The sequence below is a fragment of the Gracilibacillus sp. JCM 18860 genome, from assembly GCF_055395245.1.
This window is the reverse complement of sequence record NZ_AP043868.1, coordinates 2,570,595-2,685,937: the sequence shown is the minus strand read 5'-3', so window position 1 is coordinate 2,685,937 and position 115,343 is coordinate 2,570,595. Positions and strand designations below refer to the sequence as shown.

Sequence of the window (115,343 nt, the reverse complement as noted above, 5' to 3'; positions counted from 1 at the left end):
TACGTATTACCGCGGCTGCTGGCACGTAGTTAGCCGGGGCTTCCTCGATAGGTACCGTCAAGGTACCGCCCTATTCGAACGGTACTTGTTCTTCCCTAACAACAGAACTTTACGATCCGAAAACCTTCTTCGTTCACGCGGCGTTGCTCCGTCAGACTTTCGTCCATTGCGGAAGATTCCCTACTGCTGCCTCCCGTAGGAGTCTGGGCCGTGTCTCAGTCCCAGTGTGGCCGATCACCCTCTCAGGTCGGCTATGCATCGTTGCCTTGGTGAGCCGTTACCTCACCAACTAGCTAATGCACCGCGGGCCCATCTGTAAGTGGTAGCTTGCGCCACCTTTCCACTTCGGTTCCTATGAACTAAAGTACTATCCGGTATTAGCCCCGGTTTCCCGGAGTTATCCCAGTCTTACAGGCAGGTTGCCCACGTGTTACTCACCCGTCCGCCGCTCGTTCCACTCACGTCCTCCCGAAGGATTCAGTCAGCTTCCCGCGCTCGACTTGCATGTATTAGGCACGCCGCCAGCGTTCGTCCTGAGCCAAGATCAAACTCTCCATAAAATAGATGCACCGAAGTGCTTGTGTTGATCAAGCTCGCTTAAAGCTAGCATGTTCTTACTTTTTGTACTGGTTGTTTTGTTCAGTTTTCAATGATCAATTTCAATATCGCTTTTTTAGGCGACCAAATTATTATATCATCCTACAAAACTAAAGTCAATAGTTTTTTTAAAAAATATTTTAGAGGCTGCCTCTCAAAAGCTGCTTGATTATAGTAACACATAGATAACTTAAAAAGCAATAGTTTTTGCTATCCAATTTTTACCTAAGTTCGATTGAGCTTCATTAAGTATTTTTTAAGATTCACTTACTTCATCATTTTCCCGTAAGAGCATAAATAGAAAAAATGGCTCCATCACCTGAAGTGATATGCTCCCCCTAAAGTAGACACTTAAAAAAGTAAAACTACTTTAGGGGGATTTTTATGCGTTTAAATAGTAAGCATACAGCTGAAGAGTTGGAATGGTATATTCAAATGTATCTGAAAGATGGAATAAGTATTAAAGAATTACGTGAAACATTTGGTTTATTATTAAGTGAATCGGCCTTTCGTCAAAAGGTGCTGAGATACCAAAATCATGGTCTAAAAGGAATTCAAACGACATCAAGAAATAATCATTACAGTGAAGAGTTTAAACAGTCCGTTATTAACGAGTACCTCGTAGAATGTATACCCTTTAAACAATTAGCTCGGAAATATAATATTCCAAATCCTGATACTGTAAGAAGTTGGATCATCAAGTATACTAGAGGGGAAAAGAATAGGAGTTATTCTCCCAAACCCGAGGTGTATACGATGAAGAGTCGAAAAACGACACAAGAAGAGAGAATTGAAATCGTCAAAGATTGTTTAAATACTGGTTTATTGTATAAGGAAACAGCTAAAAAATATCAAGTTTCTTATAATAATGTTTATTCATGGGTTCAAAAGTACAAAGAGCATGGCCCTGACGGGCTGGTAGATGGACGAGGTCGCGGAAAGCCAGACAAGATCCAAACAGATGAAGAAAAGTTACGAACGGAAATTGAGGCATTAAAAGCACGAAATGAGTACCTTGAAACAGAGAATACTGCGTTAAAAAAGTTAGAAGAAGAGGAAAGAGAGTTGATGTTACGCAAACGCGGCATGAGGCCGAATACCAAACCATTAAAAAACTCGAAAAAAAGGGATTCAAAATAACCATACTTTGTGAAGCATTAGGTGTGAGTCGCTCGGGTTATTATAAGTGGTTCCATCGGAAACCAACAAAAACAGAGAAGCGCTTAAGACACTTGAGCGCTTGCATTCAAAAGATATATGACGAACATAAAGGGATTTATGGTTATCGTCGAATCACGATCTATCTCAACCACTTCCTTAACGCTCAAGTGAATCATAAATGTGTGTACCGCTTGATGCGCTTAGTAGGCTTAAAAGCCGTTATCCGTCGGAAACGTTACAACTATAGACCACATAAACCGCAACACGTGGCTGAAAATGTCCTAAATAGAGAATTTCAAGCAGAGTATAACGCGATGGAGGTCTTATTAACAGATGTCACTGAATTTAAGTACGGAGTTCATTCGAAAGCTTATTTAAGTGCCGTCTTAGATTATGGTGAAAATAAAATTGTAGCCTATAAATTATCCCGACATAATAACAATGCCTTAGTACGAGATACGATTACTCAGATTAAAGATACCATTATACCAGCGAAAACATTATTTCATAGTGATCGCGGCTTTCAATATACGTCCCATGGATTTAAACGTTTTGTGGAAGAACACCAGATTACCCAAAGCATGTCGCGTGTTGGTAAATGCATTGATAACGGTCCGATGGAAAACTTTTGGGGGATCATCAAGGAAGAGATGTATCGACTAACCACTCATAACACATTTGAGGAATTAGAAAAAGATATTGAGGCTTATATTGAATTTTATAATACAAAGCGCGTGACGTTGAAGATGGGGTTAAGAATTCCAGCATAAAAAAGCCATGCATGGAAACCATACATGGCACAAAATATTTTGTTTATTTACCTGTCTACTTGACAGGGGGCAGTTCATTTTGCTTAACACTTTATTTAATACTAAGGAAGAATAAAAATGTGGATTGCTGTTAATGAAGCGATACCTGGCACACCCAATAAACCTGCTACAACTGCTGTAAAGATATTAATAGGTATATGAAGACCAAGGGAAGCACCGAATAGATTAAAGAAGAACAAGAACAACACACCGATGGTCACTTTTACGACACCTTGTCCTAAAACGCGCGAAAATTTCAGTGGAATCCCTTTGGTCAACAACAAAACAATTAAAATTAGCAGACCTGCAATAACCCAAATATTCATACAACCTGTCCCCTTTTTGTCCATATGATTATGTTTCTATCTATATGAAACAAAAGCGTAAAATAGAATAGAGAATGTAATTATTTCTCTTCTAGTCTAATCACCTGCAGAAACCTTTCGATATTTAGCTTCTTTAAGCAGATAGAAGTATTTTGCCTTTGCTAACGCCAAATCAAATCTTCCCTGCTCTGTCGGCTCTATACTTCGTTCCATAATACTCTCGAGGTTTTTCCAATCCTTTTTCAATTGATAAATATTGGTTAATAATTGTTGGTTCATCGCTGCTTTTTTTATTTTTTTATGTGCCGCCATCTTCTTCACCTCTATTATACTTCTCGTCTTCCTTCTAGAGCTTTTGATAAGGTTACTTCATCTGCATATTCCAAATCGCCACCCATTGGCAATCCATGAGCAATTCTAGTCGTCTTTATTCCAGAAGGTTTAACAAGTCTGGAGATATACATCGCTGTTGCTTCTCCTTCGATATTTGGGTTTGTAGCCAAGATTAATTCCTCTACCTCTTCGTCCTTCAAACGATTAATTAAAGAAGGAACATTGATATCTTCCGGGCCGATACCATCCATCGGAGAAATTGCACCGTGTAGTACATGGTATTTGCCATTAAATTCACGCATCTTCTCCATCGCAATCACATCCTTTGGATCTTGTACAACACAGATTAAAGACTTATCTCTTGATTCATCTTGACAGATTGCGCAAGGATCTTGGTCCGTTATATGCCCGCAAATACTACAATGTGTTAACTCTCTTTTGGCGTTCGCTAACGCCTTGGCGAAATCTAACACATCATCTTCTTTCATATTTAATACGAAGAAAGCCAGGCGGACGGCCGTCTTTGGACCGATTCCTGGCAATTTTGTAAAACTATCAATTAACTTAGAAATTGGTTCTGGATAATACATGACAGTCCCTCCTAGAACATGCCTCCAGGTAAATTTAATCCTTTTGTAAATTTGCCCATCGTGTCATTCGTTTTGTCATCAACTTCTTTTAGCACTTCATTTGTTGCAGCTAAGATTAAATCTTGAAGCATTTCGATATCCTCCGGATCTACTACCTCTTCTTTTATTTCAATGTCAGTCAGCTCTTTTTTTCCATTTGCCACAACCTTAACCATTCCACCACCAGCTGTTGCTTCAAAGGTCATTTCTTGTAGCTCTTCTTGTGCCTTCATCATATCCTTTTGCATTTTTTGCATTTGTTTCATCATTTTGTTCATGTTTCCTCCACCACGCATGGAAATCCCTCCTAATTATTGTCTATTATCTTTTTCATCACTAACCATCAGCAGAAATGAAGTTACTACTACTAATGGAAGTCTTTCTTATTCACGAATTTCTAACAAATCCTCACCAACTAGCTTCCGTGCCTGTTCGATCATAGGATCTTCCGGTTCTGGTTGACTCTCATCATCATGAGTAGAACCACCTTGATCCTTTTGTTTTCTAACATATTCCTCTCGTAATGTTAGCCAGTTTTCTTCAGGTATTGGTACAAATGTCATATCAGTACCGATTACTTCCGATAGTACTAATTCTATCGTTTGTTTATGCTCTAGCGCAAGTGAACAGTGTATTTCATAACGAAATGCTAAAATAACGGCATTATCAGAAGCTGCGCTTGGCTTACTATTTTGAATGGTAGCATGGGCTGGTGCACTTTTTTGTTTTAGAGAGTCCATAAAGCTTGGCCAGCCAGCCTTTGTTTTCTTTAGCATATCTTTAGACGCTTCAGCTAGGATGTTTCGAATTCGATCATACGGTATACTATATGATTTGCGACCTGCTGGAGCGCTTTTCTTCGTTGGTTGAGTTGTTTCTTGTTGTTGATGTACTTGTTTAGGTAATTCTTTTAATTTATTTTCTAGTTCATTTATTTTCTGTACCAGTTTATCATATTCTAAGGCTTCTTGCTTTCCTTCTTGTACTGGTTGCTCACAAATTTTCAAAATGGATATTTCAATAAATACCTTCGGGCTATTGGTCCACTTGATTTCCTGCTGGCATTGGTTCAATTCTTTAATGGCAAGTTGAATCCAGTCCGCACTGATCTTTTCCGATAAGGCGTTAAATGCTTCATCAACAATTGCACGTTCCAAAACATTTTCCAAGGAAGGAGATGTCTGATATAACAAAAGGTCTCGCAAATAATAAATGAGGTCAAAGACGAATCTACCCGGGTCCTTTCCTTCCTGTATCAGTTGATCTATTTCAAGCAAAGCTTTTTGCACATTCTTTTCATACATTGTCGTAACTATGGAGGTTAGCTTCTGCTGGGAGACAGAGCCTGTAACAGCTAGAACATCCTCCATCACCACTTGACCATCACTATAGGAAATAGCTTGATCTAATAAACTTAGCGCATCTCGCATCCCACCTTCCGCGGAAAGTGCGACAGCTTCTAGAGCCTCTTGCGCTACATCGATCTTTTCCCTTTCCATGATGTCCTGCATCCGTTTAACCATTGCAGACTGAGAGATTCGTTTAAAGTCAAAACGCTGACATCGTGAAATGATGGTTAATGGAATCTTGTGTGGTTCAGTGGTAGCTAGTATGAAAATAACATGCTTCGGTGGCTCTTCTAATGTTTTTAATAATGCATTAAAAGCCCCAATAGATAGCATATGTACTTCATCAATAATATACACTTTATAAGAAACAGCACTCGGGGCATATTTGACCTTATCACGGATATCTCGAATTTGCTCCACACCGTTATTAGATGCTGCATCAATCTCCACAACATCAGCAATAGAGCCATCCTGAATACCTTGACAAGAGGCACATTCGTTACAAGGTTCTAGAGCTGGTCCGTTCTCACAATTCACTGCTTTAGCAAAAATTTTGGCAGCACTTGTTTTACCAGTACCTCGAGGACCAGAAAACAAATATGCATGGGTAAACTTATCCTGCATGATCGCATTTTGCAACGTACGTGTAATATGAACTTGTCCCACTACATCTTCAAAATTCTTTGGGCGCCATACGCGATACAGTGCTTGATATCCCATTATCCATGATCCCCTTCTATGTTTAATAACTCTTTATATTGTAGCAAAAACTGCGGATAAAAACGAGTATGTATGATTAGATAGACTCAAAGTCCTTTTTGCAATGCTGCTCTCCATAAGGTAAATAGAAAGCCTCTTGTCGAGTAAACAAGAGGCTGCATATATACATTCATTAACGCCGTGCACCAAGCTTCGATGGCATTACCCTAAGCGTTACTTAAGTTGATAGCTCGACCCAGGCTTCCCTGCGGCACACAGGAAGGTTCGCTTAATGCTGCTTCCTTCCGGACCTGACATGGTTCACGAGTTCCTGTTGCGCAGGACCCGAGCGTCAGCACTACTCCCTTAAGGCAGACCTTAAAATAATGACACCTCAGCAAGGTATTCAGTCTCGCTATAGCGGATTGCGAGTACAGGGCACCGCTACCTCCCCACCTAGCACGGCAAATTTGCTAATATTTTTAATTGCGCTAGTAAAGCGCATTTATTAGTATAACTTGTTCTATAAAAAAATGCAATGGTTATCCATTGTTAGTATCTTCCTCGCTAGCCAGTTTTGTCTGTTTCTTTTCCTTTTTCTTCTGTCTAAGCTGTTTAAAAAAGGTGGTTAAAAGTTCGCTTGATTCAGCCTCCAGCACACCTGCTGCCACTTCAACTTGATGGTTAAAGCGATCATCCTGCAATAAATTCACTATTGAACCAGCACATCCTGCCTTTGAATCTCTTGCACCATATACTACTCGCGGAATACGAGCTTGCAATATTGCGCCTGCACACATCGGGCAAGGCTCTAATGTCACATATAAGGTGCATTTCTCTAGTCTCCAGCTGCCAACTATCTCATTGGCTTTATCTATTACAAGCATCTCTGCATGGGAGCTTGTGGTTTGTAATTTTTCTCTTAAGTTAAATGCAGCTGCGATTACTTCATCCTCGTATACGAGAACAGCACCAATCGGAACCTCTCCTAGAACCGCTGCCTTTTGAGCCTCCTCTAATGCCCGTTCCATAAAAAATTGATCCTTCATCCAACCCCACACTTTAATAAATGATTACTATTACTATGCAGGAAAATGAGACAAACTGCAAGTATGCATCATTTTTAACAAAAAAGGGTATGTTTGATTATAGAATGCTTAGAGATGAGGTGAATAAATGAAGGATTCAGCTGTATTAATAATCGATTTAATTAATGATTTTCATTTTTCAGAGGGCGACCTCCTTTTAAATGAAACAAAGAGAATCCTGCCTAACATTAAGAGGCTAAAGCAATATGCTAAAAAACATAGCCTTCCTATTATATATGTCAATGACCATTATGATACGTGGGAAACAGATTATAAAAAAATTGCCGATAAATGTAAAAGCGAAACAAACCAGGACATTATTGCAGAGGGGCTCCCATCAAAGGAAGATTATTTCCTAATTAAACCAAAATTATCTGGATTTTTCCGTACCACCTTACCATCCTTACTCGAGCAACTAGGGATTAAACACTTAATCATTGCTGGAATTGCCGGAAATATATGTGTCCTTTTCACCGCAAATGATGCTCATATGCGTGGATACACTTTGCATGTTCCGGAAAACTGCATTGCGTCCAATACACGAATTCATAATGAAGAAGCCATCAGACTTATGGTCAAAGTAATGAAAGCCAAAACAGATCCAATCTAGTGTTCTATTTCTCCTTTCCTATCATATCGTAAAATGAGAAACCATTCGCGAAGAAACAACGATATTTCTTGAAGAGAGGAGAGCTTTCTGTGCAAATATATGTTGTAAAACAGGGTGACACCTTGAATTCCATAGCCAACCAATTTGGTATAACCTATCAATTAATCGCTTCCGCCAATGAGCTAGATCCACAGCAATCACTAGTCGTTGGTCAGGCACTCGTTATTCCGATATTTGGTCGATTTTATACCGTTCAATCTGGTGATAGCCTATATACTATTGGTCAACGATTCGGTATTTCTGCTGCTGAATTGGCTCGGTTAAATCAATTGAATCTATATCAACCTCTTACACCTGGAACTACCATCTATATACCAGAATCCTCAAAAACAGAAATTGAAGTAAATGCATATATCGAACCAACTGGCGAAACCGTTTCGGAAACACTAGAAGCAGCAGCAAGAAAGCATAGTCGAAATTTAACCTATCTCGCGCCATTTTCTTACCGTGTGACACGAGAGGGAAATCTCATCCCACCACCATTAAACCAGTTTGCTGCTATTGCTAATGAGAACCAAGCTTTACTCATGCTTGCCATCACAAATTTAGAAGAGGGAGCCTTTAGTGCAGAGCTTGGGAGAATTATTGTGACAGATCAACAGGTACAAAATCAATTGCTCGATCAAATTATTCAAACAGCACAACAGGTAGGGTATGGAGATATTCATTTTGATTTTGAATTTTTACCACCAGAAAATCGTGAGGATTACAATAACTTCTTAAGAAAGGCTACGGAGCGATTACATGCTGAAGGTTTACTTGTTTCCACAGCACTTGCGCCAAAAACAAGCGCAACGCAAGAAGGAGCCTGGTATGAGGCTCATGACTATAGGGCACACGGCGAAATTGTCGATTTTGTTGTTCTAATGACCTATGAATGGGGTTACAGTGGTGGACCTCCGATGGCAGTATCACCGATCGGACCCGTTACAGATGTAGTAAACTATGCCCTCACCGAAATGCCAGCATCCAAAATTTTATTAGGACAAAATTTATATGGTTATGATTGGACATTGCCATTCGAGCCTGGGGGAGAATTAGCCAAGGCAGTTAGTCCTCAAGAAGCCATTGCATTAGCCCGAGATAATAATCAAGCCATTTTATACGATCAAGAAGCACAGGCACCTTATTTTTTCTATCAGGATCCACAAGGGAATCGCCATGAGGTATGGTTTGAGGATGCTAGATCGATACAAGCAAAATTCGACTTAATAAAAGAAAAGAATCTGAGAGGAATCAGCTATTGGAAGCTAGGCTTAGCTTTCCCACAAAATTGGTTATTACTAGAAGATCAATTTCAAATAAAAAAGAATATGTGATATCCATCCGTGGGGAGTTTTTAATTCTCCACGGATATTTTTTTTAAAAGAACAGCCCAAAAACAACTAATCCATATCCATTAACAAACGTAATTCATCGCTATTCTCCACTAAATCCTCTAGAGTATATTTATCTAACACAAGGAAAAATGCCGCCATTGCTTCTGATACGACATGTCGGAGCTGACATACTGGTGTGATGACACAATGATCCGTACCACTATCAAAGCAATCTAATAAATAAAAATCATTCTCCATCAAGCGAATGACCGCTCCAATATTAATCTCTTTTGGGTCCATTGCTAGCATAATTCCTCCATTACGTCCTCTAGTTGTTTCAATATACCCATTCACACTTAATTGATGGACGACCTTGCGAATATGCTCGGTAGAGATGAAGAAAGTATCGGCTATCTCATTGATACTCGCCTTTTCTCCTCTTTTAGAAGCTGTATATATGAGCACACGTAGTGCATAATCGGTATATTTTTTAAGCCGCATAATAAGCCCTCTTTTTCATTTTAATTACCATTAAGTCTACACACAATCTGCTAGCAATGACAAGAAATTGCTACAATGCTGTAACAGAATTGTCATACTTCGGGCCTAATAGTGGTTGGAATACCTCTTAAAACATTATACAATTAAACATGTATAGAAAATACATGTTTTAAGAGGAGTGTTTCGATGGGCACGTCAGTGAGTGAAAAATTAGACCAAAAAACAATCGAAATCGTAAAATCTACGGTTCCTGTATTAGAGGAGCATGGGCAAGCGATTACTTCAGAGTTTTACAAATTATTATTTACTAATCATCCGGAATTAAAAAACATATTTAACCAAACCAATCAAAAAAGAGGAAGACAACCACAAGCTCTAGCCAATGCTGTCTATGCTGCTGCAGCAAATATTGATCAACTAGAAAATATACTACCAGTAGTTATTCAAGTCGGTCACAAACATCGAAGCCTAAATATTCAACCAGAGCATTATCCGATTGTTGGGGAAAATTTATTAAAAGCGATGAAGGCTATTTTAGGAGATGCTGCTACAGATGAAATTCTAGAAGCTTGGGCAAAAGCTTATCAAGTAATCGCTGATGTCTTTATTGATGTGGAAAAAGGGATGTATCAAGAAACAGCAGAGCAAAAAGGTGGCTGGACTGGTTATCGCGATTTCACTGTCTATAAAAAAGAAAAAGAAAGTGATGTTATTACTTCTTTTTACTTAAAACCAATGGATGGTGGGGCATTGCCAAGCTTTGAAGCTGGTCAATATTTAACCGTAAAAGTAAAGGTGCCTGGTATTCCTTATACTTGCCAACGCCAATATAGCCTTTCTTGTAAACCAAATGAAGAATATTTTCGAATTAGTGTGAAAAAGGAACCTGCTATTTCGGAAAATCCAGCTGGTGTAGTATCCAACTTTCTACATGATCATATAGAGGAAGGCCATACAATAGCAGTTAGTGCACCAGCAGGCGATTTTGTTTTAGATAATGAAAGGAAGCCACTTGTCCTCATTAGTGGTGGTGTAGGATTGACTCCATTAACTAGTATGCTAGAGACCGTTGTGGAAACACAGCCAGAAAGAGAGGTTTACTTTATCCATGCTGCGCAAAATGAAAAAGTACATGGCCTAAAATCAGCAGTTCAAAGTATTGCAGATCAACACGATAATGTGAATACTTTCACAGTTTATGAGAATCCATTTGATCCTGCATTATGTGATAAAACTGGGTATATTGATCTCGATTGGCTTCGATCTATTATCCCGACTAAAGATGCTTCCTTCTATTTCTGTGGACCTGAGCCTTTTATGAAAGCAATTTATCAGGCATTACAAAAATGGGGCGTAAACGAGGGTCATCTTAACTTTGAATTCTTTGGACCAAAAGGGGACTTAGCAAGCTAAGGATGACAAAATCCGGAGCTTATCTTCATTTAGATAAGCTCCGGATATTTTTTATTCTTCTAATGTAGACGTATCTCCTGTCGGAAGTCCAAGCTCCCATGACTTAAGAAGTCGGCGCATAATCTTTCCACTTCTTGTTTTCGGTATACTATCTTTTATTTCAATTTCACGAGGAGCAGCATGTGCACTTAACCCTGTTTTGACAAATAGACGAATATCCTCTAACAATTCATCACTTGCTTCATAGCCAGGATTTAGTGTAATAAAAGCTTTTATGATTTCTCCACGCTCAGGGTCTGGCTTTCCAATAACCCCTGCTTCTGAAACCGCTTGGTGCTCAATTAATTTACTCTCCACCTCAAATGGTCCTACACGTTCTCCAGATGTATTAATCACATCATCTAAACGACCCTGGAACCAGAAATAACCATCCTCATCCATATACGCACTATCTCCCGATACATACCAGTCATTAATAAAATAGCTTTCATATTTCCCAGGATTGTTCCAAATAGCACGCATCATAGATGGCCAGCCTTTTTTAATTGCAAGGTTCCCCATTTGATTTGGAGGTAGCTCATTTCCCTCATTATCAACAATTGCTGCATCTACACCTGGAATTGGTTTCCCCATAGAGCCTGGGCGAATTTCCATACAAGGTAAATTAACGATTAACATAGCACCTGTCTCTGTCATCCACCAAGTGTCATGAATTCGTAAACCAAGTACGCGCTCACCCCATGTTATGACCTCTGGATTAAGCGGCTCCCCTACACTCATAATATGGCGTAAATGAGAGAAATCATATTGCTTCACCAACTCATCACCAGCACTGACAAATTTTCGTAAGGCAGTTGGAGCGGTATACCATATCGTAACCTTGTATTTTTCTAGCGTCTCATACCACGATTCTGGTGTGAAGCGGCCACCACGAATAACATTAGTAACCCCATTTAACCATGGAGCAAAAATTCCGTAGCTTGTTCCCGTTACCCAGCCTGGGTCAGCAGTACACCAATATATATCATCCTCTTTTAGATCAATAACCCATTTACCTGTTGCATAGTGTTGAATCATCGCATGGTGAACATGGTAAACGCCTTTCGGCTTTCCTGTCGAGCCTGATGTATAATGAATCAGCATCCCATCTTCTAAATCAACCCATTCAATATCGAAGGAATCAGAGGCATTATCGATCTCTTTTTCAAAATCAATGAATTTATCCCCATCGACATCTTGATCTGCATGGAACAATAGAACCTTTTCCAACTGCGGCAGCTCCTCTACAGGAACACGATCTAATAGCTCAGGAGTTGTTATGAGCATTCTCGCTTCACTATCCTCTAAACGATCTCGAACCGCTTGCTCCATAAATGCCTCAAACAATGGCCCTGCAATCGCTGCGACCTTAAGAATACCGAAAAAGCTTGCATAAAATTCAGGGCTTCTCGGCATAAAGAGAAATACACGATCGCCTTTTTCTATTTGATGTTTCTTTAAAACATTTGCTACTTGATTACTTTTTTTGCTTAGTTGTTCAAAGGTGATAGATTCTTCTCGACCCGGAGCAGAATATTGTAAGGCAATTTTATCTTTTTTCGTTGGATCTTCCGCATGCTTATCAATAGCTTCATAAGCTGCATTGACTTTCCCTGTTTTATACCAGCTGAATTCTTTCTTGATTTCCTCCCAATCGAAATCTTTTCTACTTGTTTCATAATTCTTCAAATTGTAGTTTCCTTGTCTTGCTGGAATCTTCGTCATATCCATCCCTATCACTCCTTAACAGTGTAAACGTTTGCAAAAATATTTCAAGTAAAGAACCTATAATCTATTGTATCGAAATCTTCTCAGAAAGCAAGGGGGGTAAATCCCATTTATTTCAATTTAATAGGATCCCCCCATGAAGCAAAACGTTATATAAGTGATGTTAGAAAAACTTGACTTATCTCGAAGTAGTAGCGAAAGCCTTAGTTTTACTTATACTTTGCACATTTCAAAATTTTCACTACGTCGAGTTTCTTCATGCAAAAATCTTATAATCTCTTAATGTGTAAAAAAACTGTTAATTTTTAATATTGATAAAGCATTGCCACGATTTGAAATCCAGATCCGATCGTCCAGAATAGTACATTGTCTCCTCTTTTGATTCGGCCAGACTTTATTCCTTCATATAAAGCAATAAAAGGACTACTCGTTCCTGTATAGGCATAAGTATCGCCTACATAGATTATTTTTTCTTGATCGATTTGATAATGATCTTGAATTTTAAGAATATTAGATAAGGCAAATTGTGAAAAACAGCATGCATCAATATCCTTTATCGATAAACCATTTCTCGCTAATAATTGATCAATCATTTTATAGGTCGGTGGTAAAGCAACATTTCCATCAAAAGGAAGCCAATTAATTGCTTGTACATCACTCTTACCTTTAACGGCTTTGGTTAATCCATGTGCTGGGTAATTAATCTTGTCCTTAAAGACAGAGTCTGTATGATAGCTAGCATCAATAAATCCTGTATTCTCATCGGTCTTCTCCAAAATGACGGCACAAGCTGCATCACCGTAATTAGCATAAGTAATTTCTTGTTCGGGATTAGCAATTAAAGAATTATAATCAGAGCCTACGATGAGTGCTGTATGTATATGTGGATTTGCGAGCATATATCTTGAAGCCTGCTCCACAGCCACTGTCATCCCTGCACAGTTTGCATTAGAATCCTTTATGATGGTATCATGATCTGCTTGAATCTCTGCATGGACATACATTGCATTTATCGGAAAGGTCGTTTCAGGAACCTGTGTAGAGAATTCAATATAATCTAGATCCTTCCCTGTCATTCCTGCTCTTTCTAAGACACGCTTTGTTGCTTCTAGAGCCATCGTAAGACCATTTTCCTCCACCTTGTCGATAACATATCTTTTCTCTCTTCCCATAACTTCAAGAAAATGCTGTATATCTCTACCCTTTTTCTGGAAATGATTTATATAAAAGTCATTTTCAATGACATGATTCGGATGATAAATATCAATTGCCTTGATTTTAATGTTTGGCACCATTAACTCCCCCCTTCTGATATAAGAAAAGTGCATACTACAAATACAGGGACCTTAACGATCCCTGTTTTTAAGCCTCTTCTATCTCAGCATTTCTTAGTCCAGCACTTTTAGCAACTCGAAGAAGTTGTAATTTTAAAGTTGGTTTTTTTTCTGTCACAAACACTACTTTGTGGAACCCTGAATTTTTATAAAGCTGAAAAGAGTGTTCGAGTAATGGCACCATTTCCTGTGTAATAACATTCATGTTCGTACAATCTACCTTCAGTGTGTAATCACTCGCTTCTACAGAACCTACTTTTGATTCATAATCTCTATGGAAATTTTTCGTTTGTTCTTCCGTAAACGTTCCTTCCACTTTCATGTTGATTGTTTTTGATTCCTTTTTTACCTCAATGATGTAGCTTCCTGTCAATGTTGACAATTCATCCTCTTCCTTTCTATGATAATAGACTTATAAAAATGTCCATTTTTTATATTAATAGGATAATAATCCTATAACATTTTAAATGATAAGGAAGAGAAGTAGGACTGTCAACTTATTCGCGACAAAGTTAACAAAAATTTAAAGATTATAACTTTAGCTTCATGCCTTCGTGTGTTGCGGAGAAACCTAGTCTTTGATAGAATTGTAGCGCTTCTGGCCGTTGTTTATCTGTTGTCAATTGTACTAAATGACACCCCCGTACTTTTGCCCTATCTATAGCATATTGAATTAACTTTGTGCCTATCCCTAACCCACGCACAGATGCTGATACTCTTACACCTTCAATCGTTGCTCGCCATCCTCCTTGATGCGTCAAATATGGAGTAAAGGTGATTTGTTCGACCCCTATCACCTCATTGTCTCTGCAAGCTACAATTAGCTCATTATTCTGATCGGCAGAAATAGCCATAAAAGCATGCAGATAACACTCGGGTAATGGTAGTTCATAACGTTCTCTTTTGGAGCCTAATCGATCATCTGCCAGCATTGCAACAATTTTATCGAGATCCTGTTTTGTTGCCTCTCTTAACCTTACTTCCGCCATTAAAAGCACCTCCTCCTTTTATAATAATGGAAAACACAAAAAGCTTTTACTATATTGCTTTTCTATTCCAAAATACATTCATTTTGACGATTACCATTTATAATAGATGGTAAGAGGTGATATCAAAATGAGTAGAAATATTACGGATGAACAATGGAAGGCAATTATTGAGAATAATAAAGAATATGATGATCAATTCTTTTATGCTGTCAAAACAACGAAAGTATTTTGCAGACCTTCCTGCAAATCTCGTGTTCCGAACTACAATAATGTCACGATTTTTGATCGAGCGGAAGATGCATTACAAGCTGGCTACAGACCTTGCAAACGATGTAAACCAGGTGGATATCACCTACCTGATGAAGAATGGGTATGGCAGATAGAGACTTTTATAAAAGAAAATTATACTACTCATTTAACTTTAAGGGTAATTGCAGAAGGTTGCCACGGAAGCCCGTTTCACCTACATCGAGTTTTTAAAAATAGAAAAGGGATGACTCCAATCGAATATTTACAACGAAAGAGAATCGAGAAAGCGATGAAATATTTGTTAGAAACAAACTGGTCTATTCGTAGAATTGGGGAATTAATCGGACTTCCTAATCCTTCTCATTTCGCAACATTATTTAAAAAATATACGAAGCAAACACCAAGAGAATTTCGAAAAAGAAAGAGGAGCGAGGTGTTGATCGATGAACATTTATTATGGAATGATAAGGCATGAAGGTTGGTATTTTTATATTGGTGCAACGAACAAGGGGTTATGTTTTGTTGGTTCACAGGATAAAGGATTCACTGAGCTAGAAAATTGGTATAAGAAAAATAGACCGAATACAAAACTTATCAAAAACGAGCCCTTCGTTCAATCCTATGGTCGTCAATTAGTAGAATATTTAAATGGAAGTCGCCAAAAATTTGATTTTCCATTAGACTTAAAAGGGACGGATTTTCAAACTACTGTCTGGACGGAGCTTGGGACCATCCCGTTTGGAGAAACCAAATCCTATACAGATATTGCAATTCGTATTGGAAAACCGAAGTCTGTTCGTGCTGTAGGTAGAGCGGTTGGATTAAACCCCCTTCTAATCGTCATTCCTTGTCACCGTGTCCTTGCAAAAAATGGACAACTTACTGGGTACCGTGGTGGTCTAATGATGAAAAAAAGATTGCTCGAATTGGAAAAATGAAAAAAGTTTACGCTAGGGGAGAATCTATATGGAACAAGACTATCTACTACTTTATAAAACATTATTTGATCATTATGGTCCACAAAACTGGTGGCCAGCAGACACCCCTCTTGAAATGATGATTGGTGCGATACTTGTTCAAAATACAAACTGGCGAAATGTCGAAAAAGCACTCATAAAGTTAAGGCCATATTTGGGTGCTGAAGCTCTCGATCGATTACAAGAGGAAGAGCTTGCACAGCTGATAAAACCAAGCGGATTTTTCAATATAAAGGCGAAACGAATAAAGTCATTCATTCAATGGTGGAAGCAATACAATTTTTCCTTAAATAGAGTTAAAAAGCTGGAAAAGGAAACCTTAAGAAAAGAACTACTAAATGTTCACGGTATAGGTAGGGAAACTGCGGATGTGATGCTACTTTATGCCCTAGATAAGGCTGTATTTGTTGTGGATGCATATGCTAGAAGGATCTTTTACCGAATCGGATACGATATGCCTAACTCCTATGACCAATTTAGGCTGGAGGTAGAACAGACTTTTCCTGAGAAACTAGATGTCTTTAATGAATTTCACGCACTACTAGTCGAGCATGCTAAGCAATACTGTCGAACAAGACCACTATGTGATAAATGTCCTTTATCTTCTATTTGTAAGAAACGAGTGGAGGGAGATTAAACGACTAGTACGAAGAAGTCCGCAATTAGGAAGAAATCTATCAATCATAACTATAGTAGAATGAAGGCAAATACGTTGAAGGGAGAATTTGCATGAATTCAAATAAAGTAATAATAGCTGGGTGGTATACAGTAGAAGCAAAGAAGCGAGATGAAGTGGTGGAATCTTTTGAAGATTTAATAAAAAGAGCTCGACAAGCTCCAGGCTGTCTCGACTTGGCGATTACTGCTGATCCAATTGATCCTACACGGATCAACAACTTTGAATTTTGGGAATCTGAGGGAGACTTAGAAGCATGGCGATCTGTTGCAAATCCACCAAAAAAGATATCGCCTATTATTGAAATAGAAATGCAAAAGCATGAAATTAAACAATCCGGACCACCGTTTAATTAATAAACAAATGACGGCCCTAGCAGGATTCGAACCTGCGACGCATCGTTTAGGAAACGAACGCTCTATCCCCTGAGCTATAGGGCCATTATCTATCATTCAAAAAAACTAACATTGTTATTATATCTAGAAATAGAAGGAGAAAGCAAGGCATAAACAAGCCTTGCTTTCTCCTTTATTTCTCAAATAAGCTACGCAATTCCTTTGATTTATCTGTAGCTTGTTCAAGGCAATTCATTACTGCTTTTTGGAAGTCATGGGAGGCTAATGCCTTGAGACCAGCTTCTGTTGTTCCACCTGGACTCGTTATTTTTTCACGAAGAGTCTTCGGTGAGTCACTTGAGGTAGCTAGCATCTGTGCAACACCCTTTAACGTTTGTGTCATAAGCTGTTTGGCCACCTCTTTATCAAGCCCTTTTTCTATAACAAATTGCTCCATTGCTTCTACCATATAATAATAGAAGGCTGGTCCACTTCCTGCAAGGGCAGTAAAGGCATCCATCTCTTCTTCGTTTATTACAGTAGTTGTTCCAATCGCATGAATCAAGGTTCTAACAAGCTCTATTTGTTCCTCGTTCACATTGTTACCACTCGCTATAGTCGTAGCAGATTGCCCGATCATAGCAGAAGTATTTGGCATTACACGAATCACAGGATTATTGGTCCCGATCTGCTTTTCCATATAGCCCGTAGAAATACCAGCTAATAAGGAGACAATTATCTTATCTTCTGTTAAAAATTCACGTATTTCTGCAGTGGCTACTTTCACATCCTTTGGCTTCATTGCAAGGACAATAATCGTCCCTTGCTCTATCGCTGCTTGTTTATTTTGGGTTGTCTGAATCTTATATTTGTGCTCTAGTTCTTGTAATCGGTCCTTATTAGAATGATTAGTTGCGATTATTTGCCTAGAAGGGACAATTTCTTTGGCAGTCATTCCTGCAATTATCGCTTCTGCCATTGATCCCGCTCCTAGAAAGGTAATGGTTTCCTTCATCATGGTTCACCCTTTTTCCTATGTATATGACACTCATTATAAGCGAAAATAGTGATCGACAACAATCATTTAACTTAGAGAAAATCTCTATAAACGTATAAAAGAATCGTTACAATAACGATTCTTTTACTATATAATCTCCAATTTTGTGTTCAATTAATGGCGGAGGAGGAGGGATTCGAACCCCCGCGGGCCGTGAAGCCCCTGTCGGTTTTCAAGACCGATCCCTTCAGCCAGACTTGGGTACTCCTCCATATTTTGCTGACGACAAGTTATAATATAACATAATCAAAATAATGAGTCAATAGTGAAATTCGTCTACCTCCCATTTTTGATGGAGGTAGACAAACATGCTTACTTGATTACTGTTTTCCCACCCATATATGAAACTAAAACCTCTGGAATAAGAACACTGCCGTCCTCTTGCTGATAATTCTCTATGATCGCAGCAACTGTACGTCCAAGTGCTAATCCTGAGCCATTTAATGTATGGACAAATTCTGGCTTGCTTTTTTCATCACGACGGAAGCGAATACCAGCACGTCGAGCTTGAAATGCCTCAAAATTAGAACAAGAAGAGATCTCGCGATAGGTATCATTACTAGGCATCCAAACCTCGATGTCATACTTTTTCGCTGCTGTAAAGCCTAAATCAGCGGTACACATGCTCATTACTCGATATGGGAGCTTGAGCAATTGTAATACCTTCTCCGCATGGCCAGTTAGCTCCTCTAACACCTGATAAGAATCTTCTGGCTTGACGAATTGTACAAGCTCTACCTTGTTAAATTGATGCTGACGAATAAGTCCTCTTGTATCTCTCCCAGCAGATCCAGCCTCAGAACGGAAGCTTCCACTGAAGGCTGTAAATTTTTGTGGTAAATCCTCTTCACTCAAAATATCATCACGGTAATAGTTCGTTACAGGCACCTCGGCAGTTGGAACGAGAAAATAGTCCCAGCCCTCAATTTTAAAGGCATCCTCTTCAAACTTAGGTAGCTGACCTGTACCTGTCATACTTGTACGATTCACCATGTATGGTGGGAGCATTTCTTGATAGCCATGCTCATCTGCATGTAGATCCATCATAAAGTTCATTAAGGCCCTTTCGAGTCTTGCGCCTAAGCCTTTATAAAAAACAAATCTACTTCCAGTTACCTTGGCTGCTTTTTCAAAATCTAAAATGCCTAAATCAGTCGCAATGTCCCAATGGGCTTTTTCATCAAATTCGAAGCTTGGAGCCTCTCCCCATGTGCGAACCTCCACATTATCATCTTCTGTTTCACCGATTGGCGTAGATTCATGTGGAATATTCGGAATGGATAGCATTATTCCCTCGAGCTCTTCCTCCACTTGCTTTAATTCTTGATCAATGGATTTAATTCTATCGCCAACCTCACGCATTTCTACAATTTTATCATCTGCATCCTTTTTTTCTTTTTTCAATAAAGAAATCTGTTTAGATACTTCATTTCGCTTTGCCTTCAGCTGTTCCGTTTCGGCAATTAGATCTCTTCTTTTTTGGTCCAAATCACCAAAGCGGTCAAGATCAGTTAAATCTTCACCACGATGGGCTAGCTTTTGTTTTACTTCCTCATAATGATTACGTAACATTTTTCTATCTAACATAGTTATTACCTCCTAAAATTAGTGTAGAGTCTCTTAACAGTAAGGAAAAAAAACCTACTGAAAACCACTCTTTATCTATACAAAAAACTCCCATCCCTATAGTAAAAAAATAGGGACGAGAGTTTACCCGCGATACCACCCTGATTGGAGAAAAATAGCTTCTCCCAGCTTGATTAAGAAAATAACGGCTTCCTAACCGGATATATCTACTATAGCTTCAATATATCGCTCCAGGATGGATTCTCCCTTTTCTATTACTAGTTCACACCAGCCACTAGCTCTCTTTTAAATAGAAATAAGGATACTATTTCCTATCAACACTTTTTATTAATTGGCAATAGCTGTTTTTGCCTCTTTTACCATCTCGATAAAATAGCCTGTAAGACGATGATCATCCGTCAATTCTGGATGAAAAGCACTACATAGTAGATGACCTTGCTGTGCTGCTACCACCTTACCATCATAGGTTGCTAAGACGTTCACATTTGGTCCAACCTCTACAACATAAGGTGCTCGAATAAATACTGCTTCAAAGTCTTCAGCTACACCTTTGATTTCTAATTCTGCTTCAAACGATTCCTTTTGTCGACCAAAGGCATTTCTTTCTACCTTCATATCCATTAAGCATAGATGGGCATTTTCCTGGCCTACGATTTCCTTCGACAATAGAATTAACCCTGCACATGTTCCAAAAATTGGCTTACCTTGTTGTGCAAAATTCATTAATGGTTCAAGGAAATCATATTTATCGATTAAACGTCTCATCGTCGTACTTTCTCCACCAGGTAAAATTAAGCCATCTATCTCAGCTAATTGTTCCTTTTGTTTAATGACCATACCTTCAGCACCAGATGCTTCAATCGAACGAATATGCTCTCTAATCGCCCCTTGTAGGCCTAAAACACCTATTTTAAGCATTTTTCTATCTCCTCACTTATTACCAACCACGATCTTGCATACGTTGTTCAGGAGCAATTGTACTAATTTCCAAACCTTTCATTGCTGTACCAATACCTTTGGATACTTTTGCAATTAATTCATAATCTTCATAATGAGTGGTTGCTTCCACAATTGCTCTAGCAAAGTTAGCAGGATTGTCTGATTTAAAAATACCTGAACCAACGAAGACACCATCTGCGCCTAATTGCATCATTAATGCAGCATCAGCCGGTGTTGCAATGCCACCTGCTGCAAAGTTTACAACAGGAAGACGACCATTTTCTTTAATATCTAATAGTACTTCATATGGTGCACCTAGTTCCTTCGCATATGTCATGACTTCGTCATTGGACATATGCACTAATTGACGAACCTGTGCATTTACTTCACGCATATGACGTACAGCTTCAACGATATTACCAGTTCCTGGCTCACCCTTTGTACGAAGCATGGCAGTACCTTCTCCAATACGACGAGCAGCCTCGCCTAAATTACGACAACCACATACAAATGGAACGGTATATTCCTTTTTATTTAAGTGGAAAACTTCGTCAGCCGGTGTTAATACTTCACTTTCATCAATATAGTCAACACCCATCGATTCTAACACACGAGCCTCTACGATATGGCCAATACGCGCCTTTGCCATAACAGGTATAGTAACAGCATTCATTACCTCTTCTACAATTGTTGGGTCTGCCATACGTGCTACTCCGCCAGCAGCTCGAATATCAGACGGTACTCGCTCTAATGCCATTACCGCAACAGCACCAGCTTCTTCTGCGATCTTCGCTTGCTCTGCATTGACAACGTCCATAATAACGCCGCCTTTTTGCATTTCTGCCATACCTCTTTTTACTCTATCTGTTCCTACTTTAGACATGATTGTTTCCCCCTAATAAGATTTGCCTATCCTTAAATTTCATCCATACGAATCAGTTTATACTTCTTTTATTATATAACAAAAATTTAACAAATGCCAAGTGCTTAAGTTGGGATACTTTAACTAAAGAGACCTTTTACAAAATCGACAATAGTTGAAAAGATATTTCCAAAGAAGTCACCGATCGCCTCTAATGTGAGCATGAACCAATTAGACTTCTCTACTGCTTTTGAAGCGACCAAATCTACTGTTTGTTCATTATCTCCTTGTAGATAAGCATTTTCCCCTTCTCCCTTATATTGGAGAACTACTTCACCAAGCTTTTCTCCTTTCTTGATAGGGGCAGTCAACGAACCATCTTTATTTAATTTCTTTTCATCTAATTGATAAGTAACCTCATATAGGTCTTCTTCGCCTTTTTTAATCATAGAGGTAATACTATCTTTTGCCTCTACCTCTACTTGATCTTTCTTCCCTTTTTCAACAGGAATAACCGATTCTCCTTCGATTTGATAGCCTTTAGGGAATAGCTCTACTTGATCGAATTGAGAGAAACCATATTCCATTAATTTTTTCGTTTCAGCGAATCGTTCCCCTTCACTGCTTGTCTTCATCACTACCGTAATGACGCGACGGTCACCTTGCTGAGCTGTTCCTGTAAAGCAGTATCCTGCCTCTGTGGTATACCCCGTTTTAAGACCGTCTACTCCTTCATAACCATATTGCGTAAAGTTATTATCCTCCCATGGTAACATCCAATTGAGGTTTTGCAATGGTCTTCCATCTAATTCAGAGCGCATTTTACTAGAGAATTCCAATGCTTCTGGATAGTCATTGATGAGATGATAAGCTAGCTTTGCTGCCGAACGAGCTGACATTAAATTATCGGCATCAGGCTTTGTTCCTTCTGGATAATTTTCTCCTAAGTCGGCATTGGATAGTCCAGTGGAATTAACAAATTGATATTCCGGAAGCCCCAATTCCTCCGCTTTTGCGTTCATCATTTTTACAAATTCTGATTCTGACCCTGCAATTAATTCTGCTAGGGCGATCGTTGTAGCATTATCGGATATAATCGACATTCCTTCATACAGTTGGCGAACGGTATATTGCTTATCTTGAATGAGTCCGATTCCAGAAAAAGTTGGGTTTGCTGATATACTATATGGATAATCACTAATCTGTGTAGTTGTCTCCCAAGTAATCTCTCCATTATTAATCGCTTCTAATACTAAGTATTCTGTCATCATTTTCGTCATACTTGCAGGAGGTAACATTTGATCTGCATTTTTTTCATACAGTATTTTTCCTGTATTGGCATCAACGACGATGGCAGACTCTGCATTTACTTCCACGGTTCCAGCTGCTTGCGTTTCAAAAGGTTTTATAGCAAATGTAGCCATTGCTATGGTTACAATCATTAATAGTATACTAATTTTTTTTGACAAATTTCTCACTATTTCTACCTCCAACAATTTTTTGCACGAAAACATTTTACCACAACTCGTACAAATAGAAAATAACGCTATATAATCATTCTTGAAATAGACACAATCAAAAACAAAAAAAACCTGTTTCCTTAGCAATATGAAACAGGTGTTAATCGTCGGTAAGCCCCCTCTAATGGAAGTCTCACTTAAGATTAGTTTTTTTATAGCAATGAGGAACTAGGATATGGAATAATTTGGTGATTCCTTTGTTATTTGTACATCATGTGGATGACTTTCACGAAGTCCTGCACCTGTCATACGAATAAACCTTGCATCTTTCCGCAATGCTTCTAAATTCTCCGCACCACAATATCCCATTCCAGAGCGTAAACCACCTAATAATTGATGCACTGTATCCGCTAAAGGACCTTTATAAGCTACCCGTCCCTCAATTCCTTCAGGCACTAGTTTTTTAGTATCATCAGATTCTTGGAAATAGCGATCTTTCGAGCCTGATTTCATGGAGGTAATAGAACCCATTCCACGGTATACTTTGTACCTACGTCCTTGATAAATTTCCGTTTCTCCAGGACTTTCAGATACACCAGCAAATAGACTACCTAGCATAACGGCATGTGCACCTGCGGCAATAGCCTTTGCTATATCTCCAGAATACTTAATTCCACCGTCTGCAATGACTGGGACATTATATTTAGCCGCTTCTGTTGCACAATCATTAACAGCTGTAATTTGAGGTACTCCTACACCTGCCACTACGCGAGTCGTACAAATAGAACCAGGACCAATTCCAACTTTAATAATGTTCGCACCTGCTTCGATTAATGCTCTTGTTGCTTCAGCTGTAGCAACATTACCTGCAATGATATCTAACTCTGGATATTTCTCACGAATCACCTTTACCTGATCAATAACCCCTTTGGAATGCCCGTGCGCTGTATCTACGACGATCACATCCACACCAGCTTCCACAAGCTTTTCGATTCGTAACATGGAGTCACCCGTTACCCCAACAGCTGCACCAGCCAATAATCTACCTTGCTTATCCTTTGCAGAGTGTGGGAATTCAATCACTTTCTCAATATCTTTAATCGTAATAAGCCCTTTTAAGACTTTATTTTCGTCTACTAATGGTAATTTTTCGATTTTATGCTTTTGTAGAATTTTACTTGCTTCCTCTAAGGTTGTCCCAACTGGAGCTGTCACTAAGTTCTGACTTGTCATTACATCTGCAATTTTAATTGAATAGTCCTCTATAAATCGGAGATCACGATTCGTTAAAATACCAACCAATACTTGATCTTTTTCATTATTTACAATAGGCACACCAGAAATCCGGAATTTAGCCATTAAATGCTCTGCATCAAATACTTGATGCTCTGGTAGTAAGAAAAATGGATTGGTAATCACACCACTTTCAGAGCGCTTAACTCGATCTACCTTTTCGGCTTGCTCCTCAATCGACATGTTTTTATGAATAATACCTATTCCGCCTTGTCTTGCCATCGAAATTGCCATTTTTGCTTCTGTTACAGTATCCATCCCTGCACTGATAAATGGAATATTCAATGTAATGTTATCCGATAGCTTTGTTTGAACAGATACCTCTCTTGGTAGAACATTAGACTCTGCTGGCATTAGCAATACGTCATCAAACGTTAGACCTTCTTTAACAAATTTGTCTTCTCTCACAGATAGACCTCCTTCTTTTAATTGGGAATTCTATTAGAAAAACTCGCATTCGCTCGTCTTTTAGCGAATGCCTAGTTTTTCTTATACTTAGTACCTTAAAATCTCTGCTACATCGAATTTCTACTGCGTAGAGATTTTTATACTTTCTTAACATATAAAACGAGGAAAAATCAGTTTTCCCTTTGATGGAAACTAGTGAAAACTAACGGTAATTGAGGGTTTTCTTCCTAAACTATTGTTATTTACAATACGACATGTTCATACGTTTTTCAAGCCTTTTTTCGGGTGAATAATCACCATAAAATTTAAAACACAACAAAATCAATGATGTAAGAGTTTACATGTTTGAATAAAAAAATAGAGCTGATCATAAAATCAACTCCTTACTCTTCCTTGTCTCTATTTTAATATCTTTTCAATAAATAACGTTGGTTTGTCTTTTAATGAAATGATTTTTGCATCCTCTACAAGTTGAACCACTGGTCTAACAGGTGTGTCTCTTTTGATCGATACAATGAGAGCTTCCTTCCCATTGGATAATAAGACCCTTGTTCCAATGGAATAGTAAAAAAAAGAATCTACGAATACTTGTAAAATAGTCGCATCCAATTTATGCTGCGAAAGCTTTAGCATTTCCTCCACCACTTTGAATGGTGACTGCTTCCTTCGGTATAACCGTTCCGATGTCATTGCATGATACGTATCAGTTATCGCAATTATTTTAGCATATAGATGAATTTCATCACCCTTGACACCTAATGGATAACCACTTCCATCCCCCCGCTCATGATGCTGTATGATTCCAAGCTTCACATCCTCACTTAATGAAGTTATATGCTCCACTAAACGATAGGAGAGTGTCGGATGATGCTTCACCTCATCGTATTCTTCTACAGTTAGCTTATCTTCTCGATGAAGAAAAGCTGGATTCAATTTGGCCATTCCACAATCTGCTAGTAAACCGGCAAGTCCGACTTTGTCCCATTCTTCTTTATATCCTAATTTTTTGGCTAAATAGGCTGAAATTAGTGCGATAGATATACCATGATGATAGAAATAATCTTTCTTTGAAGCATATTCATACAATAAAAAGAGATCCAAGGTTATTTTATCTACAAGCTCAAACAATGGTGTCATAAGTGTAGTTAATTCCTGTATATTAATCGACACACCAGTTTGCCAATTCGTAAAAAATTGCTTATAATGCTTCACTGCTTTCAGGTACAGTCTTTCAAAAGCCATTTCTTCTCTCTTTTTTTCTAATTGCTTTTCCCCTATCTTCTCTGGTTGAAAATCTAATCCTGTCACTAACTTGCTTGAGACTTCCACAGTAGAGATTCCAAAGTTTTTTAGTAACTTTATGTGATGTTCCTCAATGACTGTGTTACTTTCAATAATCGGATGATCGGATTTACCAATTACCGGCTCTAATACTATACATCCTGGGACTAACTGCTTTGGATGCACCTGCAATCGGATCACAACCCTTATCTTAATTTTCTTCTTGCACTTCTCCTTCTTCTTCGGAATCTTCCTCAGGGTCAATCTTTGCAACAGTTGCTACTTTTTCCTCTTCCTGTAAACGAATTAATCGAACCCCTTGTGTATTTCTTCCAGTTGTAGAGATACCCTCGACCTGCATTCTGATTAAAACACCAGAAACCGTCATAATCATAATATCTTCTTCGCCTGTGACTGTTTTAACGGCAATTACCTCTCCTGTTTTATCTGTAACATTACAGGTAAAAATTCCTTTACCGCCTCGGTTTGTTCTACGATAATCCTCTACAGGTGTACGTTTTCCATAACCATTTTCGGTTACATTTAGGACATAGTAGCCATCCTCAATAATTTCCATGGATACTACCTCATCATCATTTCGTAGAGAAATACCTTTCACACCTGCTGCGGTTCGCCCCATAGATCTTATTTGTTCTTCCTCAAAGCGAATAACATAACCATTTCTCGTACCGATTAAAATATCCTTCGTTCCATCTGTTAATCGAACCGAAATTAATTCATCATCATCTCTTAAATTTAAGGCAATTAAGCCACCTCTTCTAATATTAGAAAATTGTGTTAAAGAGGTTCTTTTGGATATACCGTGTTTTGTCGTAAAGAAGAGATACCAATCTTCATGGTATTCCGATACCGTAATCACTGCATTAATCCATTCACCTTGTTCAATTTCTAATAAATTAATAATCGGAATTCCTTTTGCTGTTCGATTAAATTCTGGGATTTCGTAGCCTTTTGCTCGATAGACCTTCCCTTTATTAGAGAAAAATAGGACAGTGTCATGAGTAGAGCATGATACTAGATGCTCGACAAAGTCATCTTCATTTGTGCCCATCCCTTGGATACCTCGTCCACCTCTTCGTTGTGCTCGATAGGTTGATGCTGGGAGACGTTTAATATAGCCACGATGGGTCAAGGTAATGACAATATTCTCTTCAGGAATTAAATCTTCATCCTCAATTAAATCAATGCCACCACTGACAATTTCGGTTTTTCTCTCATCATTATAGCGTTCTTTAATTTCGATTAATTCCTCACGAATGATTTCTAAAATCTTTTCTTCATTGGCCAAAATAGCCTTCAATTCTTCAATTAATGCTTTAATCTCTTGATATTCTTCTTCGATCTTTTCTCGTTCTAAACCAGTTAGACGTTGCAAACGCATATCTAAAATAGCCTGAGCTTGTTTTTCAGAAAGCTTAAATTCATTCATTAAGCCTTCTCGAGCTATTTCTGTCGTTTGAGATTGGCGAATTAACGCAATGATCGCATCAATATGATCAAGTGCAATACGTAACCCTTCTAAAATGTGGGCTCTTGCTTCCGCTTTGTTTAATTCATATTGAGTTCTTCTTGTGATGACTTCTTTTTGGTGTTCTAAATAATATTGTAAGCATTGCTTTAAGTTCAACACCTTTGGTTGTCCATCCACAAGTGCTAGCATATTAATACCAAAGGATGTTTGTAATGATGTTTGTTTAAAGAGATTGTTTAATACCACATTCGGATTGGCATCACGTCTTAATTCAATCACAATTCGCATCCCTGTTCGATCCGATTCATCGCGTAAATCAGTTATTCCCTCAATGCGCTTATCTCTTGCTAAGTCGGCAATCTTCTCAACTAGTTTCGCTTTATTCACCTGATAAGGAATTTCTGTCACAAGGATTCTAGCTTTCCCATTCGCTTGTTCCTCTATTTCCGTTTTGGCTCGAAGCGTGATCGCACCTTTTCCTGTTTCATAAGCTCTTCTAATTCCGCTTCTCCCTAGAATTTGCCCTGCTGTTGGGAAATCTGGCCCATGAATATATTCTTCCATTAATTCAGAAATAGTGATTTCAGGATTCTTACTGATGGCAAGAATAGCATCAATCGTTTCTCCTAGTTGATGTGGTGGGATATTCGTTGCCATCCCAACTGCAATACCTGATGCACCATTCACTAATAAATTCGGAAATTTAGCAGGTAACACCTTTGGTTCTTTTTCTGAGCCATCATAGTTATCCATATAATCAATCGTATTTTTATTAATATCTCGAAGCATTTCCATCGATATCTTGGACATACGTGCTTCTGTATAACGCATCGCCGCTGGAGGGTCACCATCTACCGATCCAAAGTTCCCGTGACCATCCACTAACATATAGCGAAAGCTAAAATCCTGTGCCATTCTAACCATCGCGTCATACACAGCAGAGTCCCCATGTGGGTGATATTTACCTATAACATCTCCAACAATACGAGCAGATTTTTTATAAGCTTTATCTGCATGCATACCTTGGTCATTTAGTGCATATAATATTCTACGATGGACTGGCTTTAACCCATCTCTTACATCAGGAAGTGCACGGGACACAATAACACTCATGGCATAATCTAAAAAAGATGTCCGCATTTCTTGTCCAATATTTATTTCTTGTACTTGTGGACGTATATTATCCACCATAAATCATTACCTCCTATTCATTGCAGGAACAAAAGCATAGAAGCGCTAGGCTAACTCTTCTTCTCATTCCTTAGCGCTCAGAGTTGGATGTGATCACCACCATCCAACATCTCGTTATTGCTAAACCTTAAATATCTAGATTTTTGACATATACGGCATTATCTTGAATAAAATTACGCCGCGGCTCTACCTTATCACCCATTAACATATCAAAAATTTGATCGGCATCCATTGCATCCACTAGATTGACTTGAAGTAATGTCCTTGTGTCTGGATCCATCGTTGTATCCCAAAGCTGTTCTGCATTCATTTCTCCAAGACCTTTATAGCGCTGGATTCCTGGCTTCGGTTGTCCTGGTAATTCCTGCAATAATTGATCCAACTCCCTGTCACTATATGTGTAATGAACCGCCTTTCCTTGTTTTACCTGATAGAGTGGTGGCTGTGCAATATAAACATAGCCATGCTCAATTAATGGTCGCATAAAACGAAAGAAAAAGGTTAACAATAGTGTACGAATGTGAGCACCATCAACGTCAGCATCTGTCATAATGATAATTTTATGGTAACGAGCCTTCGTGATATCAAATTCCTCACCAATACCTGTCCCTAATGCAGTAATAATGGTACGAATTTCATTATTGGATAATATTTTATCTAGTCTAGCTTTTTCCACATTGAGTACTTTCCCTCGTAACGGGAGAATTGCTTGGAAGTGTCTATCTCTTCCTTGTTTAGCTGAACCACCTGCCGAATCCCCCTCTACGATATAAAGCTCACTGATCGAAGCATCTCTAGAAGAACAATCCGCTAATTTACCTGGAAGATTAGAAACCTCTAATGCCCCTTTTCTTCTAGTCAATTCTCTTGCTTTCTTCGCAGCAATTCTAGCTCGTGAGGCCATCAGACCTTTATCTACTATTATTCTCGCGGTATTCGGATTTTCAAATAGAAACTTACTAAACAGTTCACTAAATGAAGCATCTGTAATGGTCCTTGCTTCACTATTACCTAATTTAGTCTTTGTTTGACCTTCAAACTGTGGATCAGGATGCTTAATCGATATAATGGCCGTTAAACCTTCTCTCACATCGTCTCCAGACAAGTTCGGGTCATTTTCCTTAAACAAATTATTCTTTCTTGCATAGTCATTAATCACACGTGTTAAACCTGTTTTAAACCCAGATTCATGGGTACCACCCTCATGTGTGTTAATATTATTCGCGAAAGAATAGATGTTACTAGCAAATCCTTCATTGTATTGTAAAGCAACTTCTACTTGAATGTTGTCTTCTTCTTTTTCTGCATAGAATGGTTCATGTAATACTTCTTTTGAACGATTCAAATGCTCGACATATGATTTAATTCCACCTTCATAATGGAATGTTTCCGTTTCTTTATCTTCTTCTCGATTATCTTTAATCGAAATAGTTAACCCTTTATTTAAGAAGGCTAATTCTCTTAAACGAGTGGCTAGTATATCATACTGATAAACCGTTGTTTCCGTAAAAATCTCTGGATCTGGCTTAAACCTAGTGCGTGTCCCTGTTATATCTGTATCGCCAATAACGTGAAGATCTTCTTTTGGTTTCCCTTGGCTAAAGCTTATATAATGGATTTTTCCATCCCGATGCACATATACCTCTAGCTCCGTCGAAAGTGCGTTCACAACAGAAGCACCTACCCCGTGCAAACCACCAGAGACCTTGTAGCCTCCACCACCGAATTTACCACCTGCGTGTAGTACGGTCATAATGGTTTCTACCGCTGGACGACCTGTCTTCTCATGCAAGCTTACAGGAATCCCACGACCATTATCGACAACCGTAATACTATTATCTTTCTCAATAAAAACCTCGATATGATCACAGTAGCCTGCAAGTGCTTCGTCTATACTATTATCTACAATTTCCCATACTAGATGGTGAAGACCTCTTTCATTCGTAGAACCAATATACATACCAGGTCTTTTTCTAACTGCCTCTAGCCCTTCTAATACTTGGATCTGATCGGCATCATATACTTGTTGTCCTGTACTTTTTTCTTCCATTGTCATATCCATCACCCACATTCCTCTAATTAATAATGGAAAAATATTACTTATCCTCACGATCAGTGGGAATGAAGAACACCCACTGATGAAAATCTCACTTTATGATTCTTCGTAGTTTTCTGAATAATCTTCTAGTTTGCTAATGGTAGAGATCATACTCGCTCTCTTTTTTAGTGTTAAAACAGAGAGTGGACTGTAATAAACTTTATTTGTTGTAATAACAATCGCTTTCGTTAGATCTTCCTCTGTTGCAATAATTTCTTTTTCCCTTCTCAACTCTTGTAGCATTTCCTCATTGATGGTAGATGAAGTGACTAAGCTATAATCTATAATGGCAATAACATCTTTAGATTGAATAACATGGTCGTCTCCAATATGAATAAACATTTTATCCCCACTTTTATCTCGTTATATTTCCATCATGAACCTTGAATATTTCCGCTTTTTTCAATGTTTGGTGATCAATGCCATCCACACTCGTCGTGGAGACAAACGTCTGAACCTTCCCTTCAATCGTATCTAATAAATGGGACTGGCGGTAATCATCTAATTCACTTAACACATCATCTAATAATAATATGGGATAATCACCAATTTCTTGATGGATCAATTCAATTTCTGCAAGTTTTAACGAAAGGGCTGTTGTTCTTTGCTGACCTTGTGAACCAAAGGTTTGTACATTTTTACCATTGACGAAAAACGCTAAATCATCGCGGTGCGGCCCTATTAAGGTTGTCCCACGTTCGATTTCTTTGGATTCCATTTTTTCGAACGTGCTCCGGTAATGCTGTAAAATTTCTTCCTTTTGGTCGGAATTCGCTAAATCAATGGTGGCCTGGTATCGAATATCTAAATGTTCAAGGTTACGACTGATTCCACTATGTATATCAGCAGCCCAATTTCTTAAACGTTCAAGGAAATGGATTCGTTTTTCGATAATCATTCCTGCATGTTCGATCAGTTGGTCTGTCAATACATGTAGCATCGTAATGTCTACCTTTTGCTTTTTTTGCAATTGTTTTAATAAATGATTTCTTTGTTTTAAAATTTTGATATATTGCCCAAGATGATATATATAAACAGGCTGAATTTGCCCGATTTCCATATCAATAAAACGCCTTCGTATTTGTGGACTTCCTTTTACTAAATTCAAGTCTTCCGGTGCAAACATGACAATATTTAAAGCCCCAATATAATCACTAAGACGTTTCTGTTCCAGATGATTTAATTTTGCTTTTTTCCCTTTGTTCGTAATCGAAATCTCTAACGGAAATTGGCGGTTTCGTTTATAAACACTACCCTCTATTTTAGCATAATTTTGCTCCCATTGGATTAATTCTTTATCTTTTGTTGTACGATGAGATTTCGAAAATCCTAACACATAGATAGCTTCCATCAAATTAGTTTTACCTTGAGCATTTTCTCCTATAAAAACATTAACTTTATCATCAAATTCTATCGTTAATTTGGGATAATTACGATAATTTAATAATTGAAGTGATTGAATATACATACGAGTTTCCTTTCTAAAGAAACATGCTAGAAAAGCGGACGCCGTCCTTTCAAACAATAGCAAATGGACTGAAAAACGGAGATTATATACTTTATTTACACAGCGAAAATGATGGCACTAGTTTTCCTCTGCTGCAACAATAAAGGTTCCAATATCCTCAACATAAACCGTATCTCCAGGATATAATTTCCTACCTCGTCTGTTTTCTAATTCGTCATTCACATAGACTCCAGTTTCTTGAAGGAACACCTTCACCATTCCACCAGAATCTAAAATATTGGCAAGCTTTAAAAATTGCCCTAGCTGAATGTATTCTGTAGAGATTCCGATTTTTTCTTCCATCTTTCATTCACCTTCTTTTCCTACAATAGATAGCTCGAAACGATTCTACTATCGTTTTGTTAACTTGAATTGAATCTACCGTTAACTATTATAGCCCTTCTATCTATATTACTAAACATTTGGCTGTAAGAAAAGGAAACACTAATAAGTGGGGCATTTCATAGACATTTTTCCACAGGGTTATCGTTAAGGTTATCTATTTACTAAAGAAAGGTAATTATTTTTTTATCGTGTACAGCTGTCCAAAAAAGAAAAAGGAACAATTTAAACATTGTTCCCTTAAATCTCTTTAAAAGGTTCTTACAGGTAAAATAAGCTGGAGGATATGGTCATTATCCACAGGCTTTAGGATAAATGGCCTCATCGCACCAGTAAATTCAATTTTTATTTGATCTGTTTCCATGATCTTCAGGGCATCAATCATATATTTCGAACTAAATGAAATTTTTAAGTCTTCCCCTTCGATCGTATTTACCGTTAGATCTTCTTCTACATTTCCTATTTCCGGTGAATTACTAGATATTTCTATAGTGTTATTTTCTTTTGTTTGAAGACGAATCACATTATTTTGATTTTCTCTTGCTAACAAGGATGCACGATCGACAGTTTGTAAGAGTTGCTTTGTATTAGTATGAATTATTGTTTTACTTTCTTCTGGAATTAATCTAGACGTTTCTGGATATTTTCCATCAAGTAATCTTGATAAAAAGTATAGATTTTCCGTTTGGAAAGCTATTTGGTTATCAGAAATACTAATCGTGATTTTTTCCTCTGTATCCTCTAGTATTTTGCTTAGTTCATTTAAGCTTTTCCCTGGAATCACCACCTGATTAGAAGGAAAAGTATCGATGGGAGATTCCAACGGGATATTACTTGCAGCTAAACGATGAGAATCCGTAGCAATAAACTTTAACAAATCCTCTTCTGCACGTAAGTTCACTCCAGTTAAAATCGGTCTAGTCTCAGAAGTGGAGACAGCAAACACGGTTTGTTTAATCATATTCTTCAATAGGTTGATCGGTAATTCAAAGCTAGAATCTGTCTGTAATTGAGAAATTTGTGGATATTCCTCAGCGTCTTGTCCATTCAAATGAAATTCTGCACTACCTGAATGGATGGTTACTTGTAAATGATCATCCGTCTCAATTTGAACAGTATCCTGTGGTAATTTCCGAATAATCTCTGGAAAATACTTAGCATGAACGACGATTTCTCCTTGTTCAATTTCGTCAATAAATTGAATTCCTTCTTCTTCCATTGGTATGTAAGATTCTATCGTTATATCAGAATCACTACCTGTTAATTTTAATCCATTTTGTGTTGCTTGAATTTTCAAGCCAGACAAAATAGGAATAGCTGTCTTGGAAGAAATGGCTTTGGTTACATGTTGTATGCTTTCCAATAATTTGGCTTGATTAATAATTACTTTCATTCTTAATCCTCCTTGAGGAAGTATATTATATATTATTAATAATAAAATATAGTAATAATAGTAATAGGGGCTGTGAATATGTGGATAACTACCGTTTTTCCGAAATGAAATGAGTTATCCAGATGTGAATAAGTTGTTCATAGTTGTGCATCACTTATCCACAGAGTTCACAATGATAGATTTTAAATAGATTTAAGCTGTTCTTTAATCTCGTCTATTTCTTTACTCAATAAGGAGTCTGTTGCAATCATTTTTGATATTTTTTCATGTGCGTGAATCACGGTAGTATGATCTCTACCACCGAATTCTTCCCCTATTTTAGGTAAAGAAAAGTCAGTTAGCTCTCTTGATAGATACATAGCTATTTGTCTTGGAAAAGCTATGGATTTTGTTCTTTTCTTGGCAGCAAATTCTTCTAATTTCACTTGATATCTCTTACCTACAGCTTCTTGAATATGATGGATCGTAATCACTTTCGGTTTCGATGCAGGAATGATATCCTTCAGTGCCTCTGCTGCTAAGGATGCATCTATATCTTGATTGATCAAGGACGAATATGCGACAACACGAATAAGTGCACCTTCTAGTTCGCGAATATTCGTATCAATTTGATTGGCAATATAAAGCATAACTTCGTTTGGAATATCAAGTCCATCTGCTTTGGCTTTTTTTCTTAGTATAGCAATTCTTGTTTCAAGATCGGGTGGGGTAATATCTGTAATAAGTCCCCATTCAAAGCGTGATCTTAAACGGTCTTCCAGTGTCGGAATTTCCTTTGGCGGACGGTCACTTGAAATAATAATCTGTTTGTTTTCTTCATGTAGAGTATTAAAAGTATGGAAAAATTCTTCCTGTGTTTGTTCTTTTCCAGCTAGAAACTGAATATCATCTATTAGAAGCACGTCGACGTTTCGATATTTATTACGAAAATTGACGGCCTTATTATCTCGAATAGAATTAATAAATTCATTCGTAAATTTCTCGGATGATAGATAGACCACCTTTGCAGATGGATTATGATCGAGAACATAATGTCCAATTGCATGCATGAGGTGTGTTTTTCCTAAACCAACGCCCCCATAGATGAAGAGTGGATTATATGCTTTTGCTGGCGCCTCAGCAACGGCTAAAGATGCAGCATGAGCGAACCGATTACCAGAGCCAATAACAAATGTTTCAAAGGTATATTTATCATTGAGCATTGATTTTGGCGAAGTATGATTTCCCTGGGAAGAGATGATCGCCTTCTTTTTCGTTTGAGTTTCTTCTGCATTTAATATTTCTGCAGATTCTGGAATGATAAATTTAACAGATAGATCAGCACCTGTAAGCTCATAAAGCACTTCTTTTACAATTTTCGTATATTTAGATTCCAACCAATCACGAGTGAACTCATTTGGTGCCGATATAATAACAGTATCTTCTTGGATTTGGTCAATTAATGTGTTTTTAAGCCAGGTGTCATAGCTAGGCTTACTCACTTTTTCCTTAATCATTTCTAGCGTATTCTGCCAAAGATCCTCTATATTCTCCATTTGGAACCTCCTTTCCTTCATTTAAGAATAAGTTGTGGATAATATTATGCCGATAAAAAAGCGGAAAACTTTGAAATTCAGTTTTCCACATGTATGTGTATAATGTAATATACAATATGTGAATTATTGTCCACATTTTATCCACAGTTTGTGGATAAGGAAGGAATCTTATTTAGATATTAACAGTATAAAACAAATATATATTATCAAAAAAGGGCAATAATTGCAATGTTTTATTGTAGGTTATCCACAAGTTAGACAATTTGTGAGTATTTTCTTTCCCCAGGGTATAAACTTGTGAATATTTTGTCGACAAAAGTGGGAAGAAGTAGAAAAACGTAAAAATGTTATCCACAACCGGGTGTTATAGTACAAGAATAACAGAAGTTTGTTGTATAACAGATTGCGAGGAGAAAAAGGAAACAAAATATTGACTAGGTTTCTATTTATCAGTATAATGATTAGGACTGTCTATTCGGTTATGATTTTTAGTTTCCTCAGGGAGGTGCATATAGAATGAAACGTACATTTCAACCAAATAATCGTAAACGCAAAAAGGTCCATGGATTCCGTGCACGTATGAGCACGAAAAATGGACGTAGAGTACTTGCTCGTCGTCGCAAGAAAGGTAGAAAAGTATTATCTGCATAGGCCACTGACATTTCAGTGGTCTTTTCTACTATAAGGAAGTAATGTTATGCTAAGAATAATAAAAATGTGATGAGCAAGTGGAATCTGATCTGTTTGTTAGATATGATGGAGGCGCAAGTTGTTATGAGGAAAGCTTTTCGAATAAAAAAAAATATCGAATTTCAAGATGTTTTTAAAAAAGGCGCTTCTTTTGCGAATCGACAATTAGTGATATATTTTTTACATAAAAACGATCAAAGGCATTACCGAATAGGATTATCGGTAAGTAAGAAGATAGGTAATGCAGTAGTTCGTAACAAGGTGAAAAGATATTTAAGACAAGCTTTTTTAGAATTAGATGAGGAGATTAAATCGTCCTATGATATTATTATCATTGCGAGGAAGCCTGTGAAGGATCTGGACTATCATCAGGTAAAAAAGAGTGTCCAGCATCTTCTTTATAAAACGAAGCTTTTAAAAAATGCTCGAGCTAATTAATAAGTTTTTATGAAACCTTGCTAAAATTTTAGCAGTATATAATAATAACATGATAAAATACTTTTTAGGATATGTTATGAGTTTAAGGAGGAGAAAGATGCGTAAAAAGCTCCTAGTATTAATCGGCCTAATCGGCTTAGTACTATTCTTATCAGGTTGTACAGAAATCGATCAAGAGATTACAGCGGAAAGTGATGGAATTTGGAACAAGTATTTTGTTTATCCATTATCATGGGTAATTGTGAAAGTTGCCGAGTTTTTCCATGCAGACTATGGATACGGTTTATCGATTGTCATTGTTACACTTATTATTCGTTTAATTTTATTACCTTTAAATATTAAACAATTGAAAAGCTCAAAGGCAATGCAACAAATTCAACCAGAATTACAAAAAATTCGTGAAAAATATAGTTCTAAAGATCAGCAAACACAGCAAAAACTGCAACAAGAAACGATGGAATTATTCCAGAAGAACGGAGTAAACCCATTAGCAGGTTGTTTGCCAATTATTGTTCAAATGCCAATATTAATCGCCTTTTACCATGCGATCATGCGAACAGGTGCATTAGATGGTCACCATTTCTTATGGTTCCAGCTCGACCAACCAGATCCATATTACATCTTACCAGTATTAACGGCTGGATTTACCTTTTTACAGCAAAAGCTGATGATGGCTGGAACGACAACACAACAAAATTCAATGATGCCACAAATGACGATGATGCTTTATATCATGCCATTTATGATCGGGATATTTGCTATCTTTTTCCCATCTGCATTGGCACTTTATTGGGTAGTAGGTAATATCTTTATGGTATTACAAACATTACTAATTAAAAATCCAATGATGAGAAATAATGATGCAGCCACAGGAGGAACGAAAAAGTGAGACAAGTAACTGCTACTGGACAAACGGTTGATGAAGCGATCCAATCAGCATTAAAGCAGTTAAACATCACAGAGGATCAAGCGAGCATCGAAATAATTGATGAGGGTAAAAAAGGATTACTCGGTTTATTCGGATCAAAGCCTGCGATTGTTAAGGTTGTGATACAGAAGGATCCAGTTGAGAAATTGGAGCAATATATTCAAAATATTTTGGCAGAGTTTGACGAAGAATTAGACGTAGAAATAACGGTTGCTGATAATGTCATTAACTGTGAATTAAGTGGGGAGAAAATTGCCGTATTGATTGGAAAAAGGGGACAAACCTTAAATGCCATTCAATATTTGGCGCAATTAGCGATTCATCAGTATGCGGATAAATACTATACTGTCATTGTGGATGCTGAAGGTTATCGTAGCCGCAGAAAAGAAACGTTAATCCAACTTGCTAATCGCTTAGCAGATCGCGCCATCGAAACAAGCAAACATGTGAAGATTGAACCAATGCCGTCTTTTGAAAGAAAAATTATCCATACAGCCTTACAAAACAACGCTAAAATTACAACAGATTCAGACGGAGTCGAACCCAATCGTTACGTAGTAATCAAACCGGTAAAGTGAGACTTCCATCCGTGAGGGGGCTTTCTCACGGATGGTTAGCGAAACTTATCAGGATGCTTATCGTCCGTTGGCCTGCATGTAGCTTCAATGATCTTCTTAAATCTCCAAGTGGAGGTATTACGGACGGTTGGCGCTGTGGTAAAGTGAGACTTCCATCCGTGAAGGGCTTTCTCACGGATGATCAGGATGTAAAAATAAATAAGTGATGAAAACCCCGATGTGAGAAAACATCGGGGTTTTGTCATGAAGGAAGTCATAATCTTTATTGGAATATTTTTTAAAGATTGTCAAAACGTAAAGTTATACACATGTGGATAATTTGATTGATAAGATTTTTAGGATAAATAATGTGGATATCTTTTCAAGAGGGAATGGTTTGTGGTATTCTAATAAGTTAGTGGAGTGGAAATAATATTCGTTTGATATAGATGAAAAACAGAAACTAGGAGGTGAAATAATGGAGCAAGATACGATAACCGCCATATCGACACCTTTAGGAGAAGGAGCCATTGCCATAGTTCGATTAAGTGGAGAACATGCAATTACCATAGCTAATAAAATTTTTCAAGGTCAGGATTTAGTAGAAGTGAGCTCCCATACCATTCATTATGGAAAAATAATAGATCCGATAAAAGAAGAGATAATAGAAGAAGTAATGATTAGTGTGATGCGAGCACCAAAAACTTTTACGAAAGAAGATGTAGTGGAAATTAACTGCCATGGTGGAATTGCATCGGTTAACCGTCTGCTCGAGCTTGTTCTTGCAAATGGTGCACGGTTAGCGGAGCCAGGAGAATTTACGAAACGAGCTTTCCTAAATGGCCGTATTGATCTATCACAAGCCGAGGCTGTGATGGATTTAATTCGAGCTAAAACGGACAAGGCAATGAATGTAGCATTGAAGCAATTAGATGGGAAGCTGTCTACCTTAGTGAATCAATTGAGACAAAAATTAATTGAGACAGTTGCCCATGTAGAAGTAAATATTGATTACCCAGAGTACGATGATGTCGAAGAAATGTCGAATCATATGCTACGAGAAAAAACAGAGGAAGTATACCGAGAAGTCGAGCAGCTACTAAGCATGGCAAAGCAAGGGAAAATATTAAGAGAAGGAATTGCAACAGCAATTATTGGACGTCCAAATGTGGGGAAGTCCTCTTTACTCAATGCTTTAGTACAAGAAACAAAGGCGATTGTAACGGATATTCCTGGAACGACAAGAGATGTTATTGAGGAATATGTCAATATTAGAGGAATTCCGCTCCGATTAGTAGATACGGCAGGAATCCGAGAAACCGAGGATATTGTCGAAAAAATTGGAGTAGAACGCTCTCGACAAGCATTAAAGCAAGCAGACCTTATTCTGTTGGTTCTGAATAATGGAGAAGAATTAACCGAAGAGGACAGAAAGCTATTTGAAGCAATTAAGGATCTGGAATATATCGTGATCGTTAATAAAACGGATTTACCTACAAAGCTTGACAGACAAGAGGTGGAGCAATTAGCAGGTAAACAAAAGGTGATTACGACTGCCTTAATAGAGGATAAAGGTATTGATGCATTAGAGGCAGCAATTTCTGATACCTTCTTTGAAGGGGAATTAGATTCTGGAGATTTATCTTATGTTTCAAATGTCCGTCATATCCAACTTTTACAACAAACATTAAAGGCGCTAGATGATGCAAAAGACGCGATTGATGCCAATATGCCAATCGATCTAGTCCAAATAGATGTTACTCGAGCTTGGGAATTGCTTGGGGAAATAGTAGGAGATACGGTGCAGGATAGCCTAATAGATCAACTGTTCTCACAGTTTTGTTTAGGGAAATAATAAATAGAAGGGGGATCAGCGATGGCAACATATGAAGCTGGTCAATATGATGTAATTGTAATAGGGGCTGGACATGCTGGAGTAGAAGCAGCACATGCAGCAGCCAAACGCGGTGCTAGTACGTTAATGCTAACAATGAATTTAGATATGATTGCTTTTATGCCTTGTAATCCATCTATTGGAGGACCGGCAAAAGGAATTGTAGTAAGAGAAATCGATGCATTAGGTGGATTAATGGGAAAGGTAATTGACAAAACCTATATTCAAATGCGTATGCTGAATACAGGGAAAGGTCCTGCAGTTCGTGCCTTACGTGCTCAAGCAGACAAACCCTTATACATTCAAGAAATGAAAAAAGCATTAGAACAAGAGCCAAATCTTACCTTAAGGCAAGGTATGGTTGAGAAGCTAATTGTAGAGGATGGCAAATGTCAGGGTGTCATTACAGAAACGAAGGCCATTTATCGCGCGAATTCCGTGATTATTACGACAGGAACCTTTATGCGTGGCCGTGTCATTATCGGGGATATCTCTTATGAGAGTGGACCAAATAATCAGCGGGCAAGTGTCAAACTAGCCGAAAACCTAGAGGAATTGGGCTTTGAGCTTGTTCGTTTTAAGACAGGGACACCACCAAGAGTTGTCAACCATTCGATTGATTATAGTAAAACAGAAATTCAACCAGGTGATGAACATCCGGAGCATTTCTCCTATGAAACAACGAAAGCAATCGTCGATCAAATTCCTTGTTGGTTAACCTATACAAATCAAAAAACACATGAAATCATCAACGATAATTTAGGTTTATCCGCCATGTATTCCGGAATGATTAAAGGTACAGGACCACGCTATTGTCCATCAATCGAGGATAAAATTGTGCGTTTCCATGATAAACCAAGACACCAAATTTTCTTAGAACCAGAAGGAAGGAATACAGAAGAGGTATATGTACAAGGACTTTCCACCTCACTACCAGAATATGTTCAAAAAGAAATATTACAAAGCATACCTGGTCTCGAAGAAGCGGAAATTATGCGTGCAGGTTACGCGATTGAATATGATGCAGTTGTACCAACCCAATTATGGCCAACTTTAGAAGTGAAAAATATTGTTGGTTTATTTACAGCAGGCCAAATCAATGGGACGTCAGGATATGAGGAAGCGGCTGGTCAAGGAATTATGGCAGGAATTAATGCTGCAGCTAAGGCGTTAGACAAGGATACGTTAATTCTGGATCGCTCCCAGGCTTATATTGGTGTGTTAATCGATGACCTTGTAACAAAGGGAACAAATGAGCCATATCGACTATTAACATCACGCGCGGAATACCGATTACTACTAAGACATGATAATGCAGATTTGCGTTTAACTGAAATAGGGTATAAGCTAGGATTAATTACGGAGGAACGTTATCAAAAATTCGAAGAGAAAAAACAGCTAATTCAAGAAGAAAAAGAACGATTACAAAGCATTCGACTAAAACCAACGGAGGAACTTCAAACCATTATGGAAGAAATAGGTGGTACAAGGCTAAAGGATGGTATATTAGCTTATGACCTATTAAAAAGACCAGAAGTTACCTATGAGGTTATCGAAAAAGTATGTCCGTCTGAGAAGGATATGGCAGGAGATGTGAAAGAACAGGTCGAAATTCAAATTAAATATCAAGGATATATTGCTAAATCCAATCAACAAGTAGATCGCATGAAGAAAATGGAGAATAAGCTTATACCTGAAAATATTAATTATGATGCTATAAGTGGTATTGCTACGGAAGCAAGAGAAAAACTTAAAAAGGTTCAACCATTATCGGTTGCTCAAGCCTCTCGTATTTCAGGTGTTAACCCAGCAGATATATCCATCCTGCTCGTCTATATTGAACAAGGGAATGTCGCCAAGGTATCTAATGAATAAAATTAGTAAAAGGAGTCTAGGTCAATGGATATGAGTCAATTTTATGAACAGCTTAAAAGTAATGGAGTAGAGCTATCTGACCATCAGATAGCTCAATTCAACCAATACTACCAAATATTAGTTGAGTGGAATAAAAAAATGAATTTAACCGCGATTACAGAAAAGGAAGAAGTATTTGTCAAACATTTCTATGATTCCATTACGGCAGCCTTTTATTTTGATTTTAATCAGGAGGTTCATATTTGTGATGTAGGGGCAGGTGCTGGTTTTCCGAGCATTCCATTGAAAATCTGTTTTCCAGAAATTAAAGTGACCATTGTAGACTCCTTGCAAAAGAGAATAGGATTTTTAAATCATTTGGCAGCAAATTTAGGATTATCGGGTGTTTCCTTTTATCATGATCGTGCGGAATTATTCGGTAGAAACGAACAATTCCGACATCATTTTGATATAGTTATTGCAAGGGCTGTAGCGAGGATGTCAGTATTGAGTGAGCTGTGCTTACCGTTAGCACGTACAAACGGCATTTTTATAGCAATGAAAGGCTCAAATGCAGGGCAAGAATTAAAGGATGCGGATTCAGCTATTGAGCTTTTAGGTGGTAAAGTAGAAAGAATGGAGACGTTTGATTTACCAGATGACAATGGGGAACGAAACCTTATTTTTATCCAGAAAAAAAGAAAAACACCAAAAAAATACCCACGCAAACCTGGTGTACCGAATAAATCACCAATAGAATAAAAATAAATAAAATTGATTTTACTACCTTCTTTTAATTTTTTTATGATAAAATATAAGGGGAGATTATGTACGAATTGTTTCACGTGAAACATAAAGGAAGAAATAGCTACGTAGACTTGCTTGTATAAGAAGAAAGCAAGTTTTTCTCCTTTTCTATCATTATCCAATATGGAATTATTATATATTATATTTTTATATCATTCGCTTTAGTAAATAAAGGTGGTGTTTGTCTATGTTACACCCATTTGGCAAATTGTTTGGTTTAGGTGATAAAGTAGAAGATGAAGAGGAAGAATTAGAGCTAGACCCAGTAGAAACTACTAAACTACAAGACGAAGTAGTATTTATGGAAACTTCAAAGATTATAGCTAACCAGTACCAGCCTAGGTCTATTTTTAATGAAGAAAAAATACAAGAATTAGCTCAAACCTTACAAACACATGGGATGATTCAGCCTATAGTTGTCCGCCCATCAGATGAAGAGGGAATTCATGAAATAATTGCTGGTGAAAGAAGATGGCGAGCAGCTAAAAGTCTTGATTGGGAAAAGGTACCTGTCATCATTCGAGAAATGACAGATAAAGAAACAGCTTCTGTCGCTTTAATTGAAAATCTCCAAAGAGAAGAATTAACGGTGATTGAAGAAGCAAGGGCCTACGAGAAGTTAATAGAGATGCATCAGCTTACGCAAGAGGCGCTAGCTCAAAGATTAGGTAAAAGTCAATCAACGATAGCCAATAAGATGAGACTTTTAAAATTGCCGGAAGAAGTACATCAAGCAATATTAAATAAGCAAATAACCGAAAGACATGCTAGGGCACTTATAGCTATAAAAGATGAAGAGATTCAACTAAAGGTTTTACAACAAATTCTGGAAAAGGAATGGAATGTAAAGCAAGCTGAATCTTACATACAGCGACTCATGCAGGATAAAGAGCCTCCAAAAAAACCAAGACTGAAAGGTATTAATAAAGACATGAGGATTGCGATGAATACGATTAGACAATCCTTGAATATGGTAAGTGATACAGGAATCGACCTTGAAACAGATGAACAGGATCTCGATGACTATTACCAAATAACGATAAAGATTCCAAAAAAGAAATAATAAACATTCCCATCTTTTCTAGGAAAGATGGGTTATTTTTTTGTTTATACTTAACAGAATTTCGTGAAAATACGAGCCTATTCTAATTCTCAAGAAGTATTTTGACGAATTTTTTGTTTTTTGATCAAAAAAAAGAGAGTAGTAGTGTTATAATAGAGTAGCATGAAAAATTTTTTGAAGGAAAGGCGTAATAGGTAGGTGACGTCATGGGAAAAGTAATCGCGGTTGCAAACCAAAAGGGTGGAGTAGGAAAAACTACTTCCTCTGTTAATTTGAGTGCTTGTTTGGCTCATTTAGACCATAAAATACTTATTGTTGATATCGATCCACAAGGGAATTCTACTAGTGGTCTAGGAATAAATAAAGCTGATGTGGACACATGTGTGTATAATGTATTGGTAGAGGACATGGAGGTTTCTGATGTTCTTGTTAGCACAAATGTTCCAAACTTAGATATAATTCCTGCTACTATTCAACTGGCTGGTGCAGAAATTGAACTAGTTTCCACGATATCCCGCGAGATTCGATTAAAAAAAGCGATTGATAGTGTGAAAGAGGAATACGATTATGTCATCATCGACTGCCCTCCATCATTAGGGTTATTAACGATAAATGCATTAACAGCAGCAGATTCTGTTCTAATCCCTGTTCAATGTGAGTATTATGCACTAGAAGGATTAAGTCAGTTGTTGAATACAATCCGTTTAGTACAAAAACACCTAAATAATCAACTAATGATTGAAGGGGTATTATTAACGATGCTAGATGCTAGAACGAACCTAGGTATTCAGGTAATAGAAGAAGTTAAAAAATATTTTCAAAGTAAAGTATATCAGGCTGTTGTCCCTCGGAATGTGCGGTTAGGAGAGGCTCCAAGTCATGGGCAACCAATCATTTCTTATGACCCTAAATCCAAAGGGGCAGAGGTTTATCTTGAGTTAGCAAAGGAAGTGATTGCAAATGGCTAAAGGCCTAGGTAAAGGAATCAATGCATTTTTTCCAGACTTAGAGATAAATGAGCAGGACGAAAAGATTGAAGAAATTTTGCTTTCAAAATGCCGACCGAACCCATATCAGCCAAGAAAAGTATTTGAAGCAGATGCTATTGAGGAATTAAAGGAATCGATCCTTTTACACGGGATCCTCCAACCATTAATCGTTCGTAAAAGCATTAAGGGTTATGAAATTGTAGTTGGAGAAAGGCGTTATCGAGCAGCAAAAGAAGCAAATTTAGAGACAATTCCTGCTATCGTCAAGGATCTTTCTGATGAACAAATGATGGAATTGGCACTACTTGAAAATATACAGCGGGAAGATCTAACTCCTATTGAAGAAGCTAATGCTTATGACCGACTAATTAATGAGCTTGGAATCACTCAAGAAACACTAGCACAACGATTAGGCAAAAGTAGATCCCATATTGCGAATCTCATTCGCTTACTTAGTTTACCAGATGAGATTATTGCCAAGATTAATAATGGTGCCATTTCAATGGGACATGGTAGGGCATTGTTAGGACTTAAGGACAAAGAAAAGCTTATTCCATTAGTGAATAAGATAACGACAGAAAAGCTAAATGTAAGACAAGTAGAATCGTTGATTCAAAGCATTAATGAAAAGAAAAAAGAGAAGAATGAAAAAAAGGTAAAAAAAGATATTTTCTTACAGGAAAGAGAAAATCATCTAAAAGATTATTTTGGCACCAATGTCAAAATAAATAAAGGAAAGAAAAAAGGAAAAATCGAAATTGAGTTTTATTCAGAGGATGACTTAAATCGTATCCTTGAGAAAATGGAAAAATAGCATAAGAAAAAAACAAGAAGTCTGATCATCACCGATTAGACTTCTTCTTCATTTAAAATATAAAACAAGCCTCATAGCTGACCCATTATCTGCATACTTTTAATATAGTATGTCAGTATTATGGAGGAAAGCTATGTGGAGATCAGGCCTTAAGTGGATGTTTTTAATTATTGGCACGATGGTAGGGGCAGGTTATGCTTCAGGGAGAGAATTATGGCAATTTTTTGGGCATGAAAGTGGACTTGCTATTCTCTTGTTTGTTGTATTTTTTACATTTTCTGTTTTTATTACGATGAAGATCAGCTACATCCATCAAACCACAGACTACTTATCCGTGTTGGAATTATTATTAGGTAGAAAAGTAGCAAAATATTATGATATACTCATTTTCTTTTATTTGATGTCCACGACCGTTGTGATGATAGCAGGGAGTGGGGCAACCTTTGAGGCGGTCAAGATTTATTCATGGGTAGGCATCGTATTTATATCCATCATTATTGTTTTAGTATTTATGAAAGGAATCAATGGAGCTGTTGTCCTCAACTCTTTTATTCTTCCATTATTAATTGTCGGATTGTTATCTATTCTGATCAAATATAATATAGATGAAGGCTTAAGCTATCTAATAGATTGGAAACATCAAAAAAATTGGTATACGGCGTTTACTTTTACAGCCTTAAATATCTTATCGATTATTGCGGTAATAAGTGCAGTCGGGGAGAAAATAAAGTCAACTGGTGAGATAATCATTGCAAGTGTAGGTAGTGGGCTTGTGCTTGGAATTATTTCTTATATTTATAACAATAGTTTAATTCAAATCTCAGAGGTTATCATTTTGTATGAGATTCCCTTGTTTGCGATTTTGAAAAACTACCCAACATATACTTATGTGATCATGTCGATACTATTATGGTTTGCTATTTTTACTACTGCAATTTCAAGTGTTTTAGGAATTGTCACGAGGATTAGAAAGGTCATTCCTATCGCTTTATGGAAGCTAGCCATCATTACGCTTATCATTTTAATCCCTCTGACAAAGGTTGGTTTTTCTAATTTAATTGCATGGCTTTATCCGCTATATGGTTTACTAAATTTATACTTACTTTTAGCCATTTTTCTTTATCCTTTTACGAAGAAAAGTTAATATATAGTATAATAAAGAAAGATATTGCAAAAAAGTAGGTGAAAAGAAATGGAACGGAAGGAATTTCATTTGAATGACATCGTAGAGATGAAAAAACCACATCCATGTGGAGAAAATCGCTGGAAGGTGATTCGAATGGGGATGGATATTCGAATTAAGTGTGAGGGATGTGGACATAGTGTCATGATTCCTAGAAGAAGGTTTGAACAAAAATTAAAAAAAATATTAGAGCACGCGCCAGAATAAAATTGTTCCACGTGAAACAATTTATTATTTTCATATTAGTTGTATACTGAAGAACAATTTTTTTACTGAAAAGAAAGTAAGGGTTTTTATGCTTAAACAATTGCAATTTGGCTTTTTAATAACTTGTCAAGTATAAAAAGTATTACTATAATTGGTATGACTGAAACGTTCAATTGGACGATATCCTTAAGGAGTGGAATGAATGGCTTTAACAGCAGGAATTGTTGGTTTGCCTAATGTAGGTAAATCAACCTTGTTTAATGCAATAACACAAGCTGGCGCAGAGTCGGCAAATTACCCGTTTTGTACGATAGATCCAAATGTAGGGATCGTAGAGGTTCCAGATACTAGGCTTCAAAAACTTACAGAATTAGTGAAACCGAAAAAGACCGTACCAACGGCATTTGAATTTACTGATATCGCAGGAATTGTGAAAGGGGCGAGTAAAGGAGAAGGCTTAGGAAATCAATTCCTCTCCCATATTCGCCAAGTGGATGCGATTTGCCATGTGGTACGTTGCTTTCAGGATGAAAATATTACACATGTATCTGGGAAAGTCGACCCTATTTCGGATATAGAAACAATCAATTTAGAACTCATTTTAGCAGATTTAGAAACTGTAACAAAACGCATCTCTCGAGTAGAAAAAATGGCGAAACAGAAAGATAAGGGAGCAATGGCTGAATTTGAGGTTTTAGCTAAATTAAGGGATGCATTTGAAGAAGAAAAACCAGCTCGAGCGGTTTCTTTTACAGAAGAGCAGGAGAAGCTTGTGAAAGGCCTACATTTACTAACAAGTAAATCTGTTTTATATGTAGCCAATGTAGGGGAGGACGAGCTACTCGATGCGGATAGCAATGAAAATGTACAAACAGTAAAAGAATTTGCCAAATCAGATCAAGCAGAAGTAATCGTTGTAAGTGCAAAGGTGGAATCCGAAATAGCGGAACTCGACGGTGAGGAAAAGGCAGAGTTTTTAGAAGAGCTCGGTATTCCTGAGTCTGGATTAGATCAGCTGATTAAAGCAACTTACCAATTACTTGGTTTAGCGACCTATTTTACTGCTGGTGAGCAAGAAGTGCGTGCTTGGACATTTAAAAAGGGAATCAAAGCACCACAGGCAGCAGGAATTATCCATACCGATTTTGAAAAAGGCTTTATCCGTGCAGAGACCGTATCCTATGATGATTTAATGGAAGCTGGATCGATGCAAGTAGCTAAAGAAAAAGGGAAAGTGCGATTAGAAGGAAAGGAATACTTGGTGAAAGACGGAGATGTTATGCATTTCCGCTTTAACGTATAGTCTGTATCACCTGTTTGACATCTTTATTCATACGCTCAAAAAGCAAAATGGACAAGCCTTTTGAAATAAATTTGCAATGAGAAGGCTAATTTGGTATAATATCGTATTGTGAGTAATGAGAGTTGTTACTCCTTGCTCTATGATAATCATAGAGCCGCTAAGACCAAAAGGAGGTGTAAACGGATGAATAAATATGAAATTATGTACATCATCCGCCCAGATGTAGAGGAGGAAGCACAAACTGCTTTAATTGAGCGTTTCAATGGATTCCTTACAAGTAATGGTGCGGAGATCGAGAAAGTTGAAGAAGTAGGTAAGAAACGTCTTGCTTATGAAATCAATGACTACCGTGATGGATACTATGTAATTATTAACCTTAAAGGTGATGAAACAGCAATTAACGAATTCAATCGTCAAGCGAATTTCTCTGATGACATTCTTCGTTATATGGCAATTCGTGAAGACGATCAATAATAAGGAGTGGTTCTGATGTTAAATCGTGTCGTTCTTGTCGGCAGGTTAACGAAAGATCCAGACTTGCGTTATACACCAAGTGGAGTTGCAGTAGCTAACTTTACGATAGCAGTAAACCGTCCATTCTCTAATCAACAAGGTCAAAGAGAAGCAGACTTTATTAATTGTGTTGTTTGGAGAAGACCAGCAGAGAACCTTGCGAACTTCATGAGCAAAGGTAGTCTTATCGGAGTAGATGGACGATTACAAACCCGTAGCTATGATGACCCAGATGGAAAACGTGTTTTCATTACAGAGGTCGTAGCAGACTCTGTTCAGTTTTTAGAGTCTAAGGGTGGTTCCTCAGGTGGACAATCTGGAGGATCACAAAGCTATAATAATCAAAATCAGAACCAAGCAAGTCAAGCCAATCAATTTAACCAAAACAATTCAAATAATCAAGGAAATAAAAATGATAATCCATTTGAAAATAGTGGAGAACCAATTGATATTTCCGACGATGATTTACCTTTCTAATTCATAGCAAGAAGGAGGTTATGTATAATGGCAGCTCGTCGTGGACGCGCTAAGCGTCGTAAAGTGTGTTATTTCACAGCGAACGGTATTACACACATTGACTATAAAGATGTTGAGTTATTAAGACGTTTCGTTTCTGAACGTGGAAAAATTCTTCCTCGTCGTGTAACAGGAACTTCTGCAAAATATCAACGTAAATTGACTAGAGCAATTAAGCGTGCTCGTCAAATGGCTTTATTGCCATATGTAAGTGAATAAATAGGTTGAAGGCACTATAGGATAATTCCTATGGTGCTTTTTTCATACTGCATTAACCGTATGTAAGATCTTACCGAGCAAAGTCTTACTTTACATACTAATGACACATGCTATTATTAGCTCCTTTTAAACGATTGTAAACTGATTTCAGATCATATAATGTTCGGTTTTGGAGGCCTAATTAATAGAAAAATACAGTTTTATTATCTAGTTGAGAGCAAAAACACGAATTATATCAAGGAAATCAGTTGGAAACACCTTGACAATTAGCCTATTTCTGCTATGATAAAGAAAAGTTTTTTATAGAAGATGAGAACTTGCAATCTAGTATTTATATCGCGACAAAAGTGATATAATATTTATAGAATAAGATAAAAGTGAAAAGCTTCACGTTCATTTGGCTAACATGGAGTAATTCTATTATTTGGAGGGACAATCATGGCATTTAAAGTTTTAATTAGTGATCCATTAAGTGAAGATGGTATTCAACCATTAAGAGAAGCAGACAATATCGAGGTAGATGTACAAACAAGCCTTTCAGCAGATGAGTTGGCTGACAAAATTGGTGAATATGATGCTTTACTTGTTAGAAGTCAAACAAAGGTTACGAGAGATATTATTAGCCAAGCAACAAACTTAAAAATTATTGGTCGCGCAGGTGTTGGTGTAGACAACATTGACCTAAGTGCTGCAACAGAATACGGGATTATTGTCGTGAATGCACCAGATGGAAATACAAATTCTGCAGCAGAGCACACAGTGGCAATGCTTATGTCATTAGCAAGAAAAATTCCTCAAGCATTTTTAGCATTGAAAAATGGGAAATGGGATCGAAAAACACATGTCGGCGTGGAACTAAAAGGGAAGACTCTTGGCGTTATTGGAATGGGACGTATCGGAGCTGAGGTGGCAGCACGTGCTAAAGGTCAGCGCATGAATGTTATTGCATATGATCCTTTTTTAACAAAGGAAAGAGCGGATAAATTAGGCGTAGATTTCGGATCGGTAGAGGATGTTATTAAAGTAGCAGATTTTGTTACCGTACATACACCATTGATTAAAGATACAAAGCATTTGCTGAACAAAGCGGCATTTGCCAAAATGAAAGACGGTGTTCGAATCATTAACTGTGCTCGTGGTGGAATTATAGATGAAGAAGCACTATATGATGCCATTAAGTCTGGTAAAGTTGCAGGAGCAGCCTTAGACGTTTTCGAAGAAGAACCGGCAACGGATCATCGTTTATTGGAATTGCCAGAGGTTATTGCAACACCACATTTAGGTGCCAGTACAGTAGAGGCACAAGAAAATGTTGCCATTGATGTTAGCCATGATGTTGTACGTTATTTAACAGAGGGCGTTGCACGCAATCCTGTAAACCTACCATCTGTCCCTAAAGAAGTGATGAATAAGATCGAACCATATTTCCACTTATCAGAGAAATTAGGAACCTTCTTAACTTATTTTACAACTGGAGTTATTGAAGAAATTAATATTTCCTATTCTGGAGATTTGACAGAAATCGAAGTAGCACCATTAACACGTAATACGATAAAAGGTTTATTAAAGCGTCACATGGGGGACCACGTCAATGATGTGAATGCTTCTTATTTAGCAGAGAAGCGAGGCATTCAAGTGAATGAAAACAAATCCTCTACCCCGAAAGGCTTTACTAACTTACTACGTGTGGAAGTGAAAACAAAAGAAGTGACACGATCTATTGCAGGTACTTTATTAAACGGTCTAGGACCAAGAATTGTACAGGTAGATGCATATAGTGTGGACGTTGTTCCTGAGGGGAATTTAGTTGTCATTAAGCACAATGATAAGCCTGGTGTTATCGGAAAAGTGGGAAGTATGTTTGCAGAGAAAAATATTAATATCGCAGCAATGCAAGTAGGCCGTTCGGACATTGGCGGAGAAGCTATTATGATTCTAACTGTAGACAAATATTTAGAGGAAGAAGAGATAGAAGCATTAAAGCAAATCGATGAAATCGAAAAATTAACTGCAATGGAACTGTAATTCAAGTGATGTGAAGATATCGAGTGAATAATCAGGCTATTAAGCAGGATAACCAAGATAAACCTTGATATCATCAAAATGATAGAGATTTTCCCAATATAATCGCATAAAACAATCAAAGCTCTCCTGCATTAGGAGAGCTTTTTTTCATTATTGCAGTAATTCCAATAATTCTTCTAAGTGCTTGATCTCGTAGGTTGGCTTTACTTCATTGTATTGTTTGTTTTCGCGGTTAATCCAAACACTTTTGATACCTGTACGGTTGGCACCTAATATATCTGTCATCAAATTATCTCCAACCATGATGGCATGCTCCTTCTCTACATTTGCTACTTCTAGCACATGTTCAAATATGGAAGGATCTGGTTTTCCTTTACCGAAATCTCCAGAGATAATGATATGGTCAAAATAGTTCTTTAATTCTGGGGTGATCGTTAATTTGGTATTTTGTAAATCGGGAGAGCCGTTCGTTAACATAATTAAATGATAGTGCCCTTTTAGCTTGTTCAATACCGTAAAGGTTTCTTCGTAAACAAATGGGTTCTTTTTTCGGTTAATTGGGAATTGCTCGGCCAAATGTTCACCAAATTCTTCATCCTCTATGCCTACTTGCTTCAGTCCATTAATCCAAGCATCTCTTCGGTAGTTCGGTACGATTTCGGCCATTTTTTTAAAATATGTATGATCATCAAGGAAATTACCCCAGAGTCCTTCAAAAGGATTAATTCCAATCATTTGAGTGAATTCATAGGTTTCATAGCTTTGATATAGCTTACGGGCCTCTTCGCGAACTGCATCCTCTACTTTAAGAGCATCTACTCCATATTTTTCAGTTGCTAATAGGCAAGTATCTTCAAACGCTTGTTTCACACTTTTTTTATCCCATAGCAACGTATCATCCAGATCAAATATTATCGTTTTTATCATTTTATTCCTCCTCCTCACTTTTAATTAATCATACCATAATCATAATCATTAGGTGATAGGTGAATCTAGATGGTAAAATAGAAGCTAACAATCACTTCTCGTTTAGTGTAAAATGTATAATAGTTTAGCTTCCATAAGGGGGATGAAGATTGAAAAACAACAAAATAGACAAAAAATACTTCCTTTATATAAGTATTTACTTGTTGCTATATATGGTAACGATATTCTTACCATTTACAGAGATATTTACAATCATGCTAATGCCCATACCGATTATCTTACTCATGCTTCATGGTGAGCGTGTGTTATTTTATGTGACCGTGATGGTGCTGTTCTTTTTGTCTTTTATCATTTATCCGGCGGTTTCGATTCCGATTACCTTTCTTGCATTAATAAGCGGAATAATGATCGGTTTTTCGATTCAAAAAAAGCAGCATCCATATGAAACCTGGTTAAAAGGGACGGCTGGATATTTGTTCGGACTTGTTGGAGCCTATGCGTTTATCGAAATAGTGCTACAATATTCTATAGCAGATTCCTATAAGGAAATGATGAATGAGTCTTTAAATAGAACGAGAGAATTGTTTGAAACGTTTGGAATGATTCAGCTTTCTATCGAGGATTTTGAATTAATTCGTGAACAAATGCTAGGAGTTCTTCAGCTCATTCCTTTTATATTAGTCGTTATTTCTATGGTTTTGGCCCTTATTACACAATGGCTCACCTATAAATGGCTAAATCGCACAGCAGAAAAAAAATATGCTTTCCCAGCATTTCGAAATTTTCAGTTACCGAAGCTGATTTTGTGGATATATTTTATTACCTTAATGCTGTCATTAATGGGAGGGAATAATGATGCCACACTATTTTATGATATCATTATGAATGTATCTAATTTGGCAGGAACCCTCTTGATCTTACAAGGATTATCCTTTATCTTTTACTATAGCTATGTCAAAGTAAAGTCAACAGCTTTACCGATCGTTAGCATACTCGTCCTTGTATTTTTTCCTTTTATAGGTTTTTATTTCGTTCGAATCTTAGGTATAATTGATTTAGGATTTGATTTAAAAAAGAGGATTACGAAGTAGGATTTGTCACTTGGTTAGGAGCTGACAGCTATGCCAAAATTATGGAAGAAGCCGACGATGGGAAGACATATTATTGGAATATACCTTCTCTCGTTTATATTATTAGTATTTATTTTTTATTTTCAGTGGGTCATTGGCTTAATAATGACTGTTTTTTTTAGTCTCTCTCTTTATTATAGTATCCGAAGAGAAGAAAAATTACTCGATCAAACGGAGGCTTATATATCGACTTTGTCCTATCGTGTCAAAAAGGTCGGGGAAGAAGCGTTATTGGAAATGCCTATTGGGATTGTTCTGTACGATGAGGAATATCAAATCGACTGGGCGAACCCTTTTATGAATCAATTTACAGAAGAGGAAACAATGGTAGGAGAACCTCTCTCCTTGTTATCTGATAGTATTGTTTCCCAATTGCGAGAGGGAAAGGAATCCTTCTGGCTAAAATTTGATCAATTTGAGTATCAGGTGTATAACAAAAAAGAAGAACGTCTCCTCTACTTCTTTGATCGAACACGAGAAATAGAAATTCAAGCATTATACGAGCAGGAAAAGACGGTTCTTGGCATTATCTTTTTGGATAATTATGAGGAAATAACGCAGAACATGGATGACACGGCGAAGAGTCAAATTAATTCACAGGTAACCTCTCTTTTGAATAATTGGTCAAATGAAAGAGGGATTTATTTAAAGCGAACCTCACAGGAACGATTTTTAGCTGTTTTTAATCAAGATATTCTCACACAGCTAGAAAAAGAAAAATTTGAAATATTAGATGAAGTTCGTGAATTAATTACTGACAAAAATGTTCCATTAACGTTAAGTATCGGTATTGGTCTCGGAAGTGAATTGCTGCCAGACTTAGGAAAGCTGACACAATCCAGTCTTGATCTAGCATTAGGACGTGGAGGAGACCAAGTAGTTATTAAAGATGATGAGTCTGGGAAGGTTCGTTTTTATGGTGGAAAGACAAATCCAATGGAAAAACGAACGAGAGTAAGGGCAAGGGTTATATCTCATGCATTAAAGGAACTGGTAAAGGGCAGCGACCAAGTGCTCATTATGGGGCACAAGGCACCAGATATGGACTCTATTGGGGCAGCCATCGGTGTACTGAAAATTGCACAGGCCAATGATGTTGAGGGCTTTATTGTGTTAGATGAAAATGATATCGATACAGGTGTCCAGCGTTTAGTGGATGAAATTAGAGAAAGCGATGAACTTTGGTCCCATTTTATTGATCCAGATGGGGCATTAGATATTGTGACAAAGGATACGTTAGTCGTTGTAGTGGATACACATAAGCCATCCTTGATGCTAGAGGAAAAGCTTGTCCATAAAACCGAGCATGTGGTCTTAATCGATCATCACCGACGTGGAGAGGAATTTGTGGAAGATCCAACACTTGTTTATATGGAGCCATATGCTTCCTCAACTGCTGAGCTCGTCACAGAATTGTTAGAGTATCAACCGAGCAAATTAACGCTAAATATGTTAGAATCAACTGCATTACTAGCAGGAATTATTGTCGATACGAAGAGCTTCACACTTCGAACGGGATCGAGAACCTTTGATGCTGCCTCGTATTTGCGCTCAAGAGGTGCAGATACCGTGTTAGTGCAGAAGTTTTTAAAGGAAGATCTCGATATATATGTGAAGCGGAGTCGTTTAATTGAAAACACCAAGGTATATCGCCATAATATTGCGATTTCAGTAGGTAATTCGAGAGAAACCTATGGACCTGTTGTGATTGCTCAAGCGGCGGATACGTTATTAACAATGACAGGGATTGAGGCATCGTTTGTGATATCAGAGCGTAAGGATGGACGCATTGGAATTAGTGCAAGGTCGCTCGGTGAGGTCAATGTTCAAGTTATCATGGAAAGAATGAATGGTGGGGGCCATTTAACGAATGCTGCCACCCAATTGGATGATATCTCTGTCATTGATGCCTATGAATGGCTAAAGGATATAATCGATGAGTATTATGATGAGGAAGGTGAAGAGGAATGAAAGTAATTTTTACAAAAGACGTGAAAGGTAAAGGGAAAAAAGGCGATGTAAAAAATGTCTCTGATGGCTATGCCCGCAATTTCCTTTTTAAAAATAACTATGCTGTAGAGGCAACTCAGGCGAATATGAGTGCATTAAAGGCACAAAAAAATAAAGCAAAAAAGCAGGAGCAAGAAGAGATAGAACAAGCAAAGCAGCTTAAAGAAACACTAGAAAAGCTGGAAGTGAAGCTAACAGCTAAGTCTGGTGATGGTGGTCGTTTATTTGGCTCCATTACAAGTAAGCAAATAGCGGAGGAACTGAAAAAATCCCATAATATTAAAATGGACAAGCGTAAGATTGAGTTAGATCAACCAATCCGTTCATTAGGATATACCGAAGTTCCAGTAAAACTACATCAAGAGGTTTCTGGTACCATTCGAGTACACGTTGTGGAAGCATAAACAAATGCTTCCACATTCTTGCTAAAGGGGGGCAAATTATGAGTGAAGCATTACAGGGCAGAACGCCACCACATAATATAGAAGCAGAGCAAGCGGTGCTTGGTGCAATTTTCTTAGAGCCTGATGCGATCTCCAGTGCCTCTGAAATATTAATACCAGAGGACTTCTATCGCTCTAGTCATCAACAAATTTACCGAGTAATGATGAGCTTAGCAGATAAAGGAGAACCAATTGATCTTGTTACGGTTACAACGAGCCTATCGAATAGTAAGCTGTTGGATGATATTGGCGGGGTCTCTTATTTAAGTGATCTGGCGAATGCGGTGCCGACTGCTGCTAATATTTCACATTATTGTCGTATTGTTGAGGAAAAATCAATTCTAAGGAGATTAATCCGCACAGCGACAGATATTGTGACAGATAGCTTTTCTAAGGAAGATGAAGTGGAGGAAGTGTTAAACGAATCGGAAAAGAGAATATTAGAAGTCTCGAACCGAAAGAATGCCTCTGCTTTTAAAAATATTAAAGATGTCCTCATAGAGGTTTATGATAGTATAGACGAACTACACAAATCAACGGGAGAGGTTACTGGAATTGCTTCAGGGTTCCGTGACCTAGATCGAATCACTTCAGGCTTTCAACGCAATGATTTAATTATTGTTGCAGCCCGTCCATCAGTGGGGAAAACAGCCTTTGCCTTGAACATTGCACAAAATGTCGCGATTAAAACCAATGAAAATGTAGCCATTTTTAGTTTAGAGATGGGGGCAGAACAGTTAGTTTCTCGTATGCTGTGTGCCGAGGGGAATATCGATGCCCAAAGACTAAGAACCGGCGCATTACAGGAAGAGGATTGGCGCAAGCTCTCTCTTGCAATGGGTAGTCTATCAAATGCAGGTGTTTTCATAGACGATACACCAGGGATTAGAGTGAGTGAAATCAGATCAAAGTGTCGTAGATTAAAGCAAGAGCATGGACTCGGTATGATCTTGATCGATTATTTGCAATTGATTCAAGGGAGTGCGAATTCTAAGGAAAATAGACAGCAAGAGGTATCGGAAATATCGCGTTCCTTAAAGGGCTTGGCTAGGGAGTTAAATGTTCCCCTTATCGCCTTGTCACAGCTATCACGTGGTGTGGAACAGAGACAGGATAAACGCCCGATGATGTCCGACTTACGAGAGTCGGGAAGTATTGAGCAGGATGCCGATATTGTTGGTTTCTTATATCGTGATGATTACTATGATCAGGAATCGGAGAAGCAGAATATTATTGAAATTATTATTGCAAAGCAGCGTAACGGTCCTGTTGGTACGGTCGAACTAGCCTTTGTTAAAGAATATAATAAGTTTGTAGATTTAGATCACCGCTATGGGGATGATGATATCCCACCAGGATAAGGAGGAGAAAAACAGTTCCATTTCGTAACTAGAATGGAGCTGTTTTTTTATAATGCCAATTAACGAACATTCTATAAAACTATTATTAAAATGTTCGTGAATCAGATTGACATCCACTTTTTCGCTTGGTAAAATGGGTAACGTGTTAATAAAACGTTAAGGCGGGGGTGCCGTATATGTCTTCAGTAGTCGTAGTGGGAACACAATGGGGAGACGAAGGTAAAGGAAAGATCACAGATTTTCTTTCACAAAACGCAGAGGTTGTTGCACGTTATCAAGGTGGAAATAATGCAGGTCATACGATAAAATTCGATGGTATTACGTATAAACTACACTTAATTCCGTCTGGGATTTTTTTTCATGATAAAATTTGTGTATTAGGAAATGGTATGGTTATTGATCCGAAGGCATTAGTAGAAGAGTTGGCTTATCTCCATGATAAAGGGGTGAGCACGGATAATTTACGTATTAGTAATCGTGCCCATGTTATTCTTCCTTATCATTTAAAGCTGGATGGCCTTCAAGAAGACGAAAAGGGTGCAAATAAAATAGGAACCACTCGTAAGGGTATTGGGCCTGCTTATATGGATAAAGCAGCACGTGTTGGAATCCGTATTGCTGATTTATTAGACAAAGACGCCTTCCGAGAAAAGCTTGAGATAAATTTAAAAGAAAAAAATCGTTTGTTTGAAAAAGTATATGAAACCGACTTAATGAAAATAGAAGATATATTAGAGGAATATTATGAATATGGACAACAGTTCAAAAAATATGTTGCCGATACATCTGTTGTGTTAAATGATGCATTAGATGATGGCCGTCGTGTACTATTTGAAGGTGCACAAGGTGTTATGCTCGATATTGACCAAGGTACTTATCCATTTGTTACCTCCTCTAACCCAATTGCGGGTGGAGTGACGATAGGTTCAGGGGTTGGCCCTTCAAAGATCGACCATGTGGTAGGTGTATCCAAAGCTTATACGACTCGTGTTGGAGATGGTCCATTCCCTACGGAGCTTGAGGACGAGATTGGGGATCAAATTCGCGAGGTGGGAAATGAATATGGTACGACAACTGGAAGAGCCCGTCGTGTTGGTTGGTTTGATAGTGTTGTAGTAAGGCATGCAAGACGTGTTAGTGGGATTACAGACCTTTCCCTTAATTCGATTGATGTTTTAACAGGAATCGAAACATTAAAGATTTGTACTGCATATAAATATAAAGGGGAAATCATGGAGGAATTCCCTGCTAGCCTGAAAATGTTAGCAGACTGTGAACCTGTTTATGAAGAGCTACCAGGCTGGACAGAGGATATTACGGGTGTCAAAAGCTTGCATGAGCTACCAGAGAATGCTCGTCATTATTTAGAGAGAGTATCTCAGCTTACAGGAATTCCGTTATCTGTGTTTTCTGTAGGACCAGATCGTTCACAAACTAATGTTGTCCGAAGTGTCTATAGCTAGAAGTGAAAATGACAATTGGCTGACAGAACCCGAATGTTATCGGAAATGATAATATTCGGGTTTTATTTTTTCTCCCTTCTAATAGAAAAGAACTAAATTTGGCGAATTTTGTTAGTTAATTCTTCCTATTTTGCAGAAAAAATGAAGGTTTATGTAAATAAATGGATTTTATTATACAGTTATGTTACATCTCGATGTAAGCCCTTTTCACAATCTGATGATCTATGTTAGATTATTAGAGGTGGTTCCTTCGAATTAAAGATAAAGAAAAGAACCATGATAGGGAAATAGGAGGACTATTATCATGCGAGAAAGCAAGATTAGTAAGTATAAAAAGGTTGTGAAGCTTGCAACTATTGCGGGTGTAATAGCCATGTGTTTATCTGCTCAAACGGTTTTTGCCGACGAGAAGGAGCTTTCTACGATCTATCACGTATATGTAGACGGCGAGCACATAGGGGTAGTAGATAACCAAGAAGATGTGCAGCAATATATAGAGAAAAAAATAGAAAAGGTAAAAAAGGAAAGCAAGCAGCCTGATTATACATACACGATCGAAGGAGATATTACTTATATCCCTGAAACAGTGTTTGAAACCCAAACAAGTGAAGCGGAAGTTTTTGATTATATAGAGAAAGAATTAGCTGTACAAGTAGAGGCACAGTCCTTAACGATTGATGATAAGCTTGTTGGCTATTTTGCAGGCGAAGAAGCGGTGAAGGATGTCCTTCAGGCCTACAAAGAAAAATTTGTCAGTAAAGATGTTTTAGAACAGTTAGAATCGAAAAAGGAAGCATCGAAAGATCTAGCAGTTGGAGATAATCGTATTGTCGATGTGGAATTATCAGAGGATATTACCACCTCTGAGGAGGAAGTACAGGCAAGTGAGGTTCTAACAGTGGAGGAAGGTGTCACCTTACTTGAAAAAGGGACACTAGAAAATAAAAAATATGAGGTTCAAGAAGGGGATGTGCTTGGATCGATAGCAGCGAAGCATGACCTGGAGTTAGATACATTATTAGCTTTAAATGAAGGTTTAACCGAGGATTCTACGATCAAGGTTGGCGATGTTCTTCAAGTTACAGAACAGAAGCCTTTTGTGAAAGTGATTGTTACAGAAGAGAAGAAAGTCGAAGAAACGATTGAGTATGAAACAGTAACTGAAGAATCAGAGAAGATGTATAAAGGCGACGAAGAAGTGAAGCAAGAAGGAAAAGATGGATCCAAGGAAGTTCACTATAAGGTGCAAAAAGTGAACGGACAAACAGTCAGCACAGACGTCGTTGAAGAAAATATTACAGAAGAAGCAACCGATAAAATTATTGTTAAGGGTACGAAGGTGGTACCATCTAGAGGATCTGGAGACCTTGCTTGGCCAGCTGTTGGAGGATATATCTCAAGCTATGTCGGTCAAAGGTGGGGTGCATTCCATAAAGGGATAGACATTGCGGGTCCAAGCAATCGGACGATTAAAGCTGCCGATAACGGTACTGTCGTATCAGCTGGCTGGGATGACGGAGGCTATGGTAATAAAATCGTCATCAACCATAACAATGGGTATCGTACAGTTTATGCACATTTAGCTTCTATCAGCGTAAAAGCAGGACAAACAGTAGAAAAAGGAAGCAAAATTGGTGTAATGGGAACAACAGGTGATTCCACGGGGATCCATTTACACTTTGAAGTATACAAAAACGGATCTTTAGTCAAGAGCCCTGAAGATTTATTATAATAACTAACCCTTGTTCGCGTAACTCTACGGAACAAGGGTTTTTCAATAGCTTGCCGATTAAAAACAGTGAAGAAAAGACATTTTTGCTTTTTTACGTTAAAATAGGTAACTAGGAGAAGTTTAATCCTTATGATTTTTGATGATGGGAAATTAACGACCATCCCTATGTAAAAGGATAACATGAGACACTCAGCAATAGAGATTTTCCGCTGTGATAAAATATATAAAGAAAAAGGACGTGCTTTTATGAGTCAGAAAATTTTAGTAGTAGATGATGAAAAGCCGATTGCCGATATACTGAAGTTCAACTTAGAAAAAGAAGGATATGACGTCATTTGTGCCTATGATGGTGATCAAGCGATTGAGTATGCGTTGAAGGAAGATCCTGATTTGATCTTGCTCGATATTATGCTACCCAAAAAAGACGGAAACGAGGTCTGCCGTGAGGTAAGAAAAACGCATAGTATGCCGATTATTATGTTAACAGCAAAGGATGCAGAAATTGATAAGGTGCTTGGATTAGAGCTAGGGGCCGATGATTATGTCACAAAGCCATTTAGCAATCGTGAATTGATCGCAAGGGTAAAAGCGAATTTACGAAGAATCAACCAAGAACCTGCGAATCAAAAACGCGATACCAATGATATTGAAATTGGATCCCTTGTCATTCACCCAGATGCATATACCGTAACAAGAGATGGGGAGTACATTGAATTAACCCATCGTGAATTTGAATTGCTACATTATTTAGCTCGTCATATCGGACAGGTCATGACGAGAGAGCATCTTTTAGAGACGGTTTGGGGATATGATTATTACGGTGATGTCCGTACGGTAGACGTAACGGTACGCCGATTAAGGGAAAAAATCGAGGACAACCCGAGTAACCCATTATGGATTGTGACACGTAGGGGTGTGGGCTATTATTTACGAAATCCTGAACAGGAGTAATGTTCTATGAAAAGAGTGGGCTTTTTCCAATCGATTCGTTTAAAAATAATTATCATTTTAAGCTTGTTTCTATTGCTTGCTGTTCAACTGATTGGAGCATATTTTCTTGATAAATTGGAAACGAATTTAAACACCAACTTTGAAGCGAACTTAGATGATCGCCTTACGGTTTTGAAAACAAATTTAGAGGAGGCATTTCAGGAAAAAAGGCCAGAAAATGGGGAAGAGCCGACCCTTCAAGAGGACGTTAGTGATATTATTGATCGCTATTCAAGGGATATTTTTACCGATCTCCAAGTAATAGATTCCCAATATCGTGTCATTGGGGCGAACTCAGACTTAGAGAGAATCGGAAAAAGAGTGACTGGTAATATTGCGATAAATGGTGCATTAAAGTTTGCGGAAGAGGAGAAGGAGAAATTCCGATACAGTAATGATCGTATGATTGCAAAAACGGTACCGATTATGGATAATGCCACTAATACACCAGTTGGGGCGGTAAGAGTCGAGGCCTCTATTGAAGATGTTTATGATCAGCTAGAGGAAATTAGCAAAATCTTTTTGAGTGGAACCATTCTTACGGTTGTTGTTTCGATTATTTTAGGGATTCTTGTAGCACGAACAATAACAAAGCCTATAACTGAAATGCGTAAGCAAGCAATGGTCATTGCCAAAGGCGACTTTTCCAAAAAGGTAAATGTTTATGGGGTTGATGAGATTGGCCAGCTTGCAACGACCTTCAATGATATGACTGATAGGTTGAAGCTTGCGAATCAGACGACAGAAGAAGAACGGAGAAAATTGAGTTCTGTTTTATCCAATATGTCAGAAGGTGTGATCGCAACAGATGAAAAAGGAAGAATTGTCTTAATGAACGACCCTGCTATTAACCTGATTGATACATCCTTTAGTGAGGCAAAGGGAAAACCTATTGCCGATGTCCTTCAAATCGAAGAAAAGGTATTGGATATTAAAGAACTAGAGGAAACGAACTCGCTAACGATTGACTTCAGTGATGATGACCAATTATTTTTGATTCGAGCTAGTTTTTCTGTGGTGCAGGATGAAGAGGAGAACTTTAATGGCTTAATCACGGTGATAAGTGATGTAACCGAACAGGAAAAGGTAGAACGGGAAAGAAGGGAATTCGTATCGAATGTTTCCCATGAATTAAGAACACCATTAACGACAATGCGTAGTTATATAGAAGCTTTAACAGATGGGGCATGGAAAGACAAAGAAATCGCACCACAATTTTTGGAAGTGACCCAAAATGAGACAGATCGGATGATTCGTCTCGTGAATGATTTGCTCCAATTATCGAAGATGGATCATAAAGAAGGGGCGATGAATAAGCAAAAGGTCGAACTTGTCTCATTTGTCGAAAATATTTTAGATCGCTTTGATATGAATAAGACAGATGTAATCGGGATTGAAAGAAAGCTTCCAAAAGAACAGATCAAAACAAGAATTGATCAGGACAAGATCACTCAAGTAATTGATAATATTATGTCGAATGCGATTAAATACTCACCTGAGGGTGGTAAAATCACCTTTCAGCTCGCAAAAGAGCAAAATAGAGTGAAATTCAGTATTAAAGACCAAGGCTTGGGAATTGCCCGGGAAAAGGTAGACAAAATATTTGATCGTTTTTACCGTGTAGATAAAGCAAGGTCCCGTGAATTAGGAGGGACTGGATTAGGTTTGGCGATTTCCAAGGAAATAATTGAAGCACATCATGGTCATATTTGGGCGACAAGTAAGGAAGGACAAGGTACGACAATATACTTCACGCTACCGCTAAAGAATCGAAAGCGGGGTAATCAAAAATGAAATTCGAAGCGATTAAATCAATCCTACTAACTTTTCTCATTGCTTTAAGCTTATTGCTTACTTTTGCGATATGGAATTATGAAGGGGAATATGAAGAATCAGCGAATGACCGATCAACAGATGCACAGCTAGAAGGCTCGGAAGCAACAAAACAATCGTTGATTAAGCCTTCTCAAATAGTGTTCCATTGGGATCAAGAACATTTAGGCTTCCATCAGAAAACGGATGAGTTAGAAATCTTCCAAGCACTATCTGATTGGTTTTTATATGATTTTACTATGCTAGAAGAAGGAATTGGGGTAGACACAGAAAAAGAAAGGATAGAGATTGTTTTTCCGACGCCACTGCCATCCCAATATATTCCTGATTTATTTACAACAAATGAAACTATTCGCATTGATAATCAATTTAAACGGATTATTCTATACTTAGATGAAAATAGGACGACAAATCAGATTATTTTTGATAATAGTGATCCTAATGGAATTGATATTACAGCTCAGGTTCAAAACATTTCGCAGGTCATCCAATACGTTACCGATTTGCAAGCAGAGAAGGAATTCGACACTCTTGTCCCAGTAGAATTAAGTGAACAAACCGTATATCTTCCAACAGAACAAACGATTAAAGGTCGAAAATTCAGATATACTGAGATTCAAGCAGATACGAATTCTTTTAAAAGTATTTTCTTCCCGAACCCATTCAGTGTACGGAGCTCTAGGAATGCAGAAGGCGGGACCGTTTATTCAGATGGAACGAGAGAAATGATCGTCAAAGGCTATCATGTAGAGTTTACCAACTTCTCGGTAACAGACGATCAAGCTCAGAATAACCAAAATGAATTAAATACAGTACAGGATCCAGCCGATTTACTGATCACAAGGTCGATCGATCATATTAATGCACATAAAGGCTGGCTAGTGGATGAGAGCATTCAATACCATTTATACGATGTAAATGCAGCCTATCAATTTGTGGAATATCGCATGATGTATGAAAATTTCCCAGTCTTTTCCAATAATGGACTTTCCAGTATGTCAGTAGTTATACAGAACAATACGATTTATCAGTATAATCGACCATTGATGAAGCTCACCTATCCTTATGATCGGGCAGAAACCGATTTAATGAGTGCGAAGGATTTAATCCAGTACTTAAAGGATAGTAATGATTTTTCACTGGAAGAAGTTTATGATATACAGCTTGGCTATCGAATAGAACAGCAAGCAGGTACGCAATTTTTTGACCTAATTCCATCATGGTGTATCGAAACAAGTACAGGCATGCAGTTTATTTCTAATAATGTTCAAAAGAATCAAGGAGGGAATTCGAATGCAATGGGGTCAAATTAAAACACTGTTTATCCTATGCTTTCTCATACTTGATATCTTTTTACTTCGACAATATATCGATAATCAACAGGAAGAGCTTTCTTACAACACAGAGGAAACTACACAGGAAGATTACCTTGCGACGAATTTAAAGGGACTAGATAATATTCCAGAAGAGCCGACTAAAGCGGCAACATTAAATGCAAAGAGTAAAGAATTCACCGAGGAAGAGATCAGTGAAATCGATAAGCTGCCAAATCAGAAATCCGTGATTATTGACGATACGATGATCGTTTCTCATTTTGATTCACCTGAGGCATTTGATTTAGATACTACAAAAGAGAGTATCAAAGAAAACATTTGGAATGATGAGCAATATAACTTAGAGGATTATGTTGTAGATGAGCAGACGAATACGTATATCTTTTTTCAAGAGTTGGACGATCCGATTTACTATAATCTAAGCGGTGTGTTGATGATCAAAGTTAATGAAAATGGCGAAATGACCCATTATGTCCAAACCATTCTAGAAAAAACGGAGGAACAGCCGGTAGAGGAATTAATCATGCCACTTACAGTAATCACAAAATTATTTAATAATGGCAATATTAGCCCTGGCTCGGAAATTACAGAAGTGGATTTAGGATATCATAACTTACTTCCATTACCTAATGGCGAACAAGTACTACTGCCTACATGGGAAATTGAGGTAGATGATAACACCTATTTTTATATTAATGCAGTAGAAGGTCACAACTCGAATAGGGAAGCACATGACTTTGTGATGGAAATGAAGAATTTGATTGGGGAATCTGTCGGAACCTCAGCTATTCAACCATTGGAGGAAGATTGGGGACAAACAGAAATCAACCATTTCATCAATCAAGTATTAGCAGAATTAATGTCAACAAGAGAAGTGGAGGAAGAGGACGATGCACTTTAGTGTATTAGCATCCGGTAGTACGGGGAATGCTTTTTATATCGGAACAGAAAAGGAAAAAATCCTAGTAGATGCTGGATTAAGTGGGAAAGAGCTAACAAGGCTATTTCATCAAATCCAAGTTGATCCAGCAGAGCTCTCGAGAATTCTTGTCACCCATGAACATAGTGATCATATAAAAGGCCTCGGAATTTTTGCTCGTAAGCATCGCCTTCCGATATATGCGAACGAAAAAACATGGAAGGCAATGGATCAAGCCATTGGAAAAATTGATCTAGATCAAAAATTTATTTTTAAAATGGAAGAAACGAAGAGCTTTGGTGACATAGATGTTGAATCATTTGCTGTGTCACATGATGCGGCTGAGCCAATGTTTTATACCTTTCATCATAACGGAAAGAAGGTTGCCCTTGTCACGGATCTGGGTTATGTGTCGGAAAGAATAAAGAAAACAGTAGAAGGAGCAGATGCCTTAATCTTTGAAGCTAACCATGATGTGGAGATGCTTCGGATGGGGCGCTATCCATGGAGTGTTAAGCGAAGAATTCTTGGAGATACTGGCCATGTTTCCAATGAAGATTGTGCCTTAGCATTAAGAGATATCATAGATGATCAAACAAAACGTATTTATTTAGCCCATTTAAGTAAAGATAATAATATGAAAGACTTAGCTCGTATGTCTGTGGAACATGGTTTATCCGAATACGGTTTCTCTGTAGGTGAAAGAATCACGCTTCATGATACAGATCCGAAAGAACCAACAGCATTATACGAGGTGGTTTAATTAACGAGTAGAGGATGATCCTAAATGGGTTATTATGATGGTCATGATATTTCGCGGAGAAAAAGTAGCAAGAGAAGTAGCTTTTGGATGCCATTTATCGTGGGATTAGTACTTGGAGCTTTTTTGTTTGCCTTAGTTTTACCAATGCTAGTAGAAAGAAATTGGTTACCGTATGAAATCGTGATAGGTGGAAAGCTAGATCAATCGAATGGTCAAACAGATGGAACGGTAGAACAAACGCCTCAGACATTGAAAAATGTGAAGGTAGATATCTCCACACGTGTAACTGAGATTGTCGCAGAGGTTTCTCCTGCTGTTGTTGGGGTGGTAAATATCCAACAACAAGCGAACTTTTGGGATCAGGATCAGTCAAATGGAGAACAAGGCACAGGCTCTGGTGTTATTTACAAGATTGATGGAGATACTGCCTATATTATTACCAATCATCACGTCATTCAAGGTGCTGATCAAGTAGAGATAATTTTGTCAGACGAACAGAAGGTAAATGCAACACTAGTCGGTAGTGACTTATTCACAGATTTAGCTGTGATCAAAATGGATGCAAGCAAGGTAGAAAAGACGATCCCTATTGGACAATCCCAGGATGTACATGTTGGAGAACCAGCAATTGCAATTGGCAATCCGTTAGGTCTTTACTTATCTGGTTCCGTCACCCAAGGGGTCATAAGTGGAAAACAGCGAGCGATTCCACAGGATTTTGACGGAGATGGAAGAGCAGATTGGCAGGCAGAGGTTATCCAAACAGATGCTGCCATCAATCCAGGTAATAGCGGTGGTGCCCTGATTAATTCCGAAGGACAGTTAATTGGTATTAACTCGATGAAGATAGCAGAATCGGCGGTAGAAGGCATCGGCTTTGCCTTACCGATCGATGATGTGTTGCCAATCGTCAAGGAACTCGAAGAAAATGGAAAAATTACGAGAGCCTTCTTAGGCGTAGAAGCCTATTCGCTAAATGATATTGCCCAAGTAGAGTGGGAGAGAAGTCTCAACCTACCAGAAGAGGTAACAGGTGGCTTATATATCCGCAGTGTAGAACCAATGTCACCAGCTGATAAAGGCGGATTAAAGCCTTATGATGTGATTACCGCAATGGATGGAGAGCCAATGGCAGATATCGTCGATTTGCGCAAGCATCTATATTCGGAAAAATCTGTAGGAGATACCGTTAAGATCACCTTTTACCGAGATGGAGAGAAACAAAATACAGAGGTAGAATTAACCACATTATCCTATTAACAATCAAATATATCCACAGTTATACAAGAATTATCCACAATTTGTGGATGAAACAAAAAGATATGTGTATATATCGTATAGGAATTTATGTTCTATACGATATATACCTTTTTTATTGTGAGTATGTGGATAAATCTGTGCATAACTTGTTAGAATTCTTATTAACATGTGGATAACTGCGTTTTGCTCGGTGAAATTGTGGAAAATTAGAGCTGAAAGCTGGTGTTACGACATAATTGTTGAGCTTTGCCAGTGCGTGTTGGGATTTTGGTAAGGATGTTGATTGAAATGTTTGACATGAAGAAGGTAAAGGTCGTTTTGTTAGATGGATGAATGAAAGAGTGGTGTTTATAGAAGTGGTAAAGTTTATTTTGCAAGGGGAATGAATGAAAGTGATGTTTATAAAAGTGATAAAGGTCGTTTTGCAAGAGGGATAGAAGGAAAGTGGTGTTTATAAAGAAGATAAAGGTCATTTTACAAGAGGAATAGAAGGAAAGTGGTGTTTATAAAGAAGATAAAGGCCGTTTTGCAAGAGGAATGGAAGGAAAGTGGTGTTTATAAAGAAGATAAAGGCCGTTTTACAAGAGGAATAGAAGGAAAGTGGTGTTTATAAAGAAGATAAAGGCCGTTTTGCAAGAGGAATGGAAGAAAAGTGGTGTTTATAAAGGAGATAAAGGTCATTTTGCTAGTGACGTGAATTTAAAGTGATGTTTATAACAGCAATAAAGTTTATTTTTACAGTGGGGTGGATTCAAAATGATTGTGAATATTAACGATTTCTCCATTTCTATTCCAAAATTCATGGAATTGTTGTAAACTATACTAAATCAAAAAGCGATGAAGAGAAGAGTATATGTGCTTAAGCATGTCAGAGAACTCCTTTTGCTGAGATGGAGGATGTAGAGGCACATGGAACCAAGCCTTGGAGCTGCATTTAGGATTATCTTGATGAGAAATGATGATGTGCCGGGTTCTCCCGTTATAGAGATAGAGTATATTCTACACAATTTTTAGCAGACGTACTCGAAAAGGTTATTGTGGCAACACAATAACAAACTGGGGTGGCACCGCGAACTTCTAAAATCAGAGAGTCTCGTCCTCAAGTCTAATAACTTGGGGGTGGGATTCTTTTTTTATCAATGCAAATAACGGATTTTAGGAGTGAAGCTGATGAAGTGGAAAAATCCTTTATTACTTCTGTTTGGAATTGGCGTATCCAATTTAGGTGCTTGGATTTATTTAATTGCGCTTAACCTGATTATTTTGGATAGGACAGGATCACCATTTGCCGTATCTGTTCTTTATATCCTTATACCGATCGCCACTTTGTGTACTAATTTTTGGTCGGGAAGCTTTATCGATAGGTTAAATAAAAGGAATTTAATGATTTTCTTAGATTTTATTAGAGCATTCTTGATATATTTACTTCCATATATGGATTCACTCGTTCTCATTTATTTATGGGTTTTTATAATCAATTTGGCGAGTTCAATTTTTGAGCCGACATCGACGGTTTATATGACGAAGCTTATACCTAAGACAGATCGCCAAAGATTTAATGCGCTTAGAAATTTCATTCATTCAACGGGCTTTATACTAGGACCTTCCATTGCAGGTGTTTTGTTTATTCTAGGATCTCCTTATCTTGCTATTCAGTTGAATTCTCTAGCATTAGGTATATCAGCTGTCATCATTTTTTTACTCCCCAAATTGGAATTAAGAGGGAAAACGGTTGAAAAAGTAAGCTTGAGAGTCATTAGAAATGATTGGAGAGAACTCGTTATTTTTAGCAAATCAAACAGACATACGACATTCGTTTATGTTCTCTTTAGTGGATTTATCGTATTTATGACCGTATTAGACTCTCTAGAAGCTGCATTTGCAACAAAAGTACTTTCTTTATCTGAGAGTGCTTATGGGTTTCTTGTAAGTGTTGCAGGAATAGGAGTTATAGTAGGCTCATTAACTAATGCTTTATTCACTAGTCGGCTAAAAATTAATATCCTTATTGGATTTGGAGCCATCTTCACACCAGTTGGAAATTTGATCTTTGCATTCTCCCAAAATTTTATTTGGGCATCTATAGGGTTTTTTACATTAACATTTGCTTTATCATTCGCAAATACGGGTTTCATAACTTTTTATCAAAATAATGTACCAACAGAAATTATGGGCAGACTTTCAAGTGCACTTAGCGTATTAGAGGCATTGCTCATCATTATATTTACAGGAATAGTTGGTATTTTTTCCGAATTACATGGAATTCGCTTCATCTATATCATAGGTTCCTTTGCTTTTATGGCCTTAGGACTTTTTATGAATTTGGTCGTTTTGGGTAAATCGAAAAAAGCTTTTTATCAAGAATATAGTGAAAGGGAGCATCGATAAAGCCAAATTCCAAGTTTTCATGCAGTAAGGGATACACTAATTTGCAATTGTTGGCATTAGATAGTATCTTTTTTATAGATGTGGAAAGGAGAATCGAAGAAATGTATCAAGAACCAATATTTTTACAGCCTGTATTTCAAGAACGAATTTGGGGTGGCCAAAAGCTAAACACAGAGTTTTCCTATACAATTCCTTATGAAAAAACAGGAGAGGCATGGGTGATATCTGCCCATCCAAACGGACCAAGTAAAATAACAAATGGTCCACTAAAAAATCAAACATTATTAGAAGCATGGAAAAATCATGGTGAATTATTTCGTAAACCAGCTGACAGTGAGGAAGAGTATCCTTTACTCATCAAAATATTGGATGCAAATGACAATCTTTCTGTTCAAGTACACCCAGATGATCAATATGCTCGTGAGGTGGCGAATGAAGCGTATGGTAAAACAGAATGCTGGTATGTGCTAAGTGCAGAACCAGATGCCGAGTTAATTATTGGCCATCATGCGCAAACGCGTGAGGAATTGGAAAAGCTGATTGATGAGGGTCAATGGGACAAGCTATTACGCAAGGTAAAGGTAAAAGCAGGAGATTTTGTCTATGTTCCAAGTGGTACGATTCATGCAATCGGAAAAGGAATTGTTATTTTAGAAACACAGCAAAGTTCTGATATTACTTATCGTGTGTATGATTATGACCGTACAGATGCACAAGGAAATACACGAGAACTACATCTAAAAGAAGCTAAGGATGTGACGACTGTTCCACATGAAACACCACGACTTAACCAGAGTGATGAAATAGACCAAGGCCTAACTAGCAAAAAATTGGTCGAAGAAAAATATTTTACCGTTTATCACTGGGGCTTAGATGGTAAGGTGGCCAAAACGATGGACCAAGATTTCCTCCAGGTAAGTGTCATCGAAGGAGAAGCGAAGCTAACCGTTCATCAACAACAATTTGATGTAAAAAAAGGAGATCATTTTATTATTCCGGCAACTATTTCTGCTTATCAGCTAGATGGTGCTGCTGAAATGATCGTTTCCCATACGTAAGATTATCCTCAAGGACTATGCTCCTTGAGGATTTTTATTATAATGCCTAGCTTGACTAACAGCTATCACTGTCCTAAACTGTCATGTAAATAATATAGAAAGGAAGTGGAACATGATCATAAAGGAGCGGAAAGAACCTGATGGGTTACGCGTATATTCATATTTGGATAGGCGGGCACCTTTGTCAGAAAAAGAAAAGCAATATTATAGAAGCATGCAAAAAGGCTTTGAGGGGGAAAAACATTTTGATTCCTTAATGAAACAGCTAACCTCTGAGCATTATATGTTGAATGATTTACTGTTAAAGCACCCAAATAATCATTTTCAAATCGATTCCCTCATGATTCAGGCAAACGAAATTTGCATCTATGAAATAAAAAATTACCAAGGTGATTTTTATTATGACAATAACCATACATTAATGTACCGCAGTCCCCAAACAGAAGTTAGTAATCCCCTTATTCCACTACAAAAAAGCGAGTCCTACTGAGACAATTTCTCCAAGCGCATCATTATCATATCCCCATTCATGGCTTCGTTGTTTTTGTCCACCCAGAATTCACCTTATATCAAGCCCCACTAGATAAGCCGCTTATTTTTCCTACTCAAATTAATCGGTACATTAAACGGATAAATCAAAACTCTGCTAAATTATCAAAACAACATGATCAAATCTCTGAACTTCTCCAATCCAAGCATATCAAAACATCCCCGATAACAAACATACCAAATTATGATTTTGCACAGTTCAACAAAGGAATCCCATGCATTACATGTGATTTACTTTCCCTTCGTGTCCAAGGATATAAATGTATATGTCAAAAATGTGGCACAATGGAATCTATAGAAAATGCTGTGATGCGCAGTGTAGCAGAATTCAGGCTGCTTTTTCCCTCAGAAAAGATTACAACGAAAACCATTCATGAATGGTGTGGAATGATACCATCTAAAAAAAGAATTCAAAGATTGCTAGCAAAACACTTTATCAAAGAAGGTAATAACAAGGGAGCTTATTTTAAATGAAGTGTGGGAAAGGTGATTTATTTTTTGTATATTGGACAGTGTGACAGAGATTTGCACTCAAGATGGTCGATATCAGGATATATTAGACAGTGTGACAGAGATTTGCACTCATGCTGTCCAATATCCGGACAATCTGGATCAAATAATCTTTTTCAAACCAAATGCTAGCTAGCATCGTCTAAAATAGAGAAAGGGGGTTAGCTAGATGAATGAGCTTGAGCAAATAACGATCATAGATGACGTGATGGAGGATAAAGAACAACTCATCACGCAATTAATGGATGAATATAGTGATGGGATCCTGTATCTCGTTTATACATATGTAAAAAACCGTACGATTGCGGAAGATTTAACACAGGAGATTTTTTTGAAATGCTATGAAAAATTGGATCAATTTCATCACCAAGCTTCACTTAAAACCTGGTTATATCGGATAGCTAGTAATCACTGTAAAGATTACCTTAGAAGCTGGCATTACCGAAAAGTCAGTCTCACGGAAAAAATTTGGGACTATATTCCTTCTAAATCAAAAGAGGTGGAGGAGGAAGTGATTGCTAAACATCAAGGAGATAATCTATCTCAGGCAGTTATGTCTTTGCCGATTAAATATCGAGAAATCGTGTTTCTCCATTTTTATGAAGAGCTTTCATTCAGAGAGATCAGCAAGGTTACTACTGTCAATATTAATACGATAAAAACAAGAATGAAGCGAGCAAAGGAAATACTAAAGGAAAAGATGAAAGAGGAGGTTTAACTGATGACTGGCCCACTATTTAATTTAAAGAAAGCAATGAAAAAAAACGTTTTTCAAGACTTTTCTTTTTCGGAAGAGCGGAAAAATGCGGTAAAAGAAACGATAAGACGAAAACATTCTCAGCAGCAGCTTCATGTATGGCAGGAAAAGACTATCATTGCCGTATTAGAATTGCTGCAACTTCAGTCCAAGCACGGTTATGATATTTCCACACAACTTTTTCAGAAGCAGGAATTTAGTTTTCAAGGAGAAGAAGGACAGTTGTATACACTATTACATCTTCTCGAAAGTAAGAAAATGATCACTTCTGAATGGATAAATGAAAGAAAATACTATACCCTAGCATCAAAAGGGAAAAAGTGCGTAACAGGCTATTACAAAGAGAGCTCGAAGTCCTTCTTAGAGCTAAAACAGTTGATGGAGGAATGTGCTTATGAGTTCAAGTCTTATTAAAGAATTTTTAAGTAAAGTGACCTCCAAAGTGAAAGTAAAGGAAGCTCATAATTTGATTGAGAAAGAGCTAGTGGATCACCTTCAAGAGTTGAGTCTATCCTATCAACAAAAGCAATTGTCTAAAGAGGATGCTGAGAAGAAGGCGATTCAAGAAATGGGAAATCCGTATACCTTAGGAGAGAGTTTAAATAAAGTTCATCAACCTAAAATGGATTGGTTCCTGATTGTTCTATTTTTAGCTATTGCAGCAATCGGTTTTGTCCCTTTAATCTATGGAGAACCGAGAATAATAAACGCTATTTCGTCTTTTGTGATAAAGCAATTAATAGGGTATCTTATATCCATAACGGTAATAATTGGAATTATCAAGCTTGATTATCGAAAACTAAAAAATGGGTGGACGTTTTTCTATGGAATTGGCTTGATGCTTCAGTTGTGCACGGTTTTGTTTGGGGTTACAGTTAACGGTTCTAAGAGCTGGCTTGCCATTTTTGGGGTAGGTGTTGATATGACACTTGTCACTTTATTTTTCTATTTTCTCGCTTGGGCAGGAATATTCAGCAAAATGCATGTATTTAATAGTTGGTTAAAACAAGGGGCTTTAGTTATATTATTTTGGCTTCCGATCTCCATCTATTTAATTTTTCCAAGTTATATGGTGATGTTACTTTATTTTCTTTGTCTAGCCGTAATGTTTGCATTTTCTAATGTTCATAGAAAACTTGCAATCAAATTAGTGGCAGTGAATCTAATAGCAAGTCTCTGTTTTATTAGTATCATGCTTGTGAGCTCTCAGGGATATTTTATGGATAGATTGTTGGGTTTTCTACATCCGAATAGTGATCCCTATGGAGAGGGATACATGTATCTTTTATTGAAGGATGCCTTTTTACAAGCTGGATGGTTTGGTCATGGATTGGAACAAGAATTAACCCTCCATACCATCGTGAACACACATACAGATTTTGCCTTCCCATATCTTGTCTCTACCCTTGGCTGGGCATTTGGTATAGCACTTTGTACGGTACTTTTAGCATTTATATCAAGACTCTCCATAAATGCCTTTAAAACAAAAGATCGATATGGAAGATTGCTAGTGATAGGAGGTGCAACGCTATTTACCGTACCAACCATTTACAATATCCTAATGGGAGTAGGAATAGTACCAATTATCGGTATATCGATCCCATTCATAAGTTATGGTGTAAGCATCATTGTGGTGTACACGGTGATCCTTGGACTTATTTTGAGTGTTTATCGTAGAAAGGATATGGTAGTGGAAACATGGTGAATGAAGAAAACCTGTATCTTGAGCTATAAGGTACAGGTTCTTCTGTTATACCACTTTCTGAGCTGATTTATATGAGCTTGATGATAGCGGTTGTGATCAGCCATATGCCAAAGCCCCCAGCGGATGGTTGCTTGTTTTTCGTTTTTATGACCAAAGAAGACGATTTTTTCTAGATCATGATCGGTCAATTCTGTACAAGTATCTTCTAGCATGTTAAAAACCGTTTCATATCTAGACATAAGCGTATGGATAGATTTCCCCTCAATCATCGGAAGCTTATTATTCGCATCGATCATTGGTCCGTATTCCTCTTTTAAGGATAGCGGAAGTGGTTGATCCTTTATCCGATAAACCCAATTTAAATCAACATATGTGAGGTGCTTGATTAACTGAGCCGTACTATTATCTTTGTTATTCGGTCCTTTATAATCTACTTCTTCTTGACTCATGCCTTCTGTAATAGATTGAAGGCGTTCGATATTTTCCTTCACTGCAGAAAATAATATTCCTACAATAGGAGACATGCTTGCTTCCCCTTTTAAATCATAGATCATCTCATTTCCCCTCCTAAAAATTACCGAAAATCATAGCTTTCATCCTGAACCTTTAGCTTTACTTGTTCTGTCTCTTTCGTTAAATTACTTAAAAGAATCGTATCGCCATCAAGCCAATCAATCTCGAAATCATTTCCGCTTGGACCAATCCAGAATACTTTTATAGAATAATCATTCAAAAAAGACTTAGATTCACTGACTACTTGTTTATCCGTTACATCGATGTTCTCCAAATGGAATGGTCCCCAATGAAAGACCGAATAAAAAAGATAATCACTAAGATTAAGATCTTAACAGAAAAAATTAGTAGTCGCTTATTTAGAGTTAACATATAATCAACTCCCCTATCTCTTCTTCTAAAATAATAATACCATATTTATACAAATAAAGAGATAAGCGTTAATACCTATTCATATTGTAAATTGTTTGTAAAGAAATGATGGTCTTTATTCCTATTACCCATGACCTTAGGTAAAATACTATTGTACAGGAAGAAGGGGGAAGGACAATGGGCTTCGAACAGTTATCCATGAGAGCAAGAATCTTTATTAGTTTCGGTCTATTTTTACTATTATTTGTTGGTTTTGGAGTATGGAATTATACCCAATTCCACACGATTGCGACGAATACAGAGGAAATAGATGAGAGACATTTCCCCGCAATGCTTACCTCCACAGACACCTTCAAAAAAATGTATCAAATACATAATCAATTGCAGGAAATATCCCAACCAGCGATGAGTGTGACAACAAAGAATTTACAGAAAGAAATAGAAGCAATGGTAGCAGATTTAAACAACAGCATTCAAAGTATGGAAGATTATGTAGGTAAGGTCAATCATCAAGAAATGACAAGCCTGTTTGAGGAATACAAAAAGGTTTTAGCACAATATCAAGAGGCAGGAAATCACGTTATGACAGCAGCCTTAGACAAAAACTGGGACGTATCACAGGATGAAATGTATAAAAGTATTGCCTTTTTTGATCAGGCTAGTAATCGTATAGAGGCAATGCAGGAATGGATGGAACAGCATATAGCAAAGCAAACAAATGCGACGGTAGCACAAAGTGAGAATGCGATGAAGTCCAGTGTGGTGGTGGGTATTATCGCAGTTGCTTTTGCTTGCTTATTAAGTATTTTAGTACAGCGTTATATTCGTAAGCCAACCCAGCTGATTTCTAACTATGTTGATCAAATAGCAGCAGGCGACTTATCCTTACCACCATTACGGACAAAAGTGCATGATGAGGTGGGAAGGCTTACTTCTGGTATTAATCAGATGAAAAATACGATTCAATCCATTTTTCTAGAGATTAAACACCATAATGAACAAACGACAGAATCAGCGAGTCAGCTAACCTCTCAAATGAATCGAGCCATAGAGGACATGGAGAATGTCTCTAATGCAATTCATGACATGGCCCATCAATCTCAAGAACAGCAAGAGGAAATATATCATTCTTCCAATTATCTAGAAACCGTGAAGCGGGAAGTTCATACCGTAAGTGAGTATGCGATGAATTTAAAGCTCTTAGGTCAGGATGCGAAGGAACGAACAGGTACTGGATTAGAAGATATGAAGAGTTTGGCAGAAAAAACAGATCTGATGGAGGAAAGTGTTTATTCATCTGCTTCGCAAATAGAAAAGCTTGATCATCAAATGGACCAAATCGATCAAGTGGTGCAAACGATCCAAATGATTGCTAGTCAAACGAATCTATTAGCATTAAATGCACAGGTAGAAGCGGCGCGGGCTGGAGAGTATGGCAAGGGTTTTGGTGTGGTAGCAGACGAGGTTAGACAGTTAGCAGATCAATCGAAATTAGCAACCGATCAAATTCATGCGATTATTGTAGAGATTACACAGCAAAAGGATGTCGTCATGGAAGAGATGAATGCAACAAAGCGCCATACGGAGGAAAACAGATCCAATATCGAGCGATCACAGGCACATTTTCATTTCATTGATGAAATGACAGGGAAGGTGGCAGAACAAAATGTTACTATTGTCGATCTTATGGAAACCGTTAATCATCGAGTAAGTGAGGTCATGCAATTTTTTACAAAAGTAACCTCCACTGCAAACCTTCAAGCAACGCATGCGCAAACCGTTGCAGCTATTTCAGAGGAAATGCATGCAGTAGTCGAAGAGGTGAATGATGGATTACGAATGGTTGCAAATTCGAGTAAAGCCTTGCATGAGCAAATCAGTCAATATCGGTTAACAGAATGATTCAGAGCAGGTATCTGCTCTGAATCTTCTTCATTTCTATCTGTCCTTTACCTTGATGTTTGCTTTTTTATAAACGTCATAAATAGCAATAACCGTATAGACTATCGAAATAGTAACTAATCCCCAAGTCATACTGGCTTCGATTTTGCTTGAGGTCGTATCAAATAATTCACCCGTTTTTTGTAGGAACTCGGTTGTAAAGAGATTCGATCGTGTGATTATCACAACGAAAACAACGGTGGTTGCCAATTCATATAGTGACTGCAAGGAGGCAAGTCTGTAGGTCCATTGTTTTTTCATATATTTATAGACAGTTAACGCTACTTCTCCGATGATTAATAATACTACCCATGGCCAAAAGGAAAGAAGTATGTCTTGGTCAAACGCTGGTGAAACAAGCCTGAGCCCATTATCGCCATTCTCATATACGCCAATTAATCGATCGGCATAAAAATAAATGGCTGCCCAAATAACTGTCCATATTAAACCAAAATGGAACTCATAATTTTTAATCCGCTTCTCTTTAGGTAGATATGTGACCATTTTTAAATCATCAGGCGTCCATGGCTTGAAGTTCATAGAAATAGGTGACCTATTGTTTTCCTTATCTGCCCTTTCCACAATGGCAAAGGTGACCGTTATCCAAAAAAATGTATGAATGGCAACAGTAAGCATATGCCAAATACCCTCCCCAATAATTTCTAGGATGGTCTCGAGAACCGCTCCACCTTCCACAGGATTCAATACCTTTACTGCTACTACTGTGATAAGGGAAAGAATAATGGAAATAGGCAATATCAGCTTTAGAAAGCTAGTATACACATCAAAATATTTTGGCCCAATTAAATGCATCGGCTTTTCACTATATTTACTTGCTAAAATAGCGGGATTCCCTAGTGATTGAAGGGCTTCTTTCACATCTTCCTCGTCATAATCCTCTGGTAACATATCATAGATCGTGGATTCAAGCTCTAAACCAATATCCTCTCGACTTTTCTCTGGCAAACGTCTTGTCACTTCTTGAATGTACAGGTTAATCGTCTTCATTATTCCTCTTCCCCTTCATTTAAGACATCATAAAGCTTCTTCGTACTAGTTATCCACTCGGCCTTTAATTGATGGAAAACTTCTACCCCATATTCGCTTAATTCATAATACTTCCGCGGTCTTGTATCTGTGGTATCCCAGCTACTGGTAACGAGCTTTTGCTTTTCTAGTCTTCTGAGCAAAGGGTACAAGGTATTTTGCTCGATCGTTACACCAAGCTCTTCTAGCAATTGCACGAGTGAATAGCCGTATTGGGGCGTTCTGAGCTGACTTAAAACCGCGAGTGTTAGGTTTCCTCTTCTCAATTCTGTCAATAAGGAACGAATTAATGGATCCATGTTTTTGCCTCTTTTCCATACTGTATGACACACATTATTTTTTATACTGTTTATCATACACTATTGTGTGATGACAAGTCAATAAGAAAAGTCACTAATTTTTAAGCAAAAAAAAATAGACAAATAGAAGAAATCTCGCTAATCTTAAATTATTTAATATATAAGATGGAAAGGAAGATGGTTATGATTTATGTCGCACTTCTTCGCGGAATTAATGTCGGTGGTAAAAACAAAATCGACATGAAGCTATTGAAACAAACATTTGAACGGGTTGGAATGAACGATGTGGTGACATATATTAATACAGGCAATATTATTTTTTCGTACAAGGAAATAGCAAAAGCCGATCTTTCACAGATCTTAGAAGAAGCTATTCAGCAGGATTTCGGGCTGGAGATTAAAGTAGTCATTCAAAGTTTTAATGAAGTCAAAAAAATCGTCGATGCGATTCCTAGCACATGGAAAAATGACAAAGAAATGAAAAGTGATGTCTTATTTTTATGGGAGGAAGTCGATGATGAAGCAGTGCTGGAGAAATTAATCATGAAGCCAGATGTAGATACCGTGAAATATGTCCCTGGTGCGATTTTATGGTCAGTTGCTAAGGAAAATGTTACCAGAAGCGGTATGGGAAGAATGATTGGAACCAAGTTATACAAACAAGTTACAGTAAGAAATGTCAACACTACTCGTAAGATATATGAAATCATGCAAGCCCAGATACAAGCCTCCTAATTGAATTACCTTCCTTTATCCTTTAGAATTTTACCTAAGGAAACTTTTTGGGAAGAATAAAAACACCTTACATGTCAGAAGGAGATAGAACATGCTTGATTTTTTCCTGGATCTTCACCCGGTTGTACAAGCGTTAATCGCCACATCATTTACATGGGGAATGACAGCACTTGGAGCTGCCCTCGTCTTTGCTACGAAAACATTAAATCAAAAGCTGTTGGATAGCATGTTAGGCTTCGCTGGTGGTGTGATGATCGCTGCGAGCTTTTGGTCTTTACTCTCTCCAGCGTTAGATATGGCTGAAGGCGATGGATTGCCTGCTTGGATACCGGCAGCAGTAGGTTTTTTACTTGGAGGATTATTTCTATGGGGAGTCGATAAGATTCTCCCACACCTTCATCCTAATTCCACGATTGAAGAAGCAGAGGGGATCCAACCAAGTAAAAAAAGACGAAGCACGCTATTAGTCCTTGCTATTACGCTACACAACATACCTGAAGGGCTTGCTGTTGGTGTCGCGTTTGGAGCCGTTGCTGCAGAGTTCCCCTCATCCTCGTTGGCAGGAGCGATCGCTTTAGGAATTGGTATAGGTATTCAAAATTTCCCAGAAGGAGTCGCAGTCTCCATGCCACTTCGACGAGATGGAATGTCGCGAATGAAAAGCTTTATGTACGGACAGTTCTCAGGGATGGTGGAGCCTATTTCTGCTGTTATAGGGGTATTAGCTGTTACCTTAATCGAACCACTTTTACCATATGCCCTAAGCTTTGCTGCAGGGGCGATGATTTTTGTTGTAGCAGAAGAAGTTATTCCAGGCTCACAGGAGGAAGGCAATAAGGATTTAGCATCGATGACCTTAATGATAGGTTTTACTGTCATGATGATATTAGATGTCGCGCTTGGGTGAGGTTAAATAAAAAAGTTCAATGATGGTCCGACCATCATTGAACTTTTTTCTACTGGTTTTCTAGTGGCTTCGCACGGTAAACAAAGAGCGCCAAAATGAATGAAACTAGTGCAATCCCGAAAGCGATAAAATAGACAAGCTCGACACCACTAACCAATGCTTGATTGATTGTCGTAGGATCATTTGGTGTAGTCGCATTATCTAAGATGGCATTTTGACGAGCACTCATTATGCTGACAAATACCGATACACCAATCGCTCCCGCAACAGGCTGTAAGGTTGTCATGATCGCTGTTCCGTGAGGATATAGCTTTTTAGGCAATTGATTTAATCCATTTGTTTCTGCAGGCATCATAATCGCAGATACCGATAGCATTAATAATAGATAACTGACAACGACTAGCCAAACTGGTGTCTCCATATCTAATCTGCTCATGATAAACATGGTGCTACTTAACACGATGGTCGCAGGAATCATCATCACCTTTGGACCAAACTTATCAAACAAGGAGCCCATCACGGGTGACATAAGACCACTTAATATACTCCCAGGTAATAAAACTAACCCAGCCGTAGATGGGGATAATGCCAAAGGTCCTTGCATAAATAGTGGTAAAATAATTTCCGAAGCAAACATTGCCATGATAATAATTAAGAACATAATGACAGCATGTGTATACATCGGATATTTAAAGACCTTTAAGTCCATGATTGGTTCATCTAGCTTGAACTGTCTTATCGCAAAGATGATTATTGCGACAATTCCCACAATTATAGGAATATAGGCATTCGGTGTAAGAAATCCTAATTCCCCGTGACCTGCTGAACTAAACCCATACACAATCCCACCAAAACCAATGGTAGAGAAAATTAAGGATACCATATCTACCTTAGGCTTCGTCACTTCTGACACATTGACTAAATATCTGTAGGCAAAGAAAAAGGAAAACACAGCAAAAGGAATCACTGTAATGAATAAATACCGCCATCCTAAATGCTCCACGATAACACCTGAAAGGGTTGGCCCGATAGCTGGTGCAAACATAAAGACAAGTCCAACAAGCCCCATCACCTTTCCTCGACGTTCAGGTGGAAATACTAATAAAAACACATTAAAGATGATCGGAATTAATAGTCCTGTTCCAATCGCTTGAATTAATCGTCCAACAAGTAAAATCGAGAAGCTAGGTGCAATCGCACAAATACTCGTACCGATTGTAAAGATTGTCATCGTTCCTAAAAACAATTGCCTCGTAGAGAACCATTGTAATAGGACAGCAGAGACTGGTGTAACAATCCCCATCACGAGCATAAACCCTGTAGCCATCCATTGTACGGTTGTATACGTAATACTAAACTGATCCATTAATGTCGTCAGGGCAATATTTAACAATGTTTCATTTAATATCGCAAAGAATGCTCCAATAATGAGAGAAATCATGATCGGCATCACTTTCACATTTGGATCATCTGCTAAAAACTCATATTTTTTAGATTGATTTTCTGTCATAACTAAACTCCTTTTTAAAGAAAATAAAAAACAAGCTATGGCTCATAGCTTGCGTCCGTAACGAATCTGCGCCATATCTGTAACGAATATGATGCACTATCCCCAATTGTTCGTAAAAAACAAAAAGAGGAAGATCTAGCTCTCCCTCTTCTATGTGGTATATAGTTTTTATGAAAACAGGCAGACCGATCCCGAATACCCCGCAAGCTAGCGGAGCCTTTACATTATTCAGTTAATAATGCAACATAAATTTCGGAATCTAATAAGATCATTTTCATAAAAACCTCCGTTCCCTAATATAAGGAATATAATAACATAATTTAGCTTTTATAGTAAAGAAAAATTTTTATTATATTTTCAAAGTGATGAATGTAGGACGAGGTTAGAATTTTATTAAATGACAAAGTAGAACAATGCTGCTAGCTTGTCATTCGGTAAAGATAGCAAGATTCTCCAGTGTGGATCTTAAACCTATGTCGTGATCCTCCTTTCTTATCCCTTCCGGTACGTTCTCACAAATGATAGTAACCTTTGTGCCTTCAGAAATATCTTCAAAAAGCCATTTCTGAATCATTTCACCAGAGAATGCAGGGTCATCAGAATTAAATTCTACGGATTGCACAATTCGCTTATTTGGAACCAGTTCCAGAAACTTCCCTTGGGCTACATCTGTGTTTTCCGTAGTCTTACCAGGTGCCGATGGATCCATTTCATATGTAAGGGTCAATTGATAGGTTCCACCTTCGCGTGGGTTAAACGTATCAATATGCCCTGACATTCCTTTTGGTGGAAGCCATGAAATTAATGCTTCTGGATTCACGAATGCCTGAAAGATCGTTTGCGGTGATGCTTTAATCACTCTTGAGGCAGAATCTGTTCTCCTAATACTTGAATCATTTGCCATGATAATATCCTCCCTGTTGACGTTCTTTTCTTTAAAGCTTATCATATAGGATTGCTAGAAATTTCTTTTCGATTGCTTTCATAAGCACTAATATTTAGACTAACAGTTATAAAGATTCAAAGTATAATATTTCTAACAAATATACTCTCCAAATTTCAAACCTGTTATACTTATGATCATCAACAAGAATAATAGAAAAAGAAGGTGTCCAGATGAATCGAATCATGGTTATTGGAATTTCCCCAGGTGTAGGGAAGTCAACCTTTGCACGAAGGTTAGGAAATATACTGAATCTAAAAGTCTATCATCTAGACGCTTACTATTGGAAACCAAATTGGATCGAAGCCCCATATGAAGAATTTGCTAATGCCCAAAAGGAAATAGTGAAGAAAAGCCAATGGATTATCGAAGGAAATTATAATAAGACCTTTGATATACGCGCCGAGCATGCTGACACGATTATCTATTTAGAACTTCCTCTACGCGTTTGCCTGTATCGAGTCGTCAAGTGATGGCTAACGAACATCGGAAAAAACCGACCAGATATGGGAGATGGTTGTACAGAGAAATTGGATTGGCCATTCATCAAGTATATCTGCACCACGTACTATCCTCGTAAGAAAAAAATGCATCAACGATTTCAAGATTTCCAAAGAATTGCTCCTGAAAAAGAAATAATTATCCTGAATACGAAAAAAGACATGAAACAATATTTGGAAGAAATAAACTAACAAATAAATGATGAAATTCACAAACATAGGAGGTTCTCATGAATAGTGAAGAATGGAAAAACGATAGAATAGCAGCAGCACATAAAGGAGAAAACCCAATGGTTATCGCCAAAATGAGAAGTGGTTTTGCAGTGATGGGTGACACACAATTTCTGCCTGGCTATTGTCTGCTTCTACCTTGGAAAGCCTACGGTTCCTTAGAGGAGCTAGATTTTCAAAAAAGAAGTGAATATTTGCTAGATATGAGTTTAATTGGAGAGGCTATTACTGTGGTATGTAATCCGAGAAGAATCAATTATTCGATCTATGGTAATACAGATGCTTATTTACACTCCCATATCTTTCCACGTTATAATTGGGAGCCTGAAGAAAGGATTCCTTATCCCGTATGGCAATACCCCAGCAATAAATGGGTTGATGGAGAATATCAATACATAGAAGAAAAGCATGGAGGACTTAAACTGAAGCTAAGTCATAAAATTAATGAATTAATGGAAAAAGCATATTAGTCACGGCAATTTGTTAGAGATGAAACCTTCCCCCTTCCAAAACGTAAACCATATAAAGAAAAAGAAGGGAGCATTCTCATGAAACGTTTAGGAAAAATATCTCTAGCATTATTAGCAGTTATAGTTATCGTTGCCTGCTCCAATAAGAAAGGCTCTAATGGAGAAAACGATAGCCCTTCCCAATCTTTTCCACCAGAAGACCTACCCGAAAAGTTTCTAGCAGGTGAATTTGAAGCGATTTACCATCAAACGAGTAAGGCATTTCAAGAATCGGTGTCATTGAAAGAGTTCAAAAAGCTCGGTAAAGATTTTACTAAAGGAGTCAATAACTTTGAGTCTGTTTCTACCATGCCCGTTCAAGCCTTTACAGAATATCAATGGATAAGTGATGCAGGAGACAAGGGGATTCGCAGTTATTTTGCCGAGGATTACACGATCGAAGGTTTGCAGGTATTACCGATTCATTCCTATGAGAGTGATGAGGTGTATACGAAAAATACGTATCAGATGCCAATGGCCGGTGAGTGGTTTACCTTCTGGGGTGGTACGAATGAGCTTGTCAACTATCATTATGCAGTGGAAAGCCAAAGATATGCCTATGATTTAGTGATAGTGGAGAATGATTCTACTTTTGAAGGGGATCCAACAAAAAATGAAAGCTACTATGCTTTTGGAGAAGACGTCCTTGCCCCTTATGATGGAATAGTAGTATCTGCAGAAAATGAGATAGAGGACAACACCCCAACCGTTGATACCAATGAAAAAGAACCACTTGGGAATCATGTCATCTTGAAGCATGAGCATCAGGAATATAGTGTGATCGCCCATTTTCAGAAAGGATCCTTGAAGGTAAAAGAAGGGGATCAGGTTAAAGCAGGCGACTTGTTAGGTTCTGTTGGCAATTCAGGTAATTCTAGTGAGCCACATATTCATTTTCATGTAGCGGACGGAGAAAATTGGCAGGAAGCAACTTCTATCCGAATCAAGTTAAAGGATGGGATAGAGCCTGTTCGTGGAGAAAAAGTGACAGGGTTTTGATGGCATGTTATACGAGAAGACGATCCATCGGTAACAATGGGTCGTTTTTTTTCCTTTTTCAAAAGGGCTCAAAATCTGCGATATTATGTTATTATAGATGAAATAAAATGAAGAGCATCTAGTATTCTTTCGTTCTAGCAGGAGGAATGGAAATGTTGTACACAATAGGCAGATTTATCATGAAATTATTTATTAATATATTGGGTGGAGGGATACGGGTTATTAATCGAGATAGAATACCGGAGGATCTCGATAGTTATGTAGTGGTTTGTACACATCGAACGTGGATGGATGTGATTGCATTAGGGGTCGCAATGAAGCCCACTCCTCTACACTATATGGCGAAAAAGGAGCTTTTCGGTACGAAGCTTACTCATTGGCTTTTCCAATCACTACATGCCTTTCCAGTAGATCGAGCAAACCCTGGACCGAGCTCACTAAAAATTCCCCAAAGGTTATTAAAGGAAGGAAAAGTTGTGGGGATTTTTCCAGGTGGCACTAGGTCTAGTGAAAACAGTGGGTTGAAACGAGGGGCGTATGTGATTGCAAAACGAGCAGGAGTCCCCATTGTTCCAGCCGTTTATCAAGGGCCGATCACATTAAAAAACCTATTCAAAAGGCAAAAAATTTATGTCAATTTTGGAGAACCAATTGATTTAGGTGAATATAGCTCAAAAGACAGTGAAAGAGTTTTGCAGAATATTCAGGAAGCGTTTTTTGCATTAGATAAAGAATTAGATTAGTAAGGTATAAGAAAGGAGAGGAAGATTTGAATCAATTACTGCTAATTATCGACGCACAGCAGGAATTAATGGATGGGAATGAGACAGAAAGTGGGGTATTTCATAAAAGTCAACTAATTAAAGCAATCAACCTAGTTATCGAAAAAGCGAGGAAAGCTGATGTTCCAATTGTTTTTGTAAGGGATTTAGACGTGGCGGAAGGAAAAGGAGATGGCTTCGAGATTCATAAAGAAATAAAGGTACCAGATCATGCGGAATTATTTGATAAAGAAGCTACTAATTCCTTTCACGGAACAGGATTGTTGGAGCATTTAAGATCCCAAGAAACCAAACACATTGTCATCATGGGCTGTGAAACACAACATTGTATCGATAGCGCAGTTCGGACGGCAACGATTAGTGGCTTAGATGTCACCTTAGTCGCGGATGGCCATTCGACAAGAGATACGGAAACCTTAACTGCCGAACAAATTATTCGTCACCATAATGAAACATTGCATGGTCATTATAATGTCGAACACTTTTCCGTTGTCCGCAATTCAAGGGAAGATCTATTTCAGCCGACACATGACAACTATAGATAATCCAAGGAGATAAAAATGAAAACAGCAATAAAAGTAGTGATCGGTCTCAGTTTTTTACTATATGCATTTGTAATGATCATGCTATTATTTTTTGACTATAGGGGGACGATGGGAAATGGTCTTTCCTTTTTCGAATATGTTAAGAGTTCCTCTAATTTTGTCCCATTTGACACTATTAGGACCTATTTGCAGGTAATGCTGAATGGAAGTATGAATCGAGATATCCCGATAAAAAATCTTGCTGGGAATATTATTCTTTTTATTCCAATTGGTATTTATCTACCATTTTTTATGGGGAGGGCGAGAAAATTAGGTGCAGCATTACTTTTTATGATGTTGATCTTGCTCCTGATTGAATCTATCCAACTAGTTACAAGAAGAGGCGTCTTTGATATAGATGATTTTATTTTAAATATGTCTGGTGCTCTCATTGGATTCGCTATTTGGAGAATAAAGATTGTGCAAAAGTGGCTTACATAATGAACCGACGATATGAAAGAGAGAATATCGGATACTTTTTGTTGTTTTGGGAAGCCTTGTTGCTATCCGCATTTTTGGGATTTCGTTATGACTCTTGGACGGTTTTCGGTTTAATCCTAATTGGTATGTTGTTTCTTTCATGGATACGCCCTTTAGCTTATATTGTTAGTATAGCTTTTTCTACAGGGTGGTCTATTATAGGTGTTGTCATTGGAATGGGATTTTTACAATCATCCTTATTTGCTGTGATATTTGCTACTATTGCTATTCTAATTACTATAAGACTACATTTTGAAGTATATCGAATCGCTTAACAAATAGTATAAAAAGCTTTTCGAAAATATCTATTAAACGCTTATGGATGTTATAATAGAGATAAGTGCATAGGGCTTTTATGGGTGGTGGCTCATTCCCTTTTAAAGAGAAAGGGGGTGAGTGTATGACGGTATTCGAAACCATTTTCTTGATGATTTCTTTCGCATCACTAATTGTAGCTATACTGTCATTTCATCAAAAAAATAATCACCCTATCGCCTAGCAAACGTTTAGGGTGATTATTTTTCATCTAACAATGTGAGCTGCCCCTTAAAGGGCTATTGCACTAAACAACCGTCTGGTGTACCACCACCAGATGGTTTTATTATTATATAACCTTCTATTTATATTATACCCGATTTTCAGAATCTAAACAATAACTGCTATGATCTTTAATGACAGAATGGGAAGAAGAGATCCAGAATAGTGAGGAGGAGAGGTTAAAACGATCCTGCGAAAGTCTTACCTATATCAACTTACACAATGCATATCATATTGGACAAATCGTACATATTCGTAAGGATGGGCAGTTTTGGGATAAGGGGCAAGGCGTAGATTATACTATATGATTTTTAGCGTTGGACAAAAATTGAAAAACTTGACAATCGAATAAGAAACATTGAATAATGAGTACGGTTACATCAACAAGAAAAAGGAGGTGGCAACGTGCGTGTAACAGCAAAAATGATTGCTGAAGAGCTAGGTTTATCGATTGCTACGGTAGACCGTGTGCTCAATAATCGAAAAGGGGTAAGTATTAAAACAGTAGAAAAAGTAAAATCGAAAGCACAGGAATTGGGCTATAAGCCGAATAGAGCAGCGAAGTTTTTAGCTACACAAAAAGTAACGAATATTGCCTTTATTTTACCTGTATTTCCGAATTATTTCTGGGATCTTCTAGATCATGAAATTAAAGAAGGGGCAGCCCTTTATTCAGAGTTTGGCTTAAGGGTAGAAGTGCTCCGCGTACATACTGTCCCAGAGAATCAACAAGTAGAATATGTCCAAAAGATTGTTAATATAGGAGAGTATGACGCTATAGTCATCGCTGCTCATGACTCGAAACCTTTAGAAACTATTATTGAACAAGCGATGAAGAAGAATATCGCTGTTTTCACTATTAACACAGACGTTCCAAATAGCAAAAGAATTGCCTATGTAGGTAGTGATTATTATGATGCCGGTTTTTTGGCAGGGGAATTAATTCACCTGTTTGAAAAACAATCACAAGAAATTATTATCATAAGGGAACAAGAAGACACCTTCCAGATGGTGAATAAGGAAAAAGGCTTTAAGGATTATTTCTGCAAAACAAATAAGGATGTCCAAATAAGGGAGATCAAATACGATACCATTGCCTATATAAAAGAAGGGATGGTCGAGCAGCTCATAAAAGACCATAGTGAACTCCTACAAAAGGCAGATGCCGTCTATATTGCTGGAGGTCTATTGGATAAAGTCACCCATTATATTGAAAAATGGGGTAACCGACCGATTTTAATTGGTCATGATATGAACGAATCGATTTATCATGCATTCGAGCAAGATTTGATCACGGCTTCTATTTGTCAGGATCCAGTAGCACAATCTGCTTTTACGTTAAAAAAATTGACGCAATATTTTCTAGATGAAGACAATAACTCGATTGAATCCTATATTGTCAAGCCTGAAATCGTCACAAAAGCGAATGCGAAGTATTATATGAATAGAGCAAAATAAATACTTCTTACAAAAAAAATGAGGTACGTATCTCAAAAAATGATTGACGTACCTCAAAAAATGGTTTATGATACAAAATAGTTAGAGAATAAAGTCTTTATATTTTTTTCAAGTAAAATGAGGTACGCACCTCAGGTTGTTATTTGAAAATGGGCATGTCATTCAAAAGTTAAACGAGGAGGATAAGGAATGAAAATTAAATTAAGCTTGCTCTCAATTATTTTATTAGGATTACTTGTTGCTTGTGGTTCAAATGAAAGCGGTGACAAATCCGGGTCAGGAGATAAAACAGTCATAGATGTGTTTAATATCAAGGTAGAAACGACAGACCAATTAAACAACTTAGTGGAATTATATGAAGAGGAAAATGAAAACGTAGACATTAATGTGACAACAGTAGGTGGTGGACAAGATGCCGCTTCCGCACTCCAGGCAAAATTCTCATCAGGCGAAGAACCGGCCATCTTTTTACTAGGTGGGTTATCTGATGTCGAAAAATATCAAGATTATCTATTAGATGTATCAGACATGGAAAGTGCAAAAACAGCCATTGAAGGGACATTAGACGGTGGGTCTATGGATGGGACACCTTATGGTATTCCTTTAAATATTGAAGGATATGGCTGGATGTACAATAAAGACATTTTTGAACGAGCTGGGGTAGATCCTGCTTCGATTGATAGCTATGAAGCGTTTAAAGAAGCGGTAGAAAAAATAGATGAACAAAAAGAGGATCTAGGTATAGAAGCTGTGTTTGGATTTAGTGCAAAAGAAGACTGGGTAGTAAGTCAATATTCTAGTCATTTTACCGCACCAGAATTTAATAATAACGTCAAAGAGGCATTCGAGGCAGATCAGCTAAACTTTGAGTATGGTGACCGAATGAAGGAGTATACCGATTTATTTAACAAATACAACTATCAACCAATCTTATCACTAGATTACAGTACTTCTGTAGAAGAATTATTTGCGAATGATCAGGTAGCAATTATTCACCAAGGTAACTGGATTGTTCCTTCATTAAACAGTTTAGATGAAAGCTTTGTCCAAGAGAAATTAGGTATTCTTCCTCTATTTGTTGGACCAGAAAACGAAGGAAAAATCGTTGCAGGCCCTTCCTGGTATTGGGGGATTAATAAAAAGAAAGACGATGCTGTTGTAGAAGAATCGAAGAAATTTTTAGATTGGATGTATACCTCTGAAAAAGGTAAAGAGCTAATTGTAGAAGATTTTAAATATATTCCTTCCCACGAAGGATATGATCCTGAATCGATATCTGATCCTGTGTCAAAGGAAGTATATGAGTACTTGTTAAATGATAAGTCAAGAATCTGGACAAATAATCAGTACCCAGATGGCTTCTTCTCAGAGGCTTTATTCCCAGAATTCCAGAAATATTTAGACGGTCAAAACAGCTGGGAAGAGTTTGAAGAGAAAGTCGGAGAATCTTTTACGAAGATGCGATAACATTCCCAAGGTTGGTGGAGCAATGACATTCTTTGCTCCACCATACATCTAGAATAAAGGAGTGGGAAAATGAATTTTAAAAGCCGCACATATTGGCTGTTTTTGCTACCGACATTACTAGCTCTATTAATCGTTTTAATCATTCCTTTCTTTCAAGGCGTCTACTACTCATTTACCGAATATAATGGGTTCCAGGTATCTGCTTTTGTTGGATTGGACAATTATATTAAATTATTCACAGACGATCAATTTCTCTATAGCTTAAAATTTACTGCAGGCTTTTCGATTGCCTCTGTTATTGGGATCAATGTGATTGGCTTAGCCTTTGCTTTGTTAGTGACACAAAAATTAGGGAAGGTCAGCACATTGTTCCGTACCGTTTTCTTTATGCCAAACCTCATTGGCGGCATTATTCTCGGTTTTATTTGGCAGTTTGTCTTTTTAAAAGCCTTTTCAGGAATTGCAGACGTAACAGGTATTGAGTTTTTTAAAGGCTGGCTATCTAATACAGAAACGGGTTTTTGGGGATTAGTCATCCTGTTTGTATGGCAGATGAGTGGTTATATTATGGTCATTTATATTTCCTTTTTGAACAATGTACCAAAGGAACTGTTAGAAGCGGCTACCATTGATGGCGCGAACAAATGGCAAAGCTTCTGGAAGGTTAAATTTCCACTTATTATACCAGCGTTTACCGTCAGTTTATTTCTAACATTATCCAATGCCTTTAAAGTGTATGATCAGAATATGGCATTAACAGGTGGAGGGCCATTCGGATCAACGGAAATGGCGACAATGAATATTTACGACACTGCCTTTAAAGTGCAAGATATGGGATATGCGCAATCAAAGGCGATTATTTTTCTCATTATTATTACATTGATTTCTGTTATTCAACTCTATTTAACTCGTAAAAAGGAGACAGAGCTATGAGAACTAAAGAACGCACACATAAGTATACGATGATGTTTATCGGTGCCATTGTCTCTTTGTTGTGGATCTATCCCTTTTATTTAGTATTTGTCAATTCAATTAAAACAAAGTCGGGTATTTTTAAAGGAACATTAGGTCTTCCAACCGAACCAACATTAGAAAATTATCCCGTCGCATTGGGTGAGTTAGATTTTCTATTAACGTTTTTCAATTCAGTGGTAGTGACAGGTGTTAGTATTCTGATTATTGTGCTTTTTACTTCTATGGCTGCATATGCCTTATCTCGTAAGCCTGGTAAATCTAGTACAGCTATCTACTTTTTGTTTGCTATCTGTATGCTTATCCCATTCCAGTCGATTATGATTCCATTAGTTTCCTTATTCGGGGCTGTGGAGATGTTGAATCGAACGGGTCTAGCGATTATGTATTTAGGGTTAGGCTCAAGCATGGCGGTATTTCTTTATGTAGGTGCAATGAAAAGTATCCCGAAAGCTTTAGATGAAGCGGCAATAATCGACGGATGTAATAGATTTCAAGTGTACTGGCATATCATCTTCCCTATGCTGAAATCAACAACCGTTACGGTTATCGTGCTGAATGCGATCTGGTTTTGGAATGACTACCTCCTTCCTTCCCTTGTGATCAATAAGGAAGGAATGTACACGATTCCATTGAAGACCTTTTACTTCTTTGGAGAGTACTCTACACAATGGCACTTAGCCTTAGCGGCATTAGTTATTGCCATGATTCCAATCATTATTTTATATATGTTCCTACAACGCTATATCATCGATGGTATTTCAGATGGGGCAGTTAAATAAGAAATATAGGAGGCAATCAGATGAAATTTACAAATGGAAATTGGTTAGTTAGAGAAGGATATCAAATACATTTTCCTCGAATCGTGCATGAAGTAGAGGAGCGCGATGGGGCCGTCACCTTATATGCACCGTGTAAATATTTAAATCACCGTGGGGATACACTAGATGGTCCATTACTGACGATTAAAATCTCTGCCCCAGTAGATGACGTGATTCGCGTGCAGACATGGCATTTTAAAGGAGGAAAAGCAAGATATCCTCAATTCGGAGTGCTAGACCAAATGAAGGAGATTGAACTAGAGGAAAAAGAGGATGCCGTTCATTTTACGAGTGGAGGCTTACAGCTTTCTATTACGAAAAAGGACTTTTCCTTGTCATTTAAAAATGCAGCAGGTAATCTAACAGATGCCGATGGAAAAGGGCTTGCATGGATCGAAGGACCAGAGGATAAGACTTATATGAGAGGACAGCTTCGCTTAGGAGTTGGTGAGCATCTTTATGGTTTAGGCGAACGCTTTACTCCGTTTGTGAAAAATGGGCAAAGTGTCGATATTTGGAACAAAGACGGTGGTACTAGCTCGGAGCAATCGTATAAAAATATTCCGTTTTACTTAAGCAGCAAGGGATATGGGATTTTTGTCAATCACCCGGAGGAGGTTAACTTTGAATTAGGGTCAGAAACTGTTTCTCGCTCTCAGTTTAGTGTGGAGGGAGAATTCTTAGACTATTATTTTATTAATGGGCCAACACCAAAGGAAGTAGTTAGTCGCTACACAGAACTCACTGGTAAGCCAGCATTACCTCCAGCATGGAGCTTTGGTTTATGGTTGTCGACTTCTTTCACAACAGACTATAATGAAGAAACGGTGAATCACTTTGTCGATGGGATGGCAGAGCGAGGTATTCCGCTAAGTGTGTTCCATTTTGACTGCTTCTGGATGAAGGAATTTGAATGGAGTAACTTTATTTGGGATCGTCGTAATTTCCCAGATCCAGAAGGGATGCTGAAGCGTTTAAAAGACAAAGGGTTAAAAATCTGTGTATGGATTAACCCATATATTGCACAAAAATCACCACTGTTTGACGAAGGTGCAGAGAAAGGCTATTTATTGAAAAAACCGGATGGAGATGTATGGCAATGGGATCTATGGCAGGCTGGAATGGGGATTGTCGATTTTACCAACCCTGACGCGTGTGCCTGGTTCCAAGAAAAACTAAAAGCATTGCTGGATATGGGAGTGGACTCCTTCAAGACGGACTTTGGCGAGCGTATTCCAACGGATGTTGTCTATTATGATGGTTCCGATCCACAAAAAATGCATAACTATTATGCGTATCAATACAATGATGTCGTCTTTGATTTATTAAAACGAGAAAAAGGGGAAGAAGAGGCGATTGTTTTCGCACGTTCGGCGACAACAGGTGGTCAAAAATTCCCTGTTCACTGGGGTGGAGACTGTGATTCCACGTATGACGCAATGGCTGAAAGCTTACGTGGTGGCCTATCGTTAACCACTTCCGGCTTTGGTTATTGGAGTCACGATATTGGTGGCTTTGAAAATACGGCAACACCAGATGTATTTAAACGTTGGACTGCCTTTGGATTGCTATCCAGCCATAGCCGTTTCCATGGAAGCTCCTCCTATCGTGTGCCATGGAATTTTGATGAAGAGGCAGTTGACGTAGCGCGTCATTTTACTAAGCTAAAGAACAGCTTAATGCCATACTTATATGAACAAGCCGTACAAAACAGCAAGACAGGAATACCTGTGATGCGTTCGATGGTGCTGGAATTCCCAGATGATCCGCTTTGTGAAACATTAGATCGACAATATATGCTTGGTGACTCTGTTTTAGTAGCACCGATTTTTAATGAAGAAGGCATAGGTTCCTTCTACTTACCAAAAGGAAAATGGACACACCTATTAACAGGGGAAGTAGTGGAAGGTGGCACATGGATTAAAGAAAAATATGATTACTTCAGCCTACCATTATTCGTAAGGCCAAATACGATTTTACCAGTTGGTAATAGTGAGGAAAAACCTGTTTACGATTATATAGATGGGGTGACCTTTAAGATTTATAGCTTAGATAATGATAAGAAGGTGACACAAAACTTAGTAAATGCACAAGGGGAATATATCGGTACTGTTTCGGCTATTCGTCAAGGGCAAAGGATTACTGTCACAACTTCGGGATTCAATCAGTCATATCATGTAGAAGTGCCTGGGTATGAGAAAGTGTCTGCAAATGCAGGGGAAGAGACGATAGAAATAGATTTGTAAAAGGAAACGGTGATCGGGCGTCTGCTTGGTCACCGTTTTGGCATATGGAAGGAATCTAATTTTTGGAAACTCGTTCCCATTAAAGCCTCTGTATATGTGTTTTGTTAAAAGACTCTTGATATTTTAAGCCAAAACCTAATAATCTATCCATAAATATATGAGCCATCCAGATGATACTAATTAGAAGTAAATATTCATTGAAAAAGAGGAAGTAACAGATTACTAAAAGTAGAGGCAACACAAAACTATGTCCCAAATTATAAACATTTGCACCTATTTTTTTATTCATTGCATAACCAATCATTGTAATATCGGGGATAAATAAAAGTACAAAAAACAACCAGATTGGAAAGTCCAACTGTGTATAAATATAGAAAGAAATTGCAAAGGCCACTCCGTTTTCAATGCGAACCACTTGATTGATAGTCATTACATTCCCCTTTCGTGTACACTTTTAAAAAATAGTAATATCAATTCTTCAATAACCTCTTTATTTTCTAAGTATTTCTCCTCTTTTACTAGTTCTTTAAGTGTTTGCACTACATTTAATGCTTGCTGATAAAACTGGATTTTTTCCTCAAGATTTATTATTTTTTCCTCTAATAACGAAACTGTGGAATTGTTACAACTGGTTGATATTGCTTCGTTTCTAAGTATAAGTAATCGTTGTATTTCTTTTAATGTAAACCCTAACTCCTTTAACACGATGATAAGCTGTATCTGTTTTTCGCATTCTTCATCATATTCTCGATAACCATTTTCTCGTCTTTTTGGCTTCAATATGTTCTCTTTCTCATAAAAACGAATTGTATCAGCTTGCATTCGATATTTCTGAGCAAACTCCTTAATTTTCATATAACCAGCCTCCCATACAACCATAACATTGGAGTAAGCTCCAAGGTCAAGAGTAAAATAAAGCACCCTAAAAACCAAAAGCGCCCAGTAAGAACGCCGGTTCAGTTACATATTGGAGATAATGAGATTAGTATTTATCTGTTCAAATGCACGAGTAAATGTTTTATCCACATTTTGGTCTGTAACGATGTGATCGATTTCAGAGAGTGGAGCAATTCCAACTGTTACATCTTTCCCGAATTTCGTGCTATCAGCTGCTACATAGATTTCTGATGATAACTCGATCATTTTTTTCCGGGTTATTGCCTCTTCAACATTATAGTCAGAAATACCCTTCTCTAGCGTTATCCCACTTGCGCAAATAAATGCCTTCTGTATATTCAGTTGGCTAAAATTAAATAAATACTCATAAGAAACTATCGATCTCTCTTCCTTTCTAACCTTTCCACCAATGATGATAAGCTCAATGTCACTATTTAATAGCTCAAGTGCAACAGGAAAAGAGTTAGTAATCACAGTTAGTTTTTTCTTGTTTTGAAGGAATTTTGCTATTTGATAGGTGGTGGAGCCACTATCAAGAAACACACAGTCACCATCTTGGATGAACTTGCTACAGGTGTAGGCAATACTCTGTTTTTCTTGCAGGTTACTAACCATTCGCTCTTCCATCGACGATTCCCCAAAATGATATTCTTTTAATTTGATACCCCCATATATTTTTTCTACTTTTTCTTGTTTTACAAGTGATTGAATATCTCTTCGAAGTGTATCCATTGAGATGTTTAGCTCTTCTTTTAATTCTGTCATTTTTAATACTTTTTTTAGCTTTAATAATTCCAGCATTTTGTTTTGTCTTTCTAAAGGAAACATGTATTCACCTCACCTAAAATTATGCATCATTTAATATTAATTAAATCATAAACTATGCACAATTTGGTATAGATTTATTCATAATTTACGCAAAATTTACGAGAACCGGGATTTAAATTTACAAACAACCCTTATACTAAGTGGTGACCAGAGAAGTGGTAAAGCAAGTGTTATCAAATTGCAGGAGGTGAGCAATTTGCTTAAATTGCACAATATTAGTAAACAATTCGACGATAAAGTGGTGTTATCAGATATTAGTGTAGAAATTCAAACTGGTGAAATTGTTTCCCTACTAGGACAAAGTGGTAGTGGGAAAACTACTTTATTAAATATTATATTAGGATTAACCCACATGAATAGTGGAAAAATCACTTTTAACGAGGACGATATCAGTCATGTTTCGATGAAGGAGCGAGGATTTAATATTGTTTTTCAAGACTATGCTCTATTTCCTCACTTAAATGCTTATCAGAATATTACCTATGGGTGGAAGCGCAAAAAAGGGTTAGTTACAGAGAGGGAGATTCAAGAATATATTGAATTCCTTGAATTAGAGCCACACTTAAACAAGAAAATAGACAAATTGTCGGGTGGTCAAAAGCAAAGAGTGGCCCTTGCTCGAACATTAGTGACAAAGCCTAAAGTCTTATTGCTAGATGAGCCAATGAGTGCATTAGATGGTGTCATAAAAGAATCGATCAAGGAAAGAATTAGATCGATAGCAAAACAGTTTAAGCTGACAACGATTATTGTCACACATGACCCTGAAGAGGCTCTAACCTTGTCCGACAAAATTCTGATTATTGATAATGGGAGCATCTCACAGTATGGGACACCACAAGAAATCATCCATCAGCCAAGCAATCCTTTTGTGAAGGAATTTATTCTAAAGCAGCTTCAGATTAAAAGGCAAAATATATTCGAGCTATTTGGTGAACAAAATGTCTAATACCAAAAAAGAAATGAAAATTATCTTTGTAGTGCTTAGCGTCTTATTTGCGGTTTTCTTAATCGTCCCACTTCTTATTTTATTTATTCGCTCCTTTGAAACAGGCAATGGGTTAGGAATAGCTAATTATCTTGCAGTCCTATCCAATTCGGAATTAGTAGGGTCCGTTTGGAATAGTATGAAAATTGCAGCTTTAACAGCAGTCATTACAACGATTCTTGCTTTTATTCTAGCATACACGGTTAACTGTACAAGAATTTATCGTCCGTTAAAGCTTGCCATTAAAATTGGTGTGCTTCTTCCGATGTTACTTCCGACCATTACATACGGATTTGCGATTATTTATACGTTTGGCAATCAAGGCTTGATCACGAAATTAGTAGGAGAAGATTTATTTGAAATCTATGGCTTTAATGGTCTCTTAATCGGCTATGTTATTTATACTATTCCTGCCGCATTTATACTGATTAACAATTCGTTTCAGTATATCGACAAAAAGTATATGATTGTTTCCAAGCTCATGGGAGATGGGTTTCTAAGGAGCTTTATCCATACCATTTTCCGACCATTATTAGGGACCTTAGGAGGCGCCTTTGTACTCTCGTTTATTCTGAGCTTTACTGATTTTGGAATTCCAGCTTCTATTGGTGGCACCTATAACGTTGTGGCAACCCAATTGTATCAAGTGATGCTTGGATCCATTCCTAATTTTAACCATGGAGCAGTTATTGCCATTCTCATGCTAATGCCAGCAGTGTTTGGGGTTTGGCTCTTAAACTATCTAGAGAGATTTAACTACCATTATGATCAATTCACGGATAATGAATCTATCAGAAATAGAGGAAGAGATTTGTTTAGCGGATTTCTCTCAGCTATTGTTATTCTGGGAATGATTTCTGTGTTTATGGTGATGTTTATCGTCCCATTTATGAACGGCTATCCGTATGACTTAACGTTCACTTGGAAGCATTTTATCAATATATTCGAATCAAGCAACCTAATTAGTGTTTACAAAAATTCGATTATTGTCGCAATCCTTACAGCTGTTTTAGGTGCTTGTATCGCCTACAGTTCGGCGATTTTAAATGCCCGAACCTCATTAAAATGGAGGTCTTCGATGGATGTTTTGTCCATGATTACCAATACAGTACCTGGTATGGTGTTAGGTTTATCGTATCTATTGTTTTTTAATAATAGTAGTTTAAAAGGAACCTTGATCATTCTTATATTATGTAATATTGTTCACTATTTTACGACACCTTATTTGATGGCGAAAAATGCTTTATTGAAGATGAATCCCTCTTGGGAAACAACAGCAGAATTGTTGGGAGATAGCTGGCTAAAGACACTTTATCGAGTTATTTTACCTAATTCATTATCCACGTTTATCGAGATGATGAGCTATTACTTTATCAATGCAATGGTCACGATTAGTGGCATTATCTTTTTAGTTTCTGCTCAAACAACCGTTGTGGCAAGCAAAATTAAAGACCTTCAGCATTTTGCTAAATTTAATGAAATATTTGTTTTATCTATACTCATCTTTATTACCAATCTATTAGTAAAGCTAATCTGTGACTTTTTACAGAAAAGGCGAGCCATTCATTCTTAAAAAGAAAGGGAGATTTACAATGAAGAAAAGGTTGATAATGCTTATCCTAAGCATAGTTTTTGTCTTATCAGCGTGTAGTAATAGTGCGAATGGGAAGGAGCAAGTAGTTATTTATACGAATGGAGATGAAGAAGCTGTTACGGCAGTAGGTAATGCCTTAGATAGCGCTGGATATGAAGGACAATATGTGCTCCAAACCTTAGGAACCTCTGAATTGGGAGGAAAACTATTAGCAGAAGGGGGTCAAATCGAAGCAGATTTAGTGACGATGAGCTCCTATTTTATTGAAAGTGCTCAACATCAGCATGATATGTTTAAGGATTTATCATTTGAAACGACCGCATTAGAAGAATATCCATCCTACTATACACCGATTCTATCGATTACAGGATCTATCTTTGTTAATACCGAAATGCTCAAGGAAAAAGGGCTAGAGATGCCAGAATCTATAAAGGATCTAGTAAAACCGGAATACAGCGGTCTAGTTTCTATTCCGAATATTTTTGATTCCTCAACAGGCTGGTTACTTATTCAAGCTATTATCAGTGAATATGGAGAAGAGGAAGGGAAGGGGATTCTTCAGGATTTACTCCAAAATGTTGGTCCACATTTGGAAAGCTCAGGATCTGGCCCTATTAAAAAAGTAAAGGCAGGGGAAGTTGTCGCAGGATTTGGACTAAGACATCAAGCTGTACAGGCCAAGGAAGCAGGGGCACCGATTGATTATGTCGATCCAATCGAAGGGAACTTTTCCTTAACAGAATCCATTGCGGTTGTGGATAAGGACTCCACTACAACAGAGCTCGCGATGGAAATGGCAGAAGTGATTATTCAGGATGCAAGAGAAGAGCTATTAACCTATTATCCCGTTGCCCTTTACGAGGGAGAAGTAGTAACAGCTGAAAACAAACCAGCACATCCAAAGAAATTTAATCAATCCTTAACGGTAGAGCTACTAGAAGAGCATCAGAAATTCTTTAATGCAGCAAAATAAGAAAGTAGGAGTGTCATTGGATATGTATGAATACAAGCTTTTAACCCCAGGTCCATTAACCACAACCAATACGATAAAAGAGGAAATGCTATTTGACCGTTGCACCTGGGATGATGATTATAAAAAGATTACGCAAAAAATTAGAGCTCAACTGTTAGATTTAGCAGTGGGAAAGAAAGATGATTATACCGTTGTGTTGATGCAGGGAAGCGGTACCTTTACAGTCGAATCTGTGATGACCTCAACGATCAAGCGGAATGAGAAGGCATTGATCATCACAAATGGTGCCTATGGAGAGCGGATTGTCCAAATAGCGGAATGCGGTGGAATAAACTACCGGCAATATCGCGTTAATTATGATCAATATCCAAACGACAAAGACATAAGAAGAATATTAGAGGAAGACCAAGAAATTACACACCTCGTGATGGTACATTGTGAAACAACAACAGGAATATTAAATCCACTTGAAATGGTGGCCAAACTTTCCAAGGAGTACGATAAAACTTTAATTATTGATGCCATGAGTAGCTTTGGTGGGATGGAAATCGATGTGTCTTCACTGGAGATTGATTACCTAGTGAGTAGTGCCAATAAATGTATTCAAGGAGTTCCTGGCTTTGGCTTTGTAATTGCGAAGCTGGATAAATTGTTGGCTTGTAAAGGGAACGCTCGAAGCCTTTCTCTTGATTTATATGATCAATGGAAGGTAATGGATAAGGATGGTAAATGGCGTTATACCTCACCAACCCATGTTGTAGCAGCCTTTTCCAAAGCGCTTGATGAATTAGTAGAAGAAGGTGGTATCCCAGCAAGATTCCAGCGTTATCAGAGAAATAATCAATTGTTACGAGAGAAACTAACTGCTTTAGGGTTTCAGCCTTATATTTCAGAAGAGAAACAATCCCCGATTATTACAACCTTTTTGTTTCCAGATGAAGCCTTTAATTTTCAAGACTTTTATTACTATGTAAAGGAAAAAGGCTTTGTTCTCTATCCAGGAAAGCTAACCAATGCCAAAACCTTTCGCATCGGAAACATCGGAGAGATTTATGAAGAGGATATAAAACAATTAACGGAAATAATCGAACATTATAAGGGAGTTGGAGTGAAATGAAAACAAATCAGATAGAAGGAGTTATCCTTGATTGGGCAGGAACGGCTGTTGATTTTGGTTGTTTTGCACCTGTCCATGTCTTCATCGATATTTTTCAAAAGGTAGGCATTGACGTAACAATGGAAGAAGCAAGAGCACCAATGGGCATGCTAAAAATCGATCATATCCGTGCAATGCTGTCAATGCCAAGAATCTCGACATTATGGGAAGAAAGAATTGGGCGTGCCTTTAACGAACAAGATGTAGAAAATCTGTACGGGGAATTTGAACCTGCACTTTTGTCCTCTTTAAAGGAGTATACAGATCCATTACCAGGGGTGGTAGAAACAGTAGGAGCTTTACGGAAACAAGGATTAAAAATTGGTTCGACAACGGGATATACGCAATCAATGATGGACATTGTTGTACCATATGCACGTAATAAAGGCTATCAACCGGATTACTATATCACTCCTGATGGGACAAGCTCCTTTGGTCGTCCTTATCCTTATATGATATACCGTAACATGGAAGAATTAAAACTAACCGCTCCATGGAAGGTAGTCAAAGTAGGAGATACAACCTCTGATATAAAAGAGGGTGTGAATGCAGGAGCTTGGTCTGTTGGGGTTATCATTGGTAGCTCTGAAATGGGGTTAAGCTATGACGAATTTCACGGCCTTTCTGATGAGGAAAAAGCAACTATTATCTCTAAAACGGAAAAACGCTTTATCGATAATGGAGCGAATTATACCATTTACTCGATAGAGGAGTTGCCACAATTAATAGAGAAGATTAATAGAGAGTTAGAAGAGGGGAAAAGACCCGGGTCATAAAAAATAAAGAGGCTAACTATTGACTTTATATAGTTAGCCTCTTTTAATTATCATCAGTAGCAAATTCCTTTTCAGGTAGCCCCAATATGTCTGTATTATTAGGAATATAACCAAGTAGCCGTAGCATCGCTACAATTTGTCCTTTATGATGGTATTCATGCGTAATGGAATGCATTAGTAATTGGTGTGGCGTTTTTCTTACAGCTCCACTGTCTACTTTCCAAGCGAGCTCTCTTTCAATAATAACATCAAAATTATTGCGAAATTTTTCAATGACAGTATCTACATATTTATCCGCTTGTTGAAAATAGCCTTGAATATCTCCTATCTGCATCTCGCTAATTACTTCCTTTGTTAATAGCGGCGATGTCGTTTCTAAAAGCACAAAAGAACCTAGCCAAGCATGATAACAACCTGCCACATGAACTAAAGAATCTTTTAAACTTTGAAAACCAAATCCAAATTCTTTTGTAAAATCATTTTCATTCAATTCTTTACACTGGTCTAATAAAACTTGTCTTGTTTGTTTTACCCATTCATATTCGTCTTTTAACATAAACTATCTCCACCTTATCAGAAATAATAACTGTCCGAATCTTCTTATTATACATGATTGGGTACATTAATGAACGCAGACTTAATTATAATGAATAAAATTGGAGAAAAAAATGAAGTCCAGACCTATTCCCATATTTCAAGGCTTTGATCGTTATAGTATGAATTAAAGCACGTTTGCCCAACCTGGGCTCTCGAGTGAACAAAGAATCTCAAGCTCTTTCTCTCTTTCCTTCGTATAGGAGCTTACACTTACTAAATCTTCATCCATTATACCAGGATGTGTCATGATCTCTATCGACTTTCCTTCTGTTTTTTCTAATTCTCCAAATAGCTCGTGATAGATACCATCCCCGTAAAAATCTAACCATAAGGAATCGGTAAGCAAAATTTCCGGATGATCCTGTAAAGAATCAACATATCGAACGGGAACCTTGTATTCATTAGCGATCTCTAAAATTACTTGCTTTAAAGGCTCCCAGCCATGAACATGATGGTGGCTGTCGATATGATGTAAGGGAAGCCCTGTCGCTAAAAAGGCATCAAGCTGAGCGCGCCATTCCTTTTTTACTTCCTCCGGATTTGGAGGTTCTTCTGTTTGATAACGATTTGTAAACTTGAAAGAACCATCTTTGTCCACTAGGCCCGGTACATCAGGATGAACAGGCTTTCCCCATGTTAGGACTAAATGAATCCCAACATCTAGAGATGGAACCTTCTTTGCTAATTGAACTGCATAATCGGTTGCCATGCCATTCATCATTAAGGTAGTAGAAGATATGCACCCATTTAGATGGGCTTGGACGATCCCATCTGTTACCCCTTTCGTTAATCCAAAGTCATCGGCATTAAATAAAATATTAATAGTCATCACCTTCTTCTTCAGGATAAAATCGCTCAATAACGAAATTGGTTTTATCCCCTCGAAAATACGACTGGGAATATTCTATTTTGTTGCCTTCCCTGTCCTCTGCCACTGTTTCGATATAGAAGCAAGGAAGCCCCATTTCCGAGTCTAAATAATAGGAGATACTTTCATCAGATAAAGCCATTTCCATATGTTCTGTTGTTTTAGCAATCGAAACTTGAAAATCGTATTTTAGTGCACGATATAAAGAGGTTTCTGCTTGCTTTTTCGTAACCCCTGGTGCGACCTTCCATGGGATATAGGAGATTTCGTATTGAGTTGGTATCCCATTAGCTTTTCGAATACGTTCGATTTTCTGAACAGGATCATTTAGCGGAATACCTAAGGTTTCTTGAATCGAGGAAGTTGCTGGAACAACCGATAAATCGATTAGAATAATTTCAGCGGTTTTTCCTTGGACCTCCATTTGATCAATATACCGTTTTACCGTTTGGGAGAGTGTTTGATGTATTTTTTTATCTGCTACAAAGGTACCCTTTCCCTGCACTCTTTCTAAATAACCCTCCAATGTTAGTTGGTTTAAAGCCGCTCGTACCGTTGTTCTACTCACATCAAAATCCTTACACAATTCCAATTCTGTTGGTATCTTTTCCCCTTTTTGATATTGGCCTCTTTTAATGCGGGTGAGTAATTCATTTTTAATATGGGAATGTAATGATTGTTTTTTATCCATAGCCGTTCCTTCCATCCTTTAAATTGGTTATAACAATTCTACTAAATATTCATTATTAATACAACTAATAACAAATGTAGTAACAAATTTAAGAAAAATTGTTTACTTTGTATTAATTGTATGATACATTTTAGTCAATATCATCATAGTATAAACATTTTGAAACGTAAGGAGAATGAATATGTCTTTAAAAGTTGTCGTTATAGGTGGTGGTTCTAGCTATACACCTGAAATCATGGAGGGAATTATTCGACGTCATCATCAATTACCAGTGACGGAAATTGTTTTGGTGGACGTAAAGGAAGGTCAAGAAAAATTAGAAATTATCGGCCGTTTAGCGGAAAGAATGATCGAAAAAGCGCAAAAACCAATCAAATTGTCTTGGACACTCGATCGAAAAAAAGCACTAGAAAATGCAGACTTTGTTTCTACCCAAATTCGTGTTGGTGGATTAGAGGCTAGGGAGAAGGATGAACGCATTCCATTAAGCCATGGCTTTATTGGTCAAGAAACAAATGGTGCTGGAGGTATTCTCAAAGCATTTCGTACGATTCCTGTGCTATTAGAAATAGCAGAGGATGTTCACCGAATTTGTCCAAATGCTTGGATGATTAATTTTACGAATCCAGCTGGAATGGTTACCGAAGCATTATTAAAACATTCCCCACACAAAAAAGTAATTGGTGTTTGTAACATTCCTTATAATATGCGCCATTCCACTGCAGAGATCTTAGATGCAGATCCCGATCAGGTCAGAATCGATTTTGTCGGTCTAAACCATTTTGTTTTCGGTCAAAAGGTATATGTGAATGGGCATGATCGGACAAATGAGGTGTTAACAAGCCTAGCGAGTGAGGATCTAAACTATTCCCCCGCAAACATTGTGAGCTTAGGCTGGACGAAGGAATTTGTGAATAGTTTGAAATTATTACCGAATCCATATCACCAGTATTACTATCAAACAAAAGAGGTGCTTGCGAAGGATGTGAAGGCTTTTCAAGAGAATGGAACAAGGGCACAAGTCGTGCAGGAGCTAGAAAAGGCGTTGTTTGCTATTTACGATAATCCAGATTTGCAGGTGAAGCCAAAGGAATTAGAGGAAAGGGGTGGAGCTTTTTATAGTGATGTAGCCTGTAGCTTAATGGACTCGATTTATAACAATAAAGAGGATATACAAACCGTCAATACGTTTAATAATGGGGCGATAGAGGATTTGCCAAATGATGCGGTTGTCGAAGCGAACTGTGTGATAACGAATAATGGTCCTAAACCTGTTACGATTGGTTCCTTGCCAGCAGCCGTGAAAGGCGACATTTTACAAATGAAGGCATTTGAGGAGCTTGTCATTACTGCAAGTATTACTGGTGACTATCATCAGGCCTATCAAGCTTTTCTAGCCAACCCGTTAATAAAAGATGAGAAGCGAATACAGCCATTGTTAGACGAGTTGTTAGAGGCACATAAAGAATATTTACCACAATTTGCGAAGAAAAGGGGTTCGTAAATATGAATAATAAGTTTATGCAAAAGTTTATTGAAATTGCAGGGAGAATTGGTTCACAACGACATTTGGTAGCAATCCGTGATGGGTTTGTTGCCATAATGCCTCTCGTTATTATTGGTTCGTTGGCTATTCTTGTGAACAATTTCCCTCCATTTGGGAATTTTGAATTTGTCACATGGATGAATTCTATCTTTGGGGATGGAAATTGGCAGCAGGTAGGAGGGAGTATTTGGAATGGTACTTTTGCTGTATTAGGTCTTTTGGTATCGTTCACAATCGCTTATAATTTAGCAAAAAGCTATCAAGTTGATCGTCTATCTGCTGCGCTCATTTCCTCAGCATCCTATATCATGCTCGTTCCGGTCACAGCGGATTTTGGTTTGAACATGAACTGGCTCGGAACCCAGGGTCTTTTTGTTGGAATTATTGTCGCATTATTAACAACTGAATTATTCCGATTACTTGTAACCAATGAAAAATTGACTATCAAAATGCCTGAAGGTGTACCATCTGGTGTAACCAAATCATTTAGAGCCTTGGTTCCAACCATGATTATTCTAATACTCGTCGGCTTATGTCAAGCATTGTTGATGGTGTTAGCAGAAACAAGTATTTTTGAAGTTATTTTTACAGCGATACAGAAGCCAATCCAAGGGTTAAGTGATTCCTTGCCAGCAGCACTTATTGTCGCATTATTGAATCATATTTTATGGTTCTTTGGATTGCATGGTACGAATATTATTGGTTCGATCATCGAGCCTATCTATATTCCGTTAGTAGAGGAAAACTTGAGCTTATTCCAAACAGGGGTTTCTGCCTACGATGTTCCGAATATCGTTACCAAACCATTCCTTGATGCATTTGTCTTTATGGGAGGATCAGGTACGACAATTGCGTTATTGATTGCCATTTTCATGGTTGTGCGGAATCAACAGAAGCATCCATATCGAGAGGTAGCAAAGGTTTCCGCACCAGCAAGTTTATTTAATATAAATGAACCAGTTATCTTTGGTCTACCCATTGTATTAAATCCGATTATGCTTATTCCATTTGTGCTAGTCCCTGTTATTTTAACAATCATCACCTATTTCGCCATGTACACAGGAATGGTGCCAAAAACAGTAGCTTTATTGCCATGGACGACACCACCTATTTTAAGTGGTTATCTCGTAACAGGAGGGAGCTGGCGAGGAGTAGCGCTACAGCTATTTAATATAGCGATAGGGATTATCATCTATATTCCATTTATACTAGCAGGAGTGAAAACATTAAAGAAAAGAATGGAGGATTAATATGACAGTAGCAAACGAAGAATTTCAAACCCTTTCCTTTACCATCATACTTTATGCAGGAAATGCTCGTTCCTTAGCGATGGAAGCTATTAAATTAGCGAAGGAAAATAAAATCTATGAAGCCAAGGAAAAAATAGAAGAATCAAATAGTGAATTTGTGAAAGCGCATCATGAACAAACTCAGCTATTGCAGGATGAAGCAAGTGGTAAGCATAGCGATGTTCCTATCATTCTCGTACATGCACAGGATCACTTGATGACCGCAATGACGGTGAAGGACTTAGCCATTGAAATGATCGATATGTACGAAAAAATGTATCAATTGGAGGCGAAATAAATGAAAATCTTATTAATTTGTTCAGCAGGTATGTCCACCTCAATTTTAGTCGACAAGATGAAAAAAGCAGCAGAAGACAAAGGGATCTCAGCAGAAATAAATGCCGTAGCCGAATCCGAATTGCAAAATCATTTAGATGGCCTAGATGTGGTATTGATCGGGCCACAGGTTCGCTATCTAGAAAAATCTATTAAAGAAAAGGTAGAACCACTTGGTATCCAATGTGAAGTAATCGATCAGATCGCCTATGGAATGATGAAAGGTGATCAAGTATTAGAGCAGGCAATAAAACTAGCAGATAAAAAGTAGTGGTAGCAACCCGGGCTTTAAAGAGTTCGGGTTGTTCTATGGGGAAAAGTAGCCATACCGAATGAAGAAATCCGTTTTAAAGGCCATTTCCACCAAGACTTCGGGTTAAAATGGCACTTATAATCGGTGTAAGAGCCATTTACACCAAATACCTAGCTCAAAATGGCACTTATAATCAGTGCAACTAGAGCTTGCTCGGAAGGTGATGCCTCCCTCTATCTTAGTTCAAACCACCCAAACTCCACACAACGCCGTGAAACTCGTTAATCCTAACATGGAGAGCTCTTATCTAGTGCCTAAGTAATAGAATCCCCACAAAACAATGATTACAAGTAGGATTCTCATAGATTTTTAGTAGGACTTTTCTTTATTAAAGCTTTACTAGAATTTAATAGTTTATCAACATTCATCTAGTATTTTGTAACTGTAAGCAAAATAAAATATTTAGGGAGTTGGTAAAGAATGTTCAAGAAGATTGGTGCGATTGCACTTAGTACAGGCCTTGTTTTATCTGCAGTAAGCATTCCTGTTTTAGCGGACAAGCCCGATTCACCAGGTAAAGGAAATGGATGGGGAAAAGGTGGAAAGAAGATAGAGAACGTCATCTACATGATTCCAGATGGGTTCAGTCCAGACTATGCATCCAATTACCGTGCTTACAAGGGAGAGGAAGCAGTTTGGGATGACCATTTAAAAGGGTTATATACCACCAATTCTGCAAACTCTGATATTACAGATTCAGCAGCTGCTGGTACCGCCATGGCTACTGGAGAAAAAACGAATAATGGTGTTATTGGTCTCGACGCAGAAGGTAATGAACTAACATCGATTTTAGATGCAATGGAGAAAAAAGGGAAATCTTCAGGGTTAGTAGCTACTTCTACGATAACTCATGCGACTCCAGCTTCTTTTGTTGCCAATGTAGATGATCGTAATAACCAAACAGAAATTGCTAGACAATATATTGCCAGTGAAGTAGACGTACTTCTTGGTGGAGGGAAAAATATGTTCCTACCAGAATCAGAAGGTGGTAATCAAGAAGAGGCAAATCTATTAGAAGAAGCGAAGGAAGCTAATTTTACATATGTGGAGACACGTGATCAATTAGAGGATGGAACAGATATTGATGTAGAGGATGGCGAAAAATTACTCGGTCTCTTTGCCGATGATGCCCTTGCTCCTGAGCTACATCGCGGGGAAACAGAGGAGCCTAGCATTGCAGAAATGACTGAAGCATCTATTAATGTATTAAACGAAGATAAGGATGGATTCTTCCTTATGGTAGAAGGTAGCCAGATTGACTGGGCAGGTCATGATAATGATGCTGCATGGGCTATGTCTGATGTCGAAGCATTTGAAGAAGCGGTAAAAGTAGCGCTAGACTTTGCGAAAAAGGATGGCAAGACACTAGTCGTAATCGGTGGTGACCATGACACTGGTGGGATGACAACAGGCTCTAATGGTTCAATGGAAGTAAATGCCGATATTTTGCAAGAGGTAACGGCAACTGGGGACCATATGGCTGCCCAATTAAATGAAGATCGTTCCAATGTAAAGGAAGTCGTTGAGGAATATACAAATCTATCCCTTACAGAAGAGGAAGTACAAACGATTAAAGATGCTAGTGAGCCATCTATTGCTATTAATCAAGTAGTAAGTGATTATGCGAATGTTGGTTGGACTAGCTTAAACCATACTGGCGCGGATATCCAGCTATATGCATATGGCCCGCAATCCGATGAGTTTAGCGGATTTTATGACAATACTGACATTCCGAAGAAAATCGCAGACATTTTAAAATTGAAGCTAGATAAATAAACTTAAAATTCTCCCCCCAATAAAGATAGAAGAGCTTACCATCATGGTAAGCTCTTCATTTTGACTCCAATCGTGGAACAAGCCTTCGATGAGATATTAAAATGCGCTAACATTGACAAATCATCAAATGATTACCGTCTAAATCTTTAAAATTAAACCAATGATTATTTTCAATTTCTGTCGTAATCTCTACATTTTTACTTTTCATGTATTGAAAAGCTTCTTCTATATTATTTGTGTTTAAATGAAAAGGTGGCGTTTTATAAATATTCTCCTCTGAAAATATTTTGCTGTCTAATACAATACCTGTTCCGTTCATCGGTAATATGTACAGATGACCAAATAAAATCTCACCATCTGTTGGTAATGCTAATATGTCACAATACCAGTCGCGTGCTTTTTCAATGTCACTAACAGGAATAAATGTAGTTCCAATTTGATTTAATATTGGTTTTGACTTCATAATTTCCCCCTTGATTGTTTATTTTTTCCGTTGCTGAAAGTGTGCTCATAGCTACACTCATCAAGACATTAAAATTTAGTAGCTATCGACTTGCAAATTTTATCTATAAAACCACTCAATGAACAAAATAAATAGGGCAGCGATCGCTACCCTTTTATTTGATTATTCTTCCTCACTATAATTAACGTCAATAATAATTTCAGTATTTTCTACTGAAAAATTTACATTCCATCTAGGATGTATTTTAATTTTATTTCTTTCATCAAGTTCTAACATTCCATGTATCTCATCATTATTTTTAGAAATAAAGATAACTTGTTTCATTTCATCATTAACATAAACATTAATTGACTTATGATATTTAAGTGTAAAACCGTTAAAGTTCATTTTCTTCATAGACTAAATTCACTCCTATTTATCATTTAGATAGAACTTTCCCATTTTTATCTAAGGATGCTTTTCTTTTTCCGCTTTTCTTTAGTTTCCATGCACGTCCGCCATGTCCGGCTGTATCCTTTTCTACTGACCATTTTCCATTTTTAAAAGTACCAGATTTTTTATTAAGGGGAGTCTTACCATGCTTATCCTTAAAAGAACCTAATTTTACTTTTCCCTTTGAATCTAATAAAGATTTCGGTATACCATAATTAGAGGAAATCACCCTTTTTGGGTCGTTAAAAAAATTAGAAATGGTTTTATGTAACCAACTTCCAGCTTTAATGGTAACACCACCAACCACTATTGCACCAGTTGCAACTAATGCAACTTGTCCTATACCAGGAACAAAATAAATGGCAGGAGCCAATGCAAAGAAAGGTTGAACAGATGAACCATTGCTATTATAATCATCATCTAATAAAACAATTTCAGCTGACTTCAAATAATCTTCAAAGTCTTCTGGACTATAAAACTTACCATCTATTAAAATACCATCTACTAAAATCACAAAATTAGAATCATCACCTTGATTAGCACTTTCTTTATCACTTTTCAACTGAGAAGCTTTTACATTAGATAAATCAGATGTCCCCAATGTTGAAAAAACTAAAATAAAAGCTAGAGAAAACATAAATATCTTTTTTATCCATTTCATGTTAAACCCCTTTTTAAATTTTGGTAAATATCTTTTATATCTTACCACGCTAATTACAAATAAACAATATTTTCCAACGGGGTTATTTTATAAAATAATGGTAATGCTAATATGTCACAATACCAGTCGCGTGCCTTTTCAATGTCACTAACAGGAATAAATGTAGTTCCAATTTGATTTAATATTGGTTTTGACTTCATAATTTCCTCCTATTTATAGTGTTTTAACTAATTTGATTTTATCATAACCGCTACTTTTGTTGATTTAATTTCCCAACAATGGATAAAGGACCGTCAATTATTGACGATCCTTTTAGTGAAAGAGGTGAAATAATATTTATATCTTTTAACTTTTATACTCATCAATGATTATTTTTATGATTCTACATGACTCTTCTGCTATCGTTTGGTTAGAATCCTTCTTATCATCATAAGTAATTAAAGCCTTCCATAAAGCCCAACCTCTTGCTCTATTCCAAGTTTCTTCATCCATTTTCAATGCTCTCTTGAATATCTCTCTACTACTGTCATCAAAAAATGTCCATGCCATTGCAGCATCACATGAAGGATCTCCAACACCTAACACGCCAAAATCAATAATGGCACATAACTTTCCATCTTTGACTAGGATATTTCCTGGTGCTACATCACCATGAAGCCATACTGGTTCTTTAGTCCATTTAGAATCTAAGGACAACTGCCATATTTCTTTCAGTAAATGTTCATTAAAAATCTCTTTGTTATTTTCTATTGCCTTTCTTGACTCTTCATCATATACTGCTAAATCTCCACCCCTATAAAAATTATGAACACCTGCAATAGGGCCTTCTTTTGCATCAATAGATTGTAATTCTACTAAAAATCCACCCAAATCTTTGGCAAATTGCTTTTGATCCACTATATTTTCGCGGGTGACTGTCTCGCCTTCTAGCCATTTGTAAATAGACCAAGCGTAAGGATAGTCTTTATTAGGTTTCCCTTTAGCAAGTGGTATAGAAATTGGTAGGGATAGATGCTTAGATAAAAACGGTGGCCATCTATGTTCTTTCTCAACTTGAGGAGCATACCCTTCAGCACTCGGCATTCTTACACTCATATTTTCACCTAAATGAAAAGTTCTGTTGTCGTGTCCGCTCTTTTTAACTGGTTTTATTTTTAAATGGGACCATTCTGGAAATTGCTCTTTTATTAAATGTTGGACCAATTCTACGTTCATATTCATTTTATAAATACCCCTAATTTTTAAATTTTAGGGGAAATACGTTGTCGTCTGGGCTAATTACGCGTTATCCCCTTATATCGATGCCCAAAAAAATTTATTTTCCTTTTCATAAATACCGCCTCCTCTTATTATTTAATATTCTATGTTCATCCTATGTATTCCTCTTGAAAGTAGCTAAAAATGTTATATTGTCTTAAAATAAAAGAAAAAGATAATCGGAGGTGCTTTGATGACAGTCGAAGATCAACAGGATATCGAGGGACTTAAAAAAATCGGTAAAATCGTGGCAACGACAATAAGAGAGATGAAGCGTCAGGTCAGGGCTGGCATGACAACCAAAGAGCTAGATGAAATAGGTGGAGAGATTTTAATGAGCTATGGAGCCGTATCAGCACCTAAAATTACCTATAACTTCCCTGGTTACACTTGTATCAGTATCAATCGTGAAATGGCTCATGGGATCCCAGGGAATCGAAGAATCAAGGAAGGAGATCTTATAAATATTGATGTCTCTGCAGAATTAGGAGGGTATTTTGCTGATGCAGGACAATCTTTTGTGTTTGCCCCCAACAACTCTTCTTTAACGAAACTTTGCGACTATACCCACCATACAATGATGAAGGTGATCCAATCGCTTAAACATAATGTTAAGCTGAATGAAATAGGGCGAATGATTCAACAAGAGGCTAAAAAAGGTGGCTATCATGTTATTATGAACCTGTGCAGTCATGGTATCGGAAAATCACTACATGAAGCACCAACGGAAATTTTACCTTATTATGACAAGCATGATCAACGTTTATTAAAAGAGGGTATGGTTATTACCATCGAGCCTTTTTTAACAACGGGAGCAAATTATGTCGACCAAGGAACAGATGGATGGACATTATATATACCTGACGATAGCTATGGTGCACAGCATGAGCACACCATTATTATTACGAAGGATCAGCCGATTATTACAACGGTAGCATAGGTGTAAACATGATTAAAGAAATAGAAATAGACAAAAAAAGAGAAGCAGAGACTGTGCTGAACCTTCAAATACCAGCCTACAAGGTAGAAGCAGATATAATTGGTTCAGATGAGATCCCCCCATTAAAGGATACGGTAGAAACCATCCAGAGCTGTGAAGAAACTTTTTATGGATATTATTTGCACGAAGAGCTATGTGGGGCGATATCTGTGAAAGTTACCGATGAGGAAGTGGATATCCACCGGCTAATCGTCCACCCTGATCATTTTAGAAAAGGAATTGCACAGAAATTATTAGACTTTGTGGAGAATCAGTTCCAAAATCGTGTCCTAAAAGTAGCAACAGGCGCTAAAAATACACCAGCTGTCCAATTTTACGAAAAGAATGGATTTGAAAAAAGGAAGGAAGTGGCCGTAAGCAAGGAGATCACTTTAACTTTTTTTGAGCGAAGGAATGAATAAAGATATATACGAAAAAATAGCCACTTCTGTGCAGGAAGGAGGCTTTTTTTTATGTCAGATGGATGGGGCAAATCAGCGGGAGAAAGTTCCAAACGATATATAGGACAGTTCGTCGCAGGAAAGCCCTCAAAATGATTGTTATGGCTGATATATTGGACAACTCTCCGAGAGAATCTCCTCAAACTGTCTGATATCCAGAATTTTTTGCTTGCTAGCCTAATTTATCACGGTACTGCTCTACTAACAGCAACCCCTGATGAAAAATCTCCATAAATTTTCAAAAATTACTTTGACAGATAGAGCAATTTACAGTATGATTACTCTATCACGTAGAATAGTGAAGGGAGCAGGAAACAGACCTTATGATAAGAAGTGATATTATTCGCGGCCACTTAGATTCGATCATTTTGCGATTGATTTCAGAAAAAGATCGCTATGGTTATGAAATATCAAAGGAAATTAGTACACGCACCAATAATCGATTTCATATTAAAGAGGCTACCCTATATGCCGTTTTTCAACGATTAGAGAAGAAGGAACTAATTGAGTCCTATTATGGAGATATTTCCAAAGGGGGAAAAAGAAAATATTATCAAATCACGACATTAGGTAAGGCGTATTTAAAGGAAATTGCTGAGGAATGGAAGGAAACAAAGGAAATCATCGATTTATTTATGGAGGGTATTTAAATTGAAGAAAATAAAAGTATATGTCAATGAGTTATTTAAGGATATTCCAGAAAGTGAACAAAAGAATGCAGTTATGCAGGAAGTTACACAAAACCTAGAGGAAAAAGTGCTGGATTTAATGGAACAAGGAAAGGAAGAAGAGGATGCGATCAATAAGGCGATCGTAGATTTTGGTGATATTGACGATTTAAAAAAAGAACTAGGAGTCAAATCAGCCTTACCAAAACCAAAAAAGAACATGACCAAATTAAATCTTGGCTATTCGATCTGGGGCAGTGCGTTAATCATCGGATTATTCGTCTTTATTAATTTCTATTATTCCCCTGATATTATCTGGTTTGTTTACCCAACATTTGCCGTATTATGGTGGCCATTAACGATGTACTTTAGATGGCTACGTACAAAGGAGAATGCGAAATGAGTCGTTATGCAACAGGCTTTTCTATTGCAGGAAGTGTCCTAACTATTGCCTTTTTAATTGTCGTTAATCTAATAACTAATGGCTCTCATCCATGGTTTATTTATCCTTCTTTTGTGTTATTGCTTTGGCCAATTAGCCATTATTTTATAGTAAAAGGAGAACAGAAAAAATTTTCAATGGTATGCAGCCTACTGATTATTGGCTTCCTTTTCGTGGTCAATTATATCCAAACACCAGAATACCCATGGTTTCTTTACCCGATACTACCGATCTTGTGGTGGCCGATTCTTATCTATTTAGGAAAACGTGCGAAATCATTGGCAGTTGCTATGGTAGGGAGCACAAGTATTATGCTTTATTACATTATTCTCAATATCTTTCTTGCACCAGGTCATCCTTGGGCGATTTATCCGATATTTGCGGTGCTGTGGTGGCCACTTGCAATCTATCATGCACAGAAGAGGAGCTATGTTGCCTTCTCTGTTCATGCAAGCCTACTAATTGGCATCTTTTTCCTTACGGTTAATATGATTACCTCACCAGACACGATCTGGGCAGTATACCCAATATTCGCTGTAATTTGGTGGCCACTTAGTATGTATTACTTTGTGCATAAAAGAAAATCGGAAGTGTAACAGGGAGGAAGTAAAGGCGTGGAAGATAGAAAAATTTATATTTTATTTACAGATACTGGGACGCTTTTTACAAGGTTAATTAAAATTTATACGAGAGAATCCTAC

The 115,343-nt window shown here is 37.6% G+C and carries 119 protein-coding genes, 2 tRNA genes, 1 rRNA gene, 1 other RNA gene, 2 pseudogenes and 1 other annotated feature (2 of these 126 cut by a window edge); of the genes and pseudogenes, 78 read left to right on the top strand and 47 right to left on the bottom strand.

What is annotated here, in order from left to right:
- Positions 1 to 560, bottom strand: a 16S ribosomal RNA gene (locus ACZ5R4_RS13585); it reaches 1,002 nt to the left of the window's first position.
- Between the two features lie 421 nt (positions 561 to 981).
- Here ACZ5R4_RS13585 and ACZ5R4_RS13580 point away from each other — a divergent pair.
- The gene (locus tag ACZ5R4_RS13580; protein ID WP_464367501.1) at positions 982 to 1,737 is read left to right on the top strand and encodes a transposase; all 756 of its coding nucleotides are present in this window, start codon (positions 982 to 984) and stop codon (positions 1,735 to 1,737) included.
- Positions 1,695 to 2,528, top strand: a pseudogene (locus tag ACZ5R4_RS13575) (IS3 family transposase); the annotation flags it as partial. The gene ACZ5R4_RS13580 and the pseudogene ACZ5R4_RS13575, both read left to right, overlap by 43 nt.
- A 101-nt stretch (positions 2,529 to 2,629) precedes the next feature.
- On the opposite strand, the gene ACZ5R4_RS13570 reads toward ACZ5R4_RS13575, so the two are convergent.
- From ACZ5R4_RS13570 to tadA, 7 genes are all read right to left on the bottom strand, one after another.
- Positions 2,630 to 2,893, bottom strand: coding sequence for a pro-sigmaK processing inhibitor BofA family protein (locus ACZ5R4_RS13570; RefSeq protein ID WP_054788591.1), 264 nt, complete (start codon positions 2,891 to 2,893; stop codon positions 2,630 to 2,632).
- A gap of 96 nt (positions 2,894 to 2,989) precedes the next feature.
- Entirely contained in the window at positions 2,990 to 3,205 is a 216-nt protein-coding gene (locus ACZ5R4_RS13565) for a YaaL family protein (protein WP_054860854.1), read from the bottom strand.
- Between the two features lie 14 nt (positions 3,206 to 3,219).
- A complete protein-coding gene (gene recR, locus ACZ5R4_RS13560) occupies positions 3,220 to 3,816 on the bottom strand; it encodes a recombination mediator RecR (RefSeq protein WP_054788589.1) in 597 nt (198 codons plus the stop codon).
- A gap of 11 nt (positions 3,817 to 3,827) precedes the next feature.
- Positions 3,828 to 4,151 (bottom strand): YbaB/EbfC family nucleoid-associated protein, encoded by a 324-nt coding sequence (locus tag ACZ5R4_RS13555; RefSeq protein WP_054860853.1) that lies wholly within the window; start codon positions 4,149 to 4,151, stop codon positions 3,828 to 3,830.
- 87 nt (positions 4,152 to 4,238) lie between these two features.
- Entirely contained in the window at positions 4,239 to 5,924 is a 1,686-nt protein-coding gene (dnaX, locus tag ACZ5R4_RS13550; RefSeq protein WP_109983459.1) for a DNA polymerase III subunit gamma/tau, read from the bottom strand.
- Positions 5,925 to 6,102: 178 nt separating this feature from the next.
- Positions 6,103 to 6,368, bottom strand: an RNA gene (gene ffs, locus ACZ5R4_RS13545) — signal recognition particle sRNA large type.
- A gap of 77 nt (positions 6,369 to 6,445) precedes the next feature.
- Positions 6,446 to 6,952 (bottom strand): tRNA adenosine(34) deaminase TadA, encoded by a 507-nt coding sequence (gene tadA / locus ACZ5R4_RS13540; protein ID WP_109983458.1) that lies wholly within the window; start codon positions 6,950 to 6,952, stop codon positions 6,446 to 6,448.
- Between the two features lie 127 nt (positions 6,953 to 7,079).
- On the opposite strand from tadA, the gene ACZ5R4_RS13535 reads away from it, so the two are divergent.
- Both ACZ5R4_RS13535 and ACZ5R4_RS13530 read left to right on the top strand, forming a co-directional pair.
- A complete protein-coding gene (locus tag ACZ5R4_RS13535; protein WP_109983457.1) occupies positions 7,080 to 7,601 on the top strand; it encodes a cysteine hydrolase family protein in 522 nt (173 codons plus the stop codon).
- 89 nt (positions 7,602 to 7,690) lie between these two features.
- On the top strand, positions 7,691 to 8,980 hold the full coding sequence (locus ACZ5R4_RS13530; RefSeq protein ID WP_109983456.1) for a glycoside hydrolase family 18 protein: 1,290 nt from the start codon (positions 7,691 to 7,693) through the stop codon (positions 8,978 to 8,980).
- A 66-nt stretch (positions 8,981 to 9,046) separates the two neighbouring features.
- Here the strand turns inward: ACZ5R4_RS13530 and ACZ5R4_RS13525 are convergent, their stop codons facing one another.
- Positions 9,047 to 9,481 carry an RrF2 family transcriptional regulator gene (locus ACZ5R4_RS13525; protein WP_054860850.1) on the bottom strand — a complete coding sequence of 145 codons (435 nt, stop codon included), beginning with the start codon at positions 9,479 to 9,481 and terminating at the stop codon, positions 9,047 to 9,049.
- A 186-nt stretch (positions 9,482 to 9,667) separates the two neighbouring features.
- Here ACZ5R4_RS13525 and hmpA point away from each other — a divergent pair, with 186 nt between their 5' ends.
- Entirely contained in the window at positions 9,668 to 10,894 is a 1,227-nt protein-coding gene (gene hmpA, locus ACZ5R4_RS13520) for an NO-inducible flavohemoprotein (protein ID WP_109983455.1), read from the top strand.
- 51 nt (positions 10,895 to 10,945) lie between these two features.
- Here the strand turns inward: hmpA and acsA are convergent, their stop codons facing one another.
- The 4 genes from acsA to ACZ5R4_RS13500 all read right to left on the bottom strand — a co-directional run bounded on the left by acsA (position 10,946) and on the right by ACZ5R4_RS13500 (position 14,984).
- The gene (acsA, locus tag ACZ5R4_RS13515) at positions 10,946 to 12,664 is read right to left on the bottom strand and encodes an acetate--CoA ligase (protein ID WP_109983454.1); all 1,719 of its coding nucleotides are present in this window, start codon (positions 12,662 to 12,664) and stop codon (positions 10,946 to 10,948) included.
- A 302-nt stretch (positions 12,665 to 12,966) separates the two neighbouring features.
- Entirely contained in the window at positions 12,967 to 13,953 is a 987-nt protein-coding gene (locus ACZ5R4_RS13510) for a 3-oxoacyl-[acyl-carrier-protein] synthase III C-terminal domain-containing protein (protein WP_054788592.1), read from the bottom strand.
- 70 nt (positions 13,954 to 14,023) lie between these two features.
- A complete protein-coding gene (locus ACZ5R4_RS13505; RefSeq protein WP_054860849.1) occupies positions 14,024 to 14,377 on the bottom strand; it encodes a hypothetical protein in 354 nt (117 codons plus the stop codon).
- A 148-nt stretch (positions 14,378 to 14,525) separates the two neighbouring features.
- Positions 14,526 to 14,984 (bottom strand): GNAT family N-acetyltransferase, encoded by a 459-nt coding sequence (locus ACZ5R4_RS13500; protein WP_054860848.1) that lies wholly within the window; start codon positions 14,982 to 14,984, stop codon positions 14,526 to 14,528.
- Positions 14,985 to 15,111: 127 nt separating this feature from the next.
- On the opposite strand from ACZ5R4_RS13500, the gene ACZ5R4_RS13495 reads away from it, so the two are divergent.
- The 4 genes from ACZ5R4_RS13495 (at position 15,112) to ACZ5R4_RS13480 (ending at position 17,242) form a co-directional block, all read left to right on the top strand.
- The gene (locus ACZ5R4_RS13495) at positions 15,112 to 15,708 is read left to right on the top strand and encodes a bifunctional transcriptional activator/DNA repair enzyme AdaA (protein WP_109983453.1); all 597 of its coding nucleotides are present in this window, start codon (positions 15,112 to 15,114) and stop codon (positions 15,706 to 15,708) included.
- On the top strand, positions 15,677 to 16,171 hold the full coding sequence (locus tag ACZ5R4_RS13490) for a methylated-DNA--[protein]-cysteine S-methyltransferase (RefSeq protein WP_109983452.1): 495 nt from the start codon (positions 15,677 to 15,679) through the stop codon (positions 16,169 to 16,171). The genes ACZ5R4_RS13495 and ACZ5R4_RS13490 overlap by 32 nt, the downstream gene beginning before the upstream one ends.
- Positions 16,172 to 16,199: 28 nt before the next feature.
- Positions 16,200 to 16,847, top strand: a complete 648-nt coding sequence (locus ACZ5R4_RS13485) for an endonuclease III domain-containing protein (RefSeq protein WP_054860845.1) — start codon at positions 16,200 to 16,202, stop codon at positions 16,845 to 16,847.
- A 92-nt stretch (positions 16,848 to 16,939) separates the two neighbouring features.
- Complete coding sequence (locus ACZ5R4_RS13480; RefSeq protein ID WP_054860844.1) at positions 16,940 to 17,242, top strand: antibiotic biosynthesis monooxygenase; 303 nt, start codon at positions 16,940 to 16,942, stop codon at positions 17,240 to 17,242.
- A gap of 11 nt (positions 17,243 to 17,253) precedes the next feature.
- Here ACZ5R4_RS13480 and ACZ5R4_RS13475 read toward each other — a convergent pair.
- From ACZ5R4_RS13475 to dnaA, 16 genes are all read right to left on the bottom strand, one after another.
- Positions 17,254 to 17,326 (bottom strand) — tRNA-Arg (locus tag ACZ5R4_RS13475).
- Positions 17,327 to 17,414: 88 nt separating this feature from the next.
- A complete protein-coding gene (proC, locus tag ACZ5R4_RS13470; RefSeq protein ID WP_054860843.1) occupies positions 17,415 to 18,236 on the bottom strand; it encodes a pyrroline-5-carboxylate reductase in 822 nt (273 codons plus the stop codon).
- A 160-nt stretch (positions 18,237 to 18,396) separates the two neighbouring features.
- A tRNA-Ser gene (locus ACZ5R4_RS13465) sits at positions 18,397 to 18,489 on the bottom strand.
- Between the two features lie 101 nt (positions 18,490 to 18,590).
- The gene (gene serS, locus ACZ5R4_RS13460; RefSeq protein WP_109983450.1) at positions 18,591 to 19,865 is read right to left on the bottom strand and encodes a serine--tRNA ligase; all 1,275 of its coding nucleotides are present in this window, start codon (positions 19,863 to 19,865) and stop codon (positions 18,591 to 18,593) included.
- Positions 19,866 to 19,973: 108 nt separating this feature from the next.
- Positions 19,974 to 20,192 (bottom strand) — a binding site (T-box leader).
- Positions 20,193 to 20,783 carry a pyridoxal 5'-phosphate synthase glutaminase subunit PdxT gene (gene pdxT / locus ACZ5R4_RS13455; protein WP_054788580.1) on the bottom strand — a complete coding sequence of 197 codons (591 nt, stop codon included), beginning with the start codon at positions 20,781 to 20,783 and terminating at the stop codon, positions 20,193 to 20,195.
- A gap of 19 nt (positions 20,784 to 20,802) precedes the next feature.
- Positions 20,803 to 21,687: a pyridoxal 5'-phosphate synthase lyase subunit PdxS gene (pdxS, locus tag ACZ5R4_RS13450; protein WP_054860841.1), complete on the bottom strand. Its 885-nt coding sequence runs from the start codon at positions 21,685 to 21,687 to the stop codon at positions 20,803 to 20,805.
- 119 nt (positions 21,688 to 21,806) lie between these two features.
- Positions 21,807 to 23,144 (bottom strand): serine hydrolase, encoded by a 1,338-nt coding sequence (locus ACZ5R4_RS13445; RefSeq protein ID WP_464367500.1) that lies wholly within the window; start codon positions 23,142 to 23,144, stop codon positions 21,807 to 21,809.
- 210 nt (positions 23,145 to 23,354) lie between these two features.
- Positions 23,355 to 24,827 carry an IMP dehydrogenase gene (gene guaB, locus ACZ5R4_RS13440; RefSeq protein ID WP_054788578.1) on the bottom strand — a complete coding sequence of 491 codons (1,473 nt, stop codon included), beginning with the start codon at positions 24,825 to 24,827 and terminating at the stop codon, positions 23,355 to 23,357.
- A gap of 399 nt (positions 24,828 to 25,226) precedes the next feature.
- Entirely contained in the window at positions 25,227 to 26,309 is a 1,083-nt protein-coding gene (locus ACZ5R4_RS13435; RefSeq protein WP_464367499.1) for an HD-GYP domain-containing protein, read from the bottom strand.
- Between the two features lie 10 nt (positions 26,310 to 26,319).
- On the bottom strand, positions 26,320 to 28,791 hold the full coding sequence (gene gyrA / locus ACZ5R4_RS13430) for a DNA gyrase subunit A (protein WP_464367498.1): 2,472 nt from the start codon (positions 28,789 to 28,791) through the stop codon (positions 26,320 to 26,322).
- Between the two features lie 127 nt (positions 28,792 to 28,918).
- Entirely contained in the window at positions 28,919 to 30,841 is a 1,923-nt protein-coding gene (gyrB, locus tag ACZ5R4_RS13425; protein ID WP_219987216.1) for a DNA topoisomerase (ATP-hydrolyzing) subunit B, read from the bottom strand.
- A gap of 102 nt (positions 30,842 to 30,943) precedes the next feature.
- On the bottom strand, positions 30,944 to 31,231 hold the full coding sequence (gene remB / locus ACZ5R4_RS13420; protein WP_109983447.1) for an extracellular matrix regulator RemB: 288 nt from the start codon (positions 31,229 to 31,231) through the stop codon (positions 30,944 to 30,946).
- A gap of 13 nt (positions 31,232 to 31,244) precedes the next feature.
- Positions 31,245 to 32,357 carry a DNA replication/repair protein RecF gene (gene recF / locus ACZ5R4_RS13415; RefSeq protein WP_054860839.1) on the bottom strand — a complete coding sequence of 371 codons (1,113 nt, stop codon included), beginning with the start codon at positions 32,355 to 32,357 and terminating at the stop codon, positions 31,245 to 31,247.
- Between the two features lie 117 nt (positions 32,358 to 32,474).
- Positions 32,475 to 32,699: a S4 domain-containing protein YaaA gene (gene yaaA / locus ACZ5R4_RS13410; RefSeq protein WP_054860838.1), complete on the bottom strand. Its 225-nt coding sequence runs from the start codon at positions 32,697 to 32,699 to the stop codon at positions 32,475 to 32,477.
- Between the two features lie 289 nt (positions 32,700 to 32,988).
- Entirely contained in the window at positions 32,989 to 34,131 is a 1,143-nt protein-coding gene (gene dnaN / locus ACZ5R4_RS13405) for a DNA polymerase III subunit beta (protein WP_054860837.1), read from the bottom strand.
- A 182-nt stretch (positions 34,132 to 34,313) separates the two neighbouring features.
- Complete coding sequence (gene dnaA, locus ACZ5R4_RS13400; protein WP_109983445.1) at positions 34,314 to 35,666, bottom strand: chromosomal replication initiator protein DnaA; 1,353 nt, start codon at positions 35,664 to 35,666, stop codon at positions 34,314 to 34,316.
- 516 nt (positions 35,667 to 36,182) lie between these two features.
- Between dnaA and rpmH the strand changes: the two genes are divergently transcribed.
- The 17 genes from rpmH to serA all read left to right on the top strand — a co-directional run bounded on the left by rpmH (position 36,183) and on the right by serA (position 51,666).
- Complete coding sequence (gene rpmH / locus ACZ5R4_RS13395) at positions 36,183 to 36,317, top strand: 50S ribosomal protein L34 (protein ID WP_054788573.1); 135 nt, start codon at positions 36,183 to 36,185, stop codon at positions 36,315 to 36,317.
- Positions 36,318 to 36,440: 123 nt separating this feature from the next.
- On the top strand, positions 36,441 to 36,794 hold the full coding sequence (gene rnpA, locus ACZ5R4_RS13390) for a ribonuclease P protein component (RefSeq protein ID WP_054860836.1): 354 nt from the start codon (positions 36,441 to 36,443) through the stop codon (positions 36,792 to 36,794).
- 97 nt (positions 36,795 to 36,891) lie between these two features.
- Positions 36,892 to 37,683, top strand: coding sequence for a YidC family membrane integrase SpoIIIJ (gene spoIIIJ / locus ACZ5R4_RS13385; RefSeq protein WP_054860835.1), 792 nt, complete (start codon positions 36,892 to 36,894; stop codon positions 37,681 to 37,683).
- The gene (gene jag / locus ACZ5R4_RS13380) at positions 37,680 to 38,300 is read left to right on the top strand and encodes an RNA-binding cell elongation regulator Jag/EloR (RefSeq protein ID WP_054860834.1); all 621 of its coding nucleotides are present in this window, start codon (positions 37,680 to 37,682) and stop codon (positions 38,298 to 38,300) included. Before spoIIIJ ends, jag begins: the two co-directional genes overlap by 4 nt.
- Positions 38,301 to 38,757: 457 nt before the next feature.
- Positions 38,758 to 40,134 carry a tRNA uridine-5-carboxymethylaminomethyl(34) synthesis GTPase MnmE gene (gene mnmE, locus ACZ5R4_RS13375; protein WP_464367497.1) on the top strand — a complete coding sequence of 459 codons (1,377 nt, stop codon included), beginning with the start codon at positions 38,758 to 38,760 and terminating at the stop codon, positions 40,132 to 40,134.
- A gap of 21 nt (positions 40,135 to 40,155) precedes the next feature.
- The gene (mnmG, locus tag ACZ5R4_RS13370; RefSeq protein ID WP_464367496.1) at positions 40,156 to 42,048 is read left to right on the top strand and encodes a tRNA uridine-5-carboxymethylaminomethyl(34) synthesis enzyme MnmG; all 1,893 of its coding nucleotides are present in this window, start codon (positions 40,156 to 40,158) and stop codon (positions 42,046 to 42,048) included.
- Positions 42,049 to 42,072: 24 nt separating this feature from the next.
- Positions 42,073 to 42,789, top strand: coding sequence for a 16S rRNA (guanine(527)-N(7))-methyltransferase RsmG (gene rsmG / locus ACZ5R4_RS13365; protein ID WP_109983442.1), 717 nt, complete (start codon positions 42,073 to 42,075; stop codon positions 42,787 to 42,789).
- Between the two features lie 232 nt (positions 42,790 to 43,021).
- Positions 43,022 to 43,897, top strand: a complete 876-nt coding sequence (noc, locus tag ACZ5R4_RS13360; RefSeq protein WP_054860832.1) for a nucleoid occlusion protein — start codon at positions 43,022 to 43,024, stop codon at positions 43,895 to 43,897.
- Positions 43,898 to 44,103: 206 nt separating this feature from the next.
- Complete coding sequence (locus tag ACZ5R4_RS13355; protein WP_109983440.1) at positions 44,104 to 44,865, top strand: ParA family protein; 762 nt, start codon at positions 44,104 to 44,106, stop codon at positions 44,863 to 44,865.
- Positions 44,858 to 45,700: a ParB/RepB/Spo0J family partition protein gene (locus tag ACZ5R4_RS13350; protein ID WP_109983439.1), complete on the top strand. Its 843-nt coding sequence runs from the start codon at positions 44,858 to 44,860 to the stop codon at positions 45,698 to 45,700. Before ACZ5R4_RS13355 ends, ACZ5R4_RS13350 begins: the two co-directional genes overlap by 8 nt.
- A gap of 133 nt (positions 45,701 to 45,833) precedes the next feature.
- Complete coding sequence (locus ACZ5R4_RS13345) at positions 45,834 to 46,844, top strand: hypothetical protein (protein ID WP_109983438.1); 1,011 nt, start codon at positions 45,834 to 45,836, stop codon at positions 46,842 to 46,844.
- Between the two features lie 48 nt (positions 46,845 to 46,892).
- Entirely contained in the window at positions 46,893 to 47,090 is a 198-nt protein-coding gene (locus tag ACZ5R4_RS13340; RefSeq protein WP_277679494.1) for a DUF951 domain-containing protein, read from the top strand.
- A gap of 202 nt (positions 47,091 to 47,292) precedes the next feature.
- Entirely contained in the window at positions 47,293 to 48,393 is a 1,101-nt protein-coding gene (ychF, locus tag ACZ5R4_RS13335) for a redox-regulated ATPase YchF (RefSeq protein ID WP_464367495.1), read from the top strand.
- Positions 48,394 to 48,576: 183 nt separating this feature from the next.
- Entirely contained in the window at positions 48,577 to 48,867 is a 291-nt protein-coding gene (gene rpsF, locus ACZ5R4_RS13330; RefSeq protein WP_054860830.1) for a 30S ribosomal protein S6, read from the top strand.
- A gap of 15 nt (positions 48,868 to 48,882) precedes the next feature.
- Positions 48,883 to 49,383 (top strand): single-stranded DNA-binding protein, encoded by a 501-nt coding sequence (gene ssb, locus ACZ5R4_RS13325; protein ID WP_054788570.1) that lies wholly within the window; start codon positions 48,883 to 48,885, stop codon positions 49,381 to 49,383.
- Positions 49,384 to 49,410: 27 nt separating this feature from the next.
- The gene (gene rpsR, locus ACZ5R4_RS13320) at positions 49,411 to 49,641 is read left to right on the top strand and encodes a 30S ribosomal protein S18 (RefSeq protein WP_054788569.1); all 231 of its coding nucleotides are present in this window, start codon (positions 49,411 to 49,413) and stop codon (positions 49,639 to 49,641) included.
- 438 nt (positions 49,642 to 50,079) lie between these two features.
- Positions 50,080 to 51,666 (top strand): phosphoglycerate dehydrogenase, encoded by a 1,587-nt coding sequence (gene serA, locus ACZ5R4_RS13315; protein ID WP_054788568.1) that lies wholly within the window; start codon positions 50,080 to 50,082, stop codon positions 51,664 to 51,666.
- Positions 51,667 to 51,816: 150 nt separating this feature from the next.
- On the opposite strand, the gene ACZ5R4_RS13310 is transcribed toward serA, so the two are convergent.
- A complete protein-coding gene (locus tag ACZ5R4_RS13310) occupies positions 51,817 to 52,593 on the bottom strand; it encodes an HAD family hydrolase (RefSeq protein WP_464367494.1) in 777 nt (258 codons plus the stop codon).
- A 149-nt stretch (positions 52,594 to 52,742) separates the two neighbouring features.
- Between ACZ5R4_RS13310 and ACZ5R4_RS13305 the strand changes: the two genes are divergently transcribed.
- From ACZ5R4_RS13305 to ACZ5R4_RS13210, 20 genes are all read left to right on the top strand, one after another.
- Positions 52,743 to 53,684 (top strand): YybS family protein, encoded by a 942-nt coding sequence (locus ACZ5R4_RS13305; RefSeq protein WP_054860828.1) that lies wholly within the window; start codon positions 52,743 to 52,745, stop codon positions 53,682 to 53,684.
- Positions 53,685 to 53,714: 30 nt separating this feature from the next.
- Entirely contained in the window at positions 53,715 to 55,694 is a 1,980-nt protein-coding gene (locus ACZ5R4_RS13300; RefSeq protein ID WP_109983435.1) for a DHH family phosphoesterase, read from the top strand.
- Positions 55,691 to 56,137 (top strand): 50S ribosomal protein L9, encoded by a 447-nt coding sequence (gene rplI / locus ACZ5R4_RS13295; protein WP_109983434.1) that lies wholly within the window; start codon positions 55,691 to 55,693, stop codon positions 56,135 to 56,137. Before ACZ5R4_RS13300 ends, rplI begins: the two co-directional genes overlap by 4 nt.
- 38 nt (positions 56,138 to 56,175) lie before the next feature.
- Positions 56,176 to 57,537 (top strand): replicative DNA helicase, encoded by a 1,362-nt coding sequence (dnaB, locus tag ACZ5R4_RS13290; RefSeq protein WP_054788566.1) that lies wholly within the window; start codon positions 56,176 to 56,178, stop codon positions 57,535 to 57,537.
- Positions 57,538 to 57,713: 176 nt separating this feature from the next.
- Positions 57,714 to 59,000, top strand: a complete 1,287-nt coding sequence (locus ACZ5R4_RS13285) for an adenylosuccinate synthase (protein ID WP_109983433.1) — start codon at positions 57,714 to 57,716, stop codon at positions 58,998 to 59,000.
- 304 nt (positions 59,001 to 59,304) lie between these two features.
- Positions 59,305 to 60,732, top strand: coding sequence for a peptidoglycan DD-metalloendopeptidase family protein (locus ACZ5R4_RS13280; protein ID WP_464367493.1), 1,428 nt, complete (start codon positions 59,305 to 59,307; stop codon positions 60,730 to 60,732).
- Between the two features lie 246 nt (positions 60,733 to 60,978).
- Positions 60,979 to 61,683, top strand: coding sequence for a response regulator YycF (gene yycF, locus ACZ5R4_RS13275; RefSeq protein WP_109983431.1), 705 nt, complete (start codon positions 60,979 to 60,981; stop codon positions 61,681 to 61,683).
- A 6-nt stretch (positions 61,684 to 61,689) separates the two neighbouring features.
- Positions 61,690 to 63,516 carry a cell wall metabolism sensor histidine kinase WalK gene (gene walK, locus ACZ5R4_RS13270; protein WP_464367492.1) on the top strand — a complete coding sequence of 609 codons (1,827 nt, stop codon included), beginning with the start codon at positions 61,690 to 61,692 and terminating at the stop codon, positions 63,514 to 63,516.
- Positions 63,513 to 64,868, top strand: a complete 1,356-nt coding sequence (locus tag ACZ5R4_RS13265; RefSeq protein ID WP_109983429.1) for a YycH family regulatory protein — start codon at positions 63,513 to 63,515, stop codon at positions 64,866 to 64,868. The genes walK and ACZ5R4_RS13265 overlap by 4 nt, the downstream gene beginning before the upstream one ends.
- Positions 64,849 to 65,790: a two-component system regulatory protein YycI gene (locus ACZ5R4_RS13260; protein ID WP_181397424.1), complete on the top strand. Its 942-nt coding sequence runs from the start codon at positions 64,849 to 64,851 to the stop codon at positions 65,788 to 65,790. The genes ACZ5R4_RS13265 and ACZ5R4_RS13260 overlap by 20 nt, the downstream gene beginning before the upstream one ends.
- Positions 65,780 to 66,571 (top strand): MBL fold metallo-hydrolase, encoded by a 792-nt coding sequence (locus ACZ5R4_RS13255; RefSeq protein ID WP_109983427.1) that lies wholly within the window; start codon positions 65,780 to 65,782, stop codon positions 66,569 to 66,571. Before ACZ5R4_RS13260 ends, ACZ5R4_RS13255 begins: the two co-directional genes overlap by 11 nt.
- 24 nt (positions 66,572 to 66,595) lie before the next feature.
- Positions 66,596 to 67,831: a S1C family serine protease gene (locus tag ACZ5R4_RS13250; RefSeq protein ID WP_109983426.1), complete on the top strand. Its 1,236-nt coding sequence runs from the start codon at positions 66,596 to 66,598 to the stop codon at positions 67,829 to 67,831.
- Positions 67,832 to 69,001: 1,170 nt separating this feature from the next.
- Positions 69,002 to 70,219 (top strand): MFS transporter, encoded by a 1,218-nt coding sequence (locus ACZ5R4_RS13245; protein WP_464367491.1) that lies wholly within the window; start codon positions 69,002 to 69,004, stop codon positions 70,217 to 70,219.
- A gap of 101 nt (positions 70,220 to 70,320) precedes the next feature.
- Positions 70,321 to 71,277: a mannose-6-phosphate isomerase, class I gene (manA, locus tag ACZ5R4_RS13240; protein WP_109983424.1), complete on the top strand. Its 957-nt coding sequence runs from the start codon at positions 70,321 to 70,323 to the stop codon at positions 71,275 to 71,277.
- Positions 71,278 to 71,458: 181 nt separating this feature from the next.
- Positions 71,459 to 71,767 carry a nuclease-related domain-containing protein gene (locus ACZ5R4_RS13235; protein ID WP_464367490.1) on the top strand — a complete coding sequence of 103 codons (309 nt, stop codon included), beginning with the start codon at positions 71,459 to 71,461 and terminating at the stop codon, positions 71,765 to 71,767.
- A gap of 344 nt (positions 71,768 to 72,111) precedes the next feature.
- Entirely contained in the window at positions 72,112 to 72,300 is a 189-nt protein-coding gene (locus tag ACZ5R4_RS13230) for a hypothetical protein (RefSeq protein ID WP_054860818.1), read from the top strand.
- 40 nt (positions 72,301 to 72,340) lie between these two features.
- Complete coding sequence (locus ACZ5R4_RS13225; RefSeq protein WP_464367489.1) at positions 72,341 to 72,472, top strand: hypothetical protein; 132 nt, start codon at positions 72,341 to 72,343, stop codon at positions 72,470 to 72,472.
- A 33-nt stretch (positions 72,473 to 72,505) separates the two neighbouring features.
- Entirely contained in the window at positions 72,506 to 73,054 is a 549-nt protein-coding gene (locus tag ACZ5R4_RS13220) for a sigma-70 family RNA polymerase sigma factor (RefSeq protein WP_054860817.1), read from the top strand.
- Between the two features lie 3 nt (positions 73,055 to 73,057).
- Positions 73,058 to 73,507 (top strand): PadR family transcriptional regulator, encoded by a 450-nt coding sequence (locus ACZ5R4_RS13215; protein ID WP_277679256.1) that lies wholly within the window; start codon positions 73,058 to 73,060, stop codon positions 73,505 to 73,507.
- The gene (locus ACZ5R4_RS13210; RefSeq protein ID WP_464367488.1) at positions 73,488 to 74,798 is read left to right on the top strand and encodes an FtsW/RodA/SpoVE family cell cycle protein; all 1,311 of its coding nucleotides are present in this window, start codon (positions 73,488 to 73,490) and stop codon (positions 74,796 to 74,798) included. Before ACZ5R4_RS13215 ends, ACZ5R4_RS13210 begins: the two co-directional genes overlap by 20 nt.
- Positions 74,799 to 74,821: 23 nt before the next feature.
- Here the strand turns inward: ACZ5R4_RS13210 and ACZ5R4_RS13205 are convergent, their stop codons facing one another.
- Positions 74,822 to 75,352 (bottom strand): DinB family protein, encoded by a 531-nt coding sequence (locus ACZ5R4_RS13205; RefSeq protein ID WP_464367487.1) that lies wholly within the window; start codon positions 75,350 to 75,352, stop codon positions 74,822 to 74,824.
- A gap of 20 nt (positions 75,353 to 75,372) precedes the next feature.
- Complete coding sequence (locus tag ACZ5R4_RS13200; protein ID WP_054860815.1) at positions 75,373 to 75,585, bottom strand: hypothetical protein; 213 nt, start codon at positions 75,583 to 75,585, stop codon at positions 75,373 to 75,375.
- A gap of 275 nt (positions 75,586 to 75,860) precedes the next feature.
- On the opposite strand from ACZ5R4_RS13200, the gene ACZ5R4_RS13195 reads away from it, so the two are divergent.
- Positions 75,861 to 77,585: a methyl-accepting chemotaxis protein gene (locus tag ACZ5R4_RS13195; RefSeq protein WP_054860814.1), complete on the top strand. Its 1,725-nt coding sequence runs from the start codon at positions 75,861 to 75,863 to the stop codon at positions 77,583 to 77,585.
- 36 nt (positions 77,586 to 77,621) lie between these two features.
- Here ACZ5R4_RS13195 and ACZ5R4_RS13190 read toward each other — a convergent pair whose 3' ends face one another.
- Entirely contained in the window at positions 77,622 to 78,632 is a 1,011-nt protein-coding gene (locus tag ACZ5R4_RS13190; protein ID WP_464367486.1) for an HAAS signaling domain-containing protein, read from the bottom strand.
- A complete protein-coding gene (locus ACZ5R4_RS13185) occupies positions 78,632 to 78,970 on the bottom strand; it encodes a PadR family transcriptional regulator (RefSeq protein WP_109983415.1) in 339 nt (112 codons plus the stop codon). The genes ACZ5R4_RS13190 and ACZ5R4_RS13185 overlap by 1 nt, the downstream gene beginning before the upstream one ends.
- Positions 78,971 to 79,153: 183 nt before the next feature.
- Here ACZ5R4_RS13185 and ACZ5R4_RS13180 point away from each other — a divergent pair, with 183 nt between their 5' ends.
- Positions 79,154 to 79,705: a DUF1697 domain-containing protein gene (locus ACZ5R4_RS13180; RefSeq protein ID WP_054860811.1), complete on the top strand. Its 552-nt coding sequence runs from the start codon at positions 79,154 to 79,156 to the stop codon at positions 79,703 to 79,705.
- A 91-nt stretch (positions 79,706 to 79,796) separates the two neighbouring features.
- Positions 79,797 to 80,612, top strand: a complete 816-nt coding sequence (locus ACZ5R4_RS13175) for a ZIP family metal transporter (RefSeq protein ID WP_464367485.1) — start codon at positions 79,797 to 79,799, stop codon at positions 80,610 to 80,612.
- 49 nt (positions 80,613 to 80,661) lie between these two features.
- Here the strand turns inward: ACZ5R4_RS13175 and ACZ5R4_RS13170 are convergent, their stop codons facing one another.
- Both ACZ5R4_RS13170 and ACZ5R4_RS13165 read right to left on the bottom strand, forming a co-directional pair.
- Positions 80,662 to 82,122 (bottom strand): MDR family MFS transporter, encoded by a 1,461-nt coding sequence (locus tag ACZ5R4_RS13170; protein ID WP_109983412.1) that lies wholly within the window; start codon positions 82,120 to 82,122, stop codon positions 80,662 to 80,664.
- A 427-nt stretch (positions 82,123 to 82,549) separates the two neighbouring features.
- Positions 82,550 to 83,026: an SRPBCC domain-containing protein gene (locus ACZ5R4_RS13165; protein WP_054860810.1), complete on the bottom strand. Its 477-nt coding sequence runs from the start codon at positions 83,024 to 83,026 to the stop codon at positions 82,550 to 82,552.
- 212 nt (positions 83,027 to 83,238) lie between these two features.
- Here ACZ5R4_RS13165 and ACZ5R4_RS13160 point away from each other — a divergent pair, with 212 nt between their 5' ends.
- The 13 genes from ACZ5R4_RS13160 (at position 83,239) to yicI (ending at position 94,651) form a co-directional block, all read left to right on the top strand.
- Positions 83,239 to 83,538, top strand: a complete 300-nt coding sequence (locus tag ACZ5R4_RS13160; RefSeq protein ID WP_464367484.1) for a P-loop NTPase family protein — start codon at positions 83,239 to 83,241, stop codon at positions 83,536 to 83,538.
- Positions 83,539 to 83,795: 257 nt separating this feature from the next.
- Positions 83,796 to 84,266 carry an HIT family protein gene (locus ACZ5R4_RS13155; protein ID WP_464367483.1) on the top strand — a complete coding sequence of 157 codons (471 nt, stop codon included), beginning with the start codon at positions 83,796 to 83,798 and terminating at the stop codon, positions 84,264 to 84,266.
- Between the two features lie 78 nt (positions 84,267 to 84,344).
- Positions 84,345 to 85,304 carry a M23 family metallopeptidase gene (locus ACZ5R4_RS13150; RefSeq protein WP_464367482.1) on the top strand — a complete coding sequence of 320 codons (960 nt, stop codon included), beginning with the start codon at positions 84,345 to 84,347 and terminating at the stop codon, positions 85,302 to 85,304.
- Positions 85,305 to 85,456: 152 nt separating this feature from the next.
- Positions 85,457 to 86,047, top strand: coding sequence for a lysophospholipid acyltransferase family protein (locus ACZ5R4_RS13145; protein ID WP_277679264.1), 591 nt, complete (start codon positions 85,457 to 85,459; stop codon positions 86,045 to 86,047).
- 26 nt (positions 86,048 to 86,073) lie between these two features.
- A complete protein-coding gene (locus ACZ5R4_RS13140) occupies positions 86,074 to 86,631 on the top strand; it encodes a cysteine hydrolase family protein (protein WP_054860809.1) in 558 nt (185 codons plus the stop codon).
- A gap of 15 nt (positions 86,632 to 86,646) precedes the next feature.
- Positions 86,647 to 87,111, top strand: coding sequence for a VanZ family protein (locus tag ACZ5R4_RS13135; protein WP_464367481.1), 465 nt, complete (start codon positions 86,647 to 86,649; stop codon positions 87,109 to 87,111).
- Positions 87,111 to 87,425 (top strand): hypothetical protein, encoded by a 315-nt coding sequence (locus ACZ5R4_RS13130; RefSeq protein WP_054860808.1) that lies wholly within the window; start codon positions 87,111 to 87,113, stop codon positions 87,423 to 87,425. The genes ACZ5R4_RS13135 and ACZ5R4_RS13130 overlap by 1 nt, the downstream gene beginning before the upstream one ends.
- Before the next feature lie 125 nt (positions 87,426 to 87,550).
- Positions 87,551 to 87,649 carry a putative holin-like toxin gene (locus ACZ5R4_RS13125; RefSeq protein WP_464367480.1) on the top strand — a complete coding sequence of 33 codons (99 nt, stop codon included), beginning with the start codon at positions 87,551 to 87,553 and terminating at the stop codon, positions 87,647 to 87,649.
- 443 nt (positions 87,650 to 88,092) lie between these two features.
- Positions 88,093 to 89,145, top strand: coding sequence for a LacI family DNA-binding transcriptional regulator (locus ACZ5R4_RS13120; protein WP_464367479.1), 1,053 nt, complete (start codon positions 88,093 to 88,095; stop codon positions 89,143 to 89,145).
- A 189-nt stretch (positions 89,146 to 89,334) separates the two neighbouring features.
- Positions 89,335 to 90,612, top strand: a complete 1,278-nt coding sequence (locus tag ACZ5R4_RS13115; RefSeq protein WP_277679268.1) for an ABC transporter substrate-binding protein — start codon at positions 89,335 to 89,337, stop codon at positions 90,610 to 90,612.
- Between the two features lie 69 nt (positions 90,613 to 90,681).
- Positions 90,682 to 91,545 carry a carbohydrate ABC transporter permease gene (locus ACZ5R4_RS13110; protein WP_109983402.1) on the top strand — a complete coding sequence of 288 codons (864 nt, stop codon included), beginning with the start codon at positions 90,682 to 90,684 and terminating at the stop codon, positions 91,543 to 91,545.
- Positions 91,542 to 92,366, top strand: a complete 825-nt coding sequence (locus ACZ5R4_RS13105; RefSeq protein WP_109983401.1) for a carbohydrate ABC transporter permease — start codon at positions 91,542 to 91,544, stop codon at positions 92,364 to 92,366. Before ACZ5R4_RS13110 ends, ACZ5R4_RS13105 begins: the two co-directional genes overlap by 4 nt.
- A gap of 20 nt (positions 92,367 to 92,386) precedes the next feature.
- Positions 92,387 to 94,651 carry an alpha-xylosidase gene (gene yicI, locus ACZ5R4_RS13100; protein WP_464367478.1) on the top strand — a complete coding sequence of 755 codons (2,265 nt, stop codon included), beginning with the start codon at positions 92,387 to 92,389 and terminating at the stop codon, positions 94,649 to 94,651.
- A gap of 79 nt (positions 94,652 to 94,730) precedes the next feature.
- Here yicI and ACZ5R4_RS13095 read toward each other — a convergent pair whose 3' ends face one another.
- From ACZ5R4_RS13095 to ACZ5R4_RS13085, 3 genes are all read right to left on the bottom strand, one after another.
- Complete coding sequence (locus ACZ5R4_RS13095) at positions 94,731 to 95,081, bottom strand: DUF4260 family protein (RefSeq protein WP_054860803.1); 351 nt, start codon at positions 95,079 to 95,081, stop codon at positions 94,731 to 94,733.
- Positions 95,081 to 95,506, bottom strand: a complete 426-nt coding sequence (locus ACZ5R4_RS13090) for a MerR family transcriptional regulator (protein WP_464367477.1) — start codon at positions 95,504 to 95,506, stop codon at positions 95,081 to 95,083. The genes ACZ5R4_RS13095 and ACZ5R4_RS13090 overlap by 1 nt, the downstream gene beginning before the upstream one ends.
- A 105-nt stretch (positions 95,507 to 95,611) precedes the next feature.
- Positions 95,612 to 96,376, bottom strand: coding sequence for a DeoR/GlpR family DNA-binding transcription regulator (locus ACZ5R4_RS13085; RefSeq protein ID WP_464367476.1), 765 nt, complete (start codon positions 96,374 to 96,376; stop codon positions 95,612 to 95,614).
- 196 nt (positions 96,377 to 96,572) lie between these two features.
- On the opposite strand from ACZ5R4_RS13085, the gene ACZ5R4_RS13080 reads away from it, so the two are divergent.
- The 5 genes from ACZ5R4_RS13080 to phnX are packed head-to-tail and all read left to right on the top strand — an operon-like array spanning position 96,573 to position 101,863.
- On the top strand, positions 96,573 to 97,325 hold the full coding sequence (locus ACZ5R4_RS13080) for an ABC transporter ATP-binding protein (protein ID WP_464367475.1): 753 nt from the start codon (positions 96,573 to 96,575) through the stop codon (positions 97,323 to 97,325).
- The gene (locus tag ACZ5R4_RS13075) at positions 97,318 to 98,937 is read left to right on the top strand and encodes an ABC transporter permease subunit (RefSeq protein WP_464367474.1); all 1,620 of its coding nucleotides are present in this window, start codon (positions 97,318 to 97,320) and stop codon (positions 98,935 to 98,937) included. Before ACZ5R4_RS13080 ends, ACZ5R4_RS13075 begins: the two co-directional genes overlap by 8 nt.
- A 19-nt stretch (positions 98,938 to 98,956) precedes the next feature.
- A complete protein-coding gene (locus ACZ5R4_RS13070) occupies positions 98,957 to 99,931 on the top strand; it encodes an extracellular solute-binding protein (protein ID WP_464367473.1) in 975 nt (324 codons plus the stop codon).
- 22 nt (positions 99,932 to 99,953) lie between these two features.
- Complete coding sequence (phnW, locus tag ACZ5R4_RS13065) at positions 99,954 to 101,048, top strand: 2-aminoethylphosphonate--pyruvate transaminase (RefSeq protein WP_464368493.1); 1,095 nt, start codon at positions 99,954 to 99,956, stop codon at positions 101,046 to 101,048.
- Complete coding sequence (gene phnX / locus ACZ5R4_RS13060; protein WP_464367472.1) at positions 101,045 to 101,863, top strand: phosphonoacetaldehyde hydrolase; 819 nt, start codon at positions 101,045 to 101,047, stop codon at positions 101,861 to 101,863. Before phnW ends, phnX begins: the two co-directional genes overlap by 4 nt.
- Before the next feature lie 43 nt (positions 101,864 to 101,906).
- Here the strand turns inward: phnX and ACZ5R4_RS13055 are convergent, their stop codons facing one another.
- The 3 genes from ACZ5R4_RS13055 to ACZ5R4_RS13045 form a co-directional block, all read right to left on the bottom strand.
- A complete protein-coding gene (locus tag ACZ5R4_RS13055; protein WP_464367471.1) occupies positions 101,907 to 102,419 on the bottom strand; it encodes a DinB family protein in 513 nt (170 codons plus the stop codon).
- Positions 102,420 to 102,584: 165 nt separating this feature from the next.
- Positions 102,585 to 103,289: a chitin disaccharide deacetylase gene (chbG, locus tag ACZ5R4_RS13050; protein WP_342767713.1), complete on the bottom strand. Its 705-nt coding sequence runs from the start codon at positions 103,287 to 103,289 to the stop codon at positions 102,585 to 102,587.
- Positions 103,279 to 104,019: a GntR family transcriptional regulator gene (locus tag ACZ5R4_RS13045; protein ID WP_109983390.1), complete on the bottom strand. Its 741-nt coding sequence runs from the start codon at positions 104,017 to 104,019 to the stop codon at positions 103,279 to 103,281. The genes chbG and ACZ5R4_RS13045 overlap by 11 nt, the downstream gene beginning before the upstream one ends.
- A gap of 181 nt (positions 104,020 to 104,200) precedes the next feature.
- On the opposite strand from ACZ5R4_RS13045, the gene ACZ5R4_RS13040 reads away from it, so the two are divergent.
- The 5 genes from ACZ5R4_RS13040 to ACZ5R4_RS13020 all read left to right on the top strand — a co-directional run bounded on the left by ACZ5R4_RS13040 (position 104,201) and on the right by ACZ5R4_RS13020 (position 109,279).
- Positions 104,201 to 105,523 (top strand): 6-phospho-beta-glucosidase, encoded by a 1,323-nt coding sequence (locus ACZ5R4_RS13040; protein WP_464367470.1) that lies wholly within the window; start codon positions 104,201 to 104,203, stop codon positions 105,521 to 105,523.
- A 2-nt stretch (positions 105,524 to 105,525) separates the two neighbouring features.
- Positions 105,526 to 106,815, top strand: coding sequence for a PTS sugar transporter subunit IIC (locus ACZ5R4_RS13035; RefSeq protein ID WP_347835860.1), 1,290 nt, complete (start codon positions 105,526 to 105,528; stop codon positions 106,813 to 106,815).
- A 1-nt stretch (position 106,816) separates the two neighbouring features.
- Positions 106,817 to 107,152: a PTS lactose/cellobiose transporter subunit IIA gene (locus ACZ5R4_RS13030; RefSeq protein WP_054860796.1), complete on the top strand. Its 336-nt coding sequence runs from the start codon at positions 106,817 to 106,819 to the stop codon at positions 107,150 to 107,152.
- On the top strand, positions 107,153 to 107,461 hold the full coding sequence (locus tag ACZ5R4_RS13025; RefSeq protein ID WP_054860795.1) for a PTS sugar transporter subunit IIB: 309 nt from the start codon (positions 107,153 to 107,155) through the stop codon (positions 107,459 to 107,461).
- 462 nt (positions 107,462 to 107,923) lie between these two features.
- Complete coding sequence (locus tag ACZ5R4_RS13020) at positions 107,924 to 109,279, top strand: alkaline phosphatase (RefSeq protein WP_464367469.1); 1,356 nt, start codon at positions 107,924 to 107,926, stop codon at positions 109,277 to 109,279.
- Positions 109,280 to 109,385: 106 nt separating this feature from the next.
- On the opposite strand, the gene ACZ5R4_RS13015 is transcribed toward ACZ5R4_RS13020, so the two are convergent.
- The 5 genes and pseudogenes from ACZ5R4_RS13015 to ACZ5R4_RS12995 all read right to left on the bottom strand — a co-directional run bounded on the left by ACZ5R4_RS13015 (position 109,386) and on the right by ACZ5R4_RS12995 (position 112,056).
- Complete coding sequence (locus tag ACZ5R4_RS13015; RefSeq protein WP_054860793.1) at positions 109,386 to 109,742, bottom strand: VOC family protein; 357 nt, start codon at positions 109,740 to 109,742, stop codon at positions 109,386 to 109,388.
- 162 nt (positions 109,743 to 109,904) lie between these two features.
- Positions 109,905 to 110,138, bottom strand: coding sequence for a hypothetical protein (locus ACZ5R4_RS13010; protein WP_054789219.1), 234 nt, complete (start codon positions 110,136 to 110,138; stop codon positions 109,905 to 109,907).
- Positions 110,139 to 110,160: 22 nt separating this feature from the next.
- A complete protein-coding gene (locus tag ACZ5R4_RS13005; RefSeq protein WP_109983386.1) occupies positions 110,161 to 110,835 on the bottom strand; it encodes a hypothetical protein in 675 nt (224 codons plus the stop codon).
- 101 nt (positions 110,836 to 110,936) lie between these two features.
- Positions 110,937 to 111,035 (bottom strand): annotated as a pseudogene (locus ACZ5R4_RS13000) (VOC family protein); the annotation flags it as partial.
- Positions 111,036 to 111,180: 145 nt separating this feature from the next.
- Complete coding sequence (locus ACZ5R4_RS12995; protein WP_464367468.1) at positions 111,181 to 112,056, bottom strand: aminoglycoside phosphotransferase family protein; 876 nt, start codon at positions 112,054 to 112,056, stop codon at positions 111,181 to 111,183.
- 229 nt (positions 112,057 to 112,285) lie between these two features.
- Here ACZ5R4_RS12995 and map point away from each other — a divergent pair, with 229 nt between their 5' ends.
- From map to ACZ5R4_RS12965, 6 genes are all read left to right on the top strand, one after another.
- Entirely contained in the window at positions 112,286 to 113,032 is a 747-nt protein-coding gene (map, locus tag ACZ5R4_RS12990; RefSeq protein WP_109983384.1) for a type I methionyl aminopeptidase, read from the top strand.
- An 8-nt stretch (positions 113,033 to 113,040) separates the two neighbouring features.
- Complete coding sequence (locus tag ACZ5R4_RS12985) at positions 113,041 to 113,493, top strand: GNAT family N-acetyltransferase (protein WP_109983383.1); 453 nt, start codon at positions 113,041 to 113,043, stop codon at positions 113,491 to 113,493.
- Positions 113,494 to 113,855: 362 nt separating this feature from the next.
- Positions 113,856 to 114,182 (top strand): PadR family transcriptional regulator, encoded by a 327-nt coding sequence (locus ACZ5R4_RS12980; protein ID WP_054789214.1) that lies wholly within the window; start codon positions 113,856 to 113,858, stop codon positions 114,180 to 114,182.
- A 1-nt stretch (position 114,183) separates the two neighbouring features.
- Positions 114,184 to 114,603, top strand: a complete 420-nt coding sequence (locus ACZ5R4_RS12975) for a permease prefix domain 1-containing protein (RefSeq protein WP_054860790.1) — start codon at positions 114,184 to 114,186, stop codon at positions 114,601 to 114,603.
- Positions 114,600 to 115,238, top strand: a complete 639-nt coding sequence (locus ACZ5R4_RS12970; protein WP_464367467.1) for a hypothetical protein — start codon at positions 114,600 to 114,602, stop codon at positions 115,236 to 115,238. The genes ACZ5R4_RS12975 and ACZ5R4_RS12970 overlap by 4 nt, the downstream gene beginning before the upstream one ends.
- An 18-nt stretch (positions 115,239 to 115,256) precedes the next feature.
- Positions 115,257 to 115,343, top strand: the 5' portion of a protein-coding gene (locus ACZ5R4_RS12965; protein WP_054860789.1) for a hypothetical protein. Its footprint extends 489 nt past the window's final position; the window shows 87 of its 576 coding nt (coding positions 1-87); it begins with the start codon at positions 115,257 to 115,259; the stop codon falls past the right edge of the window.

What these genes read in the sequence shown, in the direction of transcription:
- manA (WP_109983424.1), top strand. Translation starts at nt 70,321, where the DNA reads ATGTATCAAGAACCAATATTTTTACAGCCTGTATTTCAAGAACGAATT.
- ACZ5R4_RS13340 (WP_277679494.1), top strand. Translation starts at nt 46,893, where the DNA reads ATGGAACGGAAGGAATTTCATTTGAATGACATCGTAGAGATGAAAAAA.
- ACZ5R4_RS12980 (WP_054789214.1), top strand. Translation starts at nt 113,856, where the DNA reads ATGATAAGAAGTGATATTATTCGCGGCCACTTAGATTCGATCATTTTG.
- proC (WP_054860843.1), bottom strand. Translation starts at nt 18,236, where the DNA reads ATGAAGGAAACCATTACCTTTCTAGGAGCGGGATCAATGGCAGAAGCG.
- mnmE (WP_464367497.1), top strand. Translation starts at nt 38,758, where the DNA reads ATGGAGCAAGATACGATAACCGCCATATCGACACCTTTAGGAGAAGGA.
- map (WP_109983384.1), top strand. Translation starts at nt 112,286, where the DNA reads ATGACAGTCGAAGATCAACAGGATATCGAGGGACTTAAAAAAATCGGT.
- ACZ5R4_RS13165 (WP_054860810.1), bottom strand. Translation starts at nt 83,026, where the DNA reads ATGGCAAATGATTCAAGTATTAGGAGAACAGATTCTGCCTCAAGAGTG.
- ACZ5R4_RS13260 (WP_181397424.1), top strand. Translation starts at nt 64,849, where the DNA reads ATGCAATGGGGTCAAATTAAAACACTGTTTATCCTATGCTTTCTCATA.
- acsA (WP_109983454.1), bottom strand. Translation starts at nt 12,664, where the DNA reads ATGGATATGACGAAGATTCCAGCAAGACAAGGAAACTACAATTTGAAG.
- ACZ5R4_RS13070 (WP_464367473.1), top strand. Translation starts at nt 98,957, where the DNA reads ATGAAGAAAAGGTTGATAATGCTTATCCTAAGCATAGTTTTTGTCTTA.
- ACZ5R4_RS13010 (WP_054789219.1), bottom strand. Translation starts at nt 110,138, where the DNA reads ATGAAGAAAATGAACTTTAACGGTTTTACACTTAAATATCATAAGTCA.
- ACZ5R4_RS13115 (WP_277679268.1), top strand. Translation starts at nt 89,335, where the DNA reads ATGAAAATTAAATTAAGCTTGCTCTCAATTATTTTATTAGGATTACTT.
- ACZ5R4_RS13355 (WP_109983440.1), top strand. Translation starts at nt 44,104, where the DNA reads ATGGGAAAAGTAATCGCGGTTGCAAACCAAAAGGGTGGAGTAGGAAAA.
- ACZ5R4_RS13565 (WP_054860854.1), bottom strand. Translation starts at nt 3,205, where the DNA reads ATGGCGGCACATAAAAAAATAAAAAAAGCAGCGATGAACCAACAATTA.
- ACZ5R4_RS13125 (WP_464367480.1), top strand. Translation starts at nt 87,551, where the DNA reads ATGACGGTATTCGAAACCATTTTCTTGATGATTTCTTTCGCATCACTA.
- mnmG (WP_464367496.1), top strand. Translation starts at nt 40,156, where the DNA reads ATGGCAACATATGAAGCTGGTCAATATGATGTAATTGTAATAGGGGCT.
- ACZ5R4_RS12995 (WP_464367468.1), bottom strand. Translation starts at nt 112,056, where the DNA reads ATGAATATGAACGTAGAATTGGTCCAACATTTAATAAAAGAGCAATTT.
- chbG (WP_342767713.1), bottom strand. Translation starts at nt 103,289, where the DNA reads ATGACTATTAATATTTTATTTAATGCCGATGACTTTGGATTAACGAAA.
- ssb (WP_054788570.1), top strand. Translation starts at nt 48,883, where the DNA reads ATGTTAAATCGTGTCGTTCTTGTCGGCAGGTTAACGAAAGATCCAGAC.
- ACZ5R4_RS13025 (WP_054860795.1), top strand. Translation starts at nt 107,153, where the DNA reads ATGAAAATCTTATTAATTTGTTCAGCAGGTATGTCCACCTCAATTTTA.
- rpsR (WP_054788569.1), top strand. Translation starts at nt 49,411, where the DNA reads ATGGCAGCTCGTCGTGGACGCGCTAAGCGTCGTAAAGTGTGTTATTTC.
- tadA (WP_109983458.1), bottom strand. Translation starts at nt 6,952, where the DNA reads ATGAAGGATCAATTTTTTATGGAACGGGCATTAGAGGAGGCTCAAAAG.
- spoIIIJ (WP_054860835.1), top strand. Translation starts at nt 36,892, where the DNA reads ATGCGTAAAAAGCTCCTAGTATTAATCGGCCTAATCGGCTTAGTACTA.
- ACZ5R4_RS13570 (WP_054788591.1), bottom strand. Translation starts at nt 2,893, where the DNA reads ATGAATATTTGGGTTATTGCAGGTCTGCTAATTTTAATTGTTTTGTTG.
- noc (WP_054860832.1), top strand. Translation starts at nt 43,022, where the DNA reads ATGTTACACCCATTTGGCAAATTGTTTGGTTTAGGTGATAAAGTAGAA.
- serS (WP_109983450.1), bottom strand. Translation starts at nt 19,865, where the DNA reads ATGTTAGATAGAAAAATGTTACGTAATCATTATGAGGAAGTAAAACAA.
- ACZ5R4_RS12985 (WP_109983383.1), top strand. Translation starts at nt 113,041, where the DNA reads ATGATTAAAGAAATAGAAATAGACAAAAAAAGAGAAGCAGAGACTGTG.
- ACZ5R4_RS13230 (WP_054860818.1), top strand. Translation starts at nt 72,112, where the DNA reads ATGGAATCTATAGAAAATGCTGTGATGCGCAGTGTAGCAGAATTCAGG.
- ACZ5R4_RS13525 (WP_054860850.1), bottom strand. Translation starts at nt 9,481, where the DNA reads ATGCGGCTTAAAAAATATACCGATTATGCACTACGTGTGCTCATATAT.
- ACZ5R4_RS13160 (WP_464367484.1), top strand. Translation starts at nt 83,239, where the DNA reads ATGAATCGAATCATGGTTATTGGAATTTCCCCAGGTGTAGGGAAGTCA.
- ACZ5R4_RS12970 (WP_464367467.1), top strand. Translation starts at nt 114,600, where the DNA reads ATGAGTCGTTATGCAACAGGCTTTTCTATTGCAGGAAGTGTCCTAACT.
- ACZ5R4_RS13580 (WP_464367501.1), top strand. Translation starts at nt 982, where the DNA reads ATGCGTTTAAATAGTAAGCATACAGCTGAAGAGTTGGAATGGTATATT.
- ACZ5R4_RS13030 (WP_054860796.1), top strand. Translation starts at nt 106,817, where the DNA reads ATGACAGTAGCAAACGAAGAATTTCAAACCCTTTCCTTTACCATCATA.
- remB (WP_109983447.1), bottom strand. Translation starts at nt 31,231, where the DNA reads ATGTTTATTCATATTGGAGACGACCATGTTATTCAATCTAAAGATGTT.
- serA (WP_054788568.1), top strand. Translation starts at nt 50,080, where the DNA reads ATGGCATTTAAAGTTTTAATTAGTGATCCATTAAGTGAAGATGGTATT.
- ACZ5R4_RS13210 (WP_464367488.1), top strand. Translation starts at nt 73,488, where the DNA reads ATGAGTTCAAGTCTTATTAAAGAATTTTTAAGTAAAGTGACCTCCAAA.
- ACZ5R4_RS13095 (WP_054860803.1), bottom strand. Translation starts at nt 95,081, where the DNA reads ATGACTATCAATCAAGTGGTTCGCATTGAAAACGGAGTGGCCTTTGCA.
- recF (WP_054860839.1), bottom strand. Translation starts at nt 32,357, where the DNA reads ATGTATATTCAATCACTTCAATTATTAAATTATCGTAATTATCCCAAA.
- ACZ5R4_RS13245 (WP_464367491.1), top strand. Translation starts at nt 69,002, where the DNA reads ATGAAGTGGAAAAATCCTTTATTACTTCTGTTTGGAATTGGCGTATCC.
- dnaA (WP_109983445.1), bottom strand. Translation starts at nt 35,666, where the DNA reads ATGGAGAATATAGAGGATCTTTGGCAGAATACGCTAGAAATGATTAAG.
- ACZ5R4_RS13135 (WP_464367481.1), top strand. Translation starts at nt 86,647, where the DNA reads ATGAAAACAGCAATAAAAGTAGTGATCGGTCTCAGTTTTTTACTATAT.
- hmpA (WP_109983455.1), top strand. Translation starts at nt 9,668, where the DNA reads ATGGGCACGTCAGTGAGTGAAAAATTAGACCAAAAAACAATCGAAATC.
- ACZ5R4_RS13555 (WP_054860853.1), bottom strand. Translation starts at nt 4,151, where the DNA reads ATGCGTGGTGGAGGAAACATGAACAAAATGATGAAACAAATGCAAAAA.
- rpmH (WP_054788573.1), top strand. Translation starts at nt 36,183, where the DNA reads ATGAAACGTACATTTCAACCAAATAATCGTAAACGCAAAAAGGTCCAT.
- ACZ5R4_RS13480 (WP_054860844.1), top strand. Translation starts at nt 16,940, where the DNA reads ATGAATTCAAATAAAGTAATAATAGCTGGGTGGTATACAGTAGAAGCA.
- ACZ5R4_RS13150 (WP_464367482.1), top strand. Translation starts at nt 84,345, where the DNA reads ATGAAACGTTTAGGAAAAATATCTCTAGCATTATTAGCAGTTATAGTT.
- rplI (WP_109983434.1), top strand. Translation starts at nt 55,691, where the DNA reads ATGAAAGTAATTTTTACAAAAGACGTGAAAGGTAAAGGGAAAAAAGGC.
- ACZ5R4_RS13220 (WP_054860817.1), top strand. Translation starts at nt 72,506, where the DNA reads ATGAATGAGCTTGAGCAAATAACGATCATAGATGACGTGATGGAGGAT.
- ACZ5R4_RS13110 (WP_109983402.1), top strand. Translation starts at nt 90,682, where the DNA reads ATGAATTTTAAAAGCCGCACATATTGGCTGTTTTTGCTACCGACATTA.
- yycF (WP_109983431.1), top strand. Translation starts at nt 60,979, where the DNA reads ATGAGTCAGAAAATTTTAGTAGTAGATGATGAAAAGCCGATTGCCGAT.
- ACZ5R4_RS13170 (WP_109983412.1), bottom strand. Translation starts at nt 82,122, where the DNA reads ATGACAGAAAATCAATCTAAAAAATATGAGTTTTTAGCAGATGATCCA.
- ACZ5R4_RS13485 (WP_054860845.1), top strand. Translation starts at nt 16,200, where the DNA reads ATGGAACAAGACTATCTACTACTTTATAAAACATTATTTGATCATTAT.
- ACZ5R4_RS13190 (WP_464367486.1), bottom strand. Translation starts at nt 78,632, where the DNA reads ATGAAGACGATTAACCTGTACATTCAAGAAGTGACAAGACGTTTGCCA.
- ACZ5R4_RS13280 (WP_464367493.1), top strand. Translation starts at nt 59,305, where the DNA reads ATGCGAGAAAGCAAGATTAGTAAGTATAAAAAGGTTGTGAAGCTTGCA.
- ACZ5R4_RS13155 (WP_464367483.1), top strand. Translation starts at nt 83,796, where the DNA reads ATGAATAGTGAAGAATGGAAAAACGATAGAATAGCAGCAGCACATAAA.
- ACZ5R4_RS13500 (WP_054860848.1), bottom strand. Translation starts at nt 14,984, where the DNA reads ATGGCGGAAGTAAGGTTAAGAGAGGCAACAAAACAGGATCTCGATAAA.
- ACZ5R4_RS13285 (WP_109983433.1), top strand. Translation starts at nt 57,714, where the DNA reads ATGTCTTCAGTAGTCGTAGTGGGAACACAATGGGGAGACGAAGGTAAA.
- rsmG (WP_109983442.1), top strand. Translation starts at nt 42,073, where the DNA reads ATGGATATGAGTCAATTTTATGAACAGCTTAAAAGTAATGGAGTAGAG.
- pdxS (WP_054860841.1), bottom strand. Translation starts at nt 21,687, where the DNA reads ATGTCTAAAGTAGGAACAGATAGAGTAAAAAGAGGTATGGCAGAAATG.
- walK (WP_464367492.1), top strand. Translation starts at nt 61,690, where the DNA reads ATGAAAAGAGTGGGCTTTTTCCAATCGATTCGTTTAAAAATAATTATC.
- yaaA (WP_054860838.1), bottom strand. Translation starts at nt 32,699, where the DNA reads ATGGAAGAAAAAATCGGAATCTCTACAGAATACATTCAGCTAGGGCAA.
- ACZ5R4_RS13205 (WP_464367487.1), bottom strand. Translation starts at nt 75,352, where the DNA reads ATGATCTATGATTTAAAAGGGGAAGCAAGCATGTCTCCTATTGTAGGA.
- ACZ5R4_RS13490 (WP_109983452.1), top strand. Translation starts at nt 15,677, where the DNA reads ATGAACATTTATTATGGAATGATAAGGCATGAAGGTTGGTATTTTTAT.
- ACZ5R4_RS13085 (WP_464367476.1), bottom strand. Translation starts at nt 96,376, where the DNA reads ATGTTTCCTTTAGAAAGACAAAACAAAATGCTGGAATTATTAAAGCTA.
- ACZ5R4_RS13300 (WP_109983435.1), top strand. Translation starts at nt 53,715, where the DNA reads ATGCCAAAATTATGGAAGAAGCCGACGATGGGAAGACATATTATTGGA.
- ACZ5R4_RS13015 (WP_054860793.1), bottom strand. Translation starts at nt 109,742, where the DNA reads ATGAAGTCAAAACCAATATTAAATCAAATTGGAACTACATTTATTCCT.
- ACZ5R4_RS13020 (WP_464367469.1), top strand. Translation starts at nt 107,924, where the DNA reads ATGTTCAAGAAGATTGGTGCGATTGCACTTAGTACAGGCCTTGTTTTA.
- ACZ5R4_RS13090 (WP_464367477.1), bottom strand. Translation starts at nt 95,506, where the DNA reads ATGAAAATTAAGGAGTTTGCTCAGAAATATCGAATGCAAGCTGATACA.
- ACZ5R4_RS13195 (WP_054860814.1), top strand. Translation starts at nt 75,861, where the DNA reads ATGGGCTTCGAACAGTTATCCATGAGAGCAAGAATCTTTATTAGTTTC.
- gyrB (WP_219987216.1), bottom strand. Translation starts at nt 30,841, where the DNA reads ATGGAAGAAAAAAGTACAGGACAACAAGTATATGATGCCGATCAGATC.
- recR (WP_054788589.1), bottom strand. Translation starts at nt 3,816, where the DNA reads ATGTATTATCCAGAACCAATTTCTAAGTTAATTGATAGTTTTACAAAA.
- ACZ5R4_RS13350 (WP_109983439.1), top strand. Translation starts at nt 44,858, where the DNA reads ATGGCTAAAGGCCTAGGTAAAGGAATCAATGCATTTTTTCCAGACTTA.
- ACZ5R4_RS13255 (WP_109983427.1), top strand. Translation starts at nt 65,780, where the DNA reads ATGCACTTTAGTGTATTAGCATCCGGTAGTACGGGGAATGCTTTTTAT.
- ACZ5R4_RS13035 (WP_347835860.1), top strand. Translation starts at nt 105,526, where the DNA reads ATGAATAATAAGTTTATGCAAAAGTTTATTGAAATTGCAGGGAGAATT.
- ACZ5R4_RS13180 (WP_054860811.1), top strand. Translation starts at nt 79,154, where the DNA reads ATGATTTATGTCGCACTTCTTCGCGGAATTAATGTCGGTGGTAAAAAC.
- phnW (WP_464368493.1), top strand. Translation starts at nt 99,954, where the DNA reads ATGTATGAATACAAGCTTTTAACCCCAGGTCCATTAACCACAACCAAT.
- pdxT (WP_054788580.1), bottom strand. Translation starts at nt 20,783, where the DNA reads ATGCTTAAAATAGGTGTTTTAGGCCTACAAGGGGCGATTAGAGAGCAT.
- ACZ5R4_RS13005 (WP_109983386.1), bottom strand. Translation starts at nt 110,835, where the DNA reads ATGAAATGGATAAAAAAGATATTTATGTTTTCTCTAGCTTTTATTTTA.
- ACZ5R4_RS13040 (WP_464367470.1), top strand. Translation starts at nt 104,201, where the DNA reads ATGTCTTTAAAAGTTGTCGTTATAGGTGGTGGTTCTAGCTATACACCT.
- ACZ5R4_RS13130 (WP_054860808.1), top strand. Translation starts at nt 87,111, where the DNA reads ATGAACCGACGATATGAAAGAGAGAATATCGGATACTTTTTGTTGTTT.
- ACZ5R4_RS13310 (WP_464367494.1), bottom strand. Translation starts at nt 52,593, where the DNA reads ATGATAAAAACGATAATATTTGATCTGGATGATACGTTGCTATGGGAT.
- dnaN (WP_054860837.1), bottom strand. Translation starts at nt 34,131, where the DNA reads ATGAAAGTAATTATTAATCAAGCCAAATTATTGGAAAGCATACAACAT.
- ACZ5R4_RS13215 (WP_277679256.1), top strand. Translation starts at nt 73,058, where the DNA reads ATGACTGGCCCACTATTTAATTTAAAGAAAGCAATGAAAAAAAACGTT.
- ACZ5R4_RS13105 (WP_109983401.1), top strand. Translation starts at nt 91,542, where the DNA reads ATGAGAACTAAAGAACGCACACATAAGTATACGATGATGTTTATCGGT.
- ACZ5R4_RS13185 (WP_109983415.1), bottom strand. Translation starts at nt 78,970, where the DNA reads ATGGATCCATTAATTCGTTCCTTATTGACAGAATTGAGAAGAGGAAAC.
- ACZ5R4_RS13045 (WP_109983390.1), bottom strand. Translation starts at nt 104,019, where the DNA reads ATGGATAAAAAACAATCATTACATTCCCATATTAAAAATGAATTACTC.
- ACZ5R4_RS13175 (WP_464367485.1), top strand. Translation starts at nt 79,797, where the DNA reads ATGCTTGATTTTTTCCTGGATCTTCACCCGGTTGTACAAGCGTTAATC.
- ACZ5R4_RS13345 (WP_109983438.1), top strand. Translation starts at nt 45,834, where the DNA reads ATGTGGAGATCAGGCCTTAAGTGGATGTTTTTAATTATTGGCACGATG.
- phnX (WP_464367472.1), top strand. Translation starts at nt 101,045, where the DNA reads ATGAAAACAAATCAGATAGAAGGAGTTATCCTTGATTGGGCAGGAACG.
- ACZ5R4_RS13145 (WP_277679264.1), top strand. Translation starts at nt 85,457, where the DNA reads ATGTTGTACACAATAGGCAGATTTATCATGAAATTATTTATTAATATA.
- dnaX (WP_109983459.1), bottom strand. Translation starts at nt 5,924, where the DNA reads ATGGGATATCAAGCACTGTATCGCGTATGGCGCCCAAAGAATTTTGAA.
- ACZ5R4_RS13265 (WP_109983429.1), top strand. Translation starts at nt 63,513, where the DNA reads ATGAAATTCGAAGCGATTAAATCAATCCTACTAACTTTTCTCATTGCT.
- ychF (WP_464367495.1), top strand. Translation starts at nt 47,293, where the DNA reads ATGGCTTTAACAGCAGGAATTGTTGGTTTGCCTAATGTAGGTAAATCA.
- yicI (WP_464367478.1), top strand. Translation starts at nt 92,387, where the DNA reads ATGAAATTTACAAATGGAAATTGGTTAGTTAGAGAAGGATATCAAATA.
- rpsF (WP_054860830.1), top strand. Translation starts at nt 48,577, where the DNA reads ATGAATAAATATGAAATTATGTACATCATCCGCCCAGATGTAGAGGAG.
- gyrA (WP_464367498.1), bottom strand. Translation starts at nt 28,791, where the DNA reads ATGGTGGATAATATACGTCCACAAGTACAAGAAATAAATATTGGACAA.
- ACZ5R4_RS13055 (WP_464367471.1), bottom strand. Translation starts at nt 102,419, where the DNA reads ATGTTAAAAGACGAATATGAATGGGTAAAACAAACAAGACAAGTTTTA.
- ACZ5R4_RS13495 (WP_109983453.1), top strand. Translation starts at nt 15,112, where the DNA reads ATGAGTAGAAATATTACGGATGAACAATGGAAGGCAATTATTGAGAAT.
- ACZ5R4_RS13535 (WP_109983457.1), top strand. Translation starts at nt 7,080, where the DNA reads ATGAAGGATTCAGCTGTATTAATAATCGATTTAATTAATGATTTTCAT.
- rnpA (WP_054860836.1), top strand. Translation starts at nt 36,441, where the DNA reads ATGAGGAAAGCTTTTCGAATAAAAAAAAATATCGAATTTCAAGATGTT.
- ACZ5R4_RS13075 (WP_464367474.1), top strand. Translation starts at nt 97,318, where the DNA reads ATGTCTAATACCAAAAAAGAAATGAAAATTATCTTTGTAGTGCTTAGC.
- ACZ5R4_RS13250 (WP_109983426.1), top strand. Translation starts at nt 66,596, where the DNA reads ATGGGTTATTATGATGGTCATGATATTTCGCGGAGAAAAAGTAGCAAG.
- dnaB (WP_054788566.1), top strand. Translation starts at nt 56,176, where the DNA reads ATGAGTGAAGCATTACAGGGCAGAACGCCACCACATAATATAGAAGCA.